The sequence below is a fragment of the Candidatus Bathyarchaeota archaeon genome, assembly GCA_026014585.1.
In the GTDB taxonomy this organism is placed as follows: Archaea; Thermoproteota; Bathyarchaeia; order Bathyarchaeales; family Bathycorpusculaceae; genus Bathycorpusculum.
The window spans coordinates 114,499-229,841 of sequence record JAOZIA010000022.1 but is presented as its reverse complement, the minus strand read 5'-3'; the positions used below and the strand labels follow the sequence as shown (position 1 = coordinate 229,841).

Here is a 115,343-nt window from a genome sequence, read left to right as displayed (position 1 = left end):
CTGATTGTGTGACCCATCATATACTCGATGTAGTCTCGGTCAACCTGCAAAGATGCCAGCTGTGTTTTGAAGAATTTACGGATACTATGCGGACAAATGCTATGGCGTCTACCTAAAGCCTTACTTTGAATCAAACCAGCTTTCTTGTACAATTCATGCACTGCCAAGTATATTGCATAAGGCGTAACAAAAGCAGGCCTGCGACTGTGCCGCGCAGATATCAACGGTGAATTGTCAGCAATGATTTCAGGAGGAATCTTATCAGTGCCCTGACGTCGCATCTGCAAATAAAGCCGTATGTAATTAGCTGCTTCAGCGCCCAAGAAAGTATCGTAATCATGGTATTTGCCTTTGGTTATGTTAGCTTCTACGTGAACGTGTAGCGGAACTATTCCAGCTTCCAAATCCCTTCTCACGTGACCAACAGTCAGCTTTGTAAGCGTTCCCTCACGGAACCCGCCTAAAGCCATACATGAAACAATCACGCGGTTCCGTAAATCAGCTATAGCCAAGATTTTCTGCAGTTCTTCAGGTGTCGGTGCCCGCGGTTTATACGTTACCCTATTAGGTATGCTATAGGGCAACTGAAGCCTAAGACCGTTAGCTCTGAAAAGCGCTTTTATGCCTTTAGTGAAACTGTGCACGGTACCAGGAGTTAATCCCTGCGCCTGCAGTTCTCCAATGTAATCGTCTAGTAGCCTGTTGTATTTTGATACTGCTTTAAGATTAGGGTCGCCGTCTTGGTCTTTGCAGCTATTTATCATCTGGTCAGGTTCAATGTTTAGCCAGTTGCAGAAACGGTACACATCATACATGTAAACAGTAAGCGTTCCTGGGCTGCCTGTCCTGTAACGTAGCAGGTTTCTTGCAAGTTCAAGCGTTGACTTATTAGCAAAAACCATCGGCAAAACCTTAGGAACCTTTGCAGTCAGCGAATCAATAATCCAGCGGTAAAGATGTTGCTCAGCTGCCGAATGTGGCTCTGGAATCGTGAACTCAGCGGTTTTAACAATAGAAGTCGGAGTGATGGCTAGATTTTTCATTGTTTTATTCATTGAGTTTTTCGCTCCTTTGGCTTGAGCGCATACTCACTTTCACTATTAGTTGCATGTGCATTTAAAGCCTGCTTCAAACCCAAACATACCCGCTCAAGGATGCAAGATTTCAAGATAACCAAGCCATTAACCCGCTTCTCATCAACAGAAACCGCTCGGTCAGTCACCAAAAGCAAAACCTCATCAGTTTCCTCTTTAACCCAACCAACGGCTTCACGTAAAACAGCATTTTTAGGGGGCACTGTAAGATTTTTGAAAACCACATGGTCCCTGTAACAAACATAAACAGGATAGTCGTTGCTGGAGTTTTGGGTGCTGACCTTTACAGAGGTTCTCGCTTCCTGACCGTTGCTGCCAAACATGCGCTCAGAAGCAAAACACAAATCAGCCTTACCCACTCCAACAACCTCCACTAAGAAATAACCTCCAAACGTTTGCATTCACAGTTTTTTCGAGGACAACGCCGCGGCAATGCGCCCAAACGCTTAACCCACGACTTCTTTTTAACCTGCCAAACATGCCCACATTTACGACACTGTACCATTGGCGGTTGCTTCTTACGGTGCGGAAAATCCAACAAAACAGAAACCATTTAGAGCCTCCTGTCTTTGGCTGATTCGCCTCTCTTCAAACCATTATGCAACCGCTGATACTCAATGCACCCGCTTTTACGGTCATTATGACAAAAGTCACTGCCACAAAGCCAAGCCTTACGCTTAGTCGGATCCTTACGGCTCGGACTCTTGCAAGTATCACTAAAAGGACAAGAAACTCTCAACTCCGAACCAAAAACTATGTTGCCGTCAGGTTGTGCACCAAAAGAAGAAGGTCCATCGCTAAAACTTACCGAAAAACCAGCCATTAATGAGGCACCTCCGACATAGCACCCTCAGCTCTCCGCTGCTCATCCGCCTCATCTTCTTCCAAAATCTGCTGAGTAGTGTCGTTCTCACGTTTCCGCTTATCCAACCAAAAAAGCCGCGTAGAAATCTCCCGCTGAATCGAACACGCCAAATCCTGCAAACGATAAACCGCCGCCTCCAGCTCCCGCATCGTAGTTTTGTCTTCAGGTGTACCCAAATCAGCAGTAAGATAACGTTCAAGCCGACTCATAGCAACCATAATCTGCTTCTCAAGCTCGCCATATTTTGCACCAATCTCATGCAAAACCACCTGCTGCTGAACCAAACTCAAACCCTCAGACTCCACTTTAACCCGCTTACGCAACGCCGCCAACAATTTCTTAAGTTCCAAAGCCTTCACATTAGTCGAAGCAACATTTTTGTCAGTCCAACCACGGTTAACGCCACATTCATCGCAAATAGCCGAGTTAGTATCAGCGTGGTAGTGTGCCCAAGAACCAAACGGCAGCTTCTTTTTGCAGTCACGACATTCCAAATCGTCAGGAATCCGCTCCCACTTAATCGGATGATACCGCAACTCCTCAGTAACAAAAAACTGCGCATCCGCAATCTTTTTAGCAACACATTGACCACAACAAACCTCCAAAGTTTTGCTGCCAACTGCCCGCGCACGCTTAGCCTCGGCAGCCAACCGCTTAGCTTCACCCTTTCCAGTAGTCAAAACAAACTGCGTCTCAGCCTCTTTGCCGCAGTCACATTTAGCACCTGCACCCATAGAAACAGAGTAAAGCTTAGTCTGAGGCAAACCATTAGACAAATGCAGCAACCCCCTCAACTTCAAGCCGAGACAACCGGCACCAATAACAATAATCATCTGACTCTGGCTTATCCGCCAAAGTTACCCGACGAGCACGCACCTGTTTACCTTTTCCAGAAGTAGGCACAACAACTTTGCGCATCCAACGATGCTTCCCTGGATGGCCAAACATAATTTTAGGCGAACCCCACTGAGCCAACTAATCAAGCCTCCTTTTTTTTGAAAACCTGCGGAATCTCAAAACGTTCCGAAACCTGGGCTGCCTGCAACGCCCTAAAACTCCGTTCCGCTCCTGGCTCGTCAATCTCACTGCGACCCATCAGATAGCCTCCGCAAAAGAAGCCTCAGCAACACCCTGAGTAACCAACGCGCCAGACCGCAAATCAGCAGTCACTAGCGAAGCCGAGCCGTCGACGGTTGGATCAAAGGGCAAAGCAGCCCGCATAACACCATGCACCTGACACCTACACGCAGCGTCAAGTTTAGAATGACAAATTGGACACCAAGCGCCTGCAGCAAAATTTTTCTTACGCATATCAAAAACCTGCTGTTAGAGCGGTTTGTGCTCTTGGATTGCTTTTCTCATATAATCACGGATAGCTTCCGCGCGACCACCTGGATATGATTTTTCAACAACTTTGCGGTCAAAATCATCAAGAAGCCGTTTTGGAACATTGCGAACAATCACATCAACGCAGTCTTTATTGTTCAGCGTTAATCCCCCTGTTTGCGATAGATTATATCACCGTTTTCAGCTTCAATAACGGCGAATGAAGTCTGCTCGGTAATTCCTTTTTTCTCTCTCAACTTACTAGGTATTAGCACATACAAACTGTTGTATTGCTGACTTCCTTGCAGAATTGGGTTGACTGCTCCAATTATTTCTTCTTTCATCCGAACCCCACATTCCATATTCCAGATTCTGGATTGTAATATCATAAATTATTTATAAAACTTTCCCATAATCTGGAATCTGAAATGTAAACAAGTAACCCAAAGGAGGGAAACAACAAAACGTCAATCAAAGAATTAGAAAACAAAGGAACAATCCAACTTCTATTATTCCTCTACGAAAAGGGCAAAAGCAAAATAGCCGACATAAAAATAAACGTCGCAAAAAGCACATTCTACCATGCACTAAACATACTATCAGAATTAGAATTAATTGACGAAGAAAGACGCCCCCCATACACCCGATACATACAGCTAACCGGTGATGGGAAAACAATAGCCAAAAAACTAATGGAAGTCAAACAAGTTCTGGAAGCAAAGAGTGAGCGCGAAGCTAAAAAAGCGCTCCAATAACACCAAGCTCGCTCTTAAGAAGTTCCAACTTCTCACCCTTGACCAAAATTTGTAAACATTCAACTCCACTCCGCACTTCTTCAAGGGTTTTTGCTTCACTTAAGATACTTAAAACTAAATCAAGACAATCATCCCAACCGCGCACATCAGACTTTTCTAGCAATTTACCGCTCACTCTCTTGCGTGAGAGCTACCTTTATTAAAATAAATAATTTTGGCTATTCAAAGTTTTTAATGGACATGTTCGACAAAAATACGCTCAGCCTTACAAGTAATTACTTGTAATTACTTGTATTCACCTAACCTTATATGGACTTCCAAGGAATTACAAACTATCAACCGCTAGGCGTGAACAAGCATCAAAACAATAGTAAAACTCCGAAAACAAGGAAACAGCCTAATGTTAACCATACCAAAAGAACAACTCAAAATACTAGGCTGGCGCAAAGGGGACCAACTACTACTAGAAAACAAGCAAAGCCAAAATCAAAAAACTCTTAGCGTTGAAAAGGTCGAATAGCTATGACAATAAATGCGCAATAGACCAGAATCAATCAAAATATACAAGTTCAGAAGAACTTACGATAAGAAAAATAATCGCTTCAAATTTTGTGTAGAATATGAAACCCGTGCCCAAGTAACCGAGCGCACCATAGAAATTGCAGAAGCATTCGGCTTAGGCATTGACGACGCCCAAAAATTCCCAGTTCTAAACGCTGAACTCCACATAAAACCTCAAGATATCGTGTACATCACCGGAGATAGCGGCAGCGGAAAAAGCGTTCTACTCCGCGGCATCAGGGCAGACCTGGGAACCGAAGCCCTAGAAATGTCAGAAGTAAAAATTGACCCCGAAAAACCAATAATTGAAACAGTCGGCGACACTATCGAGCAAGCAATAGAACTGTTAAGCAAAGTTGGCTTAAACGACGCCTTCTTATTTTTGCGCAAATATAGTCAACTGAGCGATGGCCAACGCTTCCGTTATCGGCTGGCCAAGTTTTTGGAGAGCAAAAAACAATGGCTGATTGCAGATGAGTTCGCAGCAACCCTTGACCGAGACACAGCCAAAATAGTAGCCTACAACCTGCAAAAACTCGCAAGGCAACAAGGAAAAGCCGTCATTGTAGCAACCACACACGACGACCTAACCGCGGATCTATCACCCTCAGTGCTTGTGCGCAAACGCTTCGGCGAAGAAATCGACATAAAATATTACCCCAACACACCTGCAGCAGAATGCAGCCTAATTAAAGAAATGAAAGTTGAACGCGGCGCCCTGGAAGACTGGCAAAAACTAAGCAACTTCCACTACCGCAGCCACAACACCAGCGCCAGACGCGCCATCTTTTGCATACGCCGCAAAGACGAACTCTGCGCCGTCATAGTCTACTGCTACCCATTCCCCCAATGCGCAGGCAGAAGCTTGGTGCTGCCAAAAATGGACCTAAAAGAACTCAACCAAAAACTAAGCATAATCAGCAGAATCGTAGTGCACCCAAAATACAGAACCATTGGACTAGGCGAAAAACTAATCAGAGATTCTCTACCGCTGGCAGGCACGCCCCACGTTGAAATGATAGCAGTCATGCCCAAATACAACCCATTCGCAGAACACGCAGGCATGAAAAAAATTCTCGTTAAAGAACCACCCAAAGCAGCCACCAACGTAACAGCAGAACTGGAAAAATTAGGGCTGGACCTGCGTTTTCTAGGCAGCCAACGTTATGTAATCGGAAAACTTCAAAGCTTAAGCACCAGCCAATTAACCGAGCTAAGAGCAGTTTTCGTGCACAACGGCCATCCAATGTTCAGAGAAGCACTTGGCGCCATACGCCACAAAAAAGGAGAACCAACAAACAACTATCCAGAAGAACTTGAAAAAGCAAACATAGAAAAGTTAGCCAAACTCATAAAAATAGCCACCATTCTCCTACAAACAAAAGTATACCTATTTTGGAGCCAATAAAAACTGCCAAAACTATAACTCTCTTAAATAGATCTTTTTGGGTTCTGGTGCATTTTAGGGTGACGACCACAATTTTTTCCACTGTTGCATATCGGGTGCTAATCTACAAAACTTCTGAAATTTCTTTAACTCTTTTGGCAATTTGTCTTTCAGCTTTGGGTCAATAGTAAAGTTTTTTCCTTCATCACCACAGCTTCCAATTATTACATTACCTCTAAGGAGATTATCATGCAACATTATAGCTTCCATTTTTTCTCTTGTTATCCCCATTGGCGATAATAAAAATGTAAACTTTGATTTGAAAAATAATTCATATAGTCTTGCTTGCATGACATCCAGTAGTGCAATATCATCTTTTTTTACCTCAACGATAATAAGTTCGGGTTTAGTTCCCTCTTTTTTAATTACATATCCCATAATATCTGGTCGAATGTCTGAGCCATACAGTTTTCCGAACATTATTATGTCAAAATGAGACTTTATTTCCTCTGATAATTTAGCATGAGTATCATGAGTATCTTCTAAGTTTGGGTTTGTAACCCATTCAGGAGGTATGTTTTGGCGACCGTCAATCATAGTTTTAGGATTTTCCAGATAATTCAGGTCAAAAACTCCCTTCATAGTATTAATAACATTTCCGTACAATTCCTTTTCTGATATTGTCATAACTAAATTCCTCTATCGAATTTCCCCTTTTTTGGCTTTACTACTATGACTGAACTAAATCCATTAACCCAGATAGGACATTTTTGATTTTGGGATTCATCAAACCTTTTACGGCTAATTTGGTATTTAGGTTTTTTCACTTAAACACTCGCAGCAATATCAAAAAGAGAATCATGTTAAACTTACAACACATATTTAATGGAAAAGCTTAAAACTTTACTGCAATAAATAAGCACCAACTCATTTGAAGAATGTGTTATTGTATGAAAATAAAGAACATTTCTGTTAAAAATTACAGGTGCTTAAAAGATGTCACCATTCCTTTTGATGATTTAACAGTTTTAGTTGGCAGAAATGGTGTGGGTAAGTCTTGTTTGCTAAATATTTTAGGCTTGTTTTATAAAACAAGCATTTCAATAAGAAAAGAAGATTACTATTGCAATAACACTAATGAACCCATTTCAATAATTGTCGAATTTAGCAATCTTTCAACTCAAGAAAAGAAGCTATTTGAACATTACGTTAATGGTGACCAATTGGTTGTAGAAAAGACAATCGCTTATTCTGAATTCAAACCAATTCAAAAGTACTATGGAACAAGTTATGAGAATCCTGACTTTGAAGCTTTCAGAAAATCTTCAGGGCAAGAAATGCGAAAAGAGTATAAAAAAATCAGAGAAAAAGAAGAGTACACGACTTTTCCAGAATATTCCAACGAAGGCAGCGCAATAGCAGTTTTACAAGAATGGGAATCAGCAAACAAAGTAAAATGTAAGCCTGTTAGAGCAGACGACCAATTCTTTGGTTTTCAAAACGTAGGAAAACACCGGTTGGAAAAATATACAAAGTTTATTTTCATACCTGCAGTTCAAGAAGTGAGCGATGAGGCATCTGAACAAAAGGGAACTGTTTTTGAGGAATTAATGGGCTTAGTAGTCAAAAGTACTCTTGCTACTCATACTGAAATAATTAAACTTCAAAGTGAAACACAGAAAAGATTTAAAGAACTAATTAACCCCGAAAACAATAAAGAGCTAAAAGGTTTAGAGGGAAGTTTAACTAAAAATTTAAACAATTTTGTCGTAGATTCAGAGGTTAGAATCCAATGGATCGATGACGAAACAGGTGTTCACATTAATCTTCCAAGAGCATTTATCACTTTAAAGGAGGGCGGGTATCAAAATACTGTCGACCGCTGCGGGAACGGATTACAACGTGCTTTTGTTCTATCCATGTTCCAAGAATTAGCAATTATACAAGCTAAAATTGCTTCAAAATCAGAGTCCGCTGAAGCAGATTCAACTACTTCACCGAGTCTAATAATAGGTATTGAAGAACCTGAACTTTACCAACATCCCGACAGAACAAGACATTTCGCCCAAACATTATTACAATTATCTCAAAAAGGAATTGAAGGCGCAATAGCCAATATACAAATAACGTATTCGACCCATTCACCCCTTTTAATTGATTTTCAGAGAGTTAATCAACTGAGAATTTTCAAAAGAAAAAAAGGAGAAGGCAATAAACCAGCTGAAACTCAGATATCTTTTGCTGATTTATCAGAAATTGCACGCGCAGTTGAAACTGCAAAGAACGAACGTACTGGTTCAATTACCCAAGCGGCATTAATGCAAAGGCTGATTTCTTTGATGAGTCCCTGGGTTAATGAAGGCTTTTTTGCAGTTTTAGTTGTTCTAGTTGAAGGAATCAAGGACAGGGCACTTATAGTTGGTGAAGCCTTAACAAGAAATATTAATTTGGAAAGTAAAGGAATTTGTGTTATTCCATGCTCAGGGAAAGACAGCATGACAGAGGCCATATCAATATTCAAAAGCTTGAAAATACCTCTGTACGCTGTTTGGGACTCTGACTTAAACAAAACCGAAGGCATCAACGCTAATCACAACATCCTCAGAAGTTTTGGCTGTCAACCAGAAGATTATCCGTCAAAGATTACCGATGATTTTTCCTGTATACAAACAAATTTAGAAAAACAATTTAGAGATGATATTAACGAACCCAACTTTAACAGAGGGATAGCTAAATACTGTCAAGAAAGACAATTAGGGAAACCAAATTATGTTATGGAAAACCCCTATGCAGTATGCGAGATAATCAAAGATTTTAGAGCCCAGACCTTAACTTGCCAAAAATTATGCACGATTGTAGACAAAATATTACAAAAATACACCGGACTTCAAGAGCAACAAGTTTAACACGACTAAAAAGGGTTAAGATATTCCATTTTTAGCCTTAACCCCCGACAGCTAGTCACTGCTTACGAGTTCAGCAAAGTAGAATAAGCAGTCCTGCAAGGATGCCAAATTTATCACAATTACATAAAACCCCCTGAAAGCCTAACGGAAAATCCCGCCGGCAGGTAGTCTCAACTTGGGAATTTTTAATAAATTAATTCAGAATCATCCCGTTTGGCCTTCAAATCAAGAAAATAGACGGTTTTGAAATATTTACTCTCTAACAAAATATTCATTTTATAAGCATAATCCTCAGGGTAAAAGACCTTAACCACAACTAGTAACTCATCTTCACTAATGGCCTGCTTATCCTTTAGCCCAAGTTTTTTGATTATTTTCAGTGCCGCTCTATCGGTTTTTTTCCCTATTTCATGTATTGCTTTAGCTGTCTCAAAATCAATTTCTTTCATGAGTTCACCCTTACAATTTTCAATTTGTATGCTATAAGCCCTGCTGAAGTAATCACCAAAGCCCCTTCTGCATGAACAGGAATAATTAATAATGAAGCCAATAATACCGTGATTACTGCTAAGGTTATCGGTTTCTTCATAGTTACTGATAAGATATTTGCACGATCAACACTTAAAAGTTTTATACAACAAACTTTAAGCCAACTTCAAACAAAACCTTTAAGCATGATAACGTCAAAACCGCCTTCACCGGAAAGACAAAAGATAGCAAAAATATTCTACGACCACATCCAAAAAGCAATAGCAGAATTAGGCTCAGGATATGAAGTGACCTTGCAAGGAAAATTTGACATCACACCAATCAAAATAGAAATCGAAATCAACTCAAAAGAAGAAATCCCATAACTCTAAAGGAACAAAACAATGAGTCATCTTCCTCTAAAGCCAAATTAATCACTTTAAATATTTTTTAAAATTATCATTAATTTTAAATTTATAACTAGGATTATTCTCGTAATCATAAATGAAAAATGTGGTCTCAATAGTTGCGGCTGGTTTGCTCCCCCAGATTTGTCTCTTTAGATCCGCCGTTTTTATAGAATAATCATATTTACATTTTAATACTCCAGAATCGTTCAGCCTAAAAACTGAAGGGATATGAGTAACATTAAGAATAAATGCACCTGCTAGAGCATCGCGAGCATTTCTTAAATTTGCCTTCTTTAGGTTTAAACTCAAATCATGCTTCAACCCATTGTAAAATGTCCACCACTCAGGAATATTATGACCATTTTTTTGATGCGCAAATGGATATAGCTCCTCCCGACTTGGTAAGCACTTAAAAATGACTGAGTGTTGAGAAAGCGCGTATTCTTTTTCGAAGGTATTAATGAATGTACGCACTCCTATCTGCTTATGTTTTTTTGATTCAGTCAAGATTTTTCTACATTCTTCTTTACATGCAGGGTCTATGAAGTCTTTGTAACGTGCCATTTCTTTAAAAACTGAATCTACATAACCACCTATTGACAAAATTAAACTTAATAACTTAAATGAGTAGACACGCTCATTTCCTTTAGGGTTATTGCCACCTGGAGAGTCTTTTAGGTAAGGAACATATTCTACGTAATCCTCGAATTGCCGCTCTAAATCCTTGTATAACTCCCAAAATATGCCAGTTTCAAATTTATCTTTAATAACCATCTTTCATATCACTTGGCTTTGATTATTTTATCTGACAACTAACTGTATAAGAAACTTGTGATTCAACTTGTACAACAACGGAGACAGCTCACGTTTAATTCAAAAGCCTTTTCAATTGAACACCCTATTAATGATAGAGGACTTAGCGCATGAGCGTTATTGAAATTTGCTGTCCAAACTGTGGCTCCCCATCAATCAAAAAAACAGGCAGCGAATACTGCTGCGACAACTGTGGAAGATACTTCCAAGTTATAACAACCCCAAAAAAAGAAACCAACACCAAGATAGCAATAGATCAGCGGATAAAATATGGAAAAGCAACTTTTAACACAGACGACGCAAAAAAACTTGAAAATTTTAGTTTAACGAATGTAATGCTTGCTTTTAACCTATTTCAAGTCTTTAAATTTCACACATTCAAGCAGATAAAGAGAGGAAACACTATCGTTAAAGCAGATATCCGTGGCTATATTTTCACCAATCCTCTTAACGGCATCATCAATCATGCTTTTTATTCAGACAATGGTTATTATCCTTCACCGAACGATTTCAAGGACAATCTCCCACGGGAATGTATTAGAATCATAAATGATAACGCTCTCGAAGATGAGCCATCGATTAAATTCATTAAAAACCTAACGCCCCCTCAGATGGTTTCAGGCGATAAAATTCAACAAGATGTCTTTAATTGGCTAACCAACAATCTAGCTATAAAAAAGAAATACACTATCCAATCAGCCCAAGGATATGACTCCGGCATAAGAGAAGCCACATTCACCTTTAAGAAAAAAGACATTTTAGAATTCGAATCCACAGGTGTTTTTGCTGTCCCACTATTTCACCTGACCTACAGGCACCCAAACTCTGAAAAAACATTCAAAAGAGATTACCTTGGCTATTCTGGCGAATTAGTACTTGACGAACTTAAATGCTCAAAAACAAAATTTCTAGGTGGAACATGCGAAGATTTCCCAACCAATATATGTGCGGCATGCCAAAATCTGATTTGTCAAGAGCACACAAAAAAATGCGAAAAATGCGGAGCAACAATATGCAAAGACTGCATTATATCAAAAGGACTAATTAGCAAGCATTATTACTGCCAAAAATGCACATAACCCACTTTTTTATGAGTAGTGATTTTATATTACTTCACAGTCAGGTCCTATTCCCCATTTGGTGAACTATGCTTTGAAAAAAGGAAATTGACACCTTGCTTAAACAAGTATTCTCTAATTACGTTATCCAAACAGAGCTCGCCTTTTTCCATAGGCAACAAACAACATACTCTAAAATGTTATAAGCAACTTAATCCAATCCAAATCCATGCTATTCAGAAGCCATCTCGCAGCTAAAATCAGAGCAGGCACAAAAACACAAACCCGCCGCATCAGCAAAATAAGATACCGCGAAGGAAGCATACAACCAATCCAAGAAAACTACAGCGAAAAAGCCAAAGACCATATAAAAATCAACAAACGATACGAACAAAAACTCGGCGACATAACAGAAGAACAAGCAAAAGCTGAAGGATTCCAAAACCTCCAAGAATTCAAAGAAGAATGGGAAAAAATAACCAAGCAACCCTGGAACCCAACACAAATCGTCACCGCTTACGAATTTTGCAAAGTATAAAAAGGAAAAACACTAACAGGCCACAACTATGTTGAAAATTCATTATGTTAAAAAAGTTAATCATTTTTAAATTTAATTAACTCTTTTAAAGGCGATAGAGGTTTACCATTATTAACATCTTCAACCAAATCTGAAATTTTAGCCATGTTTTGAAGATAAGTTCTAATTATTTTAACAACTGAGCCTATAGCAAATAAAATAATTATGCAAATTCCAAATAGTCCATAGAGCGTTTTTGTTATTTCAAAACTAAAATAGCCTTGGAAAAAAATACTGTAAAAAACGGATACCAAGCCGAACGCAACAAAAGTTATTGATGTTTGAATTGTGAGAATAGTGTGAGCTCTATTGGAACAAATTTGTATTTTTAGAAACTCTGCGTTTTTGTCAATCAGTTCAGAGTTATCTTTGACTTCTTTTATTTCAGGTTGTTTAGAAACAGGTTTTTCTTTTTGAGTAAAAAGCTTATTTCTGAACACCAATATCGCTAAAATGAAGGTGATCATAGTTGCTGTTGAGATTAATACGCCTTCTTGAAAATCTAAATGTAAAAAAGATAAGATTGATAAAAAAATTCCGTTAATCAAAACGCCAAACAAAACGCCCAAAGCAACGCAATTTTTATCGATTGAATCAGTCATAGTTTGCTATTTCTGTGTTTTGAGGATTTAAGACTTTTGCAGTCTAAAGCCTACCGTGCAATTCAGCCATTGGAAAGCTGATGTATCTCGGTAGCTGTTTATTATGTCAAACAATTTTCCACCCAAAACAATCACCTCGGAACAACAAACAACTCCGGATTAGTCGTCATCTCAGTTGTGGCAAAAACCGACAATGCAGACGCCCAAAACACGTCATCATGTGTACCCTGTGGATGACTAAACGCCAACCCGCCATCAGCACGCAAAGCAAACCGCTCCACATTAAACTCGTTACAGATATCGCCCTTGTAGGGTTTTTCCCAAGTTAGCAGCGGATAGAAGAAACGGTTATCCTGCATACGCTTCTTAAGCAAACTAGCCATCTCGCTTTTTCTGGGTGAACTGAACACGACGCCCTCCGCGTTCTCGATACCGGCATTTTCCATGTCAGCTATGAAGCTTGGCCCGTCCCTGGTTATGTCCACTCGGATTTTTCGGAAGCCTCCCCAACGGTCCTGTAACGTCTTAATGTAGCCAAGCACGTAAGCATCATAAGTTGGATGCGGAAAAATCTTCAAGTGCCTAAGATACAGCTTCTGATCCACAAGCTCAGTCACACTCAAAACATGATAATCCCTAGTTTGCGCAGGATCCAACCCAGCGTAAAACTCGCCTTCATACTCCGCTTCAGGGTTAAACGGCTGCAGGTCATCACCACAGCTTTTGACTGTGCCGATGCATTGGGCGATAAGGTTCTGTGATAGCCAAACGTCTTCATCTTCAGCCCACTCCGCATCATATTCACGTCGCCACCTTGCTGGATCGTCACGGTACTGCTTGCGGATTTTCTCCAGAATATTGAGCTTAAGTGGACCGTTAGGCTCTTTGGCACGTTCCCAAGTTACATGATGGCGAGCGAAATCTTCAAAGTCCTTATGATTGCACATTTTCCAGAATAAGCTATCAGTGTTCCATGGTGTACTTGTTGCAATAAACTTGCCGTTGGTTGTGCCTAACGTTGGCAGAACTGCATCATAAATCTCGTCAGCGTTAGCGATGAAGTTACTTTCGTCCATGTACACGCAGTGAAACGTAGGGCCTCTGATAGTTTCAGGCGAATTTGGGAAGGCCTCAATAATGCTACCGTTAGGACAGGTAATCTTTGTTTTCTGAACAACAATTTTTGAGCCAGGCGGTAGCCTTCGAGCAAAATCCCCAATACGCCTAATAACTATCTTCGTTTGGCGCCACGAAGGACCAACAACACAGATGTACACGTTCGGATTAACCAAAGCATAGTTCAACAACAAAGCTGACGTTGTAAAGCTTTTGCCAGATTGTCGACTCCAACGAGCTGCAACAAACTGGTTTTTCTGGAAAAGCGCAATAAGCTCCTTTTGATAATCTGTAGGCTCCACACCTAAAACTTGACGGAAAAACTCCAGTGGATCCGTCTTTAGGGATTCAACTTTGCTAAGCCGTTCCATCTCGATTGCAAGCGCCTGCTCACGAAGTTTACGGCGCTCCTCAAGCAGTTTTTTGGGGCGAAATGCTCGTGCTCTTTTTAGAAAATTCGGCATATTTAGTTCTCCACTCCATTAGCTCAGCTTCAAGCCCCCGGTAATCCAAATAATCAGCCAAAAGCCCCTGATACGAATTAACGCCCGCGATAATACCTCGCAACCGCAAAACCTCAGATTTATCCAAACCAGGCGTCTCTAAAGCATTAACGGCAGCCACCAACTTTCCAAGCATCTCTTCAACGCTTGGCAACTCAGCAGGCAACTTTTGAGAAGTAGTTGAACAAATAATTTTTTTGCGGTCAACTACTTCTAAACCTAACCGCCGCATCTTTTGGCGCACCGCCTCCTCAGGCTTACCCAACTTTTTAGCAATAACCGCTAACGAAGCCTTAGCATCAACAAGGTCCTTCAATTGCTTCTCCTGTTCAGGTGACCAAGGCTTACCTTTAGTCATGCTTTCTTCCCAACAAACAAGCCAATAATCGTGCCCGTCAAGCAGGTGATGGCAGCGAAAATCTCGCTATTCCAACTGCCCAAAAAAGCCATGTGTGCAACTTCCAATGCAGACAAGCAAATAGTCATACCTATGGCAAATTCAACACCAAGAACTAACCGTTCATCAGGTTCCTCAACCTCTGGGCGTCCGCGCAACTGACGCCTACGAGTCAAAGCACGCTTAACAAGATTATCCATGACACCTCAACCTCTGCATACGATGTACAAACATGCGAGGCGACCGGGAACCTGAAACTGTTGTTCTGGCCATGCCATTAGTGCCTGTCATAGCAAAACAGTGTGCCATATCACGAGCTACGTCAGGGTTAATGTGTGCCGTAACCAGAATTTTAACTTCAATAGCCCAACCAAGCGGAATAGCAGTATAATCCATATCAAAGAGTGAATCAGAATACTTAAAACTATTCTGAGCCATAACAATCTGCTTGGTACGTACACCCATCAAGCCCAAAAAAACGCCCCAGCTCCGAACAGGAACATCAATGTTTCCACCGTTCATACTACTCTTTCCAGTTGAAGCATCACACCAATCAACAGCGATAAGGTCCCCTGGCTTGATGTTCTCCAAAGTTTTCATCATTTGTTGTTTACTCATCTTTTTCCTTCTCCAATTTTTATTTACTTTGATTTTTTATTCCCAAAAAAGGGGGTTATTGCTTCTTACCTTTCTTTAAATCTTCGTTATCCTTGCGCAACCTCACGTTTTCATCAACCAAGATTTTGGTAACCTCATCAAAGTCTCTAATCAAATCAGCAGCCGAAAGGTAAAACGTGCTAACCCGAGACTTAATTACAGTAATCCGCTGCGCAATCTCAGGAGGCAAATTTGGTTTTGGTTCATCCATCAGTTTTCACCTGCCCAGGACCTTTGATGTTATCCTCAATTTTGCGTAACCGCGCATCAAAAGAATCCATCTCAGAACCAATCATTTTAATGGCACCAAGACTCAACCGCATAGCCTTCCCAAAATCAATAAAATCAGCTAAATCCTCAGAATCAGCCTTAATTTCGGGAATACTATCCAAATCAATGATATCAAGTTCCTCGTTGGTTGCCGGGTGAGTTGCCTTCTTAGTCTTGTAATTTTGAATTATGCGCCTGTCATCGAGCGCATCAAGGCTTTGACTAACAGAATGACAATAAACCGTGTAAGCGACAACTGCATTCCAGTAAGCCCCACCATGACCCAGCACGTAAGTGTTGGTTGCATTAGGGACAATACCCTTATTGACAACAATCCATGAGCCGTCAAAACCCACAGTAGCAGCCGCCCCACCAGCAGAAAACAAATACAAAGCATTAACATCCAACCAGGCAAAAGGATGATTATCCGAACCAAGCCCCATCGGGCTATTAGGGAAAACATACGGGTAATAAGGTGCAGAACCACTTTGCCCACCGCTTAAAATCGAGTAAGTAGCGCCACTTTGAATGTAGAGAAACTGCGTGTTTAACCATGCAAAGGGATGCTCAGCAGAACCCAAACCTGTTGAACTATCAGGGAAAATATAGTTGTTATAAGGTGAATCCTCAGAGACGCCGCCGCTAAGAATTGAGTATGTTTCTCCAGCTTGAATAAAAATCCGCTTAGTGTTTATCCACTCAAACGGGTGCGCCTCAGTTCCAAGCCCAACAAAGTTTTCAGGATAAACATAGGTTTCCTCTTCATCTGCTCCAGCCTTCAAAATAGCGTAGGCTTCACCAGCATGAATAAACAAGTATGTCACGTCTAGATAATAGATCGGCTCGTCCTGCGTGCCCAAACTGGTAGCGTATAAGTGCTCACATTCAAGATTTGCATGAGTCGCATGATTGCTGCGGTAAATATGCAGCCTATCCATAAGCCCAAAGTCGTCTTCACTGCCAAGGTTCACCCAAGAACCAAGATAACGGTAAACAATGTCCGTATTATCGTCTATATACATCTGACCGTAAGCTGGATCACTTGGTGCAGAATCACGCCTTTCAACATTATGCAACTGGCTTAACTCACTATGCATCAACCAAACCATCGGCTGGTCATAAGGCGCAAACATCCCGCTGCCCAACCCAAGCATACCCTGATTAGCAGCCAAAAACCCGCCACAGGAAATATCCTTCTTAACCACAAACCCCTGACTAACCGTCAAAATCGGGTCATTGTTTGACTCGCTAATGGTTACTATGCCCAAGTCAACGTAATTTAGGGATAATTTGTCATAGAAGCGAATATAGCTTGTTCCCAGAGGAATAGTCTGGAATTGAGGCTGCCAAACACCATTTTCAAACCCCCAAATTAAATCAAGCAAACCCTGCCGAGTAAAACTCGCAGCCTCTGTCGGAATAGTAAATTCGCCGCCAAAATAACCACCGCCCCCGCCACCGCTACCTCCAGACACGCCAGCCACCCGACCTGTCTTTGTCCTAGCTAACTTCTCAACATTAACCGTAAACGTTCTCAGACCATAAAGGTAATCTGCAACCTGCGGCGGCTCCTTACCCAACTCAAAAATTAACTCAAGCGTTTGTGCTTTAGCATCAACATTATACTCTACCGATTCAACGCGGAAAAATCCGCTTACACCTTCATTTGGCAAAGCAACCGAAACTTTATCGCCTGCAAGAACAGGGTTAGTCACATAATCAATAACCGTGCTCTGAACTGTAAGGTACTCTGCAGGGCTTTTCAAGTAAGCCAAAAGCGACTTTGCCCTCAAATCGCACTCGTTATCGCTAAATAACTCCTCATCAACCTCAATATATTCCCGCAATCCATAATCCGATTGACTGGTTGAATCCTCACGTACCGCACTATAACGACGACCTCCAAAGAATAAGCCATCAACCCAAAAAGTACCCGAACCTGTGCTGTTAAAGTGGCAGTCAATTCTAACAATTTTTACATGAGTCCAATCAAAGCCCTCTTGCACCGACTCAAATTCGTCACCGGCATCACTGCCAACCCTTAATGATGATTGATGCCACTTCTCGTCAGCACCTATAGACATATACTTGGAAGCGCCTTTTCCATCGGAATCAAATAATATGAGCTGAACACTTCCACTGAAGCCTTTCTGAGCCAAAAAGAACGACAACGTCGGATACAAGTTACAGTTAACTTCTCTGCCCGAATTCAAAATAAACATGGCAGAACCAAAATAATTGTTCTGGACAGTACATTTAATACTGCTGTTTCCACGTGCTTTGCTACCACTATCAACAAAAACTGAACCCGCAGCAGATGACCAGGCACCGTCAGCCACACTTAAACTCTCAGTCCAAGCATCCTTATCCAAAGGTGCACTCTTATCAGCAAGTCCGTAAACTGTGATTTTATTGCGTACCCTAGAAATATCCTTGCGATACCTGCTTGACTCAACAGATTCAACCAAACTAACGCCGTTTGTCTTGCTATTCTTGGCGAAAAACTCAAACTTGCCATCGGGAGCAACCCGAAAATCATAACCGATAATACCCGCTGTATCGGAAGTTTCAGCAATATATTTTAAAATATCCCAAACTGGAGTGTCCACATACTCCAGCTTAGTATAAGTGGTGTCCGTGTTTTCAACTAACTCAGTGGCGCCTCTAACATGGCTTAATCCAACATAGTTATCCAGCAGGTCCTTAACAATTGCCTCGCCCTTCATGTTACGGTAGGTCTTGTTAACAACTTGACGGAAAAGCTTCTCACCCCAACATCTGCCACTTACCCTGATATAATTCTCAAAAGGTGTACTCTCGTATTGAACGCCTTCAACTTTGACGCTAATAACAGGCGAAACGTTGGGGTTATAGGGTTCGCGGCAAATCCCAATCCCGCCTGGAGATCCAACCGTAATCGGGTGAGCTCCATTAGGACTGTATTTGCCGTCCCAATTCTGCAGGAGAGCCTCAAAACTGCTAACTTCTTTTGAGCAACCAAAATGAACTGAAACAGTAATCACGTCAGATTGGGGAACACCAACGCTACCAAAAACCATAGCAACCAAAGGATTGCCAACACCGCCAACGCTCACTCAATACCTCTCCTATACAACGCACTCTCCCCAGCACGTTGAACACTATGCATACGCGAAGGTGTATCAGCTGATGCATCATTGAAACCCTTAACACTTGCAGTTGCAGAGTTCATGCTACTGGCAAAACTGGCTACAGCAGCGGCAGCCGCCACAATAACGGCAATCCCAACACCTGTCAAAGCCAGAAAAGTCGCAGTGCTAATGTTTAACGCATTAGCCGCGGTAGTGGCAGCCCAACAAGCCACGGTGTAAACAGCATGTGCAGCCGAAGAAATCCCCATTCGAATAGCATGCAACGTTTGAGAAATAATTCCCGTTTGAGTTGCCGTATTCTGGGCAACTTGAGCCGTCATGGCGCCAGTAGTTGAAATCGCCAAAGTTGACTGAACACCGGCACCAGTTGCAACCGCTGTATTATTAGCAGCCTGCGCAGCTGTAGTGGTTGCCAAAATAGCTTTAAGACTTGTCATTAAACGAACAACTGAGAAAAGTTGCATAACGCTTCGACCCGTAGCTGAATCTAAAGCGCCAAAAGAAACCCCCAAGTTAATGACATCTGAAGAAATCGTGCGAAAAACTGAGGAAGCTTGATTCTCAGCGCGAACAGCAATACTAATGTCACGTAGGCTTATCTGAACCCAGCCTCCGCTTTTGCCGCATCAATCGCAGCTAAAATGACCTCTTCCAATTGTGGCAAATACTGCTGAATAGCAGGGTACAAGTACGGTTGAGCCGCCATGTACTTGGTTCCAGCCTCCACAAAATATGCATAAGTAGCATCTGCGCCAACGTTGACAACCCAATTCTGAACCACAGCGTAAATAGTGCTCCGCAGATACCCCGTTTTAACAGGAACCAACTTTTCAGCCAACGCCTTAACGTCAGCAGCCCAACTAACCAAAAAACGGTAAACCTGATTCACCAAAGCATAATCAAGTTGCAACATCGCCGCTTGAAACTCAACTATACCGTCAACATCACACGCTACTTCTACCGTTTTTTGCCCTCCCTATCTGCTTTTTCCTTTTCTTTTTCTACCTCAGCATCCATCTGCTTTAGGATCACTATGAAGGATTGGACGCCTTTTGCAGGCTGCCTTCTAAGCTGGGTGATGGTCCAACCGAACTCTTTACAAAGCCTAAACTCGCTAAGAGCTGGATGCGGTCTGCCTCGCTTAACTGCACTAATAAAAAACGCAGGTCCTCATGACTCAAAGCGTTCAGCTTGTTTACGACTTTACTGAAAAGTTCCCCAAGCTCAATCGGGACACCTGTTTCCTCGCCAAGAAGCTTATCCAGAGTAATTGGGTGACTCTCAGGCTGCCCATGCAAACTGGCCATAATTGTTTCAGCTTGGATTGCTATGAAATCGCTACTATCCACATCGCCAGTTAATTTGTTGTATTTTGTGTGCTTTTGGATAATGCGGTTTCTTTTAGCCCAAGTTATCTCTTTGAAGCAATATTTGCCCCGGTACTCTTCACCGAAGCGTCCATCTATCTCTAAATTTTCAGTACCCATGATTAGGCCTCCTCACTGTCAACAAACGATGATGCAGTGAACGCAAGCTTCATGGAAACAATATCATCAGGCTTCCGAACAGAGTTAACCTTCTCCCATTGGCAATTCTTAAACAAGAAATACTTACCCGCGCTAAGGTCAAACTTCAAACTAAAAGCGCCCGCAGCGGCAGCATAATACTGGTCCTTGCTCTCAAAAGTGCAAGTTAACTCGCCTGAAAGGTCACGATGCAAAGGAATTATGTACTTAGGCTTAGTCGGATTAGATGCACGGATAACTCCAACCCTTTTCAAGTTATTTGCAATGGTAAACTTCCAATCAGTAGTCACCTCAAAAGGCGACAAATTAGAGCCATCAGCATCACCTTTGAGAACTGCCACGTCTTCCCAAGATACTGCACCACTAAGCGGGGTGTAGGTTGCACCTTCAGGCTTTGCCGATGCCCCCGTAACATCCTGAGACATTAACTCGCATTCAGCCTTCAGCACGTCCTCAATTGCACAGGAAATAGTGGCTTTATCAATGCGTGAGCCAGTATAAAGCAAATCAATCAGCTCGTCAGGTCCTTCATCAAGAACCGAGACAGTCATTGCGTAGCAGTCGACCACATGATGAACAAAATTCATTATGTCATCGGAGGGCAGCGGATAAATCACTTTAAGGTCAGCTTTTAGCAAGCCACGCTTAAGAGCCACTAAATCACGACTGCCACAACCACGAACCTTAATCAGTGATGGGTCAATACCTGGCTCAATATCGTCAGCGATAAGAGTTTTAAACGCTGGGGTTTCAGGTAGAGGAGCGCCTAAATAATTCTCTAAAATATAGTTGAACTGGGAACCTGCACCGGCATACACTGGCATTTTACTCAGCTCCCAACGACTTTTCTATCTTCTTTTTCATTTCTTGTTCCCTCAATTACTTTGACACCCATAATTTCTTAGGAAAATAACTGCACTTGACCTGCACAGTTACGCGCGCAAAATTGGAATCATCCACCTTATTGGCCATCTGAACCACAGAAACATCAACCAAACCAGGAACAACACGCCGATGCATCACGCCAGTACCAGGATCCCACAACGGACCAAGCCTGCTGTATAGGAAAATTATTCGCTCAACCTCAACGCGCATCTTCTCCCTAATGAAAGATGCTTTATCAAGCGTAGTTCCCAAAGTCTTAACCAAAACTTCAACAGAGATTGTCTCCATTCGCATCCAGCGGTTTCCAGCTTCGCCCAGACTATAGCAGCTCACCGCATACTTTTTGGTCATATTCTTAAAATCAAAACTTGACGGCTGAATATCAAAAGGAGACAACGGCGCAGCTCTACCATCAAGCCACTCAATATCGGCTTTAGCAGGCGCACCAATCCATTCAGCCTTAAGCAGCTCAAGTATCACCGTGCTATTAGGGGCAAGAGCAACTTGAGAGTTCAAGTAACGGTGAATTGTCTTTAGGCTCTCGCGTGCTTTGCCCGTAGTGTTCTCAAAGAACCACCAGTAAGCCTCAAACTGCAACAGTTCAGCGCCACTATACCAAACATTAGGCATAGCTACAGCCTCTTGCATGTGACAAACCATGAAGCTAACCGGCATATTGTTAGGCTCAAAAACATCCGCTTCAGGATGAGCAGCTAAGCCGCGGTGTCTAGTTTCCCAATACCACGTTTCAATTGTGGCGCCCCAATGCTCAGGATTAGGCGAAATAGCACGCAATTTATCAACAAGAAATTTGAAGCCCTGCGCGGGTTCCATATCGCCCGAATTAGTCTTAAAACCAACCGTGACAATGTCCTCAAAGCCCTCTATAACTTCAAGAACTTTGTCAAAGGCGGATATTTTCCACTCACAAAAGTAAACTTTAATGTTATTTGCCCTGCAAAACTCCAAGAGACCAATAACATAATCGTCCGGGAACTCCTCGTGTAACCACTCTTCATAATAACTTACGAGCTCAGCAATACGAACCCATTTAACCTGAATGCCAGCAGCAATTAATGCCGCAATTTCTTCAACGGTTACATGATGCTCCCAACCCCCAGCGCAGTCAACCATAACGGGAATATCTTGGAAGTTAGCGGTTATCCAAGCGGCTTCATCAGCCCAAACCGCATGAGCATTATACTCTGGAAGCAAAACAACATTGGGAACCTTGTCATTGTTGGCTGTTAAAATCTGCTGGTAAACATCATTAACGCTTGGTGTGTGAATAAGGAAATCTGGAGACGTCTTTTCGCTGACATGATAAACAATTGTGTCAAGAACCACGATTAGGCACTCCCCACGATAGGTTCTTCTTCCTTAGCCTGCTCAGCGTCAATATACGCCTTCAATGTCTCCTGTGCATCATACCAAAAGACCTGCGCGCCCTGTGGGTCACGACGACGCCGATACTGCCAAGCAGCAAAAAACTTTGTTGCAATCTTGACTGATTGGGGAACCACAGCAGGCACCACTAAGCCTTCAACCTTTAACAGGTTATCCACCTTGTCGCTGCTGTCAGTTACGCAATCGGCCAGTTCAACGTCTTCGCTGGTTTCCGCTAAATCAATATGTAAAACAGGCTTCACATCAGCAACCGAGCAGTAATCAACCAACCAATCTGCACCCTAATCAATAGCCAAATCAGAAACTAAACCCATAAAAGCAATCTTGCGAAAAAAACCCCCAGAAAAAACCCCGTATTTAAAAAAAGTGGAAACAAACAACCCTTATAAAACAACTATGAAATAGTAATACAAAGAAAGACTGCGCCAAAATGACAACCACAAGGAATTTTTTGCGCAACAACGCAATCATGACAATTCATTATACATGAACCCAAGTCGCGAGCATCACGGAGCTTCCTTGACGCTGACGACGTTGGGATACCAATAGACGCCCAACTCAAAGATCTCGAGCCGACAACCCCAGCATTCAAATATGTAACTTTTGCCGTTCTCAACTTGCCCCCAGACATCATCCTTAGCGATGTCGTGCCAGAAATTGCCTTCGACCCTCAGCTCCTGCCCATCATCTAGCCATATCACGTAGTCACTAGAGGATACGATATCGTGCGTATCCACAACGCCAGTGACCTCGTAAGTGGATACTGAATAGATCTGCTCCCACCAGCCGACGCACCAAACGACACTAAGAATGACGAGTACCACGACAGCGATTCTTGTCTTATTCAACATATCACCTGTCATAAATTATTACCTTGACCTTTTTATAAAATCTTCCGCCGACAAAAAAAGAGGGAAGAAAAGGGCTTAGCACCCTCCGGGGACCAACCTCATCGTGTTGATGTTCAGAATACCCGCATTCGTGACAGCAGGGGAAACAGCTATGGCGACTTCTCGGATTCCTGAAGCCGACTGCTCAGAATTGTACCATTGAGGCGTTGTATCAGAGACCGCGAAATATCCTAAGCTCTCCCATGTATCATCAATATAGCCGAATATCTGAACGCCCACAGCGAGATATGGATCATCAGTGTGCACATAAATGCCAACGTTGTAAGTTATAGGTTCACTAGAAAGACTTTCACCGCAGTATTCGCAATCTGATTCTGGAGGCAGCAACTGAATCCTGAGTGCTGTGACACCATATTGACTAACTGGCGGTCCAATGTCAGCTACACCAACTGTAGCGTAATCACCGTCTGGTGCCTTCTCATAGAGACCACCCATGTTTTCGAGACCTTCCGCGCCGCCAAAGCCAGAGAGCACTTGGACATCTATGTCTTCTCCAGCCCAGCGCACAATCTCGCTATGAGCTACATTTAACAGCCCAGATTCTGCTTTCAGTTCATAAATCCCGATCCCAAAATAATTCAAGAACCATTCGACTCTATAGGTTATATCGAATCGCACTTCTTCCCATTGTGTTGGAAACGGGGGCCAAACGTAGCCAGCACCGCCAGGATCATACCAGTCATCCAAGTTATTCAGAGTCGTCGCCTGCTCAAAGTTTGCATCAAATGTTATTCCACCACTCATAGCACTGCCAAGATAATCTGTAGATATCCATTGCTCATCAGTTGAACCATGTAATGTACCGTATTCGTCAAAAAAAGTGCCATTAAAAAAAGAGACCGTCCTGTACAACCTGCATTCAATAGTAGCAAACAAGTATACGCCGACCGGCAAATAGTAACTAGATGAAATGTTAAACTCTTCATTTCTGTCAAATATTTGTCCGGTATCTGAATCGATACTTGCGGAGTCAATAGCGAAAACGGTTGGTACCGCAGATAATGCCAAAATAGCAACCAGCAATAAACTAAACATTTTCTTATTCATTCACATTCACCTCCCTAAACAAACTTCAATACGGCACCAATATCTGAAAATAACAGCAAAAAAGCCTTCTTGCGCCAAAAAACGCCATAAAAAACAAGCATTAAAAAATAAACACAATAAAAAAGACACTATAAAATAAGAATAAAATAAAAAGAAAGAAAAATCAGCTAAGCCAAAAAAGCTTATGGAACAACGTTAACTATAGGTGCAGCGACAATAGGGAATTTTCCTAAAATCCTAAAATTACACACCTCAACCGGGAAACCCGCATCACTATTTTTAACGTATAACTGCAGCAAATCACCCTTAGCAAAGCCCTCTAAATCTTCACTGTAGGTATACCAATCGCCATTTTGACTTCGCTCAGTCCCCAAAGCCACACCATTCTTGTAGATTCGCACATGCACCCAATGCTCCGCACCGCTTGGATCTCTGCTGTCAAAAGCAATCCGCAACGTCCCCGAAAGGTAGCCAACGTTAATTTCTTTGACTTTGGCGTATTCTGCTGTATCCTTGCTTACCACTGAATCATCAGCAATCAAAACGTCATCACTAAGCTGGTAAACACAGCCTCCAGCAATATACAGTAGGGCAGCGATTTGCGCAGGAATCAAATCCGTTTTAGCTTTAACATCGTTTAATGTTCCCGCAATCTTTTTCTGCTCATTAATGACCAAAGCAGCCTCAGTAATCGACATGTTTAGGACCTCACCACTGTTTGCAGATTACCGCTAACCCACGTGTAAGTAAGAGTAAAAAGAACAGCCAAATCCTCATAAGCCACAGCAGTAGCCAAAGACCCGTCAACGTTCCAAGTGAAAGCCCACTTAGTAACCCTGTGACCAGAAGGAACCGCCTCCAACCCACTTAATGCACTATGAATCGCACGCGCAGCCGCTGCGCTATCTCCATACTGAATGTCTTGATCATTTGTCATGATTTTTTATTACCTCCACTTTTTGGATTCTTGCTCAGCCCCACAAGTGAGCTGAGACAAGCCAAATTTTGAGGGCTAATTAACTTGAGCCTGTTTTTTCGCCGTTGCGAATCGCTCTAACGTCAGCTGCAATCTTTTGACATTCTGCCTCAGTGATTTTATCATCCTGCACAGCATCCAAAACGTCATCCAAAAGCGCAGTGACTTTGTCCTTGCCCATCTTGAAGCTTGCACCCCCAAGAGCAGCAAAGATAGCAATCAAAGAAGAGACAATAATCCCCATAGTTGCAAAATCCATTAACTTTCACCTCCAGGCTTAGATTGCTTAGAAACACTACTTTGACTTGGCTGAGCGGCATCTTTCTCAGGCTCCCAAAGCTGCCAGCCAAACTTTGTTGCATTCTTGCGGAACTCCTCAGCTCTAATCAAATTCTTGTCAGCAGCAGAAATCAAATCACCAACCAAGAACACTGGAGTATCTGAAACGCTCCAATTCAAACGAGCTTTAGCCTTCACAGCATCCAAACCATTCTGAGTAAGCACTTTAGCAAAAATTTCTCGCTCAACCTGCCGTTTAACGTAGCGTTGAACAGGTTTAATGAGCATATCCTGCAACTCCACAGCCGCCTTAGCTGACGCCTCGGTAAAACCAGGAGTACTAAACAATCGTGGCAACGGAGTTTCGCAGCCAAGATAGAACTGATTTATGATATGGTCAAGATAATACTCAAAACGCGCCCTTGGATCAATCTGCAAAGGATTAAGGCTTACATTAGGACCATTAGTCTTGTCCTGCCCATTATAGAAAAGCCAAGCGCCCTCTTCTGGGCGATTCTTAATAGTGTTCTGAAACTTGGAAATAACATCCTCTTTAGCTCCGGGCAAATAAACCAACACGTCAGGACCAGCATATTTCTCAAAAATCTTGGGCATAATCCGCTCAATCTTGGCCTTCATCCAAGCATACGCAGGCCTCTTATCATTACCCACAGCTAAAACATGCAAAAGAACCTGCAGCAACCCAACACCATAACCCGAATTGACGTCTTGATGAATATGCCAATGCAAAACCGCGTCAGGTGCCAATTTTCCATTAGAAGAGCCATCACGATAAGATGACTTCAACTGGTAACTTTCAACTTTATAAGGAATCTTCACTCCGGGAACTTTACTTAACAAGATTTTTTCAATCGAATCAGAAGGCATCCGGACAAACTCAGAGAGTTGACCAGGCTTTAACTTAAGCCAGAAATCATTGCCACAAGCAATAAGCCTAATGGCCATATCATTGAGAAGCCCATCAAGATTAACAGTCTCAGAGAAATCGTCAATAACTGCTTTGGCCTCAGCTGCCTTCTCGTACGTCTCATCAACCGTAGTATAGAAACCCATCCCAACAGTAGAAGCAGCCAACAAGTCAACGCTGCTCTTGCAAGTTGGATCCTTATCATACAAAGTCATGATGTCAATTAACGGAATGGTAGCAGTCTCGTAAAAAACGGCTGCATTAGGTGACGCCGAGGCGCCACTTGGAATAGAACCCAGATATTCTTTTAACATCTTGTAAACATTTTTCAAGACATAGCCCTCCAAGCCAAAAACGCCCTACCTTTATCCGTTAACCTAAAAGGCGCATTCTTCGTGCTGTCAGACTTCACAATAGCGCCATCATGAACCAGAAAAGCAAACATCAAACTAAAACAGGAAAAACTAATATTTCTGCTACGAAAAACCCGTTTCTCCAGCTCAACCCGCCGAAGAGACCCACGACTAAGCTCACGTAAAATAACCTCCGCAATATCCAAGCGTTCACTCAGCCCCGTCAAGCCCTAAACACTCCAAATCTTTCATGAAAAACTAAAAAAGGGAAAAAGAAACGCCAAACAACCTAAGTCATAGTTTGCTTGACGTTAGTCATTCTAGCGATAGCATTCGAGCGAAGGATGCCTAAACCAAAGCGAGTTGTAGCACGGACACCGTATTTGCCGTTTTTGATGTCTTCCCAATCCTCAACAGTTACGTCTCGGCGCAGAAGCATCACAGAAGCAACACGAGTATCAATAGCATACATCGTACCGTTAGGCACCAAAGTGCTCGATTGTACCTTCATGCCTAAAACGGTTCCAATAGTTCCCTGCTCAATGTCGGTTTGACTACTTGGCAGATACACCGACTTAACGAATTTATCATCGTTAAGCAATTGGTGGACCTGCATTTCGTTAATAGCCAACACGTTAGGACGCCATTTCTCGCTTTTCACCGCATGATGCAAGCTTAAGATGTCAGCCCAAGAAGCAACAGCCCCGCCGCCTGTCAACGCTGCACCAGTCGCCAAATCAGCAGCTGAAACACCAGCATACAACGCAAGAATAGCTTCGGTTTCACTTTGACCTAAAGCCATACCTACATTGTTAATTGCTCGATCCATAACGTTCCAAGTAGCATCCTCAAGATACTCCTTAGCCCATTCGTCTGAAGATTCCGCTAACTCATTTGTGTAGATGTCAACAAACGTAGGTTTCTTTGCACTAAGCATAGTAACTGCACCTTCGGCGTACTTGTAAGCAACTGCACCAGCATCCAACGGAAAACGCTCTTGCGCCTCAGAAGTTGGCATAACATTGATAATACTTCTGCCAATTAATTCAGGCCAAGCAGCATCAACCATGGTATCATGCATTTTGCCAACAGCGCCCGCCATGTCACTAAAGAAACCTTCCTTGATACCCATCTCAGAATAACGCTTTAGGAACGGAAGCCCAGCAGATTGCCTAAGTTTCTCGTAGAGTTCCCTTTGCTCGCCAGTTTTAGCCATTAAAGCTTCATAAAGTCTCGGCTTCATACCTAATTCTTCCCCACATGAATGAAGAGTAGATCGTCAGCAGCCGCGGTAGTCTCAAGAGCAGTACCAAGTTTACGGTTCATGAAAACTGCAATAGTGTATTTGGCAGCGCCGCCTTCGTCAACAGCCTGGCTAACATCAGCTAATTCAAGGACACGTTTAGAAGCATCAGCGCCATAAACCGCTTTACCCCGATTAATAACGCCGCCAGCAGCAACCTTCACACGCCCTCTAGTTAATACGGAAACTTGCCCGCCAACAGTAGCTTGAGATTTCACAGCAACCCCAATGCAATCTTGCGCCGCAGCCGCAGGACTTACCTTATGGTCCGCACTCAAATACACTGGGTCACCTTTGGTAACAGCAGCAGCAACTTCAAAGGATTCAATGACAGCGGTTGGATCATCAGTTTCGCCAATTGCCATGCTCGTATTGTAAGTTTTATCAGTCATCTAAAATCAATCTCCCCAAAATTTTTGCATTCACACCAATTCGTCTTGGCGCTACTAGCCCCACAAAAGTGAGCAAAAACTAAGAACCTCCACTCACAGGCGCAGCCTTTTTGGCTTTCTTGCCCTTCAGGTCCTTAACCTCAGCCTCTAAGGTTTGAATCCGTTTGTACATGTTTCGAATTACTCGCCCAATCGCTTCATTAGGCAAAATCTGGTGAGAAGCTGCTTCGATAACATCATCAGCCTCAGCATTATCAACTTCATGCATTTTTCCGTCAGCAGGTAACTCAGCCATTACTTTTTCACCAGCCGTTTCTCAAGCGAATTAACCGCTCGCTGCAGTTCTTGGCACATCCGCTGCGGACCAAACCCCCAAGCACGTTCAACCACTTGGCCAGGCAATACGCCTTTAATCATTGACACAGCTTCAGAAACAGGCATCAACACCGGAGGATCCGCCAACAACTCAACACCCGGCATCAACTTTTTGTAATCTTCAACCGTCTTTTTTGCAGCCGCCGCTTCACTCTTGAAAGCGTCACGTTCACCTTCAACAGTCTTTAACTTGCCCTCTGCCTCAGCAAGTTTAGTTTTCATATTTTCAAATTCAAAGGAATTTTTCTCGCCGACCTTAGCAGCGACTTTCTCTGCTACCTGCGCAATGTCTTTTTCTTCCAACTTTTCAACACCCCTAAAATTAATGTGGACATGCAACCGCTCAACAACTTGGTACCCTGGACATTTACAGCCAGTATGCGGCTCTGGCTCAGTACCATAAATGAACACTTTACCATCCAAAGCCTTGCACTTATCACAGGCATCTGGACCAGCAACAAACTTTACCTTAAATGCCGTAAAACTGCTGGGCAAATCGCTCTCCGCTTCCCTTACTGGCAGCCGCATTAAGGATTCCATAACCAAAGACTGCGCATTATCACCGCAGGGTGTACAAACACTGACAAGGTACTCGCCTGGAGCACCGCAAAAAACACATTGAAGAGACTCAAGCAACTCCTTAACAGAAAACTTCTCGTGAACCGCCCTAACAGGTTTACGCTCCTTTCCAGAGGCAGGCAAAGCAGTATGCACATGCGCAAGACTCTCCAAAACATTGATGCTTGTTTCAGGAATACCAGGAACCGCCACAAGTGACATTTCAGCGTTAAACAAGCCATGCGGAACCATCGCATCAACAACATCCGAAGTGCTATAATCTGCGCCGACACTCACATGCCGAATCAGCCCATTGCGAATTTTGTCAGCTGTATTCTCATCGTAAATTTCCGCTTCATACAGAAGCCTTTGCCCATCCCAACTCGTTTTAGTAACCTTGCCAACAGCATTTGAAGCAGACACATGCTCAAGATAAATCGGCGCTTCAACCAGTTTGCTTGAAAACGCTTCCAACTCTTTGGGCGTGTAAATGTTAAGGTTTCTAGACAAGCCAGAGACCATGGCCACCCCAGCAATGCATAGCGGCTTACCGTTTACAGCTTCAACAATTTTAAAAGGTAAAAGCGAAGCTACATACTCTCTAACACGCTTACAATCCTTACAAACACAGCCTTCCTGAGACACAGCTAAATCACAAACAACAAGTCTAAAACTATACATTAATTGCTTGAGAGCCTAAACACGATAATATCGCAGATACGATGTCCATTTTTTAATTTGTTACTTTAAAAAAGAGGAGGCCCGATTTTAAATTTTACCGCTTTGAACCTGGCCGTCTATACTCTTTTCCCTTCTTAGTTAATGTAAATTTACATTTTCCTTTTCGTTGTTCAGTCATAATTAACTCTTCAAACCACAGCGTATCCAGCAAGTTATCAACAAGTTCTGGGCTTAGTTGGTCACCCAACCTGATGCCAAGGTTTTTGGAAATGTCTTTCTTATTCAGTGCCTCTTTTTCTAAGAGTATATCGAGTATCACAATTTGTAAGCATTTTTCAATCCTATTTATATTTACTAAACTAAACTCAAAATTTTGGCATTTCGGCTCTTCAAAGAGTGTCAATACTGTTAACTACCTCCTCTAATTTTTGAACGAAAGGATGATTAGGTTGCTGTATTGCTAATAACCCCATTCTATGTGCTAGAAGAACCTCGCAATAGCAGGGAATTTGACAAATTACTGGGTGCTTTAGGGTTGTTTCAATGAACTCAATATGAGTGCAACTGTTGTTATTTATGCTTGGAGAATACTTATTTAGAATAATGAATGTTTTCTTTTCCAAACTTTCATAGATATCTTTCAGCATTTCAGAGCATCCATGCATGTCAACCATATCAGCGCTTGTTATAAGGAAGCACAGATTGGATGCTGCTAAAGCATTAACCGATGAATACTGCACCCCAGGGCTAGTGTCAATAATACAATAATCGATCCCGTCATCCCGAAGAATTGAGAGCAAAGAAAAGAGCTTTTTTATTGCAGTTACCTCAGCATCTCTGCTCTTATCAATAGTATTTCGGATGACTTCAATAGATGAATCTGCCAATCCAACAAACAATTTTCCTCCATTAGCGTTAAGACTTCCAGAGACTTCAATTAATGCTTGCTTGGCGTCACAATCATCATTAAGAAAATCATTTAGCCAATGTTGAACTGGATGAAAAAGGTCTCCAGAAAAAATAAAACATAGACTTGGTGCCCTGAAATCAAAATCGAGCAAGGCCACCTTAAATCCGTTATGCGCTAGTATAGCTGCCAAGTTAGTAGCTATGACAGTTTTTCCCGTCCCGCCTCTAGAGGAATGAATAGAAATTGTCCTCAATGTTTTACCTCCAAGGGCTCAGTAAAAAAATAAATTTCCATGCCTTCTCTTTTTTTCTTTGCAAATCCTATCCTTACTAACTGATTAGCACAGTCACTTTCTACTGGTCTTGATCTGCCTGTCTTTAAGGCAAGGTCTTGTGCAGTCGCTTTTTCAAACTCTAACAATGCTAGCCCAGTTTTTCTCACTGAGGCGGGCAAAGTAAGCAACGTCATAATGTCAGATGAAGTGTGGTTAGCAGGTTTTTCTGCGGCAAAAGAGTTTTCCAGTATCTTGGCATTTTGCTGAGTTAATATGTCTAATTTTGTGTTTATGCCCTCAAGCAGTTTAGTGATTCTTGTAAGTAAATCACTACTATTGTATTGTTTGTTTTCCATTCCCCGCCCGCTCCCGTTCCACGGTTAGTGGGTTTGTAGATTCAAAGCTACAGAATATAAAAAGTTATGGCAGACAAGCGGTAAAAAGCAAGCCTACCCTGAGCAAAAATAAAAGCCCCTCTCTTTTCAACAGGAGAGAGAAAGCTAGTCTTGGAAGACCAGAAAAAATGTTGGTGGGCAAATATGCAGCTCTTAAGCAAAAAACCAATATGTTCCAAATGCCTGCATAAAGCCATGTATCAATCTTTTAAAGGAATATCGGATACTTTTTTGGATCAACAGAGAGCAGTAAATTAACAATAACGGTCCTATAGGCTCGGGGTACCTTAGATTTTTTACAGACTTCCAGCAAAGCTTCTTTATCATTTTTTGTAATAGCCGCTTCTAGAGCATCGTTGTTTTCAATTTCCGCAATATGTTTGAGACTTTGAGAAATTTCCGACAACCTTTCAATCGTTTTTTTCGTATTTTTCACCCGTATGACTTTTAAATATAAAAGCTTTTAAGGTTTGCTCATATATCTACCAAGTAACCCCTCAACAGATGCAATCAAGGAGGCTTCCTCACTTTGACTAAGGCTACACTTGTGTTGATAGCATCGGTTTTTACAGCTTTTTTCAGCTTTTTCTACATAATAATAGCCAGCATTATTCCATCTATATTCAATTCTGTTCATGTAATCAGCTTAAGCCAAACACTTGTCTGCTTTATCGCCGGGCTGGCTTTTATTATTGCAAGCTTTAGAATTAATGGACAATCAAATACAGTAAAACTGATTCTAATCTGCCTAACTTTAACTGTGTTAACACTCATTCCAGTTTTTTTCACCTCCTCAATTTATCAGTTAATTTTAATTTCCATTTCAAGCATATTTTTTAGCATTGGGCAAGCTTGCATTTTGACTTATTTTTGGAAATACACGCCTGTTGAGAAAAGAGGTGTTTTTGGGGGTCTCATTTGCTCAGTCTTTTTAACAGTCTCTTTTATAATTTATCTCACTGTTAGTCAGGAAAGTTTGTTATCCTATTTCGTAGCTATCTTAATTCCTATTATTTTATCCATAATCATCACATCAATTAATGTAAAAACAATAAGACCAACAGAAAGAATTTACAAAAAAACTCAAGTTGAAAAAAGGGTTTTGCTTTTATTTCTAGCGCCATGGATTTTTTTCTGCATTATTAACTTCACCTTTTCGAAGAATATTGACGCCTCAGCTATTCAATTTGTGTCTGCAAATTTTGAAGAAATTGTTATAATTCAAAACGTGTTCCCAATAGTTGGCGCAGTAACTGGAGGTTTAATTGCTGACTTTATAGGAAGGAAACCAAGTGCAGTAATAAGCAGTACAATATATGGTTTGAGCATTGTATTATCGGCTTTCTTTCAAAACAGCACCGTACTCTTATGTTCCTTTGCTATTGAAGGAATAAGCTGGGGAATGTTTTTTACTCTATATCTTTTTGTTATTTGGGGAGATTTAGCTAATGAAAAAAACTGTAGCAAACTTTATGCTCTCGGTATAGGAACTTACATTTTTGCAATTGGCTTAGGACAGTTACCATCGGGCTTAACTAACCTCTCACCAGAAACCAGCGCCTTGATTGCCTGTTCACTGATATTTTTTTCTAGTTTACCCATTACCCTTTCACCTGAACTTTTATCTTTGGAAGCACGAAATAAACGAAATCTCAAAGGATACATTAAAAAAATCAAGAAGCTGGAACCCCTTGTAACTTAGGGATATATTGATTCAGAGGTTCGAGGAAACAATATAGCCTCATTTATCAAAGGTAACATACAAAGCCATTGTAAATACCGCTCAATACCTATAGCAAAAGAAGAATATGTTTGATTGGAGTTTCTAAGGTCAAAATACCAATTCGTGATTTCATCATTTACCTTATCTTCTCTCATTTTGGTAAGCAGGACTTTTTTTTCTTCTACTTGACCTCCAGAACCCATTTCACCAAAGCCTTCTGGCGCAAATAAATCAGCGACCAAAGATAGATCCTGCCCACTGATGTTTTCTTTAAAAAACTGGTTTTCAACAGTAATGGGATATTCAGTTATAAAGAATGGGTTTTTTTGTAAGGTACTTAATTGTTTTTCTAAGTTCCAATTTAGTTCTTGTCCCCACTGAACATTATAACCTTTTTTTCGTAATTGCTCAATAGCTTCTTCATAAGTTAGCCTTGTGAAAGGACCTTCAATATTTTCTAGTTGTGATGTATTTCTGCCGAGTAAACTAAGTTCTTCATAAACTTGCTTTGCCAAATTTTGACAAACTGAGCTCACGAGGTTTTCAACCATTTTCACCACCCCTTCAAGATCAAGGTTTGCAACGGTAAGTTCAATGCGCCAAAACTCTGCAAGATGATGATTGGACTTTGTTTGTTCAGCTCGAAAAGCAGGCGTGATCGAGAAAATCTTAGGAAATAAGGCAATGAAAGAATCTGTGTAAGGCTCTAAGCCTTGGGAAAGAACCGCTTTTTTAGCAAAATTTGTAACGCCTAATGAACTATGATTTTCGCTGACTGCTGGAACAAGTATAGGACCTTGAACCTCAATAAAGCCGTTATTAGCAAACCACACTCGGGATTCAGCTAAGAGTTTAGCTCTTATGCTAAGTATTGCTTTCTTTCTTACTATCAACTGAGCTTCATGAGAGAACAAGCGCTTAGCCTCCCCTCAAAAGTTTTTATAAATTACTAAGCGTCTTCCTTATTAAGTCTATAAAAGACTTCACGTTTACAAAAGTAGTTCTGTCTGTCCATTCAACGGAAATTTCTACCTAATTTTAGTTTTTCAATAAACTCTAAATCAGTCTTTGCATATTCAAGTTTCTTTAAAGCATTCTTTCTAGAACGGGTAACATTGGGCGTTTCCATCTTTAGCTTGCGAGCAATTCTGTAATCTGACATTCCACCAGCGTTCAAGCGTAAAATTGCCTTTTCACGCTCAGTCAATGCCAAAGCTCTAAAGCCGCTCCTCTTTATCCAATAAAGTTTCGACAATCGCCAAGTTCTCGTCTAAGGTACCATAAACCTCAAACGCAAACTTGGTCAACGCCCACCTGTGACCGTGCTTTTCAAAGAGTTCGTTGCCTGTTTCAAAATGAAGTTTCTTGTTAAGACGCACCAATCGACGGCTAATCTCATAATAACGCAGACTATAGCCGCCACGCTTGTTGACCTCCGCTGCGACATCTCGGGGCAAAGCACCATCGACGCCAACCTCTAAAAGCCTCTGAATAATCTCACGGTCCACTTGGTCGACAGCAGAGAAATATTCCACGTCTTCCCGCGAATACTCAGCCTCACCCAAACGGTCAAGCTTATGCCGCATCCAACGCAACTCACCCTTAATTTCGCGTATAGCTGCCAAAGCCTGTTTAAGTAAAACCTGATTATACCTATGAAGGCCATACTTATCGCTGGCGCTACGCTTTTTCTTAGCCTTCACAGGCGCTTTTTCTTCCGTTTGAACAGACTTACCAACTAAACCATGTTTATTTTGTTCAACCAAGACATTTCACTCCATCAACACACCAAAACTTTAACGCTCGCTGGACATACCCAAACACACCCAGAAAAGCCACATCTAAAAGCATGGAAAAAGACCATGCATTTTTTCGCTGAAAAACACTCTGAAAAACATTTAAACAAACCTTTACACCAAAACAAGAACACGGCTGCGCTATACCTAGACTAGAACTAGCGAAGCCAAGCCAGCAACAAGAAGAATTAGCAGACATATCCCGATGCACCCCCAGCTTTTGGCAAATCCAAATCGTCTTTTTTATCTAAATCAAAAATGGACCTAAGCGCATTAGCTAACTGGCCAACATCTCCGCGCAAGCCAACAACTTCACCCTCCAAATTCTTAATTCTTTCAGGCATCTGCAAATATTCAATAACAGCATCCTTCTGAGTGTGCTCCAGCTCACCAATGCTCCAACTATGGTCTATCTTACGCTTGTCCGTCCTAACAGTAAAATAACGACCAAATAAAGTCGCAATCGGGTCCTCATGTGCAATCTCACCTGCAACAACCTTACCTTCCTTCAAAACCACACCATATTTACTGCAAAGAGCGGATTTAACCCTGTCAGCCAAATTCATAGCTAAATTAGTGACCTCAATCGGATTACGACCACGAATAACTTCCACATGAATAATCCAGCTTTTTGACGTATGCTTAACCTTAACACCCAATTCCGTTCCTAAAAGCGCCGTCCAATTGTTCATCTCAACTCGCCGAAAATTCCCTTCAGGATACCTGCCCTCGCTCAAAATCTCATATGAAACCTGGCACTTATCAAAACGATACAATCTCGCAGGAAAAATCACACCCTCACATGACGTCAGAAGTCTTTTACCTTCATCAGTTACAATGTAGAAAGTTGCATTGCTGCGTTTTTCCTGATGAATAAGATTACATAGTTCAAGTTTACGAATATAATACCAAGTATGTTGACGGCTTAAACCTATGATTCTTCCAGCCTTTGCAGGATAATCTCCAACATCAAGGCGCAGCAGCAATGGCAAAACCCATGTTCTCACAGTATTAGTATCAAACTGCACTCTGCCTTTAGCACTATCTTGCTTGGTGTCAAATTTTACACTAGACTGTGAATGCGCCTTTTTTGTACTTTCATCACGTTTTTTTTGCAGAATCAATCGCTCCTTAAGTTTTCTCCTTAGCTAACTCTGCCAAGCGAACCTCACAATCACCGAAAACTGTGGGATTCCTGAAAAACGCCGGCGAACAATACTTACCATCAACACAGCAAAAACGGCCTTCCGAACGCTCAGAAACCTTGTCCTGGGCAAACTCACAGCATTCAGGCAAGTTAGAGTCAACAATAACAGGAAGCACCGCACACAAAGCCCGCCGTCCCTGAGAAGGCGAACGCTCACGATAATAGAAACGCTTGAAACCAAACTGCTCCAAAACAGTCTCACCTTTCTTTTCGCTCAACAATAGCCCTCCTTAACTTCAACATCCGCAGAAAACTCACTCAAGAAAAAACCTCCTAAATACTGATGAATTTACAAAAAAGAAGGGAGATAGGAAGTATAAGTTAAAGTCTGGCTGTCCAATACCATAAAGTTTAATTTGTAAATGTTTGTTTTAGGTTCCGCGTATTTCATCTTGAGGTTTGTGGTTTGAGCACTAAAATGGAAACAATTGAAGAGCGTAAAGCTGAAGTCCTAATTAAACTAAGAAAGTACAAGCTCGTAGAAAAAGAGCAGCATGAAGGCGCATACGCCTACATTATTGATATGCCAAAAGAAAAAGAAAGAGCTATTGTCTGGTGCATCCTTGGCGAAGCAACCGTTGGCATAGCCGCCATGAACACTCTATACAAACTCATGAAAGAAAAAGAACTAGACCGCGCCATCGTAGTCACCGAAGGACGCTACACTCACGCAGTAAAGCTGGGTGCCAAAAAGAAAAACGTGGAACTTCTGCCCAAATCCTTCCCAGTATTCAACATTTTCGAGCACGCCCTTGTGCCTTTCCACGAAATACTGAGCGAAAAAGAAAAACACGCCCTGCTTGACCAATACAAGGTTCACCCATATCAGATGCCCCAAATCAGATCTGCTGACCCAGCAGTAAAAGCGATCGGCGCTCAACCAGGTGACGTTCTGAAAATTACTCGTAAAAGCTCAACTGCAGGCGAGCACGTAACTTACCGTTATGTTGTAGAATAAAAAAGATTATTTGGCAATCATGATTTCTGTGGATTTCACGATTGCCACAACTTCGTCTCCTTCTTTAACATCTAATTCTTCAATGGATTCTTTTGTGATAACCGCAGTTACGGTTATAGGAACTTGAACTTCCACTTTTACTTTTGCGGTGATGACGCCTTTTTCAACGGAGACAACTTTGCCTTTTAACTGGTTTCTTGCACTTAACTTCAAAACATTCACCTCCAACCAGATTCGCCGGTCACTTGCACCGATTTTTCAGGGTTAATCTTAGTACTGCTTATGCAGCAAACGGCATATAAACATGGTTAAGGGTTATGGCTGCGGCATTTTTTGCTCTTCAGACAGCTCACTTAAAATAACCAAGCCTTCAGCTAAAGGCATATTCAATTGAAGGGCAAGCTCCTTTGCGGTTATCTCGGGGGTTTCTGGCAAAATCTTGTTTCTTGTGTAGGCTTTATGTGTAGGGTACATTACGGACATATGAACTGTTTCAACTATAATTTGCCACAGCTTTTCTTTACTGAACTCATCCAGATTCAATGCAACCATCCGCAGAGTGTATTCATTGTTGGTTATTTAGGGTTACCGCAAACGCTAAAAGGATTTGGGAACTTCTGTTCTATGGTGATAATTTTTGAAAGCAGCCGTTTATCATGGTCCATACAAAATCCGCATTGAAGACGTTGCTGAACCCAAAATCAAAGCAAACAATGTTTTGGTGAATTTTGAGGCAGGAAACATCTGCGGAACAGACCTGCACTTTTATCGGGGCGACTGGAAATGGATGAAAAAAGGCAGAATCATCGGACACGACGCCTTTGGAACCCGCCAAGACACAGGCGAGCGCGTTGTCATGATTCCCATTGTCAATTGTGGTCATTGCCATTTTTGTCTGCGTGGGCAACCAACATACTGCGTTAAAGGAAAATTCTATGGATTAACCCGTGACGGCTTTTTTGCAGAATCTAAAGCAATGCCGCCCCGAAGCTTAATTCCTATTCCTGATGGCGTCAGTGATGATGAAGCCGCGATTATTGAGCCTGTAGCGTTGGCGCTACGGGTTTTGGATGAGTTTAAACCGAATTTGGGTGATTGGGTAACCGTTGTTGGACAGGGCGCGGTTGGATTGTTAATGACACAGATTGCACGACTAAAGGGTTGCCGTGTTATTGCTGTGGATGTGGAGGATTATCGTTTGGCGCTCTCAGAAAAGTTTGGGGCAGACGCAACTATAAACGCTAAAACCACTGATGTAATCAAAGCTGTGCGTAAACTTACCCAGTATGGCTCAGATTTTGTGATTGAAGCCGCTGGAACACTGCAAACTGTTGAGCAGACCCCGTTTCTGGCTAAGAAAACTGGTAGGGTAGCGTTGGTTGGTGAGTCTAAGGGGTTTTTGAATTTGGAGGATGCCGATGAGGTAATGTTTTCAACGTTTTATATTTCTCCTGTGCAGTATCCAAAGGCGGTGGAGTTGATTGCCCAAAAACTCGTGGACGTGAAAAGCTTGGTTACGCACAGGTTTAAGCTTGGCGAGTTTGAGAAAGCTTTGGAGACGGCAAATGATATGACTCAGAAGCCTTTGAAAGTGATAGTGACAAAAGACTAACTTGTTGACCTGTTTTTGGTTTGAAAATGCGCCATTAGCTCTCTCCCCTCTATAGTTTCTGCATAGATCAACTATTTGGAGCCTAATAGGCGGCAAATAGAAAGGTTGATGGTTAAGTGGCTTTTCTGAATCCTGTTTAAAAAGAAACTTGTTTTTTGGGTTAATGGTTTTTATGTTGCCATTGTACTTTTCTAAAGGCATCAGAGAGAGGTTAATCTGGTTTGAACGGTAAACCATTAGTCAGCATAATCGGCGCCGGAATGTCCAAGTTTGGCAAACGTGAAGGCGTCCTAAACCGCGAAATCTTCACCGAAGCCGCATCCGAAGCATTCAGCCGATGCCCAAAACTTGACCCCAAAAATGACATAAAAGCCATGTTCATCGGGCACATGGGAGAAAACTATGAGCACCAAGGCCACACAGGCGCAACCATAGCCGACTGGATTGGACTCCGAGGAATCGCAGCAACCCGTGTTGAAGCGGCATGTGGAAGCTCAGGAGCCGCGCTCAGAACCGGTATTTACGCTGTGCTTTCAGGCTTAACCGATGTGGTTATCGTGGGGGGCGTTGAAAAAATGACTCATCGCACAACCGCTGAAGTCACCGAGTACCTTGCAATGGCCGCTGATTACCCATTTGAGCAGTTCCACGGCATCACTTTTCCAGGATTATTTGCGATGATGGCAACCGCTCACATGAACGCGTATGGCACAACTGAAGCTCAATTCGGCAAAGTAGCCGTTAAAAATCATCATAATGGCTCCTTAAACCCCAAAGCACACATGCAAAAAGAGGTCCCATTGGAGACCGTGTTGGGTTCAAAGTATGTGGCGTGGCCGCTTAAACTCTACGATTGCAGCCTAATCACAGACGGTGCAAGTTGTATCATACTTACCAAGCCTGAATTAGCCAAAAAATACGCCGACCAACCCGTCCACATAGTGGGTAGCGGTCAAGCAACAGACGCCATAGGACTCTACGAACGCGATAGCTTAACCTCACTAAAATCCACTAAACTTGCCTCACAAGAAGCCTACAAAATGGCAGGCATCACACCGCAGCAGGTTAACCTTGCCGAAGTCCATGACTGCTTTACCATTGCAGAGTTAATCGCTTATGAAGACCTTGGTTTTTGCAAACCGGGTGAAGCAGGCAAATTCGTTGACCGTGGAGCAACAGCGTTGGATGGCTGTATTCCCGTTAATACCAGCGGAGGCTTAAAATCTAAAGGTCACCCAGTAGGAGCCACGGGAACCGCGCAAGCTTATGAAATGTATCTGCAATTGACAGGGCAAGCTGATAAGCGTCAAGTAAAAGATGCACAAGTCGGGTTAACCCACAACATCGGCGGGTCAGGCGCCACAGCGTCTGTGCACATTTACAGGAGAGACCAGTAATGAGCGCAACAGAACAATTCACGATTGAACAATTCTACAAGTTTCTACAAGAACAAAAACTGATGGCGGGAAAATGCCTCAAATGCGGAAAAATCCATCTGCCCCCAAGACCCATCTGCGACAACTGCCTTGGCCGCGAGTTTGAATGGATGCAGATTTCTGGAAAAGGTAAACTTCTCACCTACACAGTCATCAATGTTGCCCCTGCACAATTCCAAAGCATGGCTCCCTACGTAGTTGGCATTGTCGAGTTTGGAATTGGTCTAAAAATCCCCGGCATAATTCAGGGTGTCACGCAAGAACAGCTTGAAATCGGCATGGAACTTGCTTTGGATTTTGGTGCTTGTAGTACACCGCAGACGTGGCCGCAGTGGCAAAGGTACTGCTTTAAGGCTGTTGCAGAAAAACAGTAGTTTTTTCTTTCTTATTTTTTTGTTTCTTTGTTTTGCGTTCTCTGGGTTCGAGCACAATTAATATTAACAGAGGCTTACAATATCGCTTTAGGGTTTATCGTTTGCCTGATGATTTATCTGGAAAAGCCAAAAGTCCACCTGAAGAAAAAAACAGTATCGACCCCACGTTTCAAGAAAAAATTTTAGACCAAGTCTGCAACTCCATGACGCAGTCAAACCTCCGGTTTAAGGGTATAATAAGCCGAATAAACATCACCTTCTGGTCTATTTTAGCCATGAATTGGATTCTTATCGGTGTTGCAGTTGTTATGTTTATAGGTGCAGTTTATGCTGCCTTAGGTGGAAGACTTGACGTGACCCTACTGCTTTCTGTAACGGGGTTTGCGGATATTTTCACGGTTTTTCGTTTTTCAATGAACCGGGTTCAAACAAACTTAGGTGATCAGGTTCAAGTTGAAGTTGCTTACGATAGCTATGTTAAACAGATTTCTCAGTTTGACCAGCACTTCAATATCAACCACAAAACCGAAGACCTAAAAACCATCAACAACGAAATCAGGCAAGTAACCCTAAACACGATGATGCTAATTCAGAAATACACCAAAATCGGCACGGAAAGTTCTCACAAAGAATGGCTTACTCTTTTTCCGATACGGTATGGACAACTTGAGATTCCCAAAGAAGTTTCTCTTGGTCAAAAAGTCACTATGAAGGGGACTCTTCGAAATGTGGGTGATAAACCCGTAACTTTAGAAAGTATCGTGATAGCGCTCAGACCCCCAGGTGGAACACCTGAAGGTGGACCCTTAGGTTTTGATTTTTTTGCGTTTCCTGGACAAGTAATCAAACCTAATCAGGAGATTGAAATCAAAAAAGAGCAAACAATTGATTCAAACTGGACAAATCGTCCAGACCCCACATATCTAGATAAGGCGTGGTATGCCTTTATAGCTTGCAAAACTGAAGACGGCGTATGGCATAATGACTGCAACAAGTACTCTTTTATTGTTCATGACAAAAAAGCTGAAGTCACAAAAAACCCGTTGTCAGAGTAAACAAAATGCCCAAACCAAAAAAAGAAACCTACACTTACCCCGACAAAGACGACAAAATCACAGGTTCACTAATCAAACAGTTCCCAGAGCAATGGCAAAATGAAGAGAACCAAATCCTCAACCAAATAGAAACATACATAAAAGAAAAACCGCGCTCTTGGCTTTTAGACGCAGGATGCGGAACAGGACGACTGCTTCCACGTTTTCAAGGGTTCTTTGACCAAATTTTAGCTGTTGACCCTGACTTTAGCCAAATTGAAAAAGCAATGCTTCTTGTTAAAGAGCAGGGGTTTACTCAAAAGGTTACCTTTAAAATCTCCGCCATTGAGGAATTAAATTGGAGTAGCGAAAGTTTTGATGTAATTTTGTGCAGTCACATAATCCAGCACACTAACACAGATTTGGTTTCTTTAATCCTGCAAAAGTTAAACATGGTTGCTAAACCTGATGGATTGCTGTTTTTGCTTGTGTCGTATTCTGAAGGGCAGGATTATTATGCTAAAGATGAACTCTGCAACGGCGTATTTTGTGAGACCCAAATCAGCAAAGAAGACTTCAACGCGCTTATTGACAATAAGCAGGGTAAGTTGCCTGTTCATTTTTTTTCTTTAGAGACGTTGCGTGAGCAGTTGCAGAAAGCTGGTTTTTCCATAGTGGATTATTCTCTTTTCCATTCAAGTGATGGCCCAGTAGCTTCTGCAAGGGATATCTTTGTGGTGGGCAAAAAAGTGGTTTCTAAGCTGCAATAATCTTCAGGGTTTCTTTTGCTTTTATTAGGGAACGCTGAAATAAGCCCGCCATTAATTATTAAATGAAAATGGCAGTAAGTACTTCTCCCATTATTTCTCCTTCTGTTAAAAAATGGATTCTTCTTGCAGCTTTAATAGGCTACACTGCTCTGGTCTTGTATCTTTTCTATTATGTCGGCATAGGGCAACTGTTTGTTGTCATTTCAAAAGTTAATGTGGCCTTTTACGTTTTTGCAATAATAAGCGTAATCATCTCTCTCACTTTGCATGCGCTTGTCTGGTTTGAACTTCTCAAAGCCTTATCCATTAAACTGGGTTTCCGCCGAACCTTCAACCTATACTGGGTAGGCATATTCATCGATAACCTGATTCCAGGCGGCTGGTCAGGTGACCTGTTTAAGGCTTATTTGCTAAATAGGGACCCAAACGTGCAAAGCGGCAAGGCTGTGGCTTCAGTTGTTGCAAAAAACATGTACGAAGCAATATTCAATTTGGGCAACATGCTTGTTGGCGTGGCATTGCTTTTGTTAAATTACCGTTTTGAAGGTGTACTTCTCATTACAATTGGCGGCATAATGATTATGCTGACTTTACCCTTGCTTATCCTGCTTGCCGCCAGCTTTAAGCCTTCGGCAGCCCAAAAAGTAGTAAATGCCTTTTTTGATTTCTTAACCAGCAACGGCAAAAAGCGACCTTCTCTGGTTGCTTTACAGTCAAAGATACTCAAGGCATTGGGCGATTATCACGAAGGAATGGTTATCCTTCTTAAAAACCCAAAAATGCTCACTAAACCCATGATACTTTCATTTTTTGCGTGGGGCTTTGAAATTTTAACTTTGCTGCTCGTATTTGCATCGCTTGGACAGTTAATCCCTGTTGATAAAGTCATAATTGTTAGGGCAATCGGAGGAAACATTGAAGCCCAAGGATACGCCTTCATCGGGTACGCTCAAATCATAACCAGCGAAATCTACAAAGCCTTAGGCGTGCCCTTTGCGTTAGGCGTTTCTGTGGCGTTGCTCGGCGGCGTCGTGATTTTCTGGCTGAAAACAGCAATTTCTTATGTTGCGTTCCACCACGTAGTTTTTTCGCCACGCACCAAGCTACCTGTTAAAGAGACTGAACCTGTAAATCCGCCTGTAAACCTAACAGAGGAAAACAGGTCCTAAATCGTTTTTAGCAGGGAAAATACTTATGCCGATAAATACTATTTCTTTTTGAAGAGTTAAATTGAATAGTCAAGACAAGATTTGTTTGGTTTCTTGCAGTGTCCTAAAACGTGAACTTCAACAATTAGTTAAGCAGGGTTGTTTGGATGCTGAATTAGTGTTTGTCAGTAAAAACTTCCATGTGGACTACAACGCGCTTGAAAGTAACCTGCGCAAAGTTTTAGAGTACACCAAGAAACGGTTTAAGGGCAAAATCGTGCTGGTTTACGGTGACTTGTGTTTGGGACAAGACAACGAAATGAAAAAACTCGCCGAGGAATACAGCGTTGCTAAAGTGGATGCTGTAAACTGTATTGACTGCCAATTGGGTGGGAAAGGAAAATTTTTTGACGCAGACCCCAATCATAATTTGATGTTTATGGGTCCAGGCATGGTAGATTTTTTCATGGATGCGAAAGAAAAATTTGTAAAAGAAGGTCTTGATGAAGCGACGTACAAAAACATGTTCAGCGGCATTAAAGGAGTCGTGCTTTTAGACACTTGCGAGAACGCCTCAAAGCTTGAGGCGGAACTGGAAAAGCTGGATATGGGGCTTTGTTTGTTGGAAACACGAAATATTGGGCTTGAAGAACTCAAAAAAGTGCTCATGGAAGCAATTGAGAAGTAGCGATTTTACTGTGTAGTTTAGTCCCTGCAATTTTCGGCGGGGAAACCGCAAGTATTAAAGATACAGATTACCAATACATTTTACTGTCTCTTAAGGTGGCACACTAAATGGCGCAAACTCTTACTTCTCAACCTATGCGTCGAGTTGAAGACTGGAAATCCAGACTCATCGACCTATCCAGAAAAAATAACCTCTTATACTTTCACAAAACAAAACGCACAAGCCTACGCATCACTGCACCTGATGCTGAATCAATTTTTAAAGGGCTTGTGAACAATAAAAAACACATTGAGTTCTGGCTGCCACCAGAAGAGAAAAAAGCAGACGAACCCGAAAAAAACGGTTACAAACCTCCTAAAAAATCTGCAAAAGCAGTCCTGCCCGAGGAACCTAAAAGTCCGTTGCCTGGACAACTGGTTAGTGAAGGGGTAAAGAGGGAAGAGTTAGAAAAAATTATCAAAAACTTGCAGAGACGAGCACTTCTTGATTACCGTGAACGTGGTGTTCGCATTTTGTACGTGGCATTTGGCAGGTTAAACTGGATTGACCTTGACAAGGAGTCTGTTTCTTCACCGTTACTGTTGGTGCCTATCGAGATAACACGAGAATCCATGCGTAAACCCTACACAATCAACATACCACCTGTTGAAGAAGACGTGATTTTGAACCCTGCACTGCAAGTTAAATTAAAAGTTGACTTCAAAGTAACATTACCTGAACCTCCAGAGGACTGGGAAGACCAAAGCCTAAACAGCTACTTTGACGCAGTAGCAAAAGCGGTTGCGGAAAACGGTTGGAAAGTCGAGCAATCCATCGATTTAGGCCTTTTCTCTTTCTACAAGCTAGTTATTTACAAAGACCTTGAAGCTAACGCTGACATGGTCACTCAGCATCCAATCGTGCGCGCAATAACAGGCATAAAAGAGGACAGTCTCATCGTGAATTCTTTGCCTGAAGAAAAAGACGTAGACAAAATCGAGCAGCCCCAAAAAACCTTCCAAGTGCTAGACGCAGACAGCAGCCAACGCGTCAGCATCGAATACGCACTACGTGGCCAAAGTTTTGTAATGATTGGCCCACCCGGCACAGGAAAAAGCCAAACCATCGCCAACATAATCGGCGAATGCATCGCACATGGCAAATCCGTCCTGTTTGTCAGCGACAAAATGGCTGCGCTCGAAGTTGTCTACAAACGCCTCAACGAGGTCGGATTATCACATTTTTGTTTAGAACTTCACAGCAGCAAAGCTAACAAGCAACAGGTCGTGGCGGAACTCAAACGTGCTTTGGAGGAACATTTGGTTCCAAAGAAGTTGCCTGCTGAGCATGATTTCCAGAAAATGACTGATTACCGAGACAAACTCAACGGGTATGTAACCGCTTTGCATGAGCAACGCCCGTATCTGCAACGGAGCGCCTATGATGTGCTGGGTGAAATCTCCAGTCTAGAGCGGGTGCCATTTATCCCTGTGGGCTTATCTGGTGTTGCCTTGTTGACGCCTCAGAAAATGCAAGATATTGAGGAGTTAGTTTCTCAGCTTAGCAAGGTTTGGCAAGTGGTTGAGGAGCCAGATTTTCCATGGCGCGGCTACCGAACAAGCAAATACAATCTTGAAGTTCGTTCCGAACTACTCACGTTTCTTGAAGACATAGCACAAACCCTAACGCAGTTCCAAGCTGAAGGTGCATCATACGCATCTAAGCTGGGTCTTGAGGCACCTGACAGTTTTGAACGGGTCAGCTGGTTACTCTCTGTAGGCAAGTACCTCTTTGAAAGTCCTAAGCCCGAAGCAAACTGGTTAACCGAGGATACTGCTAAACTCATCGAAGAAGCCCAAGAATACAGCCAAACCTGCGATTATATAAAAACCACCAAAGCACGGCTAATGACCTGCTACCAACCCAGCATCTTTAGTTTAGTATTAAACCGCGCACAAGAACTTACTCAGACCCTACACGCGCTAAGCAAGCCTCTATCAAATACGGATTTGGGTGAGAGTGAACTACTGGCGAAATATGAAAAACTTTTAACCTTCATCAAAACCACTGGGGCGCAATCCAGAAAATGGCTTGATAGCGCCACCGCGCTTGCGGGAATCTACGGGTTAACTGCTGAGCACTTAACAATTGAGCAGGCAAAGGCACTTTCGAAGTTGTCGGTTTACTGTTTTGGCGAGGACAAGCCCGAGTTAGAATGGTTTAATCCCGTCACGTTTGAGCAGCTAAAGACTTTGGCGGCTAAAGCAGAAAAAACCTATGAAGAATACAACAGCATCAAGGAGCGTCTTGAGCAGCTTTATACGCCTAAACTTTTTGATTTAGACCTTGACGAGTTAATTTCACGCTACAACAACAGTTACCAGGGTGTTAGCCGTTTCTTAAGCGGCAGTTTCCGCAGTGACCAAAAAGAAATCAGCAAAGTCACTATAGACGGTAGGGTACCCAAAACTGTAGCTGAAGACTTGGTATATGCCAGAAAACTTGTGTTGCTAGATGATGAAATTGAAGCTAATGCTGAAAAGGTAAAAGCAGTGCTGGGGCGCTTCTACAATGGCACTTCAACTTCGTGGTCACGAGTGAATAAGGCGATAGAAGCAACCGAGGAAATACACAGGCTCTCATGGGTTAAACCTCTGCCTGAGACTTTGACTAAACTGTGCACATGCCAAGCTAACCCCTCACCCATGGTTAAACATCTGGGCAATGAACTAAACGAGTCCATTATCACTTGGGAAACTCAAAGCAAAGACCTAACAGACATCATCCCAGAAAAACTTCCTACCTCCGACCGAGCAATAACCCACAGCTCCTTCCCCGAGTTGGAAGAGTGGGCAAACCAAATCGAGCGCCACCTCGTTTACCTACAGGATTTAACCAATGAAACCCTAGACACCTGCATCAAACAGCCCAAAACATACAACCAACTAATAAGCGACTTAAAAGACGCCCAAAACGTACGCATCAAAGAAGCATCCATTATTGATGAACGCGCCCAACTCACCTCCAAATACGGCCAAAGATACCAAGGCTTAGATACGGACTGGGCAGGAATCCTCTTAGTTCTGGATTGGGCAGGCAAAATCAAAGCGGTTTTTGGCGAAGTTGCGGTACCCATGGCTTACGCAGAAATTGCCGCTCAAGGACCCGCTGCCGCACCTAAAAACACGGCATTAATTACCCAGCTTGAGGCTTCCCAAAGAGCAATCACAAGCCTTGAGAACCGTTTCGAATCAGACTTGATGTATCAGAACCAGCCACTCAAAACCCTCCAAACTGCCGTTATCATTGAGCGGATTATGAGTTTGCGTGCTCGAGTGGATGAGTTGCAAGTTTGGATTGACTTTAAAGACATCAAAAACCGCTTCAGCCTACGCGGCTTAGACAAATTCTTTGATGCCTTAGTTGAAAACCATCCCGCATCACCAACCCTTGTTGACGTGTTCAAACGGGGTGCCCTACAGGACTGGATAAACAACCTCTACACCCAAGACCCCCTGCTGGGGCAGTTCCGCCGCGAAAACCATGAACAACTCATCGCGGACTTCAAAAAACTCGACCAAGACCTCATTCGCTTAACTCCTTACAGGGTAATCTCTGAAGCCAACAGCCGCAAACCACAAGATATCATCATCCAAGCAGGCGACTCTGAAGCCAACATCCTACTCAAAGAAGCAGCCAAAAAACGCCGCCTCATGCCCATCCGCACCCTGCTACAGAAAATCCCCAACCTACTTGTCAAACTAAAACCCTGCCTCCTCATGAGTCCCATCAGCGTAAGCCAATTCCTCTCACCCGAATCCTCCAAATTCGACCTAATACTCTTTGACGAAGCCAGCCAAATTGTCCCCGAAGACGCCATCGGCTCCATATACCGCGGCAAAACCCTTGTGGTTGCAGGAGACAACAAGCAACTTCCCCCAACCTCGTTCTTCCAAAAGAGCCTACTGGAAGATTTTGACTGGGATGAAATCAGCGATGATGACGTGGAAGTGTTTGATAGCATCCTTGACGAGTGTTTGGGTGTTGGTTTGCCCGTGAAGACGTTGCGTTGGCACTACAGAAGCAAACATGAAGAACTCATCGCATTCTCCAATAACCGCTTCTACGAAAACACACTCATCACCTTCCCGTCAGCCTCTGCAAAAACTGACAATTTAGGCGTAAAACTGGACTATGTAAAAGGCGGCATTTATGACCGCGGCGGCAAACGTGACAATCCCAAAGAAGCTGAACGTCTCGCTGATCTCGTATTTGACCACTTCAGTCGTTACCCCAACAAAACATTGGGCGTAGTTACCTTTAGTATTGCTCAGATGGAAACCGTGCAGGAAGCCATTGACCGACGCTTAAAGGACAATCCCGAGTTTGAAAAGTTCTTCATCGAAGACCGCCTCGAAGGCTTCTTTGTAAAGAACCTTGAAAATGTGCAAGGAGACGAACGCGACGTCATATTCTTCAGTGTAGGCTATGGATATGACCAAAACGGCAACATAACCATGAACTTTGGACCCCTCAACAAGCCTGGAGGAGAACGCCGATTAAACGTTGCCGTCACAAGAGCACGCGAAAAAGTCGTACTGGTAACATCCATAAAAGCAACCGACATCGACCCCGACGTGAAAGCCGTCGGAGTGCAAACCATTAGAGGCTATCTGGAATATGCTGAGAAAGGTCCTGAAGCCTTGCAGTTGGCAAAGGTGAAACGTGGCGAGTTTGACTCAGCCTTAGATGAGGACATCGCGGCGGAAATCAAAAAGATGGGCTACCAAGTAGTTCCACAGGTGGGTTGCAGCGGCTACCGTATTGACCTTGGCGTAGTTGACCCCGTAAACCCCGGATATTACCTTATGGGTGTGGAATGTGATGGTGCAAGCTACAAGAGCAGCAACAGCGCCCGAGACCGTGACCGCCTCCGCGAGCAAGTCCTGCACAATTTAGGCTGGCATATTTACCGTGTCTGGAGTCCCGCGTGGGTTTCAAGACGAGACAGCGAAATTAAACGATTAAAAGAGGCATTAGCACAAGCCCATAAACTCCACCTCGACAATGTAGCGCAAAAACCCATCGTGGAAACCCGTGAAGACATGTTGGCACAGAACACTTTCCGCAAAGTCAAATTCGGCGGCATCGAAAAACTCGGCGTTCCCTACAAAACTCACCCAATCAAAGCAGTCTATGACCCCTACATTCGAGTTGACAGTGCAAGAGGAAGCATTAACTCCAAACAGAAAAATGAGTTCCACTACCCTGAGAATCACTCAATCCAAACCCGCCTACTACAGGAGCTCATCGAAAACGAGGGACCAATTCACTTTGACTACGCCGTAGAACGCTTAGCCGCTGCTTGGGGTGTAGAACGAGTCACGGTTAATGTTACTCATGCGGTTAAAGATGCGCTCAATAACCTGATTCGGGAACAGAAAGCTGATTTTAGAGGCAGTTTTATTTGGCCTCCACTGCTCAAAAAAGTCCCCATCCGCGTTCCAGTTGAAGGCATCCCCGAGAGCAGACGCAAACCTGAATACATCCCACCTGAAGAAGTCGAAGAAGCCATGACACAAATCGCCAAATACGCCTTAGGCATAGGCGAGGAATCTTTGATTTCAGAAACCGCCAAAGTGTTTGGCATCAACCATTCAGGCGAGTCTGCTAAAGAACGGTTTTCTGAGATTCTGGAGCAACTCGTACGGGAACGACGTCTTGTCTACAAGGACAACGTGCTAACCGCAGCCTAACCCTTTCCCTTTTTTGTTACAGCTAAGCTTTGTTTATTTCTTCTATCAACACTGGCAAATCTGTTAAGGCTGTGATTAGGTAGTTTACGCCTGCTTCTGTAAGCTGCTGGGGCGTATTATAACCTGTTGGAATGCCAACGGCCACAGCTTTGCTTTCTTGGGCTGCCTTAACATCTGCGATGCTGTCCCCTACAACCAAAGTGTTCTCTGCGGCGACATCAAGGGCTTTGAGTGCCAACTCAACCTGTTCAGGATGCGGCTTAACATGCTTGACCTGCTCACGCGAAACCACCCCCTCAAAATACTCCGCGATTTTGAAACGGTGCAGAATATGATTAGCTGATTTTTGGCTACTGATGGTGCATAACCCCATTTTTATGCCCTGCTTTTTTAGGTTTTTTAAGGTTTCAACAGCGCCTGACATTAGGCAGGTGGTTTGGGCAGCTTCCAGCTCGAACTTATCTGTGATTTCCAAAACCTTGATTCGCGCCTGCTCGTATGCTGAAGGTGATTTTTTGAAGTAGATTTCTGTGAGTTTGAGCATTTCAAAGATGCTTTGGTTAACTGCTAAAAGTGAGGCGGGCACGCTTGCCTTAAGGAGGATGCCTCGGGCTTCCGCACGTAGGGTTTTGTAGTTAAGGTTGAAATTGGCTAATGTGCCATCTAAATCGAAAATTACTGCTTTTATTGCCATTGCTGATGCATCCTTTAGGGTGGTTTTGCTTTTTCAGATTTGGCAACAAACATATACTTTACGGTAAACCACAGTTTATTTGTCGCTAAGTGAATAGCAACTTTCAAACAACCTTTCTATTTGGCACCCATTAGGCTCCAAATAGTTGATCTATGCAGAAACGATAGAGGGGTCGGTCTGTAATGGCTATATTTCAAGCCATTAAATGTTGAAAATGCCTTCGGTATACAAAAGCATCCCCAAAACACACTTCTACTCAACGTTTACCCTCAAAAAGACGCTTTTGCATCTGCACAACCTCAGCGCTATCCTTAGCCTGCACATAGTTGTCAAGAAACTTTTGATTAAGCTCAAAAAACGTGTGACCCCACGGAAAAATCTCCAAAACCATCTGCGCCTCCTCTTTGAAGCCTGCAATATAGAGCGCCGCCGCTATCGCTTCCGCTGTGGAGAGCTTGGTGAGTTTGCCAAAGTTCACAGGGTTGCTTGCTAGCAGAATCGGCAGGCATCGGCTGGTGCCTCTTACGTGTTCACCCATGACTTTCTGCGCTTGCTCCCAACTACAATCTAGCGCTGCCACTCCAAACTCGCCTATGCGGTCATGGTCAGCAGGCGACAACGCAATTTCACTAAACGGGTTTAGCACAATGGAGCGCTTGGGCAAAAACCGAACCTTTGAAACGATGCGAGCGATTCCACGACGTTTTAGCCGTAGTGCGGTGTTCTTTTTTGGGTCATCCTGCGCTGCATGGTAAATGCTGATTTTTACAGGAAAAGAAACGGGAGATTGCTCATCATTTTCCAGGCACTTTCACCTTCAAGTGGCTCATTGGATCCTCCAAAACCGCAGGAATCCACTCAACCACATCTGTAGCAACCATGTGAAAACCCATCTGATTTGCAACAAAATCGCCTGCAGCCCCATTCACAAACGCTCCAGCAACCGCCGCCGCAAACGGGTCTATGCCTTGTGCTAACAACGCTGCAACCACGCCAGAGAGAACATCACCTGTGCCGCCCACGGTCATGCCTGGGTTGCCTGTGAAATTCAGTTTTGATTGGTCAGCACTGCAGATTATGTCCACTTTACCCTTAACCAGCAGGACAGCTTTGAGTTTCTTAGCAGCCTTCATAATTGCCTCAACATTTTCCTGCTCTGTACCCGGTAGTTTGTCACCTGTTAAAATCGCGTATTCGCTGGCATGCGGTGTCAAAACTGCGGGTACCTTTAGGGCACGTTTGAATGTGGCAAACGCTTTTAGTCCATCAGCGTCTATCAAAAGCGGTTTACCTGCAGCTTCAACTTCCTCGATGAAAGCTTTAACGAACTTTTTAGTTTCCGCTGCCAAGCCTAAACCTGGACCAATCGCTACGGCGTCGACTGTGTCAAGGTAGGGTTTGAGTTCGGCTATGTTGTCGGGGTTTAGGTTTGCGCCTTTGAGTTTGATGGTGATTAAGTCAGGGCTCAATGAAGAAATCGCAACCGCCGCCCGTTCAGGAGCCGCAACATAAACAATATCCACGCCAACACGCATAGCAGCCAACGCCACTAGTGTGGGTGCTCCACTAAACACTTCGCTACCGCCAACAACCAGTAACCTGCCAAAATCGCCCTTATGAGCAGATGCCTCGCGACCCTTAACCACTGCGTCTACATCGCCTGGGCCCGCAAAACCTTCTAGTTCATTGGGTAATCCGATGTCTGCAACAACCAGTTGACCCACGTACTTTTTGGCTTTATCTAAGCCAGCTTTTGCCTTATGGAATGTTATGGTTAAGTCAGCTTTGACTGCTGTGCCCAGCACCTCACCAGTGTCTGAGTTGATTCCAGTTGGGGCATCTATGGCGATGGTGTAGTGTTTTAAGTTGTTAATCTGATGAACTATTTGAGCTATGGGTGCTTTGAGGGCTCCTTTGCTGCCTGTTCCCAACAATGCGTCTACAAGGGTATCGGCTTCAACCTTGGGAATTGCTGAACTGTCCGTGATTTCCCTGATTGGGACAGCTCCGTTTAGGTTTTGCAGTATGGTAAAGTTTGTTTTGGCGGATTCATGGTTGATGTCACGGCTTTTTCCAGCCAAAAACACTTGCACATTGTAGCCTTGGGCGAGTAGATGTCGTGCAGCAACAAAACCGTCGCCGCCGTTTCCGCCTAGTCCGCAGAAAATGGCTATTTTTTTGTCTTTGCTGACGCGTTCTACTATTTCTTTTGCTATGTTGGCGCCAGCGTTTTCCATGAGTTGGGTAAGTGTGATGCCAAAGTATTGTGCGTTGGTTTCTAGGGTTCTCATTTGGTTGCTTGTTATTGTCTTTTGAGGTCGCATGGGGTACTATTGAGTGAAAATATAAGATAAGCCTAACTGTCTCGTATACAAAAGCATCACCAAAACACAGTTGTAACCTTGTTTTTCAAGAAAAGTTTATTTCGGAACCTTTCACTAAATATTTTTGAGAGTGAACTTTTGCAAAAAAACTTCATAGTCTCAAACAAAGACGCCTTGTTGATAACTGACATCCAAAATGATTTTCTCGACAAAGGCGCACTTCCCGTCCCGAACGGAAACCAGGTAATACCAATCCTAAATGCATACTCAAAAATTTTTGAAAATGCAAAGGCTACTGTAATCGCCAGCCGCGACTGGCACCCGCCAAACCACATGAGCTTCAAAGCACAAGGCGGACCATGGCCATCTCACTGCGTCGAAAACACTAGAGGTGCCGAGTTTCATTCTGACCTTAAACTGTCAAGACGAACTGTAATCGTTTCAAAAGCGACACGTGCAGATAAAGAAGCCTATTCAGCCTTTGACGGAACAAACCTTGCAGATGAACTCAAAAAGAAGGATGTTGTACGATTTTTTGTCGGTGGATTGGCAACTGATTACTGTATTGTGAACACGGTTTTGGATGCAAGAAAGCTTGGGTACCCAACAATTGTGCTCATGGATGCTATCAGGGGTATAGATGTGAACCCGGGAGATGTGGAGCGTGCAGTTGAGGAGATGGTTAAGGCTGGCGCTGAACAGGCTGTTTCAACGGATTTTCAAGAGGCTGTTGATGTGCTCTCGCTGGATGAGCTTGAATCTGATGTTCTGGGAGAAAAACCCCTTGCACGACAGGACAGCAAAAAGAAAGCCCGAATGCGACCAAAAGGCTCAACCCGCATAAAAACGGAGCAATAAGCTCCCATTTTTCGAAGTAAAACGAACCTTATATAATCATGAAACTGTAAAAGTTAGTCCCTTAAGACTTTGCGGTCGCGTTTCTGGTCAAACCTCTTTTTTCATGTGACTGTCCGGGTTTTTGCTGATTTTCAGGATTCTGTCAGCATTTTTTTGGTAACCTACTGACATGAAGACATAAATTTTGGGAGATTTTTTTATTTGTGTACTTGTAGCTGAGGTTTTTGGTTGAAGACGTTGGTTTGTTCATGTGTTTTTCCTTTTTTGTTTCAGCATGAGGTGACTGGCGGTCTTGTTGTGGCTGAATTTGTTTTGTTGGATTGAAATCTTTGCCGTAGAAACTGTGATAGTGAACGAAAAAATTTCGTATGGTCACTTTTTACAATAAACAGTTAAAAAATTGCTTACTAACTTATGCGTTTATCATTTAATAGGTAAAATAGCATGGTAAATTACGAAAAGCCAGAATGTGAAAAGCGAAAAGCAGAAACTACTGCTCACCTAAAACCTGAATTATAACCATTCGTTTGCGTGGGTAAACGTCGGTTTCCACAAAAAGCAACGACTGCCACGTTCCATATTCCACGCGTCCCCCGATTACAGGCAACGTCTTGTCAGGTGGCAGCATCATAGAGCGTAGGTGTGCATGGGCATTTGAAGGGTGATTATAGGTGCCGTGTTTGGGTGCGAGTTCTTGGAGGAAGTCTTTGATGTCGCTGAGCAGGTCGGGGTCATTTTCGGTTAGGATTAGGATGCCTGTTGCGTGGGGGGCAAAGACGTGGACGATGCCGTTTTTGATGCCTGAGGTGTTTACGGCATTTTGAGTTTTTTCGGTTAGGTCTATAAAGTCGATATCGCCTTGGGTGCTAAAATGGATTGTTTGGTTGAAAACCTTGAATTCAGACATGTTCATCTCCAAGATTATTTGAGCTTAAGGCTTTATTAGTGTGTTTGGTTGATGCTTTTGTATACCAAAAACTTGCGGGTGTTGCCTTTAAATCTTGAAAAAACCAAAAATTGCATGTTATTTGTTTAATTGTTGGGGGTGATGTTGTGAGTTTTGAGTGTAAATTGTTTATTTCGCTGCTTAAACTCACCAAAGAAACGCCTGCTTTAATTAAAGATGTTAAAAATGACTCACGCTTGCCTTTGGATATTGTTGAAAAGTTGCTTCAAAAACTACAAAACCAAAACCTCCTATATTTAACAGGTGATTCTGTGCATGTAGAAACGCAAGGTAGGCTTCAATTAGCCGTGCTTTCAGCCACATCAGGCTACAACATCGAAGACATAAGCAACTTACTCTGCTGGCAAGAATTCGAAGAAATCGCCGCAACAGCCCTTCGTAACAACAATTTTTCTGTCTCCAAAAACGTGCGCTTCAAAGGCAACGGTCGCCGCTGGGAAATAGATGTAGTGGGATGCAAAAAACCTCTGGTCATATGCATAGACTGCAAACATTACCATCATGCAATTGCGCCATCTGCACTCAAAAAGATTGTCAACAGCCAAATTGACCGCACCAAAGCCCTTGCAGACACCTTGCCAAACCCCAAATTAAACCTGGACTGTACACAATGGGACAGCGCCAAGTTTGTGCCTGCAGTGCTTAGCCTGTTGCCCAGTAGTTTCAAATTCGTCTTTGACGTGCCCATCGTGCCAGTTCTGCAACTCCAAGATTTTCTTCTTCAGTTGCCCGCATATGCAAACACTCTACGGTTTATCCCCAAAAGTTTTGGGCACCTAAGCGATGAGTCGTAGAATGGATGATTTTTGAAGCCTCAACGCTGGGTACAGGCACAAAACAAACATTGCCGTTATAGCTGCAAAGAACCAGACTGCAATCTCGATGATCGTGAATGCTGAGATAACGGGATTGGGCATCAGAATCATAACCGTTATAGAAGCCCCAAGCGTTAATCCAGCCCCAAAGCTTGAAAAAAGCACAATTAAAGCCTGAATTGACATAACCGAAGTGATGATGCCTGGTTTTGCGCCTACTGCACGTAAAACCCCCAGTTCCTGACGTTGCTCATCTGCTGCAAGCATCATGTAACCTGCAAGACAAAGCGCAGCTGAAACCATGGAAAACAGAGGCAAAAGCAGAATCAAAGACCATGTAGAAGCAAGAAACGCAACATTTTCTGCAACAACGCCATCAAGAGTGAACACGTCCAAGTCAGTATCAACCGCTTTAACAGTGCTTTTTAACTGGGAAATCACGGTGTCTCTGTCGGCAGCGCTGGTTATTTGTACGTAGATGAGGGTGTGTCCTGTGTAGTTGAGGGTGTTTTGCAGGGCTTTTAGTGGGATGTAGGTTACTATGCCGTTCATTGTTGGGTCTACAGTTACGCCTACAATGTTGTAGGTTGTGTTTTGGATTTTTATGGCTTCAACAAGGGGGTCTGCACGTGCAATTTTTTGTCCTGAGGGAGAATACATAAGGTTTGCCAGAGAATCGCCAATGATTGCTTCATGTTCACTGGTTATTGTGTGCCCGTTAAGGTTGGCGGAATCAAAAGTTTCTGGATTAAGACCTATTATTAAGGAGTCTCCTTCCCTATTGTCTCCCACAGAATAGGTTACTTGGTCAATAATTGTGTAGTTTCCGATTTCGTAAACATGGCTTTCAAGAATTAATCTTGCATCAAAAGCAATCTCCTCCATAGCGTTCAACTGTTGAGTTACAGTGTCAGGGATAGCAAGCTTGGGGTCTAAATAGTTAAAATTTTCCACCATCGTTGCACCGCTAAACGTTGACAACAAATTAACATACTGCGCGCCCATGCTACTGTGCGCTATAACCACCGCATCTTTATTCACAGCACCTTGAACCCAAACTGTTGTGGTATCACGGGCAATAATGCTTCCCGCAATCGAAATGGTAAGTAAAACAAAAACTGCTGAAAGCAAAACAATAATGCGTACATTTGCCGATTGACGCCTAAACAGGCTTCGCTGAGCAATTCTCCAAGTTAAACCCCGCTTTGAGAGCGCTTTATGCTTTTTTTCTGCAGTTGGATGATAATAGGTAACAGGTGAAAGCGCGGCTATAGGGGACATTTTGGCAGCGTTTGATATGGGTTTAAGCCCGAAAAATAGGGCTAAACCGAAAAAAAGTGCAAAAACAAACAGACCACACCACAAATTTGGCATTTGACTGGTTTGCAGGATCAAGTTTGCTGCGGCAAAATCCGCTAAAAATCCCGATATGACGCCTAAAATGCAGCTTATTGCGGTTACGGTTAGCAGTTCTGTGATGAAGTAGCCTGCGATTAAGCGGTTTGGGCAGCCTGCAGCCTTGATTAATCCGATGTCGCGTGTGCGCTGGTGCATCATCAAAAAAATGATAAACGAAGTAAGAACAGCGCCAACAATGAAAATTATGACTAAAATAAAAAGCAAAAACTGCGTATAAATAGCTGACCCAATAGTCAAAACACCTTGCGCCCTAATATCAAACTCAACTCTTAAACTGAAAAGCAACAAAAACAGCGTTGAAGCAACACTCAACGTCAATGTTGTAACAGTTAAACCTGTTTGAAGCCTTCTACGCAACAAATCATTAACAGGAAAAGAAGTACTGCTCATTTTTTAACCGCCAAAACCCCGTTGTCCAACATCAAAACCTGATCTGCTAAGCCTCGAATCTCCACATCATGGCTTGAAATAATAACAGTTTTGCCTTCAGATTTGAGTAACTGGAGAACTTGAAGGATTTTTTTGGCATTTTTTGTGTCTAAATTGCCTGTGGGTTCATCTGCAAGAATGACGGGTGGGTCGTTGGCTAAGGCTCGGGCAAATGCGACCCGTTGCTGTTCGCCGCCGCTTAGTTGGGATGAAAAATGGTTGGCTCTACTCTCTAAACCGACGGTTTGCAGAAGCTGCTGGACTCTTTGTTCTATTTCTTCTGCGGGTTTTCGTGTCCACTCCATGGGAAAAGCAACATTCTCAGCCACCGTTAAAGTGGAAACCAGATTGTATGCTTGGAAAATAAAGCCTATTTGATTACATCTAAAATCTGAAAGCGCATTTTCATCCAGTGCGGTTAGGTTTTTTTGGGCAACTATGATTTCTCCGCTGGTGGGCTTGTCGATTCCGCCGATGATGTTTAGCAGCGTCGTTTTTCCTGCGCCTGAGGGACCATAGATTACTGTGAATTGGGCTTTGGGGATGGTGAGATTGATGTTTTTTAAGACGTCAACTTGGGTTTCGCCTATGGGGTAATTTTTTGTTAGCGACTTTGTTTGCACCATTATCAAATCGTTCAATGGTTGCGTCTCCTCTGTTGCTATGTTTCCTTTCTTATTATATAGTTTTGAGGTACACTCATTTACCGCTTAGGCGTAGCTGGTGTCTGCGTTAAAGTTTCCGCGGTCACGCTTTAAAATCCGCACTTTATCTGGGAGCTTGCCTTTTTCCCAATCGTCCCATGCAATTTCTTTGAATAGCCATCGCTTACCAAGATGAGCAGCTACAACGGCGTGTTTGTATTCTTTGTTTGAGGTGATGAACTCGTTTAGGAAACGGAAGAGTTTGTCGATTTGTGATTGAGGATAGTATGCGTAGTAGGTGGCGTTTTTTACCTCAAACGCGTAGGTGTGTATGCCTCTTCGAGCAATAAGGTCCGGTAGTGGGCTTAGGCTGGGGTTGCTTACGGGGATGCGTACGGCATGGTAACCTTTTTTCTGAAGAAGCTTAACTAGGACAGTTTCACTGTAGAATCCTCTTTTGCGCCAGCGTCTTAGGCGCACTCGGTCGATTTCTTTACTCATCCTTAATGCCTCTTTCCTGTTTGTATTGCTTTAGAGATAAAAGTTGCTGTGGAAACTGTGTTTGGGTGATGCTTTCGTATACAGGTTTTGGTTTGGGTGACTGCGGAAACTCATGGTGATGGATAAACCAAATGACAATACTGAATTCACCAGAACCACCACAAATGAATTTCTCAACATCAATGCAATAAAAATATGGTTGCTGTAGGCTACACTAAACGCCAACAAACCAAGCACCCATACAAGAAAGCAACACAAACAAAACCACCCAACACATGCAAAACACGCAACCACAATCAACCATATACAAAAGCATCAACCAAACCAACACATTCAACAAAAAATTCGCTTCCCAACCCCCGCAAAAATTTTTCAAAGCAAACCTCAGCAATCAGAAAAAACCAGAGCGCCTCTCTCTAGAAACTCAAAGATTGCAAAAAGATCCCAAAAGCAATTATTTTACTCGAAGGGTTCTCGAAAAACCCAATTTTTGCTTCGCATGGAGATTTTCGTAGGTACTTATATGAGGCCCCGATATTCTCCATGCCAATACCCCAAGGGAAAGGCAAATAAGGCTAAATCAGGTTGGTTTTTGTTTTTTGGGGGTTTTTAGGGCTTTTTGTTTTGTGTTTTGACAATAAAACATTTGCTGATTTTTGAGGCATTGTGTTTCGTTATAAAACAACGCAAAAAACTCGTCGCTATGCCAAAATAAGCTTAAAATGACTGTTTTTTGCACAAATAATTTTATCGAGTAGCCGAAATTTTTAGCCCGACCTGAGCTCATGATTTATCATCCCCCAGCCCATCCAGCAGTGTATCAGACAAGCAACAGGTGTGCACAAAACCATAAGAAGGCAACATTGCACAAGTAAGAAAAAATGTTAATCTCTGCTGGGTTGGATCTGGTTTTTGGCCATGACTTTTTTGGGGGTGAGCTGTTTTGTGCAGGTTTGGAAGGCAGATTTTTTGTTTTTACCTGGTGATGCCCCTGTTGATAGACAACTTAGTTGGCGGGGTCTGGTGATGTCAACAGGTAAAGCTACTCAAAAGCCGGCGGTATATGCTCTGGAGTGCAGCAATCAAAGCTAAACAAAAATTTTTTCTGCTTAAAACCTGCGCAAGCGTTTGTGTTTACAGACAGTTAACCTTGTTTAAACTAGCCTGCGTACTATCTTGTTCTTTTGTTCCTTATCTAAAATAAGAAACATGTTGATGGTTGACTTTGAGGCGTTTCCTAGGAAGCTTGAAATGGTGTGCTGTACCAGTTGTGACTGTGATAACTGCTGCAACTATTTCTCCAGCGATTAGTGTAATGTTTTCTGTTAGGATAGTGTGTGCTTTTCTGGGCTGCTGGTGGCATTGCTGCGCCATATCTTAAAGTGGTACATGTTTCTACTGCCTCTGTTTGTTTACCGCTAAAGTGTTGTTGCTTAGTGCTGTCTATACCGTAGCTCTGTGGCGCATGCAGTCCCGTGGTTGCAATATCATTGAGGCTTCAAGGTTCAGGTTAGAGGCACCCACATCCTATGTAGGAGTATTTACGGTGTAGATTTATTTCTGGGTCATAAACATCCAATATGTGCCGTAGCAATCATCAACCCCGTAACATTGACTTTTAAACATTATATGGCAGAACTTTTTCCTTCAACAGTTGGCTACCGTGCTCCCGCAAGGTCAGTGCTTGCTTTTTATGCTTCAAGAATCAGAGAGGGTACTGTAGACTGTTATCGTTTGAGGGAAATTGTTTATTTCCTCCGATAATCTATATCTCATTGCCCTTTGATCAACCCCAAATCAATAACAAGGTAGCATACTGTTTTTTGGACTCCAGTGTTGCTGTTGGGTCATATAACGTAGGTGACTGGTCAGTGAAAAACGTAGATTTTATCGTTAACTGCAACAGCTTAAATCCCTGAAGCTCGCTCGGGCATTGGTGCCAAGTGGTATCTGTTGATGCTTGAGTACTTTGAAATTTGTAGAAAAACAATGCATGCAACTGCCAAAAGAAAGCAAAGAATACCTGAAGTGAAGTTTTTTCATACTTTTCCTATGAACAAGTTTGGCGGGGGTGCTCCTATAAAACTTACTGTTAGTTGAAGTTTTGTTTGGTTAGTTAGGTGGTGCTTATGCTGATTAGTTGCAGGAATTTGTTTTTGGCAAATCAGCACCTGACTCTTGGACCGTCACAGTTCATTTACAGTTTCTTCAAAACTAAACTTTTTGTCTCCACTTCGCTACTCGTACAGCCAACCGAACAAAAATCATCATGCTGCTTTAACAATTTGCTGAAATTTTAGAAGGAAAACCTGCTTGTTTTTAGCTTTTTAGTGTAAAAAGTGACCATACGAAAAATTTTCGTCCACCTCAACTACCAATTCCGCAAAGATTACACTGTACCCTAACAAGTTTGGCTTTTACAAAACAGGTTTAGTGATTTTTGAGCTGTAAAAAATGGGTTGTGCTCTGCTGAAATGAAAACGAACACGTGTTTGGAGCATTAAAAATGGTAAAAACGAAGCTACACAGGCTTAAAATTGATTAAACATAGCCTTGAAAAAACAGAAAACTGTAATATCTGCCTCAATGTGGCGGAGGTCGCTTTAGGGTTACTTTGTTTGGGGGTTTGGAGGGGTTCTGTTTTGTGTGACTGCTGATTGTTGAGTTGGAAGTTTGTTTGTTTTCAGTTTTTGGTTTCATGATTATATAAGGTTCGAGGAATTTCGTTATTTTGCAATTTTTTAACAGCCTTTTAAGCTGGCTGTTAGTTGCTGTTGTATGTGTACAGTCACATAATTTTAAAGCAGTAAGCTGTGAGATGCTACAGTAGAAAAGAGCTTGTATGGAGGTGTATTGTGTGAGTGAAAGCATATCTGAAAAGTTGGCAAAGATTGGCGAAAGCGCTCAAGACTACAGAGATGCTGTAGTTGAACGCCTAAAGGACATGGAAGTAGAAGTTAAACAGTGGAACTTTAACGTGGGCAAAACAGAAGAAGAATACACTGTTGAGGTAATTCTAAAACTTGGCATTAAACCCAAGAAAAAATAGCTCTTAAACCCCTTTGCTTTTTTAGTGGGTCTGGTTCCACCAGATTAACCGTGTATAATTTCCCTGTAACGGAAACTCGGGGTCATCATAAACAATATCCAACCGTAACCCAAACTGAGAAAGAAGCCGTTGCGCTTGATCATATACCTGGGCAGATTTGCTGTCTGGACCCCACATCCAAACGTGGTCCTGAGCACTACGCAGTCCAAACCCATAGTTTTCAGGCATAACCATAGCGGTATCAGCTTTAATGGAGTTGTATTCTGCAGGATTGTTTTGTGTGAATTGCCAAAATTCCTCCATTGCCTCGAGGTGGTCTTCGGTTAGTACGCCGTAGGGGTTATCGTCAAGGTAGGGGTGGTTGAAGATTACGATGTATTGTGCTCCTGATACATAAGCCATCTTCATCTGGGAAAGCATTTCTGGCGCTTCGATTATGTAGGGCGCTTGCCGATAAGTCCAGGTTATGATGGCACCCCATGTCTTGTTTTGTATGTTTGCTGCTCCACGCGCCAATGCGATATCTTGGGCTATGGATTGGTTGGCACCGAACTCTGCGAAAATTGTGTTGTACCCCATTTTGTAGTCAAACCAGTAAAGGGCATAATCGGAGGTGAATACGTTGATGTCATATTGGTGTAGGCGTGTCATGTTGGAGTCTCCTTTCATGAAGTTAATGTATCGTTGGGTTGCGTCAGTGTAGTTACGGCTGGTTTCGTCTGTGAATCCTTGGATTGCTTCGGTGGTGTTGTGGTAAAACTGTGTTCGATTCATGTGCAGCATCTTCATCATTGTAAAATAGCTTGGCCAATCATAATCCATCTCAATCCCGCCAGGTTCATCATAATAGTAAATTCCCAAAAACCGGTCCCCATACTTTTGCTGGGCATTTAATATCCATGGGAACTGCCAGGGCTGCGTGGGTTCAAGCCAGCCAAAAAATACGATAAGATCCAATCCCGAGTTTATGGCGTAATCGCATATTTCTGTTAGTAAGGTTTGGTTGTGAGATGTTTCACCGGTTTGAACCACAAAAAGGTTGGTGAAGTTTTTAACACGGTCAATAAGCGTGATTGCTTGCTGGGTTGTGTTGCCGCAAAAGCTTACGCCAATATATGGTTGTTCGGTGGCTGTTTGAGCTTTGGGCTGTGCTCCAAAAAAGGCTATGCCTGATACCGCCAAAACTATAATCAGTATAAACCCGTATGTTTTTGTGTTCGTCAGCTTATTCACCATGACACTTGTAGTCTACATTAGTTTAATCATGGTTGATTTGTGATTTAAAAATATTTATTTTTGCTGCTAAAAAGGGTAAAAGTGCCTGTTGCACCAAAACAGATAAAAACTCGCTTTTGCATCCATCAGAGCGGTACTTAAAGAGGAAAACTCATGCCATCCGAAATTACAAATATTGATGAATTTGTCGCCATGAGCGCCAAAGCAAAATACTGCAAAGTAAAGAGGCTAAAAGAAACAGTCAAACTAAAACTAAGAACAGTAGGTCAACTCTACACGCTCAAAATTGAGCCTATACGCGCTGATGAAATTATCAAACGGTTACAGTGCGAAATTCAAGAAGAAGAGAAAGAAAAGAAAAAGTAATTTCAATCTTTCTCTTTGAACCCTTTCTATAAAACTGTACACTTTTTAATACTGCAGGTTTTGTTTAAACAGGTTTCTGAACAACAAAACCCAAAACAACCTAAACATTATAATCTTCAAACCGCTGTTCAATTGCTGGGTGGGCGATGACGAGTCTGGCCCCGCAGACACCAGATGATGTAGATCTTGAGTGCGAACGACGCTAACTATGAAGGCTTCAGGCTTGACTTGAACGCTGAGTTAACGCCCTAAGAGCCCACCTAATAAACAAAATTATTATCCAGCCAAGTGCTAAGTGAAAACAACAAAAGTACGGTCTGAGAACGCATGAGAGACGTCCTGATAATCGGTGGCGGCCCATCTGGTGCACACTTTGCAGCACAAGCAGCAAAAAAAGGTTACTCCGTTACCTTAATTGAGAAGAACCAACTGGGCAGGGCTAAATGCTGTGCAGGTGGTCTTTCAGGGCGGTTTCTTGAATCATACACTGTTCCCTCTAAACTGGTTGAGCGGCAAATCAGCAGTTTCGCTATGGTTTCACCAGTCGGAGAAAAAACCCAGCTAAAATTCAACAAAACCGCAGGCATAACAGTTAATCGGGCACAGTTTGATAAATGGACACTTGAGCAGGCAACAGACAGCGGTTGTGAGGCATTATTTGAAGTAGCCGTCAAAAACATAACCATCAAAAAAGACTATGCAGAAGTCAACCTCAGCAACAACCAAACTCTTAACAGTCGATTGATTGTTGGTGCGTTTGGGATGTCGCCGCAGGTTTTTAAGCAGCTTGAATTGAAAATGCCTGAATTCAGCATCGGCTTACAAGCAGAACTGACTGTCCCAGAAGGGGAAATTGACAATTTAATCGGTAACGAAATAGAATTTTGTTTTAACACCCGATACAGCAAGTCAGGTTACAGCTGGGTTTTCCCCAAAAAACAAACACTCTCTTTAGGGCTCGTCACCAATCCCGATAACCCCCAGAAAAAAAAGCGCCTTTGGGATTTTATCAGCAACTACACTTCATTATACCCTAACCTTAAGCAGTATTTACCACGCCGTTTTGATGATTTGAAACTAGAAGGAGCCATGCTGCCGAATACAACGCTTAAGCAGACCTACGGTGACCGCTTCATGCTGATAGGTGACGCTGCAGGAATGATAGACCCACCCACGTGGGAAGGCATCTACTTCGCGTTTAAATCCGCTGATATAGCTTTGGACGTTTTTGATGAACAGTATGATTCTGATTTTTCGACGCGTAAACTGCACGATTATCAGAAACGTTGGGCGAGACAATTGGGCAAGGAGATCCATTATGGACGAAGAATTCAGAAAAGAGCCTACGGCAGCCGCATGGATAGGTTGTGGAATTTTACAGTTCAAGAACTAAACCGCAACCAACCCTTAAAACAACTGGTTACTGAGGAGTTATCCAAGGATTTGTCAATTCCCAACATGGTAGAAAAGATTCCTCTTTCAACAAAACTGCAACTAATAGCGCGTTACAGTCATCAAAAATAAATGCTAAGTACTGTTTTTTTGTTTAGGGTTAATTGGTTTAAGAACGTAGTTGTTGTCGATGTTTTCTTCCCAGAATTTCTTAAACCGTCGCCGATACTTGGGCAGTGTTGAGCGACCACGCCAAGTGGATTTGTCCGCGAACTTTTTGATTTCTGCCGATGGTCTAAAGTATCTTATGGCGTTCTCCACGCTGAGCACAAACGGTGGATGCCCATAGTACATGCTTATCCAACTGCAAATCATACTGCCTGTTCGGTGATTGCCTTCTATGAAAAGCTGAGGATGACCCAGAATGGCAACGTAGATTTCGGCGGCGACCTTAAGCGGGTGTGGTTCACCTTTCATATGTTTTTTGTACCATCGCTCTATGGGCACGATTTGAGCGTAAAACTTTTCAGTATTAGCCAATATGGCCTTATGATACTGCAGACGCAACTCCCAATCTAAACCATAATGAACCAGATTATTGAGCTCTATCATTTCCGTAAGACTCTTGGGTGAAAAAGGCTCCAGCTCTTGCCTAAGCAAACCGTCCAAGTGTGTGTAAGCCTTCATCATTCGTGTTCGAACAATAGAGTCAAAAGGAGTGTCGCGACGACCAATTTTTTCCAAAGCCAATTTATCATCAATTTTTTTCCAGTTCTGCTCTACACCCAAAAGCGACTGCTCAACAGCATTTAGGTCGAATTTTAGGATTTTCTCGGGGTTCAAGGGCGGTCGCTTCTGAAAAGTGTTGTCTGGCGCATGCTTTTATTTCTTTAGCATGTAGATAAGTTATATTTTGAAGGTTATGGAGACCTTTTTTCCGTTGCCTACTCGGTAAATAAACTCAACCGTCTTTGAAGTAATCAAGGAGATAGCGTTGCTAAAATAGAAACAGTGTGACCCTGTTGTGCTAATTTGGTAGCTGTAGTTTTTTTGTGCCACAATTTTTTCCTGATTGTTAGGTGAAAGCTTGGATAGGCGACCTTGGTATTGAAAGAATCCGTATATAATGTCTTTTTTTCCGCCATCAACCTTAACTTTGCCCGATATTTTTTGCCCAGCTTTTAAGTGGAAAACAATTTTTTGGATTCTAAAGCTGGTGGTTGTTCTTTGCACTATTCGGGGACGCATCAAACCCAAATCTTCTCTTTGCTGCCCAATGACTTCAATGGGCTTTCCCAGTTCAGCGGCTAAGGATTCATCAGTCATGCCTAAAAAATTGGTAAACAGAAATTTGTCAGCTTCTGTCGTCCAAGATTTCGTACTTTCCGTCGCAGTTTTGAGGTTTTCTTTGTGCTCGTTAGTGTCTGTCATTAGCAATCAGCAGTTTATCTTTCACTTTCAGGTTTTTCCCATATCTCCAGCTTCTGCTTCTTAAACTCAGAGCGCTTCTTTTGCAGGTACTTATACACTGTGTGATGCTGACAACCATCAATAATCATCTGAACTGCATTGCGTGCAGTGTCCGCTTGCTCAAAGGTGCCGATGATTCCGATAGTGTGACCGTAAACCACGACGCTGGATTCGCTGAGTTCCTCGATAAGTTTGCGGGTTTTGCCATCTGAGCCGATTATGCGGCTTTTTACGCGTCGTATGTCGCTTTCTGACCGCCCAAAAGTCAAGCGTAAATCGACCAAGTCAAAGATTTCATCTTCGTTGCGGATTAATCGGAAAGCATCTTCGGGTTTGAAGCCTCGCCCAATAGCGGTTACAAGGTCTTTTGCTCGCAGTAGCACAGATGGGTCAGCAGCTTTTTCACCCAGTATGAGTCTTACTTCGCCTTCTGTATCTATTTCTAGTGTTACTTGCATGTTTTCTTCTATGTGGCTTTTGACTTTGCCGTCTGGACCTATCAAAACGCCGACGCGTTCTCTTGGAATTCGTATAAATGCGTCTGGTCTACCTGTCATCATTTTCCAACAATCATCCTGTACAATTCTTCAACTTCAATTACTTCTACATCAAGCCTTTTAAAGAACCTGTTAAGATTCGTTAAATCCCGCCGTAACATAAACTCCGCCATAGGATGCTCAACAGATACGGACTGGGACATGTCAAAAATCATCGGTTTACCCTTCCACATCATCATGTTATACTCGCTCAAATCACCGTGAACAAGCTTTGCCTTCCGATATAACCGTTTAAGATACGTAATTATTAGTTTGTAGACTCTTTGGGGGTCATCTGGCGGGTTTTCTTTAAATGATGGTGCACTCACGCCTTCTTTGCCAATGAACTCCATAACCACCACGTTGCTTTTTACCGCGATGGGTTTTGGAACAGGAACCTTGGCTTCCAAAGCTTCTTTGAGGTTACGAAACTCCTTAGACGCCCAAATTGCAAAAAGTGAACGTGTATCTTTTTTTATGTTTTTGAACCGGGGGTCGCCTTCGATGTATTTTACCATGCCCTTCTTAAATTCGGCAGAAGAAGTCAAGTAAATTTTCACTGCAAGGTCAGTGCCTTCCTTGTTTTTGCCCCAGTACACCTTAGCTTCCTTGCCCGAGCTAACTACGCCGTTAACCTCGTAGAGCACACCACTATTGAGTAAACTGAAAACGACTAGGCGTGTGGTTTGGTCAAAAACTTCCTCTACCGTAGCGCGCTCGTCACTGTGGTTGTGGATGAGCATTTTGTCGCGGCGTTCCACTGTGCGTTCTCGGTGTGCTAAGCGTTTTCGGGCATTATGGGACATAATAGTCAACCATGATATTGTCTTTAGGTATTAAAACAAATCGAGAAAAATCTGAAATTCTTAGAAAAAGGGTATTACCAGCTTTAGAAAACACAAAGAAAAGCATCAAAACCAGAAAAAATGGTTAAAGAGTTAGGACGCCTTTGCGTCTTAGGTTGTCTACTTGTGCGTGGGTGTATCTCCACACGACATCTCCGCGTTTATCGCTTTGGAAGTCCCATGGACTCACGATAACTATGTCGCCTTCGCGTATCCAGACGCGGCGTTTCATTTTTCCCCTGATACGGCACAATCGGTCGGCGCCGTCTTGACATTTAACTTGAATACGGTCAAACCCTAACAGTTTGGTAACTACACCTAGAACTTCGCCTTGACCGGGGTAAACTAGTTCGCTTATTGCGCCTTCATTTAAGACTTTTTTCTTTCCCAAACACTAAACCCCTATTTAACGTGAAAACAGAATGGCACAAGTTACTTAAAAGCATGTTCATCGTTCCGAACAATTTAACGGTGATTTGAAACAAAAAAGAAGGGTTAACCTTATGTTTTAGGTTTGCAGATTTCTCTTTTGGAGTCACCGTCAGCTTATTTTTCATTTAGCAGGTTTTTACGGCTAAAAATCTGGTCCAGCTCCTCGCAAGACAGCAGTCCCCGCTCAAGCACGACCTCCTTAACTGAGCGTTTTTCAGCTTGGGCTTGCTTTGCAATTTTTGCAGCTTCTAAATAGCCAATTTTTGGCGCCAAAAGAGTCGCTAACGACGGATTCTTTTCAAGATAGTTTTGACAGCAGTCCTTGTCCACGGTTATGCCTTCAACGCATTTTTGTCGGAAAACAGGCAGGTAATTAGTGAGGATTTGAATGCTGAAATGCATGTTGTAGACGATTGCTGGGGTCATCACGTTGAGGTCCATTTGTCCTGCTTGAGTTGCAAGTGAAACCGCAGTGTCACAAGCAACAACTTGGAAAGCAACCATATCAAGGCATTCTGCCATTACAGGATTCACTTTACCCGGCATAATTGAGCTTCCTGGCTGAACGGGTGGCAGGGTTATCTCGTTTAAGCCCGTAGTTGGACCAGAAGCCAACAAGCGTAAATCGTTTGCGATGCGAATTAGCTCTAAAGCCAACTCCTTAAGCCCACTGGACACTGACTGGGCGGCGCGGTGACTTTGCAATGCCTCAAAATTGTTGCTTGCTGCCTTGAGAGGAAAGCCTGAGATTTTGGCAAGTTCCGCTATTGCGAGCCGTTTGTAGTCAGGGTGAGTGTTGGCGCCTGTGCCTGTTGCGGTACCGCCTAACGCGACGCTGTATAGGTTCTCTTGACGACGTCCAAGCTCATCAGCCGCGTGTTTGATAACTGAACCATAAGCAGAGAACTCCTGCCCCAAAGTGACGGGAACTGCATCCTGTAAATGCGTCCGTCCTGCCTTCAAAACATCCTCATACTTTTCGCCTAAAACGTTGAAGGCATCAGCAAGCCTATCAAGCTCTGTGAGCAGGGGCTGTAGAGCGGTTAGAACTGATACGTGCAGAGCAGTTGGGAAGGTGTCATTTGTTGATTGCCCCATGTTCACATGGTCATTTGGGCTGACGGTTTTGTAGTCACCCTTTTCATTACCTAGTAATTCCAAAGCCCGATTAGCCAACACCTCGTTAACGTTCATGTTAAAGCTGGTTCCTGCACCCGCCTGAAAAACATCAACAACAAATTGGTCCAGCAGTTTCCCACTGAGCACCTCATCGCAGGCTTGGATTATGGCTTCTGCAAGTTCAGGTTTAAGCCATCCAACTTGCTGATTGGCGATTGCAGCGGCTTTTTTGATTTGCACGTAAGATTTGATGAATACAGCGGGTTCTTTTATGCCGCTGACTGGAAAGTTTTCTGTTGCCCGAAAAGTTTGGATTCCATAGTAAGCGTTCTTTGGGATTTGTTTTTCGCCTAAGGGGTCAATTTCTCTGCGGGTTTCCATTTCAGGTTCTCCTGTGAGTGTTTGCCTGTTTAGGGGTAGTATGTTATGCGTTGCTTTAATCTTCTTTGGACACGGGCGCATCCAGGAGGGTTAGATTTCGAATTTTTCTATGATGCGGTTTTCTTTTTCACCTGTGATTTCTGCGATGACGTGGAAGTACTGTTGAAGTCCTGAGCGTGCTATACGGGGTTTTAAGAGTTCATCAATTTGGAATACACCTGCAGAATTGGACATTTCAATTTTTATAACAATCGGCTTACTACTATCCTCTACAGCTTCAACTACAACCTTCTCAATAGAGAGCGCAGAAACAGCGTGAATATCAACTTTGCCCGCGTTAAAAGGAATCCGTGCCCTACCAGCTTCCATATCCAAAGCATCCGCAATCCCCACGAGTCCCGCTTCTTTTGTTAGGATTTTGTTTGGTGCTTCTCCGAATTTGGGTTCTTCGTGGCAAACGATGGAGTGGAGAACTTCAGAGGTGATTATGGCGCGTTCTTCTTCATTGTAGGTTGGGTTGAGGCAGCGTTCCAGAAACTCCAGTGCGAGAGTTGCGCTGTATTTTTCGTGGTTATTGCGTTGCACTATCATGCCTAAATCATGAAAAATTGAGCCTAAAACCACCACAACCTCAGCGTCCTCAGTTTTCATGCCGTAGCCGGCGTAGTTTTCTACGATGCTTGGGGTAATACGGTTTTTTTCAACCAGTATCCGTAGCAGTTTTAGGGCGAGATTGGAGACGATTTTTACGTGGGTTGGTCCATGATCAGTGTAGCCCATGCGTTCGATTGCCATGACGTTAGCGCATTTCCAGTACATCTGTAATTTTTTGTCTTCTCTGACTTTTTCCATTATGGCTTTGAGTTTGGGGTTGTTTCGGTAGGGAATGTTGAAAGTGAATGGGACTGACATAGCGCTTGTTCCTACAGGTTTATGCTGGATAAAAGATTTAAACTTACATCAGCACAACTTTGCAGATGATTTTTGGCTGAGAAATGTGTCATTAGGGACCTCCCCTCTATAGTTTCTGCATAGATCAACTATTTGGAGCCTAATAGGAATGTGGAAAGCATTCTATTGAGTATTTATTTTTTTAGTATTTGGTTGATTAGGTTTCTACTGGTTTCTTGAGTGTTTAGCAGGCTGATTATTGATTCAACATGAGATTTCTGCCTAGTCTGCGAGGGTGTATGGTCATCGCCTGTTTTGAGGACATACATGAAGTCCTCTTTGGATATTCCCCAAGGGTTTCCCACGCGGAAAGGTTCAAGCACCTGAAAACTACACCGGTACTCACCCTGCCGAGGTGTCGTAAAGAGCCTAAACCGATGCTGAGCAGAAAGAGTCTTTGCTTCTATACCCTCATAATTATTGCTTGAAGCCAACTTTTTTATCATTAGCCAAAGCTGTTGGCATGGCTGGCTTGGGCATTTTCGGCAGTATTGATTGTCGGTTATATCAGCGGTGGTTTGCCATTGTCTGCAAAAGCGTTGGTTAGTGAAGGCATGTTTCATTTGTGTCCCGCTCGTTTTTGGCGTTTATTTTAGTTGTTTGCCGCATGATTGGCAGTATATGGCGTATTGGGGATTTTCTGTGCCGCATTGTGGGCAGTAAAGGTTTTGTCCCATTGGAACTCCTGTCACTGTTGTTGTGGGGGCTGCTGTTGTTTGGGGCGTAGGTGTGAGTTTTCGGAATCCCAGAGTTACAAAAATCCAGCTAATCCAAATTATTAGACCACCAACAAGAGCAATGGTTAGTACTGCGCCGATAATGTAGAGTAAACCTGCAGTTTTGAAGTTGTCAACGCCTGATTTTTCGGCGAGTTTGTTGAAGGTACGCATGTAAAGGTAACCTGAACTTATGGAGATTAACAGGTTTATTCCTATTGAAAAAATCGAGTAAAGCATCGTGTTTGGGTAAGTTGTTAATGCTGTGAAAGTTGTGTACGAGTAAATGGGATATAATAGTAATTGGAATATAACGGTACAGATTGCTCCTGCAATTCCAATGATTAAGGCGTATATTGGATACATGAACAGAGTTGGTTCATTGTAATGTTTGGATAACCGGTACATTGCTGATAGGAATAAAAAGGTTATTGCGCAGACACTGGCTAAGCTGATAATTAATGCAGTTAATAGGATTCCAACCATAGTCGTAATCGCAGTATCAGGGCTAAAAATTGATATAGTCAAACTTAAAGGCAAAATAACCACTAATAGAACCGCGAGGGCAATTACGGGAAAAATCACTGTTAACAAACTTGAAATGTACCCATACTTCTTTGCGGACTCAAATGACATGTAAACCCTCTTGCCCTTTATTGATTGGTTTTGCTGATAAGGTTTTCCCTGCCCAATAAAAAGACATTACCCGCATTTTTGAAGTAGAAATACTTAAAGCATTCAAAAACAGATTTTTAATTAGGCATTTGTGGTGTTTTTATGGAAAATTTTGAGCAGTACATGTTAAAATTTTTTCAGCACAAAACAGGCATTTTTAAGAGTTATTTAACCGCAGCATTAGACAATCAAGAACAGCACCTGAGCTACTTAAAAGACAGTTTAGGAACAACCAGTTCATCTATAGACATACGAAACTGTGAGATACTAACTGAAGCACTGCTTTTCCGTGAAGAAGTCAAACTTACAAGGGATGGACGTAATCGCTACAAACTTTTCTATTTAACCGATTTAGGCAGAGAAATGGCACTACAACTTAAAGAAGAAAGTTACACTGACGAACTGTCTGAAAGCCCAAAAATCTCTGAAAAATAAACTAAAAATAATAAAAGGGTTGGGAAGAAAAACTTCCCTTGTTTTTCCGTGCTTATATCAGCTGTAGCAGGTTCCAGAACAGCGGGATGAACACGATGCTAAGTGTGCTAAGGAGCTTAATGAGCACGTGTAGGCTTGGTCCTGCTGTGTCTTTGAGTGGGTCACCGACTGTGTCGCCGACGACTGCTGCTTGGTGAGCTGGACTGTTTTTGCCACCGAAGTTACCTGCTTCAATGTGTTTCTTAGCGTTGTCCCATGCGCCACCACCAGTGTTCATGAATAGAGCCAGTGGAACCGCTGAGAGTGTTGCGCCTATAACTAGTGCACCGATTGCTGCTGGACCCATCAGGATACCAACGATTAATGGAACTACCACGACGATTATTCCTGGGAGCACCATGCCTTTAAGCGCGGATTTTGTGCTGATGTCTACTGCTTTGCCATAGTCTGGTTTGCCTGTGCCTTCCATGATACCGGGTATTTCTTTGAATTGCCGTCTGACTTCTGCGACCATTTCGGCTGCTGCTTTGCCTACTGCACTGATGGCTTGGCTGCTGAAGAAGAAGGGTATCATTGCACCGATGAAACCTGCGACGAGCACTGCAGGATTTGAAATATCTATCGCCAATACAGGATTGGAAAGGTCTATTCCAGGGATTGCATTAGGTGACAATGTACCATTTTCAACCGCTGCTACGACTTCTTCAATATATGTTTGGAATAGCAGTTGTGCTGCAAGTAAGGCTGAACCCAACGCAAAGCCTTTGGTTAGGGCTTTAGTTGTGTTACCCACTGCGTCAAGGGCTTCCATGGTTTCTTCTGCGCCGCCTTCACCTGACATCTCTGCGATGCCTGCTGCGTTGTCGGCAATTGGTCCGAAGCCGTCAAGGGCTAAGACCATGCCCATAACTGCGAGCATACCCATTGTTGCAAGGGTTGTTCCGTAGATTCCACCTATGAAGGGATCGATGCCGATTTCCATACCGAATTGTGTTCCAAACCAGTATGAAGTTATCAACGCGATAACTAGTGAGACTACTGGTAGAGCAGTGGTTTCTAATCCGACTGCAAAGCCTGTGATGATGTTGGTTGCACTGCCTGTTTCGCTTGCGCGGGCAATCTTTACGACTGGCCCACGGTCGCGTCCTGTATAGTAGTCTGTGATGTAGTCAATTGCTACTGAAGCTGCTAGACCTGCAAGTAAACAGTAGAACAGGTTCATGTTACCCAACAAAAATACTGTTGCAATAAAGAACAGTATACCTGCAACAACAGTTGTAACCAACATACCTTTGCGTAGGGCTTTCATTGGCTGCTTTGCTTCTTTTTCGTTTAGTTTGACAAAGGGCATACCGACAAATGTCGCGAAGATACCCAAGGCGCGTGCAATCAGTGGGAAGAACAGGAAAATCAGGTTGCCTGTGGCGATGCTGATTAAGCCACCGATGATCATGCCACCGATGTTCTCGCCTGTTGCTGACTCAAAGAGGTCTGCGCCTCTGCCAGCGCTGTCACCCACGTTGTCACCGACGTTATCGGCGATTACTGCGGGGTTTCTTGGGTCATCTTCGGGGATGCCTGCTTCAACTTTGCCGACGAGGTCTGCGCCTACGTCAGCTGCTTTGGTGTAGAGTCCTCCGCCAAGCTGGGCGAACAGCGCGATTAGTGATGCTCCAAAACCCATGCCGACGATTCCGCTTGCTGCGGCTCTGCCAAGTTCAGCAGCTTCGGTAACATCAGCGATGCCGCCGAACATTGCGTCAAATCCGCCGTAGAGCAGAAACAGAAAACTTACACCTAAAAGTGATAAACCAACAACTGCCATACCCATAGTGGCGCCGCCGTAAAACGCTGTCTTTAATGCAGCTTCTGCGCCTTTTTCTTTGGCTGCCGCGACGGTTCGCACGTTGGCTTTGGTTGCGTTGTCCATGGCGATGTAGCCAGCCGCCAGTGACGCGACTGCTCCCACCAGAAACGCTGCCGCCGTGCCCACGCCAAACGGTCCTGTTGGCAGAGCTATCCACAGCAGCACAAACAGCACCGCCGTGATTATACCGATGGTTTTGTACTGCCTTTTCAGGAAAGCGTATGCGCCTTCTCTGATGGCGTTGCCGACTTCAACCGCTTTAGCTCCGCCTTGGCTCATTTTGCCGATTCGGTTCATGAGTATAAGCGAGGCTATTACGGCGATTATACCAGCTATTGGGGCTATCCAAAAAATGTAGGGAGAATCTATTGTTAATGCAGTTAGGGATTGTAAAGGTATTAACATGGTGAACAACCTCTCGCCTTACTCTTATAAAATTTTCGATTTTTATTGAAGAAATTTTTTTGTTTACACCATTTTTTCTCAAATAAGCCATGTTTTAGTCTACAGGTTTGGTTGCATTTAAAAGCCAGACAAACATACATCAAATACTAAGGGAAAAAGCGATGCCTCAAAGATTAATCGTAGTAAAAGTTGGAACTATCGGCATAACCAACAGCCAAGGAAACCTTGACTTAGAACAAATGCAAAACCTCGCCAGCCAAATCGTAGCCGCCACCAAACAAGGCGACAAAATCGTGTTGGTAACGTCAGGCGCCGTAGCTGCAGGCATCGCGGAACTGGGCATTCCCCCTAAACCCCAAGACGTCGCATTTCAGCAAGCAGCCGCCGCGACAGGGCAAAGCGTGCTTATGGCAAAATATCGTGATGTGTTCCGAGAGTACGGCGTTAAAGTTGCCCAGATACTGCTCACAGCTGAGGATTTGTCTAATCGTGCCTCGTACGTTCATACTTGTGATGTGCTGGGTTTACTGCTTAAAGTCGGCGTGGTTCCCATCATCAACGAAAACGACGTAACCAGCGTGGACGAACTCATGCGTACGGAAGGCTACAAGGTAAACTTTAGCGACAACGACCTCCTGTCCGTTTTGGTTGCTGGAGCTATCTGCGCCGACATCATAATTATTCTCTCAGACGTTGACGGCTTATACACCGCTGACCCTGCCAAGCCCGAAGCCAAACTCATCAAAACCGTCGAGACAATAACCACGGAACTCAAAGATTCCCTAAGCGGCAAAGGCAAAAGAGGCAGAGGCGGAATACAAAGCAAAATCAAAGCCGCTGAAATCGCCACCTCCTGCGGAATCCCCATGGTCATAGCCAACAGTCGACAAAAAAACGTGATTTTGGACATTTTAGCTGGAAAAGACGTGGGCACCAATTTCAAAGCTCAGGAGCGGTTGCCTGCAGTGAAACGCTGGATTGCTTACGGTGCAGCAGTGAAAGGCAAAATCAGGGTTAATGAAGGCGCGAAAACAGCGATTTTGGAGGGTTCCAGTTTGTTGCCTGTGGGTATTGTTGATGTTGTGGGCATTTTTGATGAGGGCGACGTGGTAAGCTTAGAAGATGAGAACGGCGTAGAGTTTGCTCGGGGTAACCCTAATTTCAACAGTAGCCAGCTTAATCAAATCAGGGGCTTGCAGGTGTCTGAGGTTCAAGCAAAACTGGGTAATAATAAACCTAAAGAAGCAATAGGTCATAAGAGTATACATTTAATCGAGGAAGAAGAATAATGATAGAGCAGATATGCATCAAAGCCAAAGCAGCCGCCACAGAAATGACCACGCTCAGCACTGAGCAGAAAAATGTGGCGCTGTGCAAAATGGCAAACGCAATAGAAGCCAACAGCCAGAAAATTTTGGATGCAAACAAGCTGGACGTAGAAGCCGCAAGAGCCAGAGGCGTTAAAGCGTCACTGCTTGACCGTTTAGCCTTGGACCAAAAGAAAATCCAGAACATGGCTAAAGAAATCCGTGAAGTTTCCACGATGGATGACCCAATCGGAAAGGTTCTGGAAACTTGGACAAGACCCAACGGATTAATCATCAGCCAAATCCGTGTTCCCATGGGCGTAATCGGCGTAATTTACGAGTCCCGACCCAACGTAACATCCGATTCCGCTTCAATCTGCATCAAATCAGGAAACGTTGTGATACTGCGTGGGGGCTCAGACGCGCTGAACTCTAATGTCGCCATCGGCGAAGTGCTACGTGAAGCGCTTTCGGATACTGCGGTGCCTATGGATGCGGTTCAGGTGGTTAATTCTGCGGACCACAAAGACGCAGAGGAACTAATGGGTATGCGCCAGTATGTTGATTTGCTTGTTCCCCGAGGCGGCGCTGATTTGATTCGTACAGTGATAGAAAAATCCAGAATACCCGTTATCGAAACAGGCACGGGTAACTGTCACATTTATGTTGAAGAAGACGCAGATTTAGCGATGGCAACCCCCATTGTCATTAACGCTAAAACGCAGCGTCCTGGCGTCTGCAATGCAGCTGAGAAACTTTTGGTTAACAGCAAAATCGCACAGGCTTATCTACCCATAGTTATTGCTGAATTGCAAAAGAAGGGTGTGGAAGTCCGCGGCGATGAGCAAACCCGAAAAATCGTGCCAACCGTAAAAGCTGCTACTGAGCAAGACTGGTACACAGAATACCTGGACTTAATCATCGGCGTAAAAGTTGTTGAAGACATTTCCGAAGCAATCGCCCACATAAACAAGTACAGCTCCAAACATTCCGAATCCATAATCACCAAAGACTTCACCAAAGCCACAAGATTCATGCGAGAAATCGACTCCGCAGCAGTATACTGGAACGCATCCACACGCTTCACCGACGGCAACCAGTTCGGATTGGGTGCGGAAATTGGCATCAGCACGCAGAAACTGCATGCCAGAGGACCGATGAGCATTCAACATCTAACCACAATCAAATATGTTATTGTGGGAACGGGGCAAATCCGCAACTAAACCCAACCCACCCTTTCTTATTTTTTGGAGTATTCACTCATTAGCCTTAAGTCAAGGAAAGAAACTGATAGAAAAATATAGGTATCTCAATTATGAGGATTTGTTGCTTTTTGATTCAACTTGTTTTGCGATAGAAACATAAGCAGGTTACCATAAAATAGGATAAGCATGGGCGAAAAAATTGTTACTGCAACAATGGCACTTGTTCTGGTAATGCTTTTACCATGTATAGCGGTTGCCCAAATAGAAAACTCCACTTGGAATATTGAAACTGTAGAGCACGAGTCGCATATCAGTTATTTCTATTCATCCTGTATTGCTTTGGATTCTAATAATAGCCCCCATATATGCTATAATAACCAGCGCAAATTGATGTATGCCTATCAAGTTGATTCAACATGGAACAGACAAATTGTAGACACCAATGTACTCTATCAAGCTACGATAGGAATTGTGATGGATTCCAGTGACAAACCACACATATGCTTTTTCACCTACAATTCTTCAACTTATCAAATAATGTACGGCAACTATAACGGTACAGAATGGAACATACAAACAGTTGACCAAACCGAATATGGTGCCTTTTCCTCGTTAGTTTTAGACACAAATAACAACCCCCACATAAGTTATAATTTCGAATTTGTAAATGATACAGGAATATTTAGTTCTGTTAAATATGCAAGCTGGAATGGAACAACATGGAACATTCAAATAGTAGCCCCTCACGGTTTTCAGTCAGCTCTTGCTTTGGATTCAGCCGAAAACCCACATATATGCTATAATGGAGAGGGAGAATTGAAATATGCTGTCTGGACTGGCTCAGCATGGAACATACAAACCATAGATAACGAAGGCGGTAGTAGTCCTTCTCTTGTTTTGGATGGTGCGTGGCATCCTCACGTAAGCTACAGCTTTGCGTACCCCACAGAGTCTGGACACAATATTATTCCTGATTTAAAATACGCCTACTGGAACGGCGCATCATGGAGTATTCAAACTTTAGTAAAAGCCTTCACAAGTTACTCAACTCATTCCTCAATTGCTTTAGACGCGCAGGGGGTTCCGCATATTGCCTATATTGATTCAACAAACAGGCTAAGATATACTATCTTAAACAACACATACTGGACATTTCAAACCGTAGATGCCTTTGTTGACCCCCAAGTTTCACCATCGCTAACCATAGACACTCAGGGTAACCCCCATTTAAGCTATGAAAACAAATACGCATACTACGGCACCCCACAACCAACACCCACACCAACCACAACAGAAAAAGGCTCCCCAATACCAGTGGAGATATTTTATGCTATTATAATAGTGGCTGCAATTTCAGTGATAACCTTGCTTCTGCTGAGAAAAAGGCATCAATAAAACACAAAAATTATAGACCCCCCTCACCCTAATGTCTGTTTGCTAAAGTTTTATGAGGCTGTGGTTACAGATGAGTTAAGGGTGTGTGTCTTTGGATAAAGTTGACATTATCCTATGCCAACTACTGATGTACAATTCGCGGCGCTCATATAGAGAACTCGCTGACAAACTTGACCTCTCCGTAACCGCCGTGCACAACCGCATTCAAGCCCTAATCGACCACGGAGTAATCCCAAGATTCAACGCTTCACCCAGTTTCCTAGCACAAAACGCCGTCCACGTCATCATTTTCGGCAACTCAAAAGCCAACATAATCAGGGCAGTAAAGCCCAAACTGGAAGCACATGGGTCAATTTACTGGTTAGCTGTGGGAGGCGGAAACGTTCTCTACATTGGCGCATATTTGAGAGATATTGCGGAGTTGGATGCGCTGGTGCGTTTTGTGAGAGAAAATGCGGAAATTTCTGAACCCACTGTTGGGTTAACAGTTTCGCCTCTGCCCGCAAATATCCAAATCGATAAGGTGCCAAAGCTTTGCGAGTTGGACTACAAAATCATCCGCTCCCTCAAAGACGACGCACGCAAGGCAACAAGCATCATAGCTGAAGAATTGGGGGTTTCAGCTAAAACGGTTAGGCGCAGACTTACACGGATGATAAACAATTACTTGGTTGAGTTATCGATAGACTGGTACCCTGACCACGACCATGACATAATAACGATTTTCCACGTTAAACTAAAAAAAGAAACCACACCCAACATGTCCCTTCAGATTCTACAAAAACACTACCCCAACACACTCTTCTACTGGGCATTTAGCAACATACCTGACGAATGCATTTTCATGGTTTGGACACCCACAACCAAAGAGCTAAAGCAACTTCGAGAAAGCTTCGAAACTGAACCGGCTGTTGAGTGCGTGGCGCCAAACATCATTTATACAGGCTACATTTTACCGTGCTGGCGCAAAAACGATTTTTAGGTGTCCTTTTTCTTAATCGAACAATGTCGAAAACGCCCTTTTTGCCTGTTGATAGTGCTCTTTTGTTTTGTTTGGGGTGAACATGAAACTAAATGTTTAATTGATAATGTCACGGTATGGAGGATTAATGTTGAGTGAATCAGCAATAGTAATTGAGAATTTAACCAAAAAATATGAAGATAAAACCGCCGTGGACAACCTCACCCTTCAAGTTGCGAAAGGGGAACTCTTCGGGCTTCTGGGGCCCAACGGCGCAGGCAAAACAACAACAATAAGCATCATCTGCGGCCTAATCAAACCATCCAGCGGCACAGCCAACATCATGGGCTACAACGTGCAAAAAGACACACAAAAAGTCAAAGAACTACTTGGCGTTTGCATTCAAGAAACCGCCATTTACCCATACCTAAATGCGTACGAAAACCTTGAGCTTTTCGGCAAACTCTACTGCATGAACAAGAAAACAATTCGTCAAAGAAGCAAAATGCTGCTGGAAAAAATGGGTTTATCGGAAGATGCGAAAAGGTTAACGGCTAAGTACAGTGGCGGCATGAAACGCAGGCTCAGCCTCGCATTAGCGCTTATCCATGACCCACAAATCGAGTTTCTGGATGAACCAACCGTAGCGTTAGACCCACAGTCAAGACATGCAGTTTGGGATTTTATTAAAGAACAAAAAGCCCAAGGCAAAACCATCATCCTAACCACGCATTACATGGAAGAAGCCGAAGAACTCTGCGACCGAGTCGGCATAATTGACCATGGCAAACTCATCGCGCTGGGCACACCCAAAGACCTCATCAAAGAAGCAGGAGTCAAAAACCTTGAAGAAGTCTTCATCCAGCTCACAGGACGCAACATGAGGGAGGAAATCTAATGAAACTGCAAAGAGTCACGGCATTAACCAAAAAGGAACTCAAAAAAACCATCCGTGAACCCGCAGCACTGTTTATGATTTTTTTGTTCCCAATTGTGTTTGTGCTTGCGTTTGGTTTGTCTTTTGGCGGCGTCGGCGGCGATGCAACAGTAACATATCAGGTGGGCATTGTCAACCTTGATGGTCAAGGCGCTCAGCCATTTACTGATGTCCTCTCAAACGTGACTATGCTAAACGTCAACCTTTATGACAGCAACCAAACCGTGCAGGATGATTTAAGTCAAGGAAAAATTCAAGCAGCAATAATCATACCCCAAACCTTTAGCGAAAGCATAACCACCTACCACACGTTCCCCGATGATTCCAGCCAATGGGTCAACTCAACCGTCGCATTATATCTTGACCAAGGCTCACTAGTTGCCACGCAAGCGATTCCGCCAATCATCCAACAGGTGCTCGGAGGACTCTTTAGCCAAAACCAGCAGACAAACCAGAGCCCCATTGAGCTGCAAAGTGCTTCATTGACCGTTAAGCAGGCATCCACGTTTGATTATTTTGCGCCGGGCATGTTCACGTTTGCATCCGTGTTCATGATTATGATTGTTGCCCAATCCTTCACCGGTGATAGGGAAAGCGGCATGATGAAACGCATCCGCATAACACCAACAACACCCACCGAATTCATCACCAGCCAGGTAGTTTCATACTTAGCAATAGCGTTTATTCAGGCAGCAATAATGTTTGGCATGATTTACGCTTTGGGCTTTAGACCAGAAGTAGGCATCCCAGTGTACACCTTCGCGTTCCTGATGGTGCTGGTATTTAGCGTATCCAACGTGGGCTTTGGCTTAATCACAGCAACAATTACAAAATCTTCAGGTGCAGCCACAGGCTTAAGCTTCCTGTTCTTGCTACCGCAAATGTTCCTTGGCACCTTCGTAGGAGCATCCCTATCAGGCGCAGCACAAGAAGCAGGTAAAGTGGTACCCAGCTACTACGTCACCGACGCCCTCACATCACTGTTCCTTCGGGGAGCCTCAATCACAAGTGCAACGGTGCTGTTGGACTTTGGGGTTGTTGTGGTTTCGTGCGTGGCAATCTTAGCAGTGGGCATAGTGCTGTACGGAAAATACTTCAAAGTCTAAACCATCACTTCTTTTCTTTTTAGTTAAGGTTTTAACGTCTGTTTACACATTTTTCTTTGTGATTTAATTGGTTGATGCCTGGCGTGAACCCTACCACGTAGTAATAGAGGTCGAAAACAAAGACTGCAAAATGGTCGGTAAACTGGCTTCTTTGGGCTACAAGCACCTCAAAGTTGTGGATGTACGCAGCTCCAGCAGTGGCAAAGTACGGCACCTAATGGATGTGGGCGAGGACCAAGCCAAAAAAGCCAGCCAACAATTCAAAAAAGGGCTTGAGAGCAAATCCTCTGTGTGGCTGCAAAGCGAGGGCTGCCAAGTCTGCAACACGATTTTGGGGCATGACGCGTTTTTGGTTTCAGGCAAAAGCATCCAAGGTAACCTCATCACGTACAATTTCATGGTACCCACCTTCGAGGCGTATCAAGGCATCATCAGCGACCTAAAAAATGCAGGATACAACGTGAACGTGCGCAAAGTTGGTAAGTTCAAAGCGCAAATTGAGGTTTTAACGGAAAATCAGGAACGGATTTTTTGGTTGGCGCTGAAGAGTGGCTTTTTTGATTATCCTCGGCAGATTGGCATGGTGGAGTTGGCGTCGAAGTTGGGGATTAGTGCAGCGACGTTGTCGGAGATTATGCGGCGGGGCACAAGACGATTGCTGGAGCATTATTTTAAGCAAGAACTGTAGCTTTTGTGGCTGTTGCTCTTTAACAGTATTTCAGTTATTTACTGCGCTTAAAGAGCCAGCTAGCCGCTAACGAAAATAGGGCAAAAAGTACACAACAAGGAAGCACCACGCCAAACGTAGAACATAAGTCCATCATAGTTATCACCTCAGAAAGGAAAAGGACAAGTCGTAATAAAAGCGTTAGTCAACACTAAAAATGAGTTTCTCCATAACATAATTATCCCTAACATATACGGGACAAATACTATCTGAGAAAACCACCTTACTATTTTTAGTGATATGCATGAGTCAAAATCAAATGTTCTGTTACCAATGCGAACAAACAGCCAAAGGACAAGGCTGCACCGTTGCAGGTGTCTGTGGTAAAAACGCGCAAGTCGCCAACCTCCAAGACCTACTCGTCTACAAGTTGCGAGAACTCAGCCAACTCGCCATCCAAGCCCAAAAGCAGGGCGTCACGGATGAGCAGATGAGCGTTTTCACTGCGGAGGCGCTTTTTGTTACTTTAACAAACGTGAACTTTGACCCCAAATCCATCGCAGAGTACATAAACCAAACAGAAAAATATATTCAAAAACTAAAAACCAAAAGTCAAGTCAACACTCCAACCCTAAAACTCCAAACCAGCATCGACGAATTAGCCGAACAAGGAAAACAGCATGGCATAAACGCTGACCCCACAATCAATGAGGATTTGCATTCGCTTCAGTGGTTGCTTACTTTTGGGCTAAAAGGTGTAGCCGCCTACATTTATCACGCGTACGTGCTGGGCAAAAAAGACCAAACCGTCTTTTACTTTATCTATCAGGGTCTCGCGGCACCAATGGATAAGAGTTTGGGCGTGAACGATTTTATCGGGTTAGTTTTCAAGTGCGGTGAAGTCAACCTGCGCGCAATGGAGCTTTTGGATACAGGCAATACAGAGACATATGGGCATCCTGTTCCCACTAAAGTGCCATTGGGACACAAAAAAGGAAAAGCCATCCTCGTATCGGGACATGACCTAATTGACTTAGAGGAGATCCTTAAACAAACCCAATGTACAGGAATCAACGTTTATACTCACGGCGAAATGCTACCCACTCACGGATACCCCAAACTCAAAGCCTACCCCAACTTCTACGGACACTACGGCACAGCATGGTTTAACCAGCAAAAAGAATTCGCTGCGTTCCCCGGTGCGATTCTCATGACCACCAACTGCATACAACGCCCAATGGACAGCTACAAAGACAACATTTTCACCAGTGGACCAGTAAGCTACCCAAACGTTCCCCACATCAACGGCAAAGACTTCAGCGCAGTCATCCAAAAAGCACAAGAACTGCCCGGATTCCACGAGGACATAGAGGGAAAGTCTGTGCTGGTGGGTTTTGGTCATAACGCGGCGCTTAGTGTAGCAGGAAAAATCATTGATTCAGTTAAGGCGGGGCATATTAAACGGTTCATACTAGTTGGTGGGTGCGACGGAGCAAAACCTGGACGTAGCTACTACTCTGAGCTGGTTGAGAAGGCACCTAAAAACACCATAATCCTTACGTTGGCATGTGGTAAATTCCGATTCTTTGATAATGAACTGGGAACAATCGATGAAATCCCCCGCTTACTGGATATTGGGCAATGTAACGATGCTTACTCAGCAGTTAAAATTGCTCAGGCACTGGCAGATGCGTTTGGGGTGGGCGTTAATGATTTGCCGCTCTCGTTGGTGTTGTCATGGTATGAACAAAAAGCTGTCGCGATTCTGCTGTCACTGCTACATTTGGGCATTAAAGATATCCGCTTAGGTCCAAGCCTACCCGCCTTCGTATCACCTGGCATCCTCAAAGTGCTGGTTGAGAAATTCAACATCATGCCCATCAAAACAGCTGACGAAGACCTTAAAGAAATAATGAAGTAACCGCCAAGGCGACTTCTCTTTATTTTTTGTTTTCTTTGCCAAACGTGGCTGGGTCAATGGGGACGCGTTTGCCGTCTTTTATCATGAAGAATTGAAAGTCGTAGTCGGCGCAGTAGTTTTTGAAGTCCCGATAGTTTTTCTCGTTACCCTCAAACATTTCTTTGGTTGCGATTTGGCAAATCCGCTTTAGGCAGCCTTTCTTGCTGGCTTCAACATCAGGAATCATAGGACCAAGTTTTTCGGGTTTTTCCCAGCCGGGCAAGTTGGCTTTTACGTCCCAGTTGTCGCTTTTAAGAGCCTTGGCAACTTCAAGGGTACATTCATCGTGGCAATCGGGGCAGTTAGATGGATTCTTTTTCTTAGTCGTATTTGACAAAATCATCACACCTACAAAAAAAGAGGCGATATTTTGTAATTAAGTTATCGCTTTTGTATGGTTTAGGGCGGATTTATTTTTTTGAGCAACCAAGCCATATTTTTGCCAAGATTTGTCATGGTTCGCATCCCTTCTTCATCATTTTCCACTTCACCCACTGCTCTGCCTACGCCAATGTTCCAGTAATTTGAGCCGGGAACAACCATTCCACTGATTAAGAAGAAGTGATTGATGGCATCAAAAGTTGGCATAGCCCCTGCCCTGCGAACTGCGACAACTGCCGCGCCGACTTTACGTTTGAACATTCCCCCGTTTGACATTGCAACGTAGCCTGCACGGTCAATAAGCGCCTTTAATTCTGGGGTCATCATGGAAAAGTACGTGGGTGAACCCAGAAGGATTCCGTCTGCTTCAATCATTTTTTGGATGTAACTGTTAACGTCATCGGTTGTGATTGAACATTGCTTGTTCTTGAGGGTACGGCAGGTTCCACACGCGGTGCATCCATGGAGAGTTTGTCCGCCGATTTGGATGAGTTCGGTTTGGATGCCTTCTTCTTGGAGGGCTTTGAGTGATTGCTGGATTAGGCGGTTTGTGTTGCCGTCTTTTCTTGGACTTGAGTTAAAAGCGATAACCTTCAATTTACTTCACCTTGAAAATTTAGGGCGGGGTTATGCTTATCTTTTTCTTTTCCAAAAAACAACCAACCCCACAGCCACAAGCACTATCACCGCTAAAACCGCCGCCACCAAAGTAACCGGAAACGGTGCCTCTTCAATAGGCAACTCCACAGCGGGCAACATTAAGGGGTAGCGGTCTTGGTTTTTCTCATCAATAATGTAGGGTGTGTCGCCTATGCCATCGCCGTTGGCATCAACTCCGGTGTAGTCGCTCCAGTAATTGCCCACTTGTCCATCATCCCAAACGTGAATGGGTTCGGACTCGTTGTAAGAGTCGCAGATGCAGGCGGCGAACTGTAGGCGATTGTGGTCAAAAGTGTTTTGGGACAGCGTAAAGTTGGGCGGTATCTCACCGGGGCTATTTATACCCAGAAACAAGCCTGCTTCATCGCTTTTTGAGATATAATTGCGGGTTAAATTATTAAAGTCGCCAGAAAGCAAAATTGCAATTTGGTTTTCTGAAAAACAATTCTCAGTTACAAGATTGTTTGTAGTCCAAATGTACATGCCTACACTGAAATTTTCAACTACCAAATTCTTGATAGTAACGTCTTTCACGGCATAGCCACCTAAATCCACGCCGATACTGAATTGGGCAAGTTGTCCTTCAGGTAACTGGTCAGGTCCCTCACCTACAACCCACGTGGGCGTTCCATTGTAGGGTCCACGAAGCGTGTAGCCTGCTCCGTCAAAGGTGATGCCGCCTTTCATGATTCGGATTTGGCTGTTTAGGTCACCTGTTAAAGTGTATGTGTCACCATTGCGTTGGATGGGCACATCTGAGGGTGATACTGTGCCGTCTGCGTTGATGGTAATGGTTGTAGTGTTAGTTGGAGCCACTGCTGATGCGGGTGAGGTAATAATAAGGGAGGAGGCTATCAAAGCAATCAAGACAACTATGTGGGTAAGAGTTTTTTTCTTCATGATTTCACCTTTGATTTTCCAGAACTGTTTAGCCAGTTGCGGGATTTAAGAACCGTTTTCCCCGCGAACTTGAATTTGAGGCATTCATCCTGCGGGCACATCTCCACACAACGCAAGCACCCGATACACTGGGACGTCATAATATCGCCCTCTTTTGCCTCGTAAACCTCTTTAACTTGTGTGGGGCAGACGCGTTTGCAGATGCCGCAACTGTTGCATTTTTCTTTGGTTTTTTCTATTCGGACACCTGAAATCCATTTGAAAGGCGGAAAACGGTTAAACAACGCGATTAATGCACCGAGCGGGCAGATTTGGCACCATGACCGCCTGAAAAAGAATGCCGCAACCGTAACGATTACCAGAATTGTCAGATTAATTGAGGTTAGGTAGTAGCCCAGATGGAGGAAGTCTCCTGTTGTGCTCATGGTAGCCCAGTTAGGTCGCATCAAACCAACCGCTACATCGCCCATGATGCAGAGGGGTTTCATGGGGCAAACTTGGCAGAAAGGCGCTGAGAAATACGTCCACACGAACCCAGTTTTTTCGGTTCCATCCACCAGTTGCACGCCTGCGATGGCTTGAGAACCAAAAATAATGCAGATTATAATGATTAAGGCAAGTATAACATATCCTAACTGGTGGAAGTGCTTGTTGAATTTGTCGGAGAACTGCCGATGTTTCACCTTGAGGACTTTTCTTAATCGCGTCATTAAATCCATGTATAATCCAAACGGGCAGACCCAGCCACACCAGAACCTACCCAGCAGCACCGCGGCAAGAATTATTATACCAAAAACCACGCCTAAACGAATCAGCCCAGGGGTGTTGTAGCTTACGCCCCAGCCAGCACCAGCATCAAAGAAGGGGTAAATGTATGTTTGAAGTTCCCATAAAGCGCAGGTGCCGACTCTTCCGCAGGGGTAATAGCAGCCAAAAAACGGCAGCGGCAATCCATCTGGCATGCCTACGCCTAGCACGTTTTCGCCGAGCAGGTTTTCATGAACAGAGATTTCGCCATCGGGCAAAGATAGGTACTGATGGTCAATGAACATGCCAAAGAAAATAAGAAAAACAATGCCAATTTGGAAAAATAGCCTAAATGAGCTGATGTTGATGGATTTCTTTTTTCGACCATACAAGAAAACCGCAGTACCTACACCTAAGGAGATAGCGGTTAAGGACAATAGGGATATGTTGGCAGTGTATTTTAGGGGAATGTGGGCTGGTGGCTCAGTAGGATTAGGATTGTCGGGGTCGATTACGGTGACAAATAGGCGGTCGTTAATCACGCCGTTTATGGGGAAAACGTTCCAGAACCCAGCCATGTCAAGTTCTGTTGTCGCTGTAAAGTTTCCAGTTTCAGGGTCAGTTAAAACATATACGCTGATGTAGCTTAGGTCGGGTCTTGTGAAGGAGACGCGTATGGTTTTGTTTTCTTCGGGAGGGCAAATTTTACCTGTTACTGTCACGTTTTCATAGAGCAGGATTTCGGTTTTGTCTATGCTGGAGATTATTGAGGGTCCATAGCAGGAGTTAGTTATAGCAATAGTGGGGCTTAGAATACAAATTGCAATAGCTGCTACAATAATTAACTGGACAAGGGGTGTTTTCCTAAAGCCCATGTCCCATGCTACAACGTTAGTCTTCTTAAGTTTTTGCTGAATAAGCACAAAACAAGGTGGATTTAGTTTAAATGATACGCTTCTTCTCCATGCTGGCTAAGGTCTAAACCTTCATCTTCTTCCTGTGCACTAACACGTAGGGGTGAAAACTTGTCAACCAACTTCAACAGCAAATAGGAACCCACAAACGCAAATATTGCAACAACCACAAGCGCCAAAACCTGCACACCCAACTGGTAAGCATTACCAGAGAACAAACCCGTCACAGCAGGATTAACCATGGCTGTAGCAAACAACCCCACTGCTACCGCACCGATTACGCCTCCGATTCCGTGGCAAGCAAACACATCCAAGGTGTCATCAATTCGACTTCTACCAGCACGCCAATTAGCAATTAAATTAGAGACAACTCCTGCAGCTAAACCAATTATGACTGCAGCTGTGAAGTCTATGTAACCCGCCGCAGCCGTGACCGCTGCCATACCGCAAACTGCCCCAACTGAAATGCCAATCGCGGATGGTTTGCCCTTGGTTAACCATTCCAGAATCATCCAACTCACCGCAGCAGCTGCCGCCGCCAAGTTCGTGCATACAACCGCTGAAACCGCGATACTATCCGCCGCTAAGGCGCTTCCACCATTAAATCCGAACCACCCAAACCAAAGTAACCCTGCGCCTAAAATGACGTAGGGAATGTTTGTGGGTTTAAATTCGGTACCCAGATTGGCTGTTGACGCCTGGTGGGTTTGGCGGTCTAAGGCTTTGAGCTGGTCTTTCCAGTAAACACAACCGTTTCGTCTACCTACAACTAATGCAGCAGCCAACGCAGACAATCCCGCAGTAACATGCACAACGATACCGCCTGCAAAATCCATTGCACCAAGCATGTGTAACCAGCCATTCGTGTTCCACACCCAATGGGCTACGGGAGAGTAAATGAAGGTTGACCACAAAACCACAAAGACCAGCAAGGATTTGAAGCGGATGCGTTCAGCGCATGCTCCGATGATAAGGGCGGGTGTGATGGCGGCAAATTTAAGTTGGAATGCAAAGAAGAGAACTTCTGGAATTGCAGGTGCATAGGTTAAGTTTACTTTGTTTATGGTTATGCCGTTTAACCCAAATAGTGAAAGGTCGCCGGTTATGCCGTGGATGCTGGGTCCGAAAACCATGCTGTAGCCCCAGAAGAACCATACGAGGCTGACGACGGCGAAGATGGCTATGCATTGGACAAGAGTTGAGACGAGGTTTTTTCGTCGGACTAAACCGCCGTAGAAAAATGCGAGTGCTGGTGTCATGAGCATTACGAGGGCTGTTGAGGTTAGTATCCATGCGATATCTGCGGGGTTTGCTGCCATAAGGTTCACTTGTCTGTTTTTCTGCTCAGTTAGGATTTGTAATATTTAAACTATACATTCGCATCTATAATAAACACAATTTTAAATAATCATCCAATAAATCAACCTATTCAGCAATATTTGTGCAGTAAAAAAAGTGTAAAAAGAGAGAAAACAAATAATTGTCCAAAAAATCAACATATAAAAATCAAATGTTCAAAACAAAAAAAGGAAAAGAGGGAGATTAATCAAGCTGATAGGCTTCTTCGCCGTGCTCGCTAAGGTCCAAACCTGACTCTTCTGCTTCCTCACTAACACGCAAAGGTGAAATCAAGTTCACCAGTTTAAGCAATGCATAGGAGCCAAAGAACGAAAGCGGCACCACAACTGCCACAGCTGCAAGCTGGGCAAGGAATTGATCTAAGCCTCCGTAAAGCAGACCAGTTGCACCAATAGATGCGAATATGCCTGTACCGATTGCACCCCAGATACCGCCAACACCGTGACATGCAAAGACATCTAGTGAATCATCGATTCTTGATCTGCCCGTACGCCAGTTAGCTATCAGGTTAGAGATTACTCCGCCGATTAAGCCCATGATTATTGCTGCTGAAGGGGTAACGAAGCCTGAGGCAGGCGTGATAACGACCAGACCAACGACTGCACCGACTGCCATGCCGACTGCTGAGGGTTTACCCTTAAGTAGCCAGTCCATTGCCATCCAGCTTATTGCGGCTGCTGCTGCGGCTAAGTTTGTCACAACAAGAGCTGAAACGGCCAAGTTGTTTGCTGCTAATGCACTGCCAGCGTTAAAGCCGAACCAGCCAAACCATAGAAGCGCTGCACCTAACAGGACGTATGGGATGTTTGTTGGCTTAAATGTTGGAAGTTTTAGATCTAGCGATTTCATGTGTTCTTTCCAGGGTATTGAGCTGCCTTGTGTAGGGGTAGCACCTGTTGGGCAAGTTTCGCCTTTTCGTCTACCGACAACTAATGCTGCTGCAAGGGCTGAGACACCTGCGGTTATGTGTACGACTAAGCCTCCCGCGAAGTCAATTGAGCCTAAAGCTTTGAGCCATCCATCAGGGCTCCATACCCAGTGGGCTACTGGAACGTAGATGAAGGTTGACCATAGAATGATGAATAGCAGAAGGGATTTGAAACGTACTCGTTCAGCGCAGGCACCGATTATTAGCGCAGGGGTGATGGCTGCGAATTTTAGTTGGAAGGCAAAGAATAGCAGTGTGGGTATTGTGGGCGCTAGCAGGGGCGTAACTGTATCTACTCCTATGCCGTTTAAGGCGAAAAGGGATAGGTTGCCGATTACGCCGTTGAAACTAGGTCCAAAGGCTAGGCTGTAGCCCCAGAGCGCCCAGACTATGCTCATTACTGCAAAGATTATGAAGCATTGTGCGATTGTTGATACTAGGTTTTTCTTTCGTACTAGGCCTCCGTAGAAGAATCCTAATGCGGGGGTCATAATCATAACTAGGGCAGTTGCTGTTATTACCCAAGCTATGTCTCCAGAGTTTGTTACAATTGCACTCATTTTTTGTTTCTCCATTTGACACTTGTTTAGTCAATCACGATTTTTATTGTGCATTTATACCATACAAGTATTTAAAACTATCCGTTTGAGCGCACAAACAACAGTTTTTCTGACAAAAAAACAAAAACCTAACTAAAAACAAATCATTTGTCAAACACCACCAACCCATAAAACAAATTTTAGTACAACTGTACAAAAAACCCTCAAATACAGCACCAACTAAATAACCAAAAAACAGCAAATACACAAATAAACAGTAAGCTATGAAAAAATTAAACACACAATCAATCTTCAAACACTTGATTAATCGGCTCAGGCAACTCTTTCTTTTTTGAACAATGATTACGAATTTGCACCTTTCCGCGTGAAAAAATCACCAGAAAAGCTATAATTTCAACACGCCCAAGCAGCATCAACAAAACAACAAGCCACTTCAGCTCTAAAGCCAACGCAGGACCAACTACACCCACACTCAAGCCAGCAGTTGCAATTGCTGATGTGCTATCAAAAAGCGCATCAAGTGGTGTAAACCCATAACAAGTCATAACAAATGTAGAAATGAAAACAAGAATACCTGCAAGGAAAACAAGAGTCGCAGCCTGAATCACTTCAGAGTTATTATAGTCCCTACCAAATAAACGCATTTTTTTATCTTTCCCAGTTACAGTGAAATCCACTGATTTCCCAACGCTTTTCACGATCAAGAATAACCTAAAAATTTTGATACCGCCAGCCGTAGAAAAACTTGCGCCACCAACAAACATAATTGAAATCAGAAACAGTTTAGCAGGAACATCCAAGCTTGCAAGGGGCAAATAACTAAATCCACTAGCAGACATTGTGCTAATAACATGAAAACCTGCATCATAATAATTGAAGCTAGTGCAAGCAATCAGTAGACCCGATGAAATAACAGCCAACACCAAAAACGCCATGTTTTCAGAGTCGAAGAATTCTTTGAATTTTTTCCTAAATAAATTAAGGAAAATTATCAAGTTTATGGCGCCAAAAACCATGCATACTGGAAGTATAAAGTTTAAGGGTGCTTGGCTGATGAGAGGCGTTAAGTCATTAACAGGAGAAAAACCGCCCGTGCTAACTGCAGAAAAAACAAGTGAGCTTAAGTTAATTAAATTATGATAACCAAAACCGTAACCTGCCGCAATCATTATTGCAGTAAAAGCTGAATAAATGGAGACCACGAAAAGGAATGTTTTCTTGATTTTGTGGTTATTTTTGTCTAGCCCCATGCTTTTTGCAAATTCACGTAATTTAGCTTCAGGATAAAAGAAAGCAAGCAACACAAGCACAACACCTATGCCGCCGATAAACTGAGTTAAAGCGCGGTACAGGATTATTGATTGGGGCAGTGTTGATAAGTCAGGTATAACGGAGAATCCGGTAGTGGTGAAACCTGATACTGACTCAAAAATGCTGTCGGTGATGTGCTGAAAAAGAGTTTCTCCGCCTGACACGTTAATGTACAGGTAGGGTATTGAACCGATAATGCTTAGTGTTATGAAAACTGCAACAACAAGGGTGCAGGATTGTTTGTAGGTTAATTCCTTTTTCTCGCACAACGCATTGGTCATAAAACCGAGCACAAGGAAAGTCATAGCAGTTATGAAAAGGGCTATTGTGGCGTTGGTTTCGTTTAGGATGAAGGAGGCCACTATGGGAATTAGGATGAATACACCTGATATTTGTAGGACAAAGCCCATGTTTGCAAGTAGGACTGCTAAGGTATTTCTCATTAGCGAAATGATTACAGCGAAGGTCTTTTTAACGGTTTCTCTAATTTCGGGTTTATTCACACATTTGTTCTTTTTGATAACACAATAGCCTAAATAGTTTCAATAGATTAAACTTTAATTGATTAAATGTTTATAATTTTTGCCACTATCAAGCATTCTATCCAGATTGACACACTCATAACCAATTAATTAAAAAACAATCAACGCCTCAAAGAAGATGTTTTATCATAAGACACCTTCAACAACAGCGGCGTAATCACCGTGGTAATCATAATCATACCAATAATCGCCGAGTAAATACTCTGACTAATAACCCCCGAAGTAATAGCAACACCAGCAATAATCAACCCCACCTCACCCCGAGAAATCATGCCAATCCCAACCTTAAGCGACTTATCTTTATCTTTAAGAAAAATAGCTGCTGAACCACCACAACCAACAATCTTCCCAATAATGGCTACAACTACGAGAACCGCAAAAAACACATAAAAGAATACATCAGTTGTTATGAAACTGCGAATGTTAAAAGCAGCACCAGCCAAAGCAAAAAAGATAGGTGAAAAAACAACTGTAATTTTTTTGCTGTATTCTTTTATTTTCTCAATCTTTTTAGAACTTGCAACTGCCATCCCCGCAGCATAAGCCCCCACAATAGGCGACAAACCAACATAGGCAGCTAATGCGGCAGCTCCAAAGCAGGAAGCGGTAGCTGCGGCCTCCACGGTTGACTCATGTTTGCCCTTGCTGGCGGTAAAGTTGATTATTTTCGGAACAATTATTGAGGCGGAGATGACCATGGCTAACCATACTGCCAGGGACTCTAAGATTACGAGGATTATGTTTACGGGGTTAATGGAGGAGGCTGCTGAGCCGATAAAGGAAATGATAACCCCCAGTACTGCAAGAGCCAACACGTCGTCAACCACGGCAGCACTGATTATAACCTTAGCTTCAGAGGTGTGAATCTGGTTAAGTTCCTGCAAAACAACCGCTGTGATGGATATGCTTGTTGCTACAAGGGATGCAGCAACAACCAAACTTGTCTCAACCCCAAAACCCAATGCCGCCGCAAGCCCATAACCCATAATGAAAGGCACAACAACACCCATAGTTCCCACAGTAAAACCCGTTGCACCTACACGCATAAAATCTGAAAAAGTCATTTCTAACCCTGCAGCAAACAAGATGAGTATGCCGCCTATTTCTCCAAAAGCACTAACAATAGAGTTTATTTCAATTAGGGGAGAACCGCCTATCGTGAGAATTGAGCCTAAGGCGAAAGGCCCAAGGATGATGCCTGCAGTTAATTCACCTAGAACGGAGGGGATTTTTATTTTAGTGAAAAGTTCACCAAGCACTTTTGCGGAGAAAACCAGAATACAAATAGTTATGATTGCCCTAACTACCTCATCTAGCACGAACTGCGCCCCCTCCCGCGTTAAAAAGTTAATTGTGAACTGAAGGGTGTTTAGGGTTAGGCGCTTGTTAAGCCAAAAAGAACGCTAAAAAAGCCCTTAGTGTTGTTGTGACTATTTGCTTTTCCATAGTTTTTGTTTTATTTGGCTAAAGCTTGAGCGGAACATTGATGCTGTTAGGCACGCTAATGAGCACCCTAAAACGAGGTCGGCAGCCGCGACGTTTCCGGAGAAGGCTGTGTTTCCAAATGTTACTGCAGCTAATCCGATGATGTTGAAGGCTATTGCAAAGACTGTGAATTTTGTTCCAAGGATTCCGGTGGTTTCAACGTTTTCGCTTGTTATTTGGGTAGCTGTTGAAGTTGTGATTGCTTCACTCATTTTTCCAAAGGTTTTTTCCATTTCTTTAGCCAACTCTTTAGGTTTATACCCAGCTTACCCTCAAATCAAATATAAACTTAGTTAAGAACTGTTCATACAAATTAATAATACCTATACAAACATCCAGTTAATAACAAAATAACTAAACAGTAGTCAACATAACCAGAAAACAAATTTTTAAAAAAAAATAAGAAAAAAGGGTAGGATATATGAGGCTATTTTTCTTCAGTCACGAACTCGGGCGATTCAGCCTTCATTTCCTGCTCGGGGTAAGCACTGAAGCCGTGTTCGCTAAGGTCTAAGCCTTTGACTTCATCCTTTACTGGAGCCTTAAGCCCAATCGTGTACTTGATTAAGCCAAAGATTAACAGACCCATACCGAAAGCAAAGCCTGCAACGACCAACACGTCAATGAACTGCGCAATGAACTGTCCAACACCGTCCGCACCGCACAGCAAGATACCTTTGACGTCACCGTATGAACCGTCTGCGAATAGACCGACTGCTAGTAGACCGAAGAGACCGTTGATGCCGTGGATACCAAATGCGCCGACTGGATCATCAATTTTCAGCTTGCGTTCAACGAATAGGTTACCGTAGATTGCCAGTGGACCAGCTATGAGACCGATGATGATTGATGCCCATGGAGACACATAAGCACACGGCGCCGTAATAGCAACCAAGCCTGCCAACGCACCCATACATGCAACCTGAACGTCTGGACCTGAGAAGTGCTTCTTGTCAAGGCAACTTATTGCAAATGCCATGACACCACCAGCACCACCTGCCAGATAGGTTGTGACTGCAACGAGTGGAGTTCGGAAGTCAAGTGTTGACAGCGTGCTTCCTGGGTTGAAACCGAACCAGCCGAGGAAGAGGATCATAGTACCGATGACGATGTATGGAACGTTTGTGTAGCCGAAACTGCGAACTTTACCATCCTTGGTGTACTTGCCAAGACGTGGACCAAGTAACATGCATGCGGCCAGACCAGTAAAACCACCGACCGCGTGAACGACACCTGAACCCGCAAAGTCCCGGACACCAACACCAAAGGGCAATGTTGCTAGCCATCCACCACCCCAAACCCAGTGGCCATAAACTGGGTAAATGAGGATGTTGATGAGTACAGTGTATAGGAAGTATGCTTGAAACTTCATACGTTCTGCAACCATTCCGGCCACGATTGTGACTGATGTGGCTGCAAAGACTGCTTGCCAGAAGAAGTATACCAGTGTTAATCCGTTTTCTGCTGCGCCTGTGAGTGCAAAGCCGCTCCAACCGATCCATTCGTTTCCGCCTTCCAAGCCTGGGAGTGTTGTGAATAGTGCGTTTCCTGCAGAGTCAAAGCCTGTCGGGAAAGCTGCTCCCGAACCACCAAACATCAAGCCGAAACCGACTAAAGCAAAGATTACTACACCGATGCTAAAGTCCATGTAGCTCTTTGTCCAGTAGTTTACTTGGTTCTTTTGCCGAATATAGCCAGCTCCAAGGAAGGCAAAGCCTAACTGCATGAACCAGACTAAGCCACCCATTGTTAGTGTCCAAGCGATGCTTACTGCTGTGCCGGTGTCAGCTAGTGGGTCGCCTGTTTGTGCGAAGGCTTGACCAACACTTAGTGCAAGACAAGTTACCAGAATGCCTGCGAGCATAAAGAATTTGCGCTTCATGAAGATCTCTGAGTGCTTTTCTAGAATTTTTGTTGCTGTTGATGTTGCTCTTGTAATTATTCGTGGTTTTCTCATTTATTACACCATTTTTTACAGGACGGTGTAGTTACAGGCAATATAAGGGTAGTTGTGATATGTTCATAACTTTTAAGACAAAATGAAAAAATACACATGTTTTTGTATAAAAAATAGACAAATAAAAAGCAGTGAACGTGAAACACAAATTCAGATGTCAAAAAAAGCAACTAAAAAACAGCGCTAAAATCTTCCTTAACCATGTTAAAAGCAATATTGGTTACAGTCCGCTTCACATAAGGATTAACAAGCAAATCATTAATCAACAAATTCAAACTAACCCTATCCTTCAACTTAGCAATAGCAATCACATCGAAATCCCCCGTAACCTCATAGAGCGCAATAATATTGTCCACACGTGCAAGAAAACTTTCTAAATCCTCAACATGCGCACCATTAGTCCGCACCATAATCACCGCTGTTATATCATACCCCAACTTAAGTGAATCCAAAACAGCAGTATAACCCTTGATTAGCCCTTTATCCTCCAAGTTTTTTATTCTTGCAGCAGCTAATGCAGCTGACAGGTGTAGTGTTCGAGCTATTTTGCGGTTACTAATGCGGCAGTCTTCTTTTAGCAGGTTAAGAATTTTGATGTCGACTGCATCAAGGTTGGCCAAACTTATTTTTTCTTTTACAGCTAACCTTTTGGTGAGGCGATTTTGAGGATTTATTTCTATTTGGAGAGGAGTAGTTGTTGCCATGATGATTGCTCTTTATAGTCATTTTACGGTTTCTGTTTGATTACTATTTTAAAAATATAGTTAAGGTTTGTTCATAAAAATTATGAAATGTTGTGCAAATGACAATCAACGCAGCAAATGAGTTGAACGACCATTTTTCCCCGACGGTGGCGTAACAGTAATGCGCAGCTTAGTCAAGTTCTCCTTAATCTCAGCCTTAACATCCATCGCAACAAAGTACTCATCTAGGAAAATCTTTATGAAATCCTTCGAAGTCTCCGAAACCAACATAAGCGTGTAGTCGTTTGGCGCGTTTTTGATTAAGCGGTAGAAGTTGCAGGCTTCAAGACGCATCAGCAGGTCGTCAGTAGAGTACACCCTAGTTTTTAATTGCTCCCAGTGGGCTCGGGCAACCTCACGGTGCTCCTTCCAGAACGCCTCTTTTTCGGGCGAAGAGGGCACAAGGCGCAGAAACAATAACCAGTGGTCAACGTCTAAGATTACGTGTTCACCGCTGAGGAGCATGTCCATGTATGTGTTGATTTTTTTCTTGACTGCCACCTCTTCTAGGGCTTTGTTTTCGTTGTAGAATTTGAGTGCTCTGCGCATTGTTTCACTTTGGGAAACTTGGTCTTCTGAGCTTATTTTTTCCAGCAGGTCTGCTGTGTTTTTGTCAAATGCTACTGTTATTCTTGTTGGGTTTACCATGGGCACACTTTCCTTTTTGCTGACAACAGTTCATTTTGTCGGTTGTTATATAAACATTATGCTATTGCTTTGATTTTTTTCTATACACATATCCAGTTTTTAGGTAAACTAATATTCAAGTGTATAAAATTGTGTTTTTGTTGTCTGTTGCGCAAACACCCAACCAACGTATTACATTTGTAATACAAGCAATAATGCTTTTATTTTCAACACCACACCAAAAACCAAAGTTGACCAACATGAACCAAACCAAACCCAGCACAGCAAAACAAGTATCCATAATCGCCATGACCGCAGCCCTCTTCGCCATCTTCTTCCAACTATCCCACATAGTCGCACTCCCAAACTTCACCTTCCTATACCTACCAATAATCCTACTCGGCGTAATCCCAATCTGGTTCGGCTGGAGCGGACTAATAGGTACCATCATCGGAGCCTACGTCGGCGGCATCTACGTCGAAGCACTACCCCCACACCTCGCATGGGTAGAAATCACCACAGCAGTGCTAATCTTTGCCATAAACTGGTTCCTCACATCAAAAAGTGCAGCCCAGGCCAATTCCAAAAAAGGTTTAGCCATCCTCGGAAGCATCTATGCGCTATCACTTTTCATAGGCACAGTAGCGATTCTTTGGCAATTCATTCTTGTTGGAATGTTCACTCCCGAGTTTGCATGGCCATTTTTGCCTTGGACCTTTGCCCTTAACTTGCCGTTTGTGCTAATTGCCAGCCCAGCACTTCTCCGAACGGTCTCACCCAGACTCAAAAACTGGGGAATGTACTCGGGCAGCTTCTGGGAAAGAAAAAAACACAATTAAACACCTCATCTCCCCATTTTTATTAAAAATCTAAACAGGACAACCCCATTTTCCAGCGGTTAACCATCAATACAGAAGAAACTGGTTTTTCAGGCAAATTTTATAAAATCAACACTGTCCACTAATTCTTATGAGACTGCAAAGAGCAAACAAGATTTGGAAAGTGCTTTTCTGTATTCTTCTATTGGCTGTTCTTTGCATATCAGAAGCCCCACACACCCTAGCAGATGACACGTTGGAGGAGAACTCGTGGAGTGTTTTGCCTGAGGATGAAAAAAAGGGATTCTTACAATGCGCTGCCGTAGACGGTAAAGTTTATGCGTTTTGCTTTAACATGACAACACATGCCATCACTGTCCACATTTATGACCCCCAGACAGAAACATGGAGCACAAAAACATCCACCTTCGATACGCCTTTAGGAGGAGAAATCATACTGCACACCGCCGCGGTAGCGGTTGATGATAACATCTTTTTTTGGGGATATGGAATATGTAGAGACGGCATTCTAAACAACAAAGCATACTCCATCAGCACCAACCAATGGTCAAGCATTTCGCCTAGCCCAAACCTGCGGGAAGACCCATCTGCCTGCGTTGTCAACGGTAAAATATACGTGATAGGCGGAGTAATTGATCAGGGTGTGCCTTCTGGTGAGCAGTTTAGACAAACAGCTCCTACGGGATTGCTAGAAATTTATGATCCTCAAACAGGTACTTGGGTAACTAAGAAGTCGATGGATGAGCCTGTATCATATCATGGGTCGGTTGCTGTTGATGATAGGATTTATGTTTTTGGAGGAGGCTACATACAAATCTACAACACAAAAACAGACCAGTGGAAAACACTAACCGCACCCCAAGCAAACGAAGGATTCCAAGACGCAAAAGCAACATCAGACAAGTATACATCAGAAAAAATATACCTCTTCGGAGTTTCGGCACTCCAAATATTTGACCCCCAAACCGAAACATTTACCGATAACGTGTCTTTTCCAGAACATAAAAGTGCTCAGTACCCAAATGTTACTTTTGGAAATTTTCTTCAATCTTTCAAAGTTGCGGTTGTTGATGATGTTTTCTACTTGATTGGCGGAGCGGCAAGCGGCACACTATATAAGCAGTGGACAACACCTGAAGGCAGAGTTATAAAATCAAGCGGACCCGTCAGTGTCAATGTTGATTATCGTTATGTTCCTTTGGGTTACAGTGCATCTTCCTCGAGTGATGGCGATGTGAATTCTTGGTTGTTTTATGTGGCGGGTGTGGTTGTTGCTGTGGCGGTTCTGGCGGGAGCCGCGGTTGTGGTGTTTCGTTTTCGGCGTTCATCATCCAAACAGCCGTCATCGCAGTTAACTTCAACATTCCTATTAGCCACCTATTAGGCTCCAAATAGAAACTCCATGCAGAAACCATAGAGGGGTCTAACAGTGAAAGCAAGAGAGCTTTTAAGCTAAGCAAACAATAAACAGGTAAATGGTGACTTTGGTTGGGTAGGTTTCGTTTAGCAGTCTTCAACACGCAGCCTCCGCATCTTTATCGTGGAGGCGTTGAGCGGCGCATCATGGAAACCGCCAAACGATTAACCAAAGATGCAGAAGTCACGGTTTATAGCGGCACAAAAGCAGGATTCAACACACCCACACAAATTGATGGGATAAATCTTGCACCCATAACTTCCACGGACAGGATTTTTCCGCTGGACAACTGGACCTTTAACCGCAACCTCACCAAAAACGCCACAAAAATCCAAGCCGACGTTTATGAATGCCACAACGTCAGCTCATACGGACTGCTTAAAGAACCTCAGAAAAAACCTTTTATTCACACTATCCACGGAGTTTTGGCGGATGAGTATTTACAGGCTAAAACTGAAGGCAGGGGTTCTTTGCGGGGTTGGATTGCAAACCAGTTCATGCAGGGATTAGCAAACCGTGAAGCTGAAATCGCAAAAAAAGCCGACCTAATCGTCACAATCAGCCAATACTCAATCCAAAAAATCCTCCAAAACTACACGGTGCCCAAAGAAAAAATCCGCCTCGTTCCAAACGGGGTAGACACCGAAAAATTCAAGCCTCAACCCGTCAATGTGGAGTTGAAGCGTAGTTTGGGTGTGGATGGCAAACCGTGTGCGTTGTTTGTTGGGAATTTGGTACCTCGGAAAGGCTTGCCGTTTCTAATTGAAGCTGCCAGAAAAGTAACCCAGCAAATCAAGGATGCCCAGTTTCTAATCGTTGGTGATGGTCCCCAAAAAAGCACTCTAAAAACCCAAATCCAAAACCATTACCTAACAGGACACTTCCACTTTTTAGATAACATCCCAGACACACAGTTGCAAGCATTCTACAATCTTGCGGACCTGTTTGTTTTGCCATCAATCCAAGAAGGGCAGGGGATTGTGTTGTTGGAGGCGCAGGCATGTGGGAAGCCCGTGGTGGCGTTTGATGTAGGCGGCGTAAATGAGGCAGTGCAAAACGGTGAAACGGGTTTTCTTGTAGAGGGCGGCAACGTAAACGAGTTAGCCAATGCACTGGTAAAACTGCTCGCAGATAGAACTCTTGGAGAAAAGATGGGTTTTGTGGGCAGGCGGTTTGTGGAGGAAAATTTCACATGGGATTTGTGCGCGCAGCGGATGTTGGACGTGTATCGTGAAGCGTTAAGATTGTAGCTTATTGCTCTGCAGGTTGTTGCTCGAAGTGGGCGAGATGTTCAAGGGTCATGCCTTTTTGAACCAAATCTGCCAAGCTCGCAACGGTGCCAACACCTGCATCAATATTATGGTAGACTGGATGGCTCCACATAGCCTGTGGCTCCAAATTAAACTGCAGCGGCACCTCTAAACGCACCCCAAACCGCTCATCCAAACCCCCAATAAAGCGTCCCGCCTTGCACGCGACTCTAGCCGCAGAGTAACTTTGCAGCAACTTGGAAGCGCCAAATTTGCCAACACCATGCCAGACCGCGCCGTCCTCAGGGGAAGCCATAGAATAAAGGAAAAACTGGGGCGAAGAGGGCGTTTCTTCAAAGCTGTAATCTGCCAGCTTCTCGCCTGCAACTGTGAAACTGTCTTGGCACTCCGCTACTGCCACGTCAGGTTTGTCCACGCCAGTTGGGTAAAGCGCGGTTGCCTTGTATGTAACGTTAACGTTTGAGAGTTTGCCATCATCAAAATACAGCCTGCCCCGCGCGGCACGTTTGGAGCCATAGCCCTTGCTGGAGTGCGGAATTGTTAGGAGCGTGGTGCGGTTTTTCATGCTGCGTCCCATGCAAGCGTAAGCCTCGTTGACGGCGTCGTAGTTATGGTGGCTTTGGCTGATGATGTAGTGGATTAGCCCATCCTTGCCCTCGGACTGTAGCGTTGAGAGAGGCATCCGCAATGAATACAGTGACAAATCAAAACCAGAACAACGTGAAAGCTCATCTAGCCGCGCATACTTTACTGATTCAACAAAATCCAGATAAGAACCACCACAGCAATCCAGCTTAGAATTAATCAGCTCAATTTCTTTTTGAGAAATCAATTTGCCCTGATATTTTTTAGTAAACTCTGAGTCAATTTTGAGCTGGTCAGTTCGTACGTATGCGGCTGGATAGGCACTTTGTCCACTTTCAGTTATTGAGCGTTTTAGCGGGTTTGAACTGTAACGGTTAGCTTCCACATCATCTGTGTTCAAAAGGAAAGGAACAATAAAGCCCTGAGGTGGCTTGGAGAGGATTTCACAAAGTTGGTTAAAATCGTCTTTGGTTGGGGGATGTATGCCTGTTTTAAAGAAATGATCTGCACAAGCCTCAAGCAGACGTGTTCCCACGATTCCCTGAAGTTCTTCAATAGTTAATTGGGGGTTACTGTACTCAACAGAGCTCCGTAGAAAAAAATGGTTCCCATCAAAGGGCACGGTGACTTTTTTGCCGTTTTTGTAACGGAAAAGCTGCACTTGACGGCGGCTTTTTTGCTCCTTAAAGTCGTGGAGTGTTTCTACTAGGGCTTCTATGCTTGACCAACTGTTTTTTAAGAAATCAGACAGTAAATTTTTGCAGTAAGGCTCCATAAATTTTTATCCTCGTTCAAGCGACTCCGCCATGTATATGCAGCTTGATGGTTTGGGTTTGCCCCAGAACATGCGGATTAATCTAAAGTCTTCCACAAATCCCAGCCCAATTAATATTTCGCATAAACTTTTCTGGTTTGCAGGTAAATAAACGCTAACAGCTAACCCATCCAAGCTGTTTAGGGCTGCTAAGAGAAATTGCTGGGCAACTTCAGGTGATTTACTGACAAGGGGTCCAAGTTCGGCGGTTTTGCCATAAACCTTGGCGGCAACAAACCCTGCAAGCGCCTCTTTCTCTCTGATGTAGAACGCGGGGTTTTCAGTGTTTTCAAGAATCGCTAAGAGTGTTTTTTGTCTATCCCAACCAAAACAAGTGTAATCCAGATTGTTTAGAAGAGGCAAATCCTGCATAGTCACCCTTGAAACAGAAGCAGCAGTTTTATAGTTAACTTGGGGGTTATGCATTACGATAAACTCGGCATCAGGCTTAAACCCTAAACTCATGTAGAAGCTTTCCAGTTGGGGATATGCGTATATTCCAACGGTTTCTGCACCCTTGTTTTGTAGGTACTGGAGTGTACGCCTAACCAGCAGATGACCAGCACCTTTGCGTCTTACTGATGGAGTTACGATGAGGTTGCCAAACCAGCCCATACCGCCATAGCTGACACAGGTTATTAACCCTAAACGTTCTGCACCATCACGGAGAATAAAACATCCATCTGGCTCCAGCATTAGGCTGAATTTGAACTCCTCTTGAGTCAGGTTCCAATTCATCGTGTTAGTAAGGTCAATAGCGAATTCGAAATCTTTTGGCTGCATCACTTCAATTTGGAACATACCCTATCTTATTACATGCTTTAAATTAAAGATGCCAGCAATTCAGGCACAAAAGGGCGGGTTTACTGGTTTTTGGGAGTTGCATCTTTGTTGGCTGGTTTGCCGTTACCGCGCATTGCAGAGAAAGCTGCTGCTAAGAAGCAAAGGACAGAGGCGAAGATGAATGCTTGTGTTAGGGCAGTCATGAAGGGTGCTGCAATGGTGTTTGGGAAGAAGGTTTGCCCTGTTAGTGTGTTTAGAGTTGCTTGCGATAAGCCGGCTGTTAATGTTGCAGGCATGCTTTGAAGGATTGTTCCTATGGGGTTGTAGCCGAGGAATGCAGCGAAGAGTGCACCTGATGCTGGAGTATTCTCGAAGGCGGTTGCAAGTTGGGGTGCTCCTGAAGCGGTTACAGCTTGGGAAAGCGCACCTGGCAGCGTCAGGTTTAGTGAGATTATAACGATTGAGAAGAATATTGCTTGGCTAATGGTTTGTCCGCAGTTTTGAAGGGTAGCGCGCAGACCTGAAGCAGCACCTCGGTGCTCTGCTGGGCAACTGTTCATGACGGATGCCATGTTGGGTGACATGAATATGCCGCTGCCCAGACCCATCACGAAGAGAATCAGCGCGAAGGGTATGTAATCAAAGTTTGCAGACAATGCGATGAATGCTAAAAACGTGAAGCCTGAAATAACCATGCCCAGTGTCGCTAGCAATCTTGCACCGTGCTTATCGGATAGCCAGCCGCTGATTGGACCAGTCAATGCGATGCCCAAGGTCATGGGGAGCATAAAGATGCCTGCCCAGAATGGTGCGTCCTCGTAACTGTAGCCGTGCAGTGGCAGCCAAATGCCCTGCAAGAGCAGAACCAGCATTATCATGATACCGCCTCGGGACATGGAACTAAGGAATGTAGCTATGTTTCCTGCGGTGAACATTTTGTTTTTGAAGAGTTCAAGACGGAACAGGGGCTGCTCAACTTTGCGTTCTATGAAAGGAAACGCAATCAACAAGGCTGCACCTGTTATTAAGGAGCCTATGACCCATGGGTTAGCCCAGCCCATTGGTGAATCCCCATACGGAGTTAAACCATACGTAATACCCAGCAAAACAAGAGTTAAACCTGCACCAAAAGTTATGTTGCCCCAAACGTCCAGTTTCTGCTTTGTTTTGCAGACGTGTTGTTCTTTGAGTTTCCAGTATGACCAAATCGTGCCGATTATGCCCACTGGTACACTGACTAAGAAGACAAGACGCCATTCGAAAACTGCGAGCACACCACCTAAAACCAAGCCGATAAGGGAGCCTGCAAGGAAAGCGAGTTGGTTTATGCCTAATGCTTTGCCGCGTTCGTTTTCTGGGAAGGCATCTGTTAGGATTGCGGCGCTGTTGGAGAGTATGAAGGCGGCGCCTACTCCTTGGACGATTCGGAAAACGATGAGTTCGATGGCTCCTGCATCGCCAGTATGAGGCGTAATTGATAGCAGAATGGAGCCTACGGTGAATATTGCAAAGCCTAAATTGTAGAGTTTTACTCTGCCAAAAATGTCGGATAGCCGCCCAAACGTGACGAGCAGTGTGGCGGTTACGATGCTGTAGCCGAACAATATCCAGAGTAGGTACTGGAATGAGGTGAAGGGGTCAATGGCGATTCCTCTGAAGATGGAGGGCATGGCGATTAAAACAATAGTCATGTCGATTGACGCCATCAATATACCAAGCGTCGTGTTGGACAGTGCAATCCATTTGTATTGAACCATAGAAGGTCATCTAGAAGATTTTTGCTTTAAGCTTGAGGATTATAAAAAGATTACTTGGAGATTATAGGATATCTAACGGATTCAAACCAATTTTGGCGGTTGTTGGTGGTGCTTGATTTTTAAAAAAGTACACAAAAAGAAATAGGGATAGAGCAGTCAACTTGATTATTCAAGAGTTGAACCTGTTTCTTCGTTGTTGACGTCTTGATTGCTGTCTGTGTCTTTGATTCTTTGCAGGCGTTTTATTGGGTTGTACCAGTTCCATTTGCCAAACGTTGACATGACTGCGGGCACCAGATAGGTTCGCACCACCAACGCGTCAATTAGGATGCTAAAGGCAAAGGCGAAGCCCATTTCTTGAAGCATCATGTTACTTGACAGCATAAGCGCACCCAATGAACCCGCCAGAATAACAGCTGCGGCAGTGATTATTCCACCTGTCTGCTGAATTGCGTGTACGATTGCGTCGTTTAGGCTTTGTCCTTTGGCTGCTTCTTCGCGGATGCGGGTGAGGATGAATATGTTGTAGTCCATTCCTAAGCCCAGCAGCAACACGAAGAGGATTAGCGGAGTTATGAATAGTAACCCGTATCCGGCAGCTTGGAACACTATAGTGGTGATTGCCAGCGTCCACACGATACTCATCAGCACAGAGAGAACCGCAAAGACTGGCAGAATCAGCGAACCCAACACGATGAAAAGTACTATGCCAACGCCTAATGCGACAATTGGGAGAATCGCGTTAAATTGGTCTACGAAACTGTTTTTTGTGTCCAGCAGGCTACCGGTTGTTCCACCCAGATATAAGCCGGACACGTTGGCAGCGTTGTCGTAGTCTGCGTGCATAGTTGTGCGGATGTCTTGGGCGCAAGTGAGGGCTTCTGTGGAGTAGGGGTCAATGGTGAATCTTATGGTTATTAATGCTGACTTGTTGTCTGCGCCTATGTTGCTGAGCATGCTGTTGTAGGTTGTTGAGTCGGAAGCATTGGTTATTGTTTGATACGCAACTGTTTGACCGTACGGCATTGTTGGTCCAGTTACTTCCTGAATACCTTCATAGCCAGCTATCATAGAGGAAATGCTATCAAGCGTAGCCATTTCACCCATATTAAAAACGCCGTTGCCATCTACAATGGGCTCTGTAAACGTCACCACTGCATACGTAGGCATTAGTCTGCCGCCGCCAAAAGAGTCTGTTAGGATATTTGAGGCTGCAACAGAATCTAAGCTGTCTGAGGCGCTGCCTAGCATGTTGTATGTTGGTTCAGTTGTTGCATAACTGTAGAATGCGGGAACAGTAACCAGTATCGCTAAGAGTATGATTACTTTGTCGTGTTTAACAGAGAATGCGCCGCTTTTTGCAAAGTATCCGCCCATGCGCTTGTTCTTTTCTATGATACCTTGAGAGTACCGTTGGAAGCGTTTACCTGAGTTTGGCCAGAAAATCCTGTCACCAAGAATCGCGGTTAATGCAGGTGCAAAGGTTAATGATGCAAGTAGCGTGACGATGACGCCTAAGCCCACGATTAAGCCCATTGTTTGAAGCATAACCATTGAGGTTGTTGCCAGTGCAAAGAAGGATATGATGACCGTTGCGCCGCTGGTTACGATGCTTTCGCCTGCCCAAGTGATGGATTTTTTGATGGCTTCAAAAACGGGCAGCGAGTTAATTCGTTCTTCGCGGTGTCGGGCAATTATGAATATGCTGTAATCGGTTCCTACACCAATAAGCACTGTTAAGAGCACAGTGGATATAGTGTAGTCAACTTGGTTAATGTAGGTGCCCACCAAGTAGGGGAAAATCTGAGAAACACCCAAACCTACACCGATGGTTCCCAACGTGATAATTGGGGTAACAATGGAGCGGAAAAATAACCCTGTGGCTACAATCAGTAAAACAATGGTTATGGGCAGGATGAGTTCTAAATCGCTATACGTTGATTCGCGGAAGTCATAGTCTATAGCATCTGAGCCTGAAACCTTAGCTGAACTGACACCATCGGGGTTTGAGGCTATCATGTCTGAGAGGATGCCTCGGATTGTGACAAGGTTGTGGTCGTCTGATTCGTCAAAGGTGATGGAGACAAGCGTGACATCTCTTGAGGGAGAAACAAAGGAAGTGATTAACTCATCAAATTGTTGACCGACATTGTAGGCGTCAGTGTTTGAGACAATATTTGATGCTAAACTTTTCAGGGCATTTGATGTTGCGTTTTCACCAGCGCCATAAATTGCAGCGATTAACTCCTCGGATAAGCCAGATGAGTTAGAAACATAGCTTACCGTTATGTCCTTCATGCGGCTGTTGGTATAGGCCGTGTCTCCATCAAGGAAATCCTGCAAGGTTAAAGTTTGAGCGATTAAGTTAGAGAATTCTTCGCTGTCACTTAGGTACTCAGCTATGAATGTGGGGTTTGTGGCGTTTGCTGCAGCTGAGGCGGTTTGGTTTATCCAATTCTGCGTGGGCTGTGTTGGAACGCGCTGCGTCCATTGAGCATCAAAGAGGACGAGCAGGTGTGAAGTGTAATCATTGTATGCTGTCTCGTCTAAGTCTTTAAGGACGTTTTCTGTTTGCTCAAATGCAACATCATTGAACATGTCGATGAAACTGCTCATGCCATAAGTTTGGGAATGCCAAATCACGTTATCTGCTAAAGTGGCAAATGCATCATCAGAGGGTGAAATACCCAAATCGTATGCAGCGGTAACAAACTCAACAGTTGAACCTGATTGATTAGCAATGTATTGGATGGAGAAGTCACGTATTTGGGCATTGTTTTGTTCTTGTGTGTTGGTTAGGAAGTCATCAAGTGAAAAAGTGTTTGTCAGGGCAGTGGCAAAGTCTTTGGCCGCTTCATCTGTTCCCAAAAAGTTGTCGATATACTGCTGGTTGGTTATGTCCGATGCAAGTGAGGCACGAACATCAGGCGTTAAGGTTGCTGTTGCAGGATCAGAGAAGCTTGCTACCCATGTAGCGTCAAATGCATCAAGCAAATGCGAAGTGTATTGTGCATAAGCCTCTGGGTCTGCATTCTGCAAGGTAAGAGCAGTCTGCTGGTAAGCTGCTTGATTGGACAGGTCAACATCAGAGGTTGCCTGATAGGTTTGTACCCACACGTTTAGGTAAATTGCTGGAACACTGTAGAGTAGCGTGTATGTTGCGTTTGCGTTTTCAATTGTTGTGTAAATTGTGGGATTTAGTTCTTGGAGTCCCGAAATCAGAGTGGTTTTGGATGTGTTATATGCTTGATACCATACATTTGAGTATATAGCGGGAACACTGTAGAGAAGATTATACGTTAAGTTACCGCCGTTATATGCAAGATAAACTGCCTCGTTTGTTTGGTTGAGAGCAGGAATCAGAATTGAGTAAACATCAGTAATATTTTTGATACCAGTTATGCTGGAATCACTGTTAATTCTATTTGTTAATTCTTCAATGAACTGTTGAGTGCCAAGTGAAGCAGCATTATCAGTTGAAATGACAATGATGAGTGAATCATTAGACACCGAATTTTGGAATTGTGCCGTGATAAGGTCGTTTGCCTTGGCAGATTCCATGTCATCGCCTGATAAGGTATCCATCGTTAATGATGCTACACCTGTCGCAGTCACAACTATTGGAAGAACAATAGCTAATACCAGTATCCAAGCAGCGATTATGCTGAATTTTCGCTTGGTTATTGTTCGACCGAGCCTTTCAAATGAGCCAATTTTAGTTTTTTTCAATAAGAGATACATCCTGTTCGAGGGGTTTGTTTAATTTTTAGTCTCAATAAAAATGGTGCTCTATTGGATTAAGATTCTACCGAGTATACTCGGGTTTACAAAAACATATATGAACACACATATAATTATGGTTAACCATGCGACGATTAATCATTGAAATTCCCGAAAAAGAAATTCACAAAGCAGGCATAGAATTACCACCATTCAAAAAAATAAAAGCGTTAGACCTTCTATACTTTTTAAGGCATACTCCCGAAGAATTCGCTGCAATCGTACGAGTAGAATTCAAAGACCCCAACTCAAAAGGGCAAGAACTACTCGAAGGCGGACTACTAGTTGAAGCCCAAGTGCTTGAAAAAGAAAAAAAAAGCACATTCATAGTCTTCCTACGCAGCGGACCAAGCCTATCCTCAGTTTTAAGTTTAACAGACATAGAAAGCGGCTTTCTATTTCCACCCATGGGCGTAAAAGATGGAAAAATAAAATTTTCTTTCCTAGGCAATGAAAACCAAGTTAAAAAGTTCATTGAGGGAATGAACACAATGGAACTACACTACCGCGTGGTTCTGCTAGCGGATGCAGAGTTCTCGCCAACTTCACCACTAAACCAGTTAACAGAAAAGCAACGTGAAGTACTAATCGCAGCATACCAAGCAGGCTACTATGATATTCCCAGAAAAATTTCGTCTCAGGAACTTGCAAAAAAACTGGGGCTGGTAGACTCTACAGTTGTTGAGCATTTAAGAAAAGCAGAACATAGGCTAATCACACACATACTTGAACAGTAAGGCTTGTTAACCCTCTCTTAACACTACGGCATGAACTGGGCAAGCCTCTGTGCAGTCACCACAACCATGACATTGCCCAGAATCCACAATGGAGGGCTCATCACTATCAATTTTAAAAATAATATTCAAAGGGCAGGCACGGGCGGCGCGGCAAACGCGGCATTTTATGCATTTTTCAGGCAAAATATAAGCTTTCATTTCAGCCGTCCTCACTGATTTTCTGGGGGGTCCTTGGATTTAAGCAGTGCCTGCAGGGTTTTGTGACATTTGCTGCATTCAAACATTGCATTGCCGCAGTCTGGACAAAACAGTTGATGCCGCTCCAATTGCTCAAGAACTGCTTGCAAGTTTGTTTGATTTTGCAGGTCATACGCGGAGGGAGATTTAAGTTCACGCTCAGGTTCGGAGGGTTTTTGGCTGGAGGTGATGTCTTGGTAGACTTTGGAGATGCTTACTTTACCATCCCTGAGCCGTTGCTTATCGCCTTCGCTGGCGTTTTCAATAATTTTTTTACCCCGCTCAAACGTGCGTGTTGACAAACCCGCTTTTTTGGCAACAACCTCAGTTGCTTTAGCCTTAAAAACAGGCTCGGGCTTAGCGTCATCTGGCGCTAACCCTAATTGCAGGTCCCTGCCTGCCTTGCCGCCTTGGACTTGCCGTTGTTTTGCGAGGGCCTTTTCAATCTCTAAAAGCGGAACCGCCAATTCAACCAGTTGAAAATTGTTCAGGTGTCGCCTGCGCAGGTTTGCTTCTATGACAAATTTTTTTTCGTGTAGTTTGTCGTCAAATTTACGTACTTCAAAATCGGGTTCAATATCGAGTTCTGTGCAGGCACGGAAGCGGTGGTGCCCATCGAGAACTTCCAAGTCTTCGTTAACGATGATGGGGTAATGTTGCCCTTCGGCTTGGATTGAGGCTTTAAGCTCGGTAAACTCTTCTTCGCTCATTTGGGGCAGAAGTTTCTCGTATAGAGGGTTTAACCGCAAACTCATCGGGGGGTTCCCATAACATCATTCATGCAAACTATTTATTTAAAATTAAGGGTAAAATAACTTATAAACAAAACAGATGCAAGAAAGAAGGCTAAAAATATGCCTTGTAAAATACAAACTACCTATTGCAGGCTATTTGGTTCCTATTCGGAATTCAGGGCAAAATCTATAGGGGGCAGGTCCCGTAATGGCGCATTTCACATCAAAAAATGAGTATTTTGCCTGATGGGAGCGTGCAGTTAAGGGGGTGTTATTGAGGGAATTTGTATGGGAACCTTTAAGAGGGACATTTCTGATTTATGGAGGAAGGTGCATTAAATGCCAACTCACGGTTCATTATCAAAAGCTGGAAAAGTCCGGAACCAAACGCCAAAAATTGAGGCACACGAGAGAGTATCTCCCAGCCCCAAAAACAGAGCAAGACGCAACTACGAAAAACGTGTTGTTCTGCAACGCAAACCCGGACAAAACTGGATGTAAATCAGTTTCAGTTAATCCACGTTTATTTTCTATTTTGAAAACTTTATTACTAAATTCGCCACTTTTATGCATACTTAATCCTCTTGAGGCATACTATGGTTTACCCTTTTGAGTGGGAAACAACTTTCACCGCAAAAAACGGTGCAAAAATCCATTTTAGACCCGAAGTAGCCAGTGACACAGAAATGCTCTGGGAAATGTTCTCCACCCTATCCGAGCAAACAGTTTCTTTTTTGATTCCCCCTCTTTCGCGGGAACGAATCGCAGGTTGGACAAGCAACATAAACTACAACGCAATTTTGCCCATTATGGGTCTTCCTCAAGGAGAAGATCGAATTATCGCGTCAGCCACTCTTCAGTTTAACTCTATGGAGGCACTGCAGCATAAGGGCTGCTTAGCTATCACGGTGCATGATGATTACCAAAACATTGGCATAGGCACCGCGCTACTCCAGCATCTGATTGGGGTTGCCAAAAGTCGTGGGCTCAAAAAAGTCTGGTTAACTGTCAACGTTGATAATGAACGAGCCTTAAACCTTTACAGGAAATTGGGTTTTGAGGTTGAGGGAACTTTACGCAAAGAAACATACTACGAGGGCAGGTACACTGATGAGTTCCGCATGGCACTGTTCCTTTAGCATGAACTTGTCAAGTCTAAACCTTTGTTGGTTTCAGTTCACTTTATTTATTCCCAAAAAATAAGCATAGATTGGTACTGCCTGTGAACAAACAAGATGCCCTGAGAGAAATCATAACAACCCTACTGTCCATGCCCTCACCCACACGTGAGGATGTAAACCGCCTAAAAATCAAAACCGCAGGCAAATACCACCTCGAAAAAGTCCCCAGCAGCAGCGAAATAATCAGCCAACTCACCCCCCAAGAAACCCAGCGACTTTTACCCCTGCTCAAACGCAAAACCACCCGCGGCATCAGCGGCGTAACCGTAATCGCCACCATGACCCAACCCTACCCATGCCCCCAACCAGAACCCTGTGCGTACTGCCCCGGTGGACCCTCAACAGGAAGCCCCCAAAGCTACACAGGACACGAACCAGCAGCTATGCGTGGAGCACAAAACAGTTTTGACCCCTACCAGCAAGTACAAACCCGCATCGAACAACTCACAGCGATTGGGCACAAAGTAGACAAAATCGAGCTTATCGTGATGGGCGGCACTTTCCCCGCAACGCCTGTTGAGTATCAAACATGGTTTATTCAGCGGTGTCTTGATGCCATAACAGGAAAGAAATCGGCCAGTCTTGAAGAAGCTAAGGATAACGCGGAAATCAGCAAAGTCCGCAACGTGGGCATTACCGTTGAAACTCGTCCAGACTGGTCAAAACAGCCCCACATTAACCAGATGCTGGATATGGGCGTAACGCGGATTGAGTTGGGCGTGCAAAACCCCGATGATAACATTTACAGGCTTGTTGGCAGAACCCATACGGTAGCAGATGTAGTTGAAGCTACAAGGCTAGCTAAGGATTCGGGGCTAAAAATTGTTTATCACATGATGCCTGGAATGCCGGGTTCTGACATGAAAAAGGACATGGCAGCGTTTAAGCAGATTTTTGAAAACCCACAGTTTAAGCCTGACATGATAAAGATTTACCCATGCCTTGTCATCGAGGGAACCAAAGCATACCAATGGTACCAACAAGACCAGTACCACCCATACACCACTGAGGAAGCCGCCACGCTAATTGCCCAAATAAAAGAGTTCATTCCACCGTGGGTCAGAGTAATGCGTGTTCAACGGGACATTCCAGCAGGGCTGATTTTGGCTGGTGTCAAAAAAAGCAACCTGCGAGAACTCGCTAAAGAAAAACTCCACGAGCAAGGTGGTGTGTGCAGGTGTATTCGTTGCCGCGAAGTTGGGCACCGATTGGTGGCAGATGGCGTTAAGGCAGACTTGGAAAAAGTCAAAATTTACAACCAAACATACGACGCATCAGAGGGAACTGAAGTTTTCATATCTGCCGAAGACAAAACAAACGATGTATTGCTTGGGTATCTGCGGCTTAGAATCCCCTCAGAGCAAGCCTTCCGACCCGAAATTACTGCTGTGCCTTCTGCGATTGTGCGGGAGCTTCATGTGTATGGGCAGTTGGTGCCTGTTGGGGCGCGTTTGGAGGGTGCTTGGCAGCATCGGGGTTTTGGTGTTGAGTTACTTTCTGAAGCGGAACGGCTGGCAAGGACGGTTTTTGGCAAGAAAAAGCTTTTAGTCATCAGCGCCTTAGGGACAAGAAGATATTATAAGCGTTTAGGATACGTTCAGGATGGCGTTTACGTTTCAAAAAACTTGGAGAAATAAATTATGAGTGAACTGCAAACTTCTGGATACAAAGGCTTTGCCCTGCAGCTTCTGCAAACAGCCGACTGTGATGTGGGTGACCTAATCAGCGTCACCAGCAAAAACCGTGCCTACGAGGGCATCCTAATTCCCCGCGCTGAAGGCAGCGTAAACGATAACATCGTCATCAAAATGAAAAGCGGCTACAACATCGGCATCCACGCAACCCCCGATGTGATAGTGAAAAAGGTTGGAAAAGGCACAAAACCCACCTTCGCCGCGCCGCCCGTGCCCCAACAAAACCCCGCCCTGCCCCACGTGGTTATAATGAGCACTGGAGGAACCATTGCCAGTCGCGTAGACTACCGCACAGGTGCAGTTCGTTCAGCCATATCCGCCAGCGACCTCTACGGAGTCGTTCCCGAACTCGCGGACGTGGCGCAGGTGGACACAAAAATCGTTTACAGCATTTACAGCGAAAACCTAACTCCAAAAAACTGGACAGAACTGGCGCAAACTGTCGCTGCCAGCATCACTTCCGATATTGACGGTATAGTTATTGGTCATGGGACTGACACAATGGCATACACCAGCGCCGCGCTCAGTTTTGCATTGCAGAACCTGCCCGTTCCTGTGATGCTTGTGGGGGCCCAGCGTTCCTCAGACCGCCCCAGCAGCGACGCAGCAACCAACCTAATCGGCGCCGTGAAAACGGCAGGTGAAGCACCCTTTGCAGAGGTTGGCTTAGCCATGCACGAAACAGTCTCAGATACAGCTATAATTATTAATCGGGGCACACGGGTTCGTAAATGCCACACCAGCCGCCGCGACACCTTCAAAGCGGTTAATGATTTCCCAATTGTGCGTGTGGAAAACCAAAAGGTTGCTATGTTAACTGACCGTTACCAGAAACGTGATGCCTCAAAAAAGCTGGTTCTAAAACCCAACTTCTGCGAAAAAGTCGCGCTGCTCAAGTTTTATCCTGGCTTTGACCCCGCAGTTATTGACTGGTACGTGGAGCAGGGCATAAAAGGCATCTTGCTGGAAGGCTCAGGCTTGGGGCACGTTAGCAAATACTGCTTTGACGCCTTAAAACGCGCAGCTGAAAAAGAGGTGGTTGTTGCGTTGGCATCGCAGTGCATTTGGGGACGGGTTAACATGAACGTTTACGATACAGGACGTGACCTACAAGCGCTTGGTGTTGTCCCATTGGATGATATGTTCCCTGAGACAGGTTTGGTGAAGTTGATGTGGGCGCTTGGACAAACTAACAACCCAACCGAAGCCAAAAAACTGCTAAAAACCAACATTGCAGGCGAACTCTCACCCCGAACGCGTCCGCAAGACAAAATCCATGAAGGAGGACAATAAAATGGCAATTGACTATGCAAAAGTCGGCTTAAAAGTTGGCTTGGAAATTCACCAGCAGCTAAACGTGGACTCCAAACTGTTCTGCAGCTGCAAACCCGAACTCTTCAAAGAACAACCAGAAATCACTTTCCTACGTAGATTGCGCCCAACTCAGAGCGAACTGGGACAGGTTGACCCTGCTGCATATTTTGAGTTTCAAAAAGGCATGAAAGTCCTCTACGAAGCTAACCGCAAAAGTGCATGCCTTGTCGAAATGGATGAGGAACCGCCCCACCCAATCAACGCCGACGCCGTCGCGGTCGTCCTGACTGCCTCGCTTATGATGAATATGCAGCCCGTGGATGAGGTTCATGTTATGCGTAAAACCGTGATTGACGGCTCAAACACCACTGGTTTTCAGCGTACCTGCATTATCGCGTTGGATGGTCACATTACAGTCGGCGACAAAATCATTCCGATGCAAGCC

At 43.7% G+C, this 115,343-nt stretch carries 120 protein-coding genes and 2 pseudogenes (2 of these 122 only partly in view); 39 read left to right on the top strand and 83 right to left on the bottom strand.

The annotated features are described in order from the left end of the window. The 9 genes from NWF01_07995 to NWF01_07955 all read right to left on the bottom strand — a co-directional run. A protein-coding gene (locus NWF01_07995) for a site-specific integrase (GenBank protein ID MCW4024959.1) crosses the window boundary here: on the bottom strand, window positions 1–1,055 show its 5' portion. It extends 283 nt beyond the left edge of the window; only the first 1,055 of its 1,338 coding nucleotides appear in the window; its start codon is at window positions 1,053–1,055; the stop codon falls past the left edge of the window. Beyond that, window positions 1,052–1,453 (bottom strand): hypothetical protein, encoded by a 402-nt coding sequence (locus tag NWF01_07990; protein ID MCW4024958.1) that lies wholly within the window; start codon window positions 1,451–1,453, stop codon window positions 1,052–1,054. The genes NWF01_07995 and NWF01_07990 overlap by 4 nt, the downstream gene beginning before the upstream one ends. 14 nt (window positions 1,454–1,467) lie before the next feature. Then, window positions 1,468–1,647 carry a hypothetical protein gene (locus tag NWF01_07985; GenBank protein MCW4024957.1) on the bottom strand — a complete coding sequence of 60 codons (180 nt, stop codon included), beginning with the start codon at window positions 1,645–1,647 and terminating at the stop codon, window positions 1,468–1,470. Then, window positions 1,648–1,917 (bottom strand): hypothetical protein, encoded by a 270-nt coding sequence (locus tag NWF01_07980; GenBank protein MCW4024956.1) that lies wholly within the window; start codon window positions 1,915–1,917, stop codon window positions 1,648–1,650. Beyond that, complete coding sequence (locus tag NWF01_07975) at window positions 1,917–2,735, bottom strand: hypothetical protein (protein ID MCW4024955.1); 819 nt, start codon at window positions 2,733–2,735, stop codon at window positions 1,917–1,919. The genes NWF01_07980 and NWF01_07975 overlap by 1 nt, the downstream gene beginning before the upstream one ends. A 319-nt stretch (window positions 2,736–3,054) precedes the next feature. After that, window positions 3,055–3,270, bottom strand: coding sequence for a hypothetical protein (locus tag NWF01_07970; protein MCW4024954.1), 216 nt, complete (start codon window positions 3,268–3,270; stop codon window positions 3,055–3,057). A 15-nt stretch (window positions 3,271–3,285) separates the two neighbouring features. Continuing rightward, entirely contained in the window at window positions 3,286–3,423 is a 138-nt protein-coding gene (locus NWF01_07965; GenBank protein ID MCW4024953.1) for a hypothetical protein, read from the bottom strand. A 26-nt stretch (window positions 3,424–3,449) separates the two neighbouring features. After that, window positions 3,450–3,629 carry a hypothetical protein gene (locus NWF01_07960; GenBank protein MCW4024952.1) on the bottom strand — a complete coding sequence of 60 codons (180 nt, stop codon included), beginning with the start codon at window positions 3,627–3,629 and terminating at the stop codon, window positions 3,450–3,452. Window positions 3,630–4,020: 391 nt separating this feature from the next. Continuing rightward, a complete protein-coding gene (locus NWF01_07955) occupies window positions 4,021–4,203 on the bottom strand; it encodes a hypothetical protein (protein MCW4024951.1) in 183 nt (60 codons plus the stop codon). Window positions 4,204–4,572: 369 nt separating this feature from the next. On the opposite strand from NWF01_07955, the gene NWF01_07950 reads away from it, so the two are divergent. Further along, window positions 4,573–6,009 carry an ABC transporter ATP-binding protein gene (locus tag NWF01_07950; GenBank protein MCW4024950.1) on the top strand — a complete coding sequence of 479 codons (1,437 nt, stop codon included), beginning with the start codon at window positions 4,573–4,575 and terminating at the stop codon, window positions 6,007–6,009. A 54-nt stretch (window positions 6,010–6,063) separates the two neighbouring features. Here the strand turns inward: NWF01_07950 and NWF01_07945 are convergent, their stop codons facing one another. Continuing rightward, a complete protein-coding gene (locus NWF01_07945) occupies window positions 6,064–6,675 on the bottom strand; it encodes a hypothetical protein (GenBank protein ID MCW4024949.1) in 612 nt (203 codons plus the stop codon). 263 nt (window positions 6,676–6,938) lie between these two features. Between NWF01_07945 and NWF01_07940 the strand changes: the two genes are divergently transcribed. Beyond that, window positions 6,939–8,894: an ATP-dependent endonuclease gene (locus tag NWF01_07940; protein MCW4024948.1), complete on the top strand. Its 1,956-nt coding sequence runs from the start codon at window positions 6,939–6,941 to the stop codon at window positions 8,892–8,894. A gap of 185 nt (window positions 8,895–9,079) precedes the next feature. Here the strand turns inward: NWF01_07940 and NWF01_07935 are convergent, their stop codons facing one another. Next, window positions 9,080–9,343 (bottom strand): hypothetical protein, encoded by a 264-nt coding sequence (locus NWF01_07935; GenBank protein ID MCW4024947.1) that lies wholly within the window; start codon window positions 9,341–9,343, stop codon window positions 9,080–9,082. Window positions 9,344–9,451: 108 nt separating this feature from the next. Between NWF01_07935 and NWF01_07930 the strand changes: the two genes are divergently transcribed. Next, window positions 9,452–9,748 carry a hypothetical protein gene (locus NWF01_07930; protein ID MCW4024946.1) on the top strand — a complete coding sequence of 99 codons (297 nt, stop codon included), beginning with the start codon at window positions 9,452–9,454 and terminating at the stop codon, window positions 9,746–9,748. Between the two features lie 48 nt (window positions 9,749–9,796). On the opposite strand, the gene NWF01_07925 is transcribed toward NWF01_07930, so the two are convergent. Further along, complete coding sequence (locus NWF01_07925) at window positions 9,797–10,546, bottom strand: hypothetical protein (protein MCW4024945.1); 750 nt, start codon at window positions 10,544–10,546, stop codon at window positions 9,797–9,799. 149 nt (window positions 10,547–10,695) lie between these two features. On the opposite strand from NWF01_07925, the gene NWF01_07920 reads away from it, so the two are divergent. Continuing rightward, window positions 10,696–11,664, top strand: coding sequence for a hypothetical protein (locus NWF01_07920; GenBank protein ID MCW4024944.1), 969 nt, complete (start codon window positions 10,696–10,698; stop codon window positions 11,662–11,664). A 208-nt stretch (window positions 11,665–11,872) separates the two neighbouring features. Continuing rightward, the gene (locus NWF01_07915) at window positions 11,873–12,181 is read left to right on the top strand and encodes an ASCH domain-containing protein (GenBank protein ID MCW4024943.1); all 309 of its coding nucleotides are present in this window, start codon (window positions 11,873–11,875) and stop codon (window positions 12,179–12,181) included. 56 nt (window positions 12,182–12,237) lie between these two features. Here NWF01_07915 and NWF01_07910 read toward each other — a convergent pair whose 3' ends face one another. The 27 genes from NWF01_07910 to NWF01_07780 all read right to left on the bottom strand — a co-directional run bounded on the left by NWF01_07910 (window position 12,238) and on the right by NWF01_07780 (window position 32,532). Continuing rightward, the gene (locus NWF01_07910) at window positions 12,238–12,822 is read right to left on the bottom strand and encodes a hypothetical protein (GenBank protein ID MCW4024942.1); all 585 of its coding nucleotides are present in this window, start codon (window positions 12,820–12,822) and stop codon (window positions 12,238–12,240) included. 131 nt (window positions 12,823–12,953) lie between these two features. After that, window positions 12,954–14,402, bottom strand: coding sequence for a terminase family protein (locus tag NWF01_07905; GenBank protein MCW4024941.1), 1,449 nt, complete (start codon window positions 14,400–14,402; stop codon window positions 12,954–12,956). Then, a complete protein-coding gene (locus NWF01_07900; protein ID MCW4024940.1) occupies window positions 14,350–14,799 on the bottom strand; it encodes a hypothetical protein in 450 nt (149 codons plus the stop codon). The genes NWF01_07905 and NWF01_07900 overlap by 53 nt, the downstream gene beginning before the upstream one ends. Beyond that, complete coding sequence (locus tag NWF01_07895) at window positions 14,796–15,038, bottom strand: hypothetical protein (protein MCW4024939.1); 243 nt, start codon at window positions 15,036–15,038, stop codon at window positions 14,796–14,798. The genes NWF01_07900 and NWF01_07895 overlap by 4 nt, the downstream gene beginning before the upstream one ends. Beyond that, a complete protein-coding gene (locus NWF01_07890) occupies window positions 15,031–15,456 on the bottom strand; it encodes a hypothetical protein (GenBank protein ID MCW4024938.1) in 426 nt (141 codons plus the stop codon). The genes NWF01_07895 and NWF01_07890 overlap by 8 nt, the downstream gene beginning before the upstream one ends. A 55-nt stretch (window positions 15,457–15,511) precedes the next feature. Beyond that, complete coding sequence (locus tag NWF01_07885; protein MCW4024937.1) at window positions 15,512–15,706, bottom strand: hypothetical protein; 195 nt, start codon at window positions 15,704–15,706, stop codon at window positions 15,512–15,514. Then, window positions 15,699–18,860 carry a hypothetical protein gene (locus NWF01_07880; protein ID MCW4024936.1) on the bottom strand — a complete coding sequence of 1,054 codons (3,162 nt, stop codon included), beginning with the start codon at window positions 18,858–18,860 and terminating at the stop codon, window positions 15,699–15,701. Before NWF01_07880 ends, NWF01_07885 begins: the two co-directional genes overlap by 8 nt. Next, the gene (locus tag NWF01_07875; protein MCW4024935.1) at window positions 18,857–19,333 is read right to left on the bottom strand and encodes a hypothetical protein; all 477 of its coding nucleotides are present in this window, start codon (window positions 19,331–19,333) and stop codon (window positions 18,857–18,859) included. The genes NWF01_07880 and NWF01_07875 overlap by 4 nt, the downstream gene beginning before the upstream one ends. Window positions 19,334–19,491: 158 nt before the next feature. Beyond that, entirely contained in the window at window positions 19,492–19,830 is a 339-nt protein-coding gene (locus NWF01_07870) for an HK97 gp10 family phage protein (protein ID MCW4024934.1), read from the bottom strand. A gap of 97 nt (window positions 19,831–19,927) precedes the next feature. Further along, on the bottom strand, window positions 19,928–20,383 hold the full coding sequence (locus NWF01_07865) for a hypothetical protein (protein ID MCW4024933.1): 456 nt from the start codon (window positions 20,381–20,383) through the stop codon (window positions 19,928–19,930). A 2-nt stretch (window positions 20,384–20,385) separates the two neighbouring features. After that, window positions 20,386–21,246 (bottom strand): phage tail tube protein, encoded by an 861-nt coding sequence (locus NWF01_07860; GenBank protein ID MCW4024932.1) that lies wholly within the window; start codon window positions 21,244–21,246, stop codon window positions 20,386–20,388. A gap of 55 nt (window positions 21,247–21,301) precedes the next feature. Then, window positions 21,302–22,654 (bottom strand): hypothetical protein, encoded by a 1,353-nt coding sequence (locus tag NWF01_07855; GenBank protein MCW4024931.1) that lies wholly within the window; start codon window positions 22,652–22,654, stop codon window positions 21,302–21,304. A gap of 2 nt (window positions 22,655–22,656) precedes the next feature. Further along, the gene (locus NWF01_07850) at window positions 22,657–22,983 is read right to left on the bottom strand and encodes a hypothetical protein (GenBank protein MCW4024930.1); all 327 of its coding nucleotides are present in this window, start codon (window positions 22,981–22,983) and stop codon (window positions 22,657–22,659) included. A gap of 237 nt (window positions 22,984–23,220) precedes the next feature. Continuing rightward, window positions 23,221–23,577 (bottom strand): hypothetical protein, encoded by a 357-nt coding sequence (locus NWF01_07845; GenBank protein ID MCW4024929.1) that lies wholly within the window; start codon window positions 23,575–23,577, stop codon window positions 23,221–23,223. 63 nt (window positions 23,578–23,640) lie between these two features. Then, window positions 23,641–24,477: a hypothetical protein gene (locus NWF01_07840; GenBank protein MCW4024928.1), complete on the bottom strand. Its 837-nt coding sequence runs from the start codon at window positions 24,475–24,477 to the stop codon at window positions 23,641–23,643. 377 nt (window positions 24,478–24,854) lie between these two features. After that, entirely contained in the window at window positions 24,855–25,370 is a 516-nt protein-coding gene (locus NWF01_07835; protein ID MCW4024927.1) for a hypothetical protein, read from the bottom strand. 2 nt (window positions 25,371–25,372) lie between these two features. Next, the gene (locus NWF01_07830; protein ID MCW4024926.1) at window positions 25,373–25,609 is read right to left on the bottom strand and encodes a hypothetical protein; all 237 of its coding nucleotides are present in this window, start codon (window positions 25,607–25,609) and stop codon (window positions 25,373–25,375) included. A gap of 79 nt (window positions 25,610–25,688) precedes the next feature. Beyond that, window positions 25,689–25,907, bottom strand: a complete 219-nt coding sequence (locus NWF01_07825) for a hypothetical protein (protein MCW4024925.1) — start codon at window positions 25,905–25,907, stop codon at window positions 25,689–25,691. Then, window positions 25,907–27,202, bottom strand: a complete 1,296-nt coding sequence (locus tag NWF01_07820) for a hypothetical protein (GenBank protein ID MCW4024924.1) — start codon at window positions 27,200–27,202, stop codon at window positions 25,907–25,909. Before NWF01_07820 ends, NWF01_07825 begins: the two co-directional genes overlap by 1 nt. A gap of 295 nt (window positions 27,203–27,497) precedes the next feature. Beyond that, entirely contained in the window at window positions 27,498–28,451 is a 954-nt protein-coding gene (locus NWF01_07815) for a phage major capsid protein (GenBank protein ID MCW4024923.1), read from the bottom strand. A 2-nt stretch (window positions 28,452–28,453) separates the two neighbouring features. Further along, entirely contained in the window at window positions 28,454–28,903 is a 450-nt protein-coding gene (locus NWF01_07810) for a DUF2190 family protein (protein MCW4024922.1), read from the bottom strand. A gap of 79 nt (window positions 28,904–28,982) precedes the next feature. After that, complete coding sequence (locus NWF01_07805; protein ID MCW4024921.1) at window positions 28,983–29,198, bottom strand: hypothetical protein; 216 nt, start codon at window positions 29,196–29,198, stop codon at window positions 28,983–28,985. After that, entirely contained in the window at window positions 29,198–30,346 is a 1,149-nt protein-coding gene (locus NWF01_07800) for a hypothetical protein (protein ID MCW4024920.1), read from the bottom strand. The genes NWF01_07805 and NWF01_07800 overlap by 1 nt, the downstream gene beginning before the upstream one ends. A 265-nt stretch (window positions 30,347–30,611) precedes the next feature. Then, window positions 30,612–30,920, bottom strand: coding sequence for a hypothetical protein (locus NWF01_07795; GenBank protein MCW4024919.1), 309 nt, complete (start codon window positions 30,918–30,920; stop codon window positions 30,612–30,614). Beyond that, window positions 30,907–31,680, bottom strand: a complete 774-nt coding sequence (locus NWF01_07790) for a ParA family protein (protein ID MCW4024918.1) — start codon at window positions 31,678–31,680, stop codon at window positions 30,907–30,909. Before NWF01_07790 ends, NWF01_07795 begins: the two co-directional genes overlap by 14 nt. Continuing rightward, on the bottom strand, window positions 31,677–32,057 hold the full coding sequence (locus NWF01_07785) for a transcriptional regulator (GenBank protein MCW4024917.1): 381 nt from the start codon (window positions 32,055–32,057) through the stop codon (window positions 31,677–31,679). The genes NWF01_07790 and NWF01_07785 overlap by 4 nt, the downstream gene beginning before the upstream one ends. Window positions 32,058–32,304: 247 nt before the next feature. After that, window positions 32,305–32,532 (bottom strand): hypothetical protein, encoded by a 228-nt coding sequence (locus tag NWF01_07780; protein MCW4024916.1) that lies wholly within the window; start codon window positions 32,530–32,532, stop codon window positions 32,305–32,307. Between the two features lie 93 nt (window positions 32,533–32,625). On the opposite strand from NWF01_07780, the gene NWF01_07775 reads away from it, so the two are divergent. Next, window positions 32,626–33,798 (top strand): hypothetical protein, encoded by a 1,173-nt coding sequence (locus tag NWF01_07775; protein MCW4024915.1) that lies wholly within the window; start codon window positions 32,626–32,628, stop codon window positions 33,796–33,798. Here NWF01_07775 and NWF01_07770 read toward each other — a convergent pair. The 5 genes from NWF01_07770 to NWF01_07750 all read right to left on the bottom strand — a co-directional run bounded on the left by NWF01_07770 (window position 33,795) and on the right by NWF01_07750 (window position 37,040). Beyond that, a complete protein-coding gene (locus tag NWF01_07770; GenBank protein ID MCW4024914.1) occupies window positions 33,795–34,733 on the bottom strand; it encodes a hypothetical protein in 939 nt (312 codons plus the stop codon). The genes NWF01_07775 and NWF01_07770 overlap by 4 nt on opposite strands. A 101-nt stretch (window positions 34,734–34,834) precedes the next feature. Next, window positions 34,835–35,026, bottom strand: coding sequence for a LuxR C-terminal-related transcriptional regulator (locus NWF01_07765; protein MCW4024913.1), 192 nt, complete (start codon window positions 35,024–35,026; stop codon window positions 34,835–34,837). 10 nt (window positions 35,027–35,036) lie between these two features. Next, window positions 35,037–35,522 (bottom strand): hypothetical protein, encoded by a 486-nt coding sequence (locus NWF01_07760; GenBank protein ID MCW4024912.1) that lies wholly within the window; start codon window positions 35,520–35,522, stop codon window positions 35,037–35,039. Window positions 35,523–35,803: 281 nt separating this feature from the next. Beyond that, entirely contained in the window at window positions 35,804–36,739 is a 936-nt protein-coding gene (locus NWF01_07755) for a hypothetical protein (protein MCW4024911.1), read from the bottom strand. A gap of 7 nt (window positions 36,740–36,746) precedes the next feature. After that, on the bottom strand, window positions 36,747–37,040 hold the full coding sequence (locus tag NWF01_07750) for a hypothetical protein (GenBank protein MCW4024910.1): 294 nt from the start codon (window positions 37,038–37,040) through the stop codon (window positions 36,747–36,749). Between the two features lie 200 nt (window positions 37,041–37,240). Here NWF01_07750 and NWF01_07745 point away from each other — a divergent pair. Beyond that, window positions 37,241–37,522 (top strand): annotated as a pseudogene (locus NWF01_07745) (hypothetical protein). A gap of 9 nt (window positions 37,523–37,531) precedes the next feature. Next, complete coding sequence (locus tag NWF01_07740; protein MCW4024909.1) at window positions 37,532–37,780, top strand: DNA-directed RNA polymerase subunit H; 249 nt, start codon at window positions 37,532–37,534, stop codon at window positions 37,778–37,780. A 6-nt stretch (window positions 37,781–37,786) separates the two neighbouring features. Here NWF01_07740 and NWF01_07735 read toward each other — a convergent pair whose 3' ends face one another. Further along, entirely contained in the window at window positions 37,787–37,993 is a 207-nt protein-coding gene (locus tag NWF01_07735) for a TOBE domain-containing protein (protein ID MCW4024908.1), read from the bottom strand. 102 nt (window positions 37,994–38,095) lie between these two features. Then, window positions 38,096–38,323, bottom strand: coding sequence for a hypothetical protein (locus tag NWF01_07730; GenBank protein MCW4024907.1), 228 nt, complete (start codon window positions 38,321–38,323; stop codon window positions 38,096–38,098). A 94-nt stretch (window positions 38,324–38,417) separates the two neighbouring features. On the opposite strand from NWF01_07730, the gene NWF01_07725 reads away from it, so the two are divergent. The 8 genes from NWF01_07725 to NWF01_07690 all read left to right on the top strand — a co-directional run bounded on the left by NWF01_07725 (window position 38,418) and on the right by NWF01_07690 (window position 50,577). Then, window positions 38,418–39,392, top strand: a complete 975-nt coding sequence (locus NWF01_07725; protein MCW4024906.1) for a zinc-binding dehydrogenase — start codon at window positions 38,418–38,420, stop codon at window positions 39,390–39,392. A 221-nt stretch (window positions 39,393–39,613) separates the two neighbouring features. Next, window positions 39,614–40,789 carry a thiolase domain-containing protein gene (locus NWF01_07720; GenBank protein ID MCW4024905.1) on the top strand — a complete coding sequence of 392 codons (1,176 nt, stop codon included), beginning with the start codon at window positions 39,614–39,616 and terminating at the stop codon, window positions 40,787–40,789. Then, entirely contained in the window at window positions 40,789–41,202 is a 414-nt protein-coding gene (locus NWF01_07715; protein MCW4024904.1) for a Zn-ribbon domain-containing OB-fold protein, read from the top strand. The genes NWF01_07720 and NWF01_07715 overlap by 1 nt, the downstream gene beginning before the upstream one ends. 101 nt (window positions 41,203–41,303) lie before the next feature. Then, window positions 41,304–42,257, top strand: a complete 954-nt coding sequence (locus NWF01_07710) for a hypothetical protein (protein ID MCW4024903.1) — start codon at window positions 41,304–41,306, stop codon at window positions 42,255–42,257. Between the two features lie 5 nt (window positions 42,258–42,262). Next, complete coding sequence (locus NWF01_07705; GenBank protein ID MCW4024902.1) at window positions 42,263–43,006, top strand: class I SAM-dependent methyltransferase; 744 nt, start codon at window positions 42,263–42,265, stop codon at window positions 43,004–43,006. Window positions 43,007–43,068: 62 nt separating this feature from the next. Continuing rightward, the gene (locus NWF01_07700; protein ID MCW4024901.1) at window positions 43,069–44,175 is read left to right on the top strand and encodes a flippase-like domain-containing protein; all 1,107 of its coding nucleotides are present in this window, start codon (window positions 43,069–43,071) and stop codon (window positions 44,173–44,175) included. A gap of 61 nt (window positions 44,176–44,236) precedes the next feature. Beyond that, window positions 44,237–44,842 (top strand): DUF1638 domain-containing protein, encoded by a 606-nt coding sequence (locus NWF01_07695; GenBank protein ID MCW4024900.1) that lies wholly within the window; start codon window positions 44,237–44,239, stop codon window positions 44,840–44,842. Window positions 44,843–44,949: 107 nt separating this feature from the next. After that, window positions 44,950–50,577: a DUF3320 domain-containing protein gene (locus tag NWF01_07690; protein MCW4024899.1), complete on the top strand. Its 5,628-nt coding sequence runs from the start codon at window positions 44,950–44,952 to the stop codon at window positions 50,575–50,577. A 22-nt stretch (window positions 50,578–50,599) separates the two neighbouring features. On the opposite strand, the gene NWF01_07685 is transcribed toward NWF01_07690, so the two are convergent. From NWF01_07685 to NWF01_07675, 3 genes are all read right to left on the bottom strand, one after another. After that, window positions 50,600–51,271 carry an HAD family phosphatase gene (locus tag NWF01_07685; protein ID MCW4024898.1) on the bottom strand — a complete coding sequence of 224 codons (672 nt, stop codon included), beginning with the start codon at window positions 51,269–51,271 and terminating at the stop codon, window positions 50,600–50,602. A gap of 256 nt (window positions 51,272–51,527) precedes the next feature. Then, the gene (locus NWF01_07680) at window positions 51,528–52,028 is read right to left on the bottom strand and encodes a DUF367 family protein (GenBank protein MCW4024897.1); all 501 of its coding nucleotides are present in this window, start codon (window positions 52,026–52,028) and stop codon (window positions 51,528–51,530) included. Window positions 52,029–52,065: 37 nt separating this feature from the next. Continuing rightward, complete coding sequence (locus tag NWF01_07675) at window positions 52,066–53,595, bottom strand: NAD(P)H-hydrate dehydratase (GenBank protein MCW4024896.1); 1,530 nt, start codon at window positions 53,593–53,595, stop codon at window positions 52,066–52,068. 138 nt (window positions 53,596–53,733) lie between these two features. Here NWF01_07675 and NWF01_07670 point away from each other — a divergent pair. Then, a pseudogene (locus tag NWF01_07670) lies at window positions 53,734–54,291 on the top strand (nicotinamidase). 652 nt (window positions 54,292–54,943) lie between these two features. Here the strand turns inward: NWF01_07670 and NWF01_07665 are convergent. Then, window positions 54,944–55,360 carry a secondary thiamine-phosphate synthase enzyme YjbQ gene (locus NWF01_07665; GenBank protein MCW4024895.1) on the bottom strand — a complete coding sequence of 139 codons (417 nt, stop codon included), beginning with the start codon at window positions 55,358–55,360 and terminating at the stop codon, window positions 54,944–54,946. Window positions 55,361–55,506: 146 nt separating this feature from the next. Between NWF01_07665 and NWF01_07660 the strand changes: the two genes are divergently transcribed. Beyond that, a complete protein-coding gene (locus tag NWF01_07660) occupies window positions 55,507–56,214 on the top strand; it encodes a DUF234 domain-containing protein (GenBank protein MCW4024894.1) in 708 nt (235 codons plus the stop codon). Here the strand turns inward: NWF01_07660 and NWF01_07655 are convergent. The 4 genes from NWF01_07655 to NWF01_07640 all read right to left on the bottom strand — a co-directional run bounded on the left by NWF01_07655 (window position 56,197) and on the right by NWF01_07640 (window position 60,602). After that, on the bottom strand, window positions 56,197–58,044 hold the full coding sequence (locus NWF01_07655; GenBank protein MCW4024893.1) for an ABC transporter permease: 1,848 nt from the start codon (window positions 58,042–58,044) through the stop codon (window positions 56,197–56,199). The genes NWF01_07660 and NWF01_07655 overlap by 18 nt on opposite strands. Continuing rightward, window positions 58,041–58,724, bottom strand: coding sequence for an ABC transporter ATP-binding protein (locus NWF01_07650; GenBank protein ID MCW4024892.1), 684 nt, complete (start codon window positions 58,722–58,724; stop codon window positions 58,041–58,043). Before NWF01_07650 ends, NWF01_07655 begins: the two co-directional genes overlap by 4 nt. A 69-nt stretch (window positions 58,725–58,793) precedes the next feature. Next, a complete protein-coding gene (locus NWF01_07645) occupies window positions 58,794–59,228 on the bottom strand; it encodes a hypothetical protein (protein ID MCW4024891.1) in 435 nt (144 codons plus the stop codon). Window positions 59,229–60,419: 1,191 nt separating this feature from the next. Further along, window positions 60,420–60,602 carry a hypothetical protein gene (locus tag NWF01_07640; GenBank protein ID MCW4024890.1) on the bottom strand — a complete coding sequence of 61 codons (183 nt, stop codon included), beginning with the start codon at window positions 60,600–60,602 and terminating at the stop codon, window positions 60,420–60,422. A gap of 1,483 nt (window positions 60,603–62,085) precedes the next feature. Between NWF01_07640 and NWF01_07635 the strand changes: the two genes are divergently transcribed. Continuing rightward, window positions 62,086–62,277: a hypothetical protein gene (locus NWF01_07635; protein MCW4024889.1), complete on the top strand. Its 192-nt coding sequence runs from the start codon at window positions 62,086–62,088 to the stop codon at window positions 62,275–62,277. 21 nt (window positions 62,278–62,298) lie between these two features. Here the strand turns inward: NWF01_07635 and NWF01_07630 are convergent, their stop codons facing one another. Further along, window positions 62,299–63,510, bottom strand: coding sequence for a hypothetical protein (locus tag NWF01_07630; protein MCW4024888.1), 1,212 nt, complete (start codon window positions 63,508–63,510; stop codon window positions 62,299–62,301). 156 nt (window positions 63,511–63,666) lie between these two features. On the opposite strand from NWF01_07630, the gene NWF01_07625 reads away from it, so the two are divergent. Together NWF01_07625 and NWF01_07620 are read left to right on the top strand one after the other, a co-directional pair. Further along, window positions 63,667–63,879, top strand: a complete 213-nt coding sequence (locus tag NWF01_07625; protein ID MCW4024887.1) for a hypothetical protein — start codon at window positions 63,667–63,669, stop codon at window positions 63,877–63,879. 327 nt (window positions 63,880–64,206) lie between these two features. Next, entirely contained in the window at window positions 64,207–65,403 is a 1,197-nt protein-coding gene (locus NWF01_07620; GenBank protein MCW4024886.1) for an NAD(P)/FAD-dependent oxidoreductase, read from the top strand. Window positions 65,404–65,406: 3 nt separating this feature from the next. On the opposite strand, the gene NWF01_07615 is transcribed toward NWF01_07620, so the two are convergent. The 9 genes from NWF01_07615 to NWF01_07575 form a co-directional block, all read right to left on the bottom strand. Next, complete coding sequence (locus tag NWF01_07615) at window positions 65,407–66,114, bottom strand: hypothetical protein (protein ID MCW4024885.1); 708 nt, start codon at window positions 66,112–66,114, stop codon at window positions 65,407–65,409. Between the two features lie 63 nt (window positions 66,115–66,177). Then, the gene (locus NWF01_07610; GenBank protein ID MCW4024884.1) at window positions 66,178–66,702 is read right to left on the bottom strand and encodes a hypothetical protein; all 525 of its coding nucleotides are present in this window, start codon (window positions 66,700–66,702) and stop codon (window positions 66,178–66,180) included. A gap of 14 nt (window positions 66,703–66,716) precedes the next feature. Continuing rightward, window positions 66,717–67,301, bottom strand: a complete 585-nt coding sequence (locus NWF01_07605) for a KH domain-containing protein (protein MCW4024883.1) — start codon at window positions 67,299–67,301, stop codon at window positions 66,717–66,719. Continuing rightward, window positions 67,298–68,083: a serine protein kinase RIO gene (locus tag NWF01_07600; GenBank protein ID MCW4024882.1), complete on the bottom strand. Its 786-nt coding sequence runs from the start codon at window positions 68,081–68,083 to the stop codon at window positions 67,298–67,300. The genes NWF01_07605 and NWF01_07600 overlap by 4 nt, the downstream gene beginning before the upstream one ends. 124 nt (window positions 68,084–68,207) lie before the next feature. Continuing rightward, window positions 68,208–68,513, bottom strand: coding sequence for a translation initiation factor eIF-1A (gene eif1A, locus NWF01_07595; protein ID MCW4024881.1), 306 nt, complete (start codon window positions 68,511–68,513; stop codon window positions 68,208–68,210). 155 nt (window positions 68,514–68,668) lie between these two features. Further along, complete coding sequence (locus tag NWF01_07590; protein ID MCW4024880.1) at window positions 68,669–70,054, bottom strand: aspartate ammonia-lyase; 1,386 nt, start codon at window positions 70,052–70,054, stop codon at window positions 68,669–68,671. 90 nt (window positions 70,055–70,144) lie between these two features. After that, window positions 70,145–70,966 carry an HD domain-containing protein gene (locus NWF01_07585; protein MCW4024879.1) on the bottom strand — a complete coding sequence of 274 codons (822 nt, stop codon included), beginning with the start codon at window positions 70,964–70,966 and terminating at the stop codon, window positions 70,145–70,147. 173 nt (window positions 70,967–71,139) lie between these two features. Continuing rightward, window positions 71,140–71,568 (bottom strand): hypothetical protein, encoded by a 429-nt coding sequence (locus NWF01_07580; GenBank protein ID MCW4024878.1) that lies wholly within the window; start codon window positions 71,566–71,568, stop codon window positions 71,140–71,142. Between the two features lie 24 nt (window positions 71,569–71,592). Further along, window positions 71,593–72,357, bottom strand: coding sequence for a DUF996 domain-containing protein (locus NWF01_07575; GenBank protein ID MCW4024877.1), 765 nt, complete (start codon window positions 72,355–72,357; stop codon window positions 71,593–71,595). A 141-nt stretch (window positions 72,358–72,498) separates the two neighbouring features. Here NWF01_07575 and NWF01_07570 point away from each other — a divergent pair, with 141 nt between their 5' ends. After that, entirely contained in the window at window positions 72,499–72,831 is a 333-nt protein-coding gene (locus NWF01_07570; GenBank protein ID MCW4024876.1) for a hypothetical protein, read from the top strand. Window positions 72,832–72,883: 52 nt separating this feature from the next. Here NWF01_07570 and NWF01_07565 read toward each other — a convergent pair whose 3' ends face one another. Continuing rightward, window positions 72,884–75,103: a sodium-translocating pyrophosphatase gene (locus NWF01_07565; protein ID MCW4024875.1), complete on the bottom strand. Its 2,220-nt coding sequence runs from the start codon at window positions 75,101–75,103 to the stop codon at window positions 72,884–72,886. A gap of 161 nt (window positions 75,104–75,264) precedes the next feature. On the opposite strand from NWF01_07565, the gene proB reads away from it, so the two are divergent. The 8 genes from proB (at window position 75,265) to hcp (ending at window position 84,602) form a co-directional block, all read left to right on the top strand. Beyond that, the gene (proB, locus tag NWF01_07560) at window positions 75,265–76,392 is read left to right on the top strand and encodes a glutamate 5-kinase (protein ID MCW4024874.1); all 1,128 of its coding nucleotides are present in this window, start codon (window positions 75,265–75,267) and stop codon (window positions 76,390–76,392) included. After that, window positions 76,392–77,633, top strand: coding sequence for a glutamate-5-semialdehyde dehydrogenase (locus NWF01_07555; protein MCW4024873.1), 1,242 nt, complete (start codon window positions 76,392–76,394; stop codon window positions 77,631–77,633). Before proB ends, NWF01_07555 begins: the two co-directional genes overlap by 1 nt. 168 nt (window positions 77,634–77,801) lie before the next feature. Then, window positions 77,802–79,010 (top strand): hypothetical protein, encoded by a 1,209-nt coding sequence (locus tag NWF01_07550; protein ID MCW4024872.1) that lies wholly within the window; start codon window positions 77,802–77,804, stop codon window positions 79,008–79,010. Window positions 79,011–79,101: 91 nt separating this feature from the next. Further along, window positions 79,102–79,992, top strand: coding sequence for an AsnC family transcriptional regulator (locus NWF01_07545; protein ID MCW4024871.1), 891 nt, complete (start codon window positions 79,102–79,104; stop codon window positions 79,990–79,992). 130 nt (window positions 79,993–80,122) lie between these two features. Next, a complete protein-coding gene (locus NWF01_07540) occupies window positions 80,123–80,869 on the top strand; it encodes an ABC transporter ATP-binding protein (protein ID MCW4024870.1) in 747 nt (248 codons plus the stop codon). Continuing rightward, window positions 80,869–82,014 (top strand): ABC transporter permease, encoded by a 1,146-nt coding sequence (locus NWF01_07535; protein ID MCW4024869.1) that lies wholly within the window; start codon window positions 80,869–80,871, stop codon window positions 82,012–82,014. The genes NWF01_07540 and NWF01_07535 overlap by 1 nt, the downstream gene beginning before the upstream one ends. A gap of 67 nt (window positions 82,015–82,081) precedes the next feature. After that, window positions 82,082–82,702: a helix-turn-helix domain-containing protein gene (locus NWF01_07530; GenBank protein ID MCW4024868.1), complete on the top strand. Its 621-nt coding sequence runs from the start codon at window positions 82,082–82,084 to the stop codon at window positions 82,700–82,702. 298 nt (window positions 82,703–83,000) lie between these two features. Then, entirely contained in the window at window positions 83,001–84,602 is a 1,602-nt protein-coding gene (hcp, locus tag NWF01_07525) for a hydroxylamine reductase (GenBank protein ID MCW4024867.1), read from the top strand. A 19-nt stretch (window positions 84,603–84,621) separates the two neighbouring features. Here hcp and NWF01_07520 read toward each other — a convergent pair whose 3' ends face one another. From NWF01_07520 to NWF01_07465, 12 genes are all read right to left on the bottom strand, one after another. Further along, entirely contained in the window at window positions 84,622–84,978 is a 357-nt protein-coding gene (locus NWF01_07520; GenBank protein MCW4024866.1) for a hypothetical protein, read from the bottom strand. A 62-nt stretch (window positions 84,979–85,040) separates the two neighbouring features. Further along, window positions 85,041–85,619, bottom strand: a complete 579-nt coding sequence (locus NWF01_07515; protein MCW4024865.1) for a flavodoxin family protein — start codon at window positions 85,617–85,619, stop codon at window positions 85,041–85,043. 36 nt (window positions 85,620–85,655) lie between these two features. Next, window positions 85,656–86,582: a right-handed parallel beta-helix repeat-containing protein gene (locus tag NWF01_07510; protein MCW4024864.1), complete on the bottom strand. Its 927-nt coding sequence runs from the start codon at window positions 86,580–86,582 to the stop codon at window positions 85,656–85,658. Beyond that, the gene (locus NWF01_07505; GenBank protein MCW4024863.1) at window positions 86,579–88,204 is read right to left on the bottom strand and encodes a 4Fe-4S binding protein; all 1,626 of its coding nucleotides are present in this window, start codon (window positions 88,202–88,204) and stop codon (window positions 86,579–86,581) included. Before NWF01_07505 ends, NWF01_07510 begins: the two co-directional genes overlap by 4 nt. Before the next feature lie 62 nt (window positions 88,205–88,266). Next, entirely contained in the window at window positions 88,267–89,562 is a 1,296-nt protein-coding gene (locus NWF01_07500) for an ammonium transporter (protein MCW4024862.1), read from the bottom strand. 223 nt (window positions 89,563–89,785) lie between these two features. Further along, a complete protein-coding gene (locus NWF01_07495; GenBank protein MCW4024861.1) occupies window positions 89,786–91,090 on the bottom strand; it encodes an ammonium transporter in 1,305 nt (434 codons plus the stop codon). A 284-nt stretch (window positions 91,091–91,374) separates the two neighbouring features. Further along, on the bottom strand, window positions 91,375–92,904 hold the full coding sequence (locus tag NWF01_07490) for a hypothetical protein (protein MCW4024860.1): 1,530 nt from the start codon (window positions 92,902–92,904) through the stop codon (window positions 91,375–91,377). Between the two features lie 140 nt (window positions 92,905–93,044). Continuing rightward, window positions 93,045–94,262 (bottom strand): cation:proton antiporter, encoded by a 1,218-nt coding sequence (locus NWF01_07485; protein ID MCW4024859.1) that lies wholly within the window; start codon window positions 94,260–94,262, stop codon window positions 93,045–93,047. 111 nt (window positions 94,263–94,373) lie between these two features. Then, window positions 94,374–94,661, bottom strand: coding sequence for a hypothetical protein (locus tag NWF01_07480; GenBank protein MCW4024858.1), 288 nt, complete (start codon window positions 94,659–94,661; stop codon window positions 94,374–94,376). A gap of 194 nt (window positions 94,662–94,855) precedes the next feature. Further along, complete coding sequence (locus tag NWF01_07475; protein MCW4024857.1) at window positions 94,856–96,385, bottom strand: ammonium transporter; 1,530 nt, start codon at window positions 96,383–96,385, stop codon at window positions 94,856–94,858. A gap of 170 nt (window positions 96,386–96,555) precedes the next feature. Further along, window positions 96,556–97,089 (bottom strand): Lrp/AsnC family transcriptional regulator, encoded by a 534-nt coding sequence (locus tag NWF01_07470; protein MCW4024856.1) that lies wholly within the window; start codon window positions 97,087–97,089, stop codon window positions 96,556–96,558. A gap of 105 nt (window positions 97,090–97,194) precedes the next feature. Further along, window positions 97,195–97,776 (bottom strand): CopG family transcriptional regulator, encoded by a 582-nt coding sequence (locus NWF01_07465; protein MCW4024855.1) that lies wholly within the window; start codon window positions 97,774–97,776, stop codon window positions 97,195–97,197. 239 nt (window positions 97,777–98,015) lie between these two features. On the opposite strand from NWF01_07465, the gene NWF01_07460 reads away from it, so the two are divergent. From NWF01_07460 to NWF01_07450, 3 genes are all read left to right on the top strand, one after another. Next, entirely contained in the window at window positions 98,016–98,594 is a 579-nt protein-coding gene (locus NWF01_07460) for a hypothetical protein (GenBank protein ID MCW4024854.1), read from the top strand. A gap of 130 nt (window positions 98,595–98,724) precedes the next feature. Next, window positions 98,725–99,978 carry a hypothetical protein gene (locus tag NWF01_07455; GenBank protein MCW4024853.1) on the top strand — a complete coding sequence of 418 codons (1,254 nt, stop codon included), beginning with the start codon at window positions 98,725–98,727 and terminating at the stop codon, window positions 99,976–99,978. A 104-nt stretch (window positions 99,979–100,082) separates the two neighbouring features. Then, window positions 100,083–101,261: a glycosyltransferase family 4 protein gene (locus NWF01_07450; GenBank protein MCW4024852.1), complete on the top strand. Its 1,179-nt coding sequence runs from the start codon at window positions 100,083–100,085 to the stop codon at window positions 101,259–101,261. Between the two features lies 1 nt (window position 101,262). Here NWF01_07450 and NWF01_07445 read toward each other — a convergent pair whose 3' ends face one another. The 4 genes from NWF01_07445 to NWF01_07430 form a co-directional block, all read right to left on the bottom strand. After that, the gene (locus NWF01_07445; GenBank protein ID MCW4024851.1) at window positions 101,263–102,642 is read right to left on the bottom strand and encodes a hypothetical protein; all 1,380 of its coding nucleotides are present in this window, start codon (window positions 102,640–102,642) and stop codon (window positions 101,263–101,265) included. A gap of 6 nt (window positions 102,643–102,648) precedes the next feature. After that, a complete protein-coding gene (locus tag NWF01_07440; GenBank protein MCW4024850.1) occupies window positions 102,649–103,482 on the bottom strand; it encodes a GNAT family N-acetyltransferase in 834 nt (277 codons plus the stop codon). Between the two features lie 62 nt (window positions 103,483–103,544). Next, complete coding sequence (locus NWF01_07435) at window positions 103,545–105,221, bottom strand: MFS transporter (GenBank protein ID MCW4024849.1); 1,677 nt, start codon at window positions 105,219–105,221, stop codon at window positions 103,545–103,547. Window positions 105,222–105,386: 165 nt separating this feature from the next. Next, window positions 105,387–108,950, bottom strand: a complete 3,564-nt coding sequence (locus tag NWF01_07430; GenBank protein MCW4024848.1) for an MMPL family transporter — start codon at window positions 108,948–108,950, stop codon at window positions 105,387–105,389. A 137-nt stretch (window positions 108,951–109,087) separates the two neighbouring features. Here NWF01_07430 and NWF01_07425 point away from each other — a divergent pair, with 137 nt between their 5' ends. Continuing rightward, entirely contained in the window at window positions 109,088–109,738 is a 651-nt protein-coding gene (locus tag NWF01_07425) for a helix-turn-helix domain-containing protein (protein ID MCW4024847.1), read from the top strand. A gap of 6 nt (window positions 109,739–109,744) precedes the next feature. On the opposite strand, the gene NWF01_07420 is transcribed toward NWF01_07425, so the two are convergent. Continuing rightward, on the bottom strand, window positions 109,745–109,936 hold the full coding sequence (locus NWF01_07420) for a 4Fe-4S dicluster domain-containing protein (protein ID MCW4024846.1): 192 nt from the start codon (window positions 109,934–109,936) through the stop codon (window positions 109,745–109,747). A gap of 11 nt (window positions 109,937–109,947) precedes the next feature. Beyond that, window positions 109,948–110,730, bottom strand: a complete 783-nt coding sequence (locus NWF01_07415) for a ParB N-terminal domain-containing protein (GenBank protein MCW4024845.1) — start codon at window positions 110,728–110,730, stop codon at window positions 109,948–109,950. 318 nt (window positions 110,731–111,048) lie between these two features. Between NWF01_07415 and NWF01_07410 the strand changes: the two genes are divergently transcribed. From NWF01_07410 to gatE, 5 genes are all read left to right on the top strand, one after another. Next, window positions 111,049–111,210, top strand: a complete 162-nt coding sequence (locus NWF01_07410) for a 30S ribosomal protein S30e (protein MCW4024844.1) — start codon at window positions 111,049–111,051, stop codon at window positions 111,208–111,210. 95 nt (window positions 111,211–111,305) lie between these two features. Further along, complete coding sequence (locus NWF01_07405) at window positions 111,306–111,848, top strand: GNAT family N-acetyltransferase (protein MCW4024843.1); 543 nt, start codon at window positions 111,306–111,308, stop codon at window positions 111,846–111,848. Between the two features lie 83 nt (window positions 111,849–111,931). Next, window positions 111,932–113,527, top strand: coding sequence for a tRNA uridine(34) 5-carboxymethylaminomethyl modification radical SAM/GNAT enzyme Elp3 (locus NWF01_07400; GenBank protein MCW4024842.1), 1,596 nt, complete (start codon window positions 111,932–111,934; stop codon window positions 113,525–113,527). A gap of 3 nt (window positions 113,528–113,530) precedes the next feature. Beyond that, entirely contained in the window at window positions 113,531–114,877 is a 1,347-nt protein-coding gene (gatD, locus tag NWF01_07395; protein MCW4024841.1) for a Glu-tRNA(Gln) amidotransferase subunit GatD, read from the top strand. Between the two features lies 1 nt (window position 114,878). Continuing rightward, a protein-coding gene (gene gatE, locus NWF01_07390; GenBank protein ID MCW4024840.1) for a Glu-tRNA(Gln) amidotransferase subunit GatE crosses the window boundary here: on the top strand, window positions 114,879–115,343 show its 5' portion. 1,434 nt of this gene lie beyond the right edge of the window; the window shows 465 of its 1,899 coding nt (coding positions 1–465); it begins with the start codon at window positions 114,879–114,881; its stop codon lies beyond the right edge, outside the window.

What these genes read in the sequence shown, in the direction of transcription:
- NWF01_07985 (MCW4024957.1), bottom strand. Translation starts at nt 1,647, where the DNA reads ATGGTTTCTGTTTTGTTGGATTTTCCGCACCGTAAGAAGCAACCGCCA.
- NWF01_07980 (MCW4024956.1), bottom strand. Translation starts at nt 1,917, where the DNA reads ATGGCTGGTTTTTCGGTAAGTTTTAGCGATGGACCTTCTTCTTTTGGT.
- NWF01_07970 (MCW4024954.1), bottom strand. Translation starts at nt 3,270, where the DNA reads ATGCGTAAGAAAAATTTTGCTGCAGGCGCTTGGTGTCCAATTTGTCAT.
- NWF01_07960 (MCW4024952.1), bottom strand. Translation starts at nt 3,629, where the DNA reads ATGAAAGAAGAAATAATTGGAGCAGTCAACCCAATTCTGCAAGGAAGT.
- NWF01_07950 (MCW4024950.1), top strand. Translation starts at nt 4,573, where the DNA reads ATGCGCAATAGACCAGAATCAATCAAAATATACAAGTTCAGAAGAACT.
- NWF01_07945 (MCW4024949.1), bottom strand. Translation starts at nt 6,675, where the DNA reads ATGACAATATCAGAAAAGGAATTGTACGGAAATGTTATTAATACTATG.
- NWF01_07940 (MCW4024948.1), top strand. Translation starts at nt 6,939, where the DNA reads ATGAAAATAAAGAACATTTCTGTTAAAAATTACAGGTGCTTAAAAGAT.
- NWF01_07935 (MCW4024947.1), bottom strand. Translation starts at nt 9,343, where the DNA reads ATGAAAGAAATTGATTTTGAGACAGCTAAAGCAATACATGAAATAGGG.
- NWF01_07925 (MCW4024945.1), bottom strand. Translation starts at nt 10,546, where the DNA reads ATGGTTATTAAAGATAAATTTGAAACTGGCATATTTTGGGAGTTATAC.
- NWF01_07920 (MCW4024944.1), top strand. Translation starts at nt 10,696, where the DNA reads ATGAGCGTTATTGAAATTTGCTGTCCAAACTGTGGCTCCCCATCAATC.
- NWF01_07915 (MCW4024943.1), top strand. Translation starts at nt 11,873, where the DNA reads ATGCTATTCAGAAGCCATCTCGCAGCTAAAATCAGAGCAGGCACAAAA.
- NWF01_07910 (MCW4024942.1), bottom strand. Translation starts at nt 12,822, where the DNA reads ATGACTGATTCAATCGATAAAAATTGCGTTGCTTTGGGCGTTTTGTTT.
- NWF01_07905 (MCW4024941.1), bottom strand. Translation starts at nt 14,402, where the DNA reads ATGCCGAATTTTCTAAAAAGAGCACGAGCATTTCGCCCCAAAAAACTG.
- NWF01_07900 (MCW4024940.1), bottom strand. Translation starts at nt 14,799, where the DNA reads ATGACTAAAGGTAAGCCTTGGTCACCTGAACAGGAGAAGCAATTGAAG.
- NWF01_07895 (MCW4024939.1), bottom strand. Translation starts at nt 15,038, where the DNA reads ATGGATAATCTTGTTAAGCGTGCTTTGACTCGTAGGCGTCAGTTGCGC.
- NWF01_07890 (MCW4024938.1), bottom strand. Translation starts at nt 15,456, where the DNA reads ATGAGTAAACAACAAATGATGAAAACTTTGGAGAACATCAAGCCAGGG.
- NWF01_07885 (MCW4024937.1), bottom strand. Translation starts at nt 15,706, where the DNA reads ATGGATGAACCAAAACCAAATTTGCCTCCTGAGATTGCGCAGCGGATT.
- NWF01_07875 (MCW4024935.1), bottom strand. Translation starts at nt 19,333, where the DNA reads ATGACAAGTCTTAAAGCTATTTTGGCAACCACTACAGCTGCGCAGGCT.
- NWF01_07865 (MCW4024933.1), bottom strand. Translation starts at nt 20,383, where the DNA reads ATGGGTACTGAAAATTTAGAGATAGATGGACGCTTCGGTGAAGAGTAC.
- NWF01_07860 (MCW4024932.1), bottom strand. Translation starts at nt 21,246, where the DNA reads ATGCCAGTGTATGCCGGTGCAGGTTCCCAGTTCAACTATATTTTAGAG.
- NWF01_07845 (MCW4024929.1), bottom strand. Translation starts at nt 23,577, where the DNA reads ATGACAGGTGATATGTTGAATAAGACAAGAATCGCTGTCGTGGTACTC.
- NWF01_07835 (MCW4024927.1), bottom strand. Translation starts at nt 25,370, where the DNA reads ATGTCGATTACTGAGGCTGCTTTGGTCATTAATGAGCAGAAAAAGATT.
- NWF01_07830 (MCW4024926.1), bottom strand. Translation starts at nt 25,609, where the DNA reads ATGACAAATGATCAAGACATTCAGTATGGAGATAGCGCAGCGGCTGCG.
- NWF01_07825 (MCW4024925.1), bottom strand. Translation starts at nt 25,907, where the DNA reads ATGGATTTTGCAACTATGGGGATTATTGTCTCTTCTTTGATTGCTATC.
- NWF01_07815 (MCW4024923.1), bottom strand. Translation starts at nt 28,451, where the DNA reads ATGAAGCCGAGACTTTATGAAGCTTTAATGGCTAAAACTGGCGAGCAA.
- NWF01_07810 (MCW4024922.1), bottom strand. Translation starts at nt 28,903, where the DNA reads ATGACTGATAAAACTTACAATACGAGCATGGCAATTGGCGAAACTGAT.
- NWF01_07805 (MCW4024921.1), bottom strand. Translation starts at nt 29,198, where the DNA reads ATGGCTGAGTTACCTGCTGACGGAAAAATGCATGAAGTTGATAATGCT.
- NWF01_07785 (MCW4024917.1), bottom strand. Translation starts at nt 32,057, where the DNA reads ATGGAAAACAAACAATACAATAGTAGTGATTTACTTACAAGAATCACT.
- NWF01_07715 (MCW4024904.1), top strand. Translation starts at nt 40,789, where the DNA reads ATGAGCGCAACAGAACAATTCACGATTGAACAATTCTACAAGTTTCTA.
- NWF01_07705 (MCW4024902.1), top strand. Translation starts at nt 42,263, where the DNA reads ATGCCCAAACCAAAAAAAGAAACCTACACTTACCCCGACAAAGACGAC.
- NWF01_07700 (MCW4024901.1), top strand. Translation starts at nt 43,069, where the DNA reads ATGAAAATGGCAGTAAGTACTTCTCCCATTATTTCTCCTTCTGTTAAA.
- NWF01_07690 (MCW4024899.1), top strand. Translation starts at nt 44,950, where the DNA reads ATGGCGCAAACTCTTACTTCTCAACCTATGCGTCGAGTTGAAGACTGG.
- NWF01_07685 (MCW4024898.1), bottom strand. Translation starts at nt 51,271, where the DNA reads ATGGCAATAAAAGCAGTAATTTTCGATTTAGATGGCACATTAGCCAAT.
- NWF01_07675 (MCW4024896.1), bottom strand. Translation starts at nt 53,595, where the DNA reads ATGCGACCTCAAAAGACAATAACAAGCAACCAAATGAGAACCCTAGAA.
- NWF01_07665 (MCW4024895.1), bottom strand. Translation starts at nt 55,360, where the DNA reads ATGTCTGAATTCAAGGTTTTCAACCAAACAATCCATTTTAGCACCCAA.
- NWF01_07655 (MCW4024893.1), bottom strand. Translation starts at nt 58,044, where the DNA reads ATGAGCAGTACTTCTTTTCCTGTTAATGATTTGTTGCGTAGAAGGCTT.
- NWF01_07645 (MCW4024891.1), bottom strand. Translation starts at nt 59,228, where the DNA reads ATGAGTAAAGAAATCGACCGAGTGCGCCTAAGACGCTGGCGCAAAAGA.
- NWF01_07640 (MCW4024890.1), bottom strand. Translation starts at nt 60,602, where the DNA reads ATGGCGCAGCAATGCCACCAGCAGCCCAGAAAAGCACACACTATCCTA.
- NWF01_07625 (MCW4024887.1), top strand. Translation starts at nt 63,667, where the DNA reads ATGCCATCCGAAATTACAAATATTGATGAATTTGTCGCCATGAGCGCC.
- NWF01_07620 (MCW4024886.1), top strand. Translation starts at nt 64,207, where the DNA reads ATGAGAGACGTCCTGATAATCGGTGGCGGCCCATCTGGTGCACACTTT.
- NWF01_07610 (MCW4024884.1), bottom strand. Translation starts at nt 66,702, where the DNA reads ATGACAGACACTAACGAGCACAAAGAAAACCTCAAAACTGCGACGGAA.
- NWF01_07605 (MCW4024883.1), bottom strand. Translation starts at nt 67,301, where the DNA reads ATGATGACAGGTAGACCAGACGCATTTATACGAATTCCAAGAGAACGC.
- NWF01_07600 (MCW4024882.1), bottom strand. Translation starts at nt 68,083, where the DNA reads ATGTCCCATAATGCCCGAAAACGCTTAGCACACCGAGAACGCACAGTG.
- NWF01_07590 (MCW4024880.1), bottom strand. Translation starts at nt 70,054, where the DNA reads ATGGAAACCCGCAGAGAAATTGACCCCTTAGGCGAAAAACAAATCCCA.
- NWF01_07585 (MCW4024879.1), bottom strand. Translation starts at nt 70,966, where the DNA reads ATGTCAGTCCCATTCACTTTCAACATTCCCTACCGAAACAACCCCAAA.
- NWF01_07580 (MCW4024878.1), bottom strand. Translation starts at nt 71,568, where the DNA reads ATGAAACATGCCTTCACTAACCAACGCTTTTGCAGACAATGGCAAACC.
- NWF01_07575 (MCW4024877.1), bottom strand. Translation starts at nt 72,357, where the DNA reads ATGTCATTTGAGTCCGCAAAGAAGTATGGGTACATTTCAAGTTTGTTA.
- NWF01_07570 (MCW4024876.1), top strand. Translation starts at nt 72,499, where the DNA reads ATGGAAAATTTTGAGCAGTACATGTTAAAATTTTTTCAGCACAAAACA.
- NWF01_07565 (MCW4024875.1), bottom strand. Translation starts at nt 75,103, where the DNA reads ATGTTAATACCTTTACAATCCCTAACTGCATTAACAATAGATTCTCCC.
- proB (MCW4024874.1), top strand. Translation starts at nt 75,265, where the DNA reads ATGCCTCAAAGATTAATCGTAGTAAAAGTTGGAACTATCGGCATAACC.
- NWF01_07555 (MCW4024873.1), top strand. Translation starts at nt 76,392, where the DNA reads ATGATAGAGCAGATATGCATCAAAGCCAAAGCAGCCGCCACAGAAATG.
- NWF01_07550 (MCW4024872.1), top strand. Translation starts at nt 77,802, where the DNA reads ATGGGCGAAAAAATTGTTACTGCAACAATGGCACTTGTTCTGGTAATG.
- NWF01_07535 (MCW4024869.1), top strand. Translation starts at nt 80,869, where the DNA reads ATGAAACTGCAAAGAGTCACGGCATTAACCAAAAAGGAACTCAAAAAA.
- hcp (MCW4024867.1), top strand. Translation starts at nt 83,001, where the DNA reads ATGTTCTGTTACCAATGCGAACAAACAGCCAAAGGACAAGGCTGCACC.
- NWF01_07510 (MCW4024864.1), bottom strand. Translation starts at nt 86,582, where the DNA reads ATGAAGAAAAAAACTCTTACCCACATAGTTGTCTTGATTGCTTTGATA.
- NWF01_07505 (MCW4024863.1), bottom strand. Translation starts at nt 88,204, where the DNA reads ATGGGCTTTAGGAAAACACCCCTTGTCCAGTTAATTATTGTAGCAGCT.
- NWF01_07500 (MCW4024862.1), bottom strand. Translation starts at nt 89,562, where the DNA reads ATGGCAGCAAACCCCGCAGATATCGCATGGATACTAACCTCAACAGCC.
- NWF01_07495 (MCW4024861.1), bottom strand. Translation starts at nt 91,090, where the DNA reads ATGAGTGCAATTGTAACAAACTCTGGAGACATAGCTTGGGTAATAACA.
- NWF01_07480 (MCW4024858.1), bottom strand. Translation starts at nt 94,661, where the DNA reads ATGGAAAAAACCTTTGGAAAAATGAGTGAAGCAATCACAACTTCAACA.
- NWF01_07475 (MCW4024857.1), bottom strand. Translation starts at nt 96,385, where the DNA reads ATGAGAAAACCACGAATAATTACAAGAGCAACATCAACAGCAACAAAA.
- NWF01_07470 (MCW4024856.1), bottom strand. Translation starts at nt 97,089, where the DNA reads ATGGCAACAACTACTCCTCTCCAAATAGAAATAAATCCTCAAAATCGC.
- NWF01_07465 (MCW4024855.1), bottom strand. Translation starts at nt 97,776, where the DNA reads ATGGTAAACCCAACAAGAATAACAGTAGCATTTGACAAAAACACAGCA.
- NWF01_07460 (MCW4024854.1), top strand. Translation starts at nt 98,016, where the DNA reads ATGAACCAAACCAAACCCAGCACAGCAAAACAAGTATCCATAATCGCC.
- NWF01_07455 (MCW4024853.1), top strand. Translation starts at nt 98,725, where the DNA reads ATGAGACTGCAAAGAGCAAACAAGATTTGGAAAGTGCTTTTCTGTATT.
- NWF01_07445 (MCW4024851.1), bottom strand. Translation starts at nt 102,642, where the DNA reads ATGGAGCCTTACTGCAAAAATTTACTGTCTGATTTCTTAAAAAACAGT.
- NWF01_07440 (MCW4024850.1), bottom strand. Translation starts at nt 103,482, where the DNA reads ATGTTCCAAATTGAAGTGATGCAGCCAAAAGATTTCGAATTCGCTATT.
- NWF01_07435 (MCW4024849.1), bottom strand. Translation starts at nt 105,221, where the DNA reads ATGGTTCAATACAAATGGATTGCACTGTCCAACACGACGCTTGGTATA.
- NWF01_07425 (MCW4024847.1), top strand. Translation starts at nt 109,088, where the DNA reads ATGCGACGATTAATCATTGAAATTCCCGAAAAAGAAATTCACAAAGCA.
- NWF01_07420 (MCW4024846.1), bottom strand. Translation starts at nt 109,936, where the DNA reads ATGAAAGCTTATATTTTGCCTGAAAAATGCATAAAATGCCGCGTTTGC.
- NWF01_07415 (MCW4024845.1), bottom strand. Translation starts at nt 110,730, where the DNA reads ATGAGTTTGCGGTTAAACCCTCTATACGAGAAACTTCTGCCCCAAATG.
- NWF01_07410 (MCW4024844.1), top strand. Translation starts at nt 111,049, where the DNA reads ATGCCAACTCACGGTTCATTATCAAAAGCTGGAAAAGTCCGGAACCAA.
- NWF01_07405 (MCW4024843.1), top strand. Translation starts at nt 111,306, where the DNA reads ATGGTTTACCCTTTTGAGTGGGAAACAACTTTCACCGCAAAAAACGGT.
- gatD (MCW4024841.1), top strand. Translation starts at nt 113,531, where the DNA reads ATGAGTGAACTGCAAACTTCTGGATACAAAGGCTTTGCCCTGCAGCTT.